This window comes from Lysobacter sp. Soil_N_51 (assembly GCF_057655755.1).
Window position 1 is genome coordinate 306,482 of the sequence record NZ_JBDGLR010000005.1, and the last position, 115,343, is coordinate 421,824.

The following is a 115,343-nucleotide window of genomic DNA, read 5'->3' on the forward strand; positions in this document are numbered from 1 at the left end:
AATAGTCGAATTGGCGCGGTCGCGGCTTACGCCGCTCCTACACGAAGCCGAAGCGCGACCCAGCGCAGACCGCCCGTGGCCCCTGTAGGAGCGGCGCAAGCCGCGACCCGGCCAATCGGCAGCCGATGCACCTCGTTCAAGCGCGGCACCACCCGTCGTCCGCTCTGCGGGCAGAGTTCGCAATAGTCGAATTGGCGCGGTCGCAGGTCGCGCCGCTCCTGCAGGGGATTCGGGGCGCAGCGCAGGAGGCTTGGAGTAGACGCGGGCTCAGTCGCCCAGCGTCTTCACGAATTTCAGCGACCCGTCCGAATAGCCGCAGCGCCGGTAGAACTCGTGCGCGTCCAGGCGGCTGACGTTGCTGGTGACCTCGATCCGGCTGACCCCGTCGCGGCGCGCGCGGCGCTCGACTTCGCGCAGCAGCTGCCGGCCAATGCCCTGGCGGTGACACGACGGCGCGACCACCAGCGCGGTGATCCGGGTCAGGTCGGTGCCGTGGGTCAGCGAATAGCGGGTGTGACTGGCGATCAGCCCGCAGGCGTGGCCGTCGATTTCGGCCAGCAGCAGGTAATGCCGCGGGTCGTCCTGCAGGGTGATGATCCGCTCGAAGGCTTCGTCGCGGGTGCAGGGATAGCCGAGGTGGCCGAGCAGGCCGGCCACGTCGTTGGCGTCGCCCAACTCCGCCAGCCGCACCGAGGGTGCGGTCTGGACGGACGGGGCGATGCGTCCCATCGGGGCTTAGCGGGTCCCGTAGAGGACGACGGTCTTGCCGCGGGCGTGCAGCTTGCCGTCGGCCTGGAGCTTCTTGAGCACGCGACCGGCCATTTCACGCGAGCAACCGACCAGGCGCGAAAGCTCCTGGCGCGACACCCGCAGCTGAGTGCCCTGCGGATGGCTCATGGCCTCGGGTTCCTTGGCCAGGTCGTGCAGGGCGCGCACGATGCGGTCGGTCACGTCGAGGAAGGCCAGGCGGCCGGCCTTGCGGCTGGTGTCGAGCAGGCGCCGGGAAATCTGCGCGTCGATCGCATACAGCAGCTTGGGCGCATCCAGCGACAGCCGGGTCAGCAGCAGGTCGTACAGGCGTTCATGGCCGATTTCGGCCAGCTCGCAAGTAGCGCGGGTGCGCAGGATGACTTCGCGGTGGTCGCTTTCGATGAACAGGCCGAGTTCGCCTACGAACTCGCCGGGGCCGAAATAGCCCAGGACCAGTTCGCGACCGTCTTCTTCTTCGGTAATGATGCTTACCGAGCCGGAGACGACATAATAGAGCGTGCTGGCCGGGTCGCCGGGGCGGAACACGTCCGTGCGGGACGGGTAACGACGACGGTGGCAATGGGCCAGGAAGCGTTCGATCGTTGCGCCATCCGGCAGCAACGGGCTGTTGGTTCGGCGCAGAGCAGTCAAGGGAGCTACCGGGTTGGCGGACATTGGGATTCGGCTTTGGCAGTCGACCGAGCTTAGGGCGATACGGCCTGTGGAAGCAAATCCTGACGTTGAAACTCGGACTTCGATACAGAGCGATGATGGAAGTTCAGCGACGGTCACGCTTTTGTCACCAACGAAGCCCAAAAACACCATGCGTTTCCCCCCGGGGCTGTTTGCCTCATAATCGCGGCCCTCGCCGTCCGACTGGAATCTCCCCACAGTGGTCAAGCCGTTGCCGCGCCTGCGGTTGCAGGGTTTCAACAACCTCACCAAGGCCCTCTCGTTCAATATTTACGATGTTTGCTTCGCGGCCTCGGAAGACGAGCGCCGTCGGTATATCGAATACATCGACGAGGCTTACAACGCCGACCGCCTCACCCAGATCCTGACGGATGTGGCTGAGATCATCGGCGCGAATATCCTCAATATCGCCCGCCAGGATTACGACCCCCAGGGCGCGTCGGTGACGATCCTGATCTCGGAAGAGCCGGTGATCGACAAGAAGGCGGCCGGCAAGGACGTCATCTCCGACGCCGTCGTGGCGCACATGGACAAGTCGCACATCACCGTCCATACCTATCCGGAAACCCATCCGGACAGCGGCATCGCGACCTTCCGCGCCGATATTGACGTGGCCACCTGCGGGGTGATTTCGCCGCTGAAGGCCTTGAATTACCTGATCGAGAGCCTCGAGTCGGACATCGTGATCATGGACTACCGCGTCCGTGGCTTCACCCGCGACATCAAGGGCCGCAAGCACTACATCGATCACAAGATCAACTCGATCCAGGACTACCTGGCCAAGAACGTGAAGTCGCGCTACGAGATGCTCGACGTCAACGTCTACCAGGAAAATATCTTCCACACGAAGATGCACCTGAAGGAGTTCGACCTCGACACCTACCTGTTCGAGGAGAAGGCCAAGAACCTTTCGTTCAAGGAGCGCATGAAGATCGAAGCGCGCCTGCGGCGGGAGATCGAGGAGTTGTATCACGGGCGCAACCTGGCGGATTGAGGCCGGGATTGGGGATTCGGGATTGGCTGAAGCAGTAGCCGGTTCCGCTCACGGTCCGCCGAGTGGTTCAGGGAAAGGCCGGCGCAAGCCGGCCTTTCTCGTTGTGGTTGGCGCGCAGGTCTGGAATCGGACGCTGCAGTGCAGCAGGAAGTTCGGCGCTGGCTGACTGATTCATCCAGTTGCGGCGCGGTGCAGGTCATCCGCCATCGCGCCGATCGTCTTCCTCTCCCGCTTGCGGGAGAGGGTCGGGGTGAGGGCGCCGCGAGCGTGGTTCGCTTCGATGTCTCGTCGCTCTACCGCAGACCCTCACCCCAGCCCTCTCCCGCAAGCGGGAGAGGGAGCCGATCGCCGCAGGCGTCGCCAAAAAGCAAAGGCCCGCCAATGGCGGGCCTTTGTGCTCATGCTGTTGCCGATTCCCGATTCCCGATTCCCGATTCCCGATTCCCAGCCCTCAAACCCGATAAGCCACCGTCTTCATCAACTTCGACGCCGCCGCCATGATCGTCGGCACCGGCATCGGCAGCAGGCGCGCGCCGGCCGCTTCGGCGTTCTGGGCGTGGCGGGCCTCGTCGGCCTTCATCGTGCGCAGGATCGCGCGGCTGCGCTGGTCGCCTTCGGGCAGCGATTCCAGGTGTTCGTCGATATGCGCTTCGACTTGGCGCTCGGTTTCGACCACGAAGCCCAGATTCCAGCCGTCGCCGCGCAGGCCGGCCAGCACACCGATGGTGAAGCTGCCCGCGTACCACAGCGGGTTGAGCAGGCTCGGGCGGCTGTCGAGTTCGCGCAGGCGGTCGGCGCACCAGGCCAGATGGTCGGTCTCTTCCTGCGCGGCTTCGAGCAGGTGCTCGCGGGTGGACTCGTCGCGGGCGACCGCGGCCTGGCCGCAGTACAGCGCCTGGGCGCAGACCTCGCCGACGTGGTTGATCCGCATCAGCCCGGCCGAATGGCGTTTCTCGGCCGGTTCCAGCACCAGTTCGGCGGTGCTGCCGGCCGGGTTCGGGCGCTCGGCGCCGGGCGCGCCGAAGACCGTGTCGAGGGCGCGCTGGGCTTCGCTGAGCACGCGGTCCAGGGGATTGAGGGTGCGAGCGTTCATGCCGCCGATTCTACGGCGCGGGCGGTGTAGAAGTCGGTTAAGCGGGGTGGACAAATCGTCCGGGGAGCTTCGTTCGAGGTCGCGCCGCGATCTGCGTGGCGATTGTCTGGCCGCCAGGGACTTAAGGCGCTTCGCCCCGCCCGTCGTCGAGCAACGTGGCCAGAAACTCCAGCGGATGCTGGACCGGCAGATCCGTGCCGTTGCCCAGGTGCAGCCGGCAGCCGATATTCGCGCTGAGCAGGTACGTCGCGCCGCTGCGTTCGAACTGCTCGATCAGCGGCGCCCGGTATTCGGCCGCGCGCTGAGGGTCGGCGAACATCTGCGTGCCCGACGCGCCGCAACAGCCATGCCCGGCATCGAGTTCGATCACCTGCAACCCCGGCACCGCGGCCAGCAGGCGGCGCAGCGCCGGCACCGACTTGACCACGTTGCGCTGGGTGCAGGGCAGGTGCACGGCGACGCGCTGGGTGCTCGGACGAAACCGCAGCCGTTCGGCGCGATCGGCGATGTAGACGATCGCGTCGACCGCGCGGCTTCCTTCAGCCAGGGCACGATCGAGCGTGTCGTGGCAACCGCTGGCCAGGGTCAGCACCGTGGCGTGGCCGGCGAAGGCGTCGCGGTTGGCTGCGGCCAGCGTCTGCGCATGGGCGGCATCGCCGGAATGCGCGTGCAGGGCGCCGCAGCAGTTCTGCCGCGCCGCCGGGTCGAGGACGACGTCCAGCGCGCCGCACAGCCGCGCCAGGGCCGCGCGCAGCGGGCTTTCGTAGCGATCGGCGACGCAGCCCACGAACAGGCCGACCCGGTCCGAAGCGGGGCCGGTCGATCCGGGCGATAACGGCCTGGGCGACAGCGACAACGGCATCGTCACCGACCGCGGTGGGCGCGGCAGAGGCCGCCACGCCGCCGGCAGCAACGGGTAGGCCAGGCGAAACAGCCCCAGCCCCGCGCCCAGCCAGCGCGGCCGCGCCGCCAGCGCTTCGATCAGGCGCTGGCGCCAGGCCGCCGGGCGGCGTTCGCGCTGGCGCCGCCGCGCCAGGGTCAGCAAGGCCCCATACTCCACGCCCGCCGGGCACACCGCTTCGCAGCTGCGGCAGCCCAGGCAATGGTCGAGGTGGGTGTCGGCGATCGCGCTCGGGGCGATGGTGTCCAGCGCCCAGGCCCGGGTCAGCGCGATCCGGCCGCGCGGCGATTCGGCCTCGAGCCGCTCGCGCCCGTAGGTCGGGCAGGCCGGCAGGCACAGCCCGCACTGGACGCAGCGGTCGGCCAGCGCCACCAGCGGATCGGCGGAAAACGGCGGAGCGACGGGCATGTTCAGAATGCTAGCATGGGGGTCGGGTCGACTTGCGGCGGCTGAATAAGCCCGCTATCATCTCGCCTCTTCACGTTCCACATTTACAACGCGCGGCGAAGTTCCCGGGCCGAATACCTCCTCGCGAGGGTCCGATCCAGCGGAATCAGCCCGACCATCTGCACCCACTAAAAGAGTTTTCATGAAGACTTTCACCGCCAAGAACGAGACCGTCCAGCGCGACTGGTACATCGTCGACGCGTCGGGCAAAACGCTCGGCCGCCTGTGCTCCGAACTCGCGCGCCGTCTGCGCGGCAAGCACAAGCCCGTCTACACCCCTCACGTCGATACCGGCGATTACCTGGTGGTAATCAACGCCGAAAAGATCGTGGTCACCGGCAACAAGCTGCAGGACAAGATGTACTACCGGTTCACCGGTTACGTCGGCAACCTGAAGAGCGAGACGCTGGGCCAGGCGCTTGATCGCCACCCCGAGCGCGTCATCGAAATCGGCGTCAAGGGCATGCTGCCGAAGAATCCCCTCGGTCGCGCCATGTACCGCAAGCTCAAGGTCTACAAGGGCTCCGAGCACCCGCACGCCGCGCAGCAGCCGCAGCCCCTGGACTTCTAAGGTACGAACATGGCTATCCAACAGAATTACGGCACCGGTCGCCGCAAGTCCTCCACCGCTCGCGTGTTCCTGCGCAAGGGCGAGGGCAAGATCACCATCAACCAGCGCACGATCGAAGAGTTCTTCGGCCGTGAGACGGCGCGCATGATCGTGCGCCAGCCGCTCGAGCTGACCCAGTCGACCGACAAGTTCGACGTCAACGTCACCGTCGCCGGCGGCGGCATCACCGGCCAGGCCGGCGCGATCCGCCTGGGCATCGCCCGCGCGCTGGTCGAGTACGACGAATCCTTGAAGAGCGAGCTGCGCAAGGCCGGTTTCATGACCCGCGACGCCCGTGAAGTCGAGCGTAAGAAGGTCGGTCTGCACAAAGCCCGTCGCGCCACCCAGTTCTCCAAGCGCTAATCGTTCGACGGCTGCATCGGTTTTTGCTTTTGCAGCCGCGAATTTTTGCGTTAGACTGTGTTTTATAGCCCCGTCGCCAAGCGGTAAGGCACCTGACTCTGACTCAGGCATTCGGTGGTTCGAATCCATCCGGGGCTGCCAAACAAGATCGCCATCGCCGCAAGGCGGATGGCTTCACGAAAAACCCGCCAATCGGCGGGTTTTTTGTTGTCTGCGAGAAAATCTCTCGCCGCCAGGCGGGTTTTTTGTTGCTCGCAAGAACAGCTTCCGCCATCAGGCAGATCTTTGTTGTTCCAGGAAAGCTCCTGCCATCAGGCGCAGTCTGTTGTTCGCAAGAAAAGCCCAGCTGTCAGGCCGGTTTTCTATTTCCGCGAGTAAGCATTCGTAGCGCAACGATCGCCGCGACGGCTGATCGCTCACCCCAACTCGCGCAACAGGCTGATCTCGTCGCGCAGCGGAATGCCGTGATGGCCGAGCAGGGGAATCTCCGGATCGGCCTCGCGCTCGCGGTCGATCGCGCCCGGCGTCAGCCGCCACAGACGGAAATCGCGGCGCTGATAAAAACGCAGCGCGTCGAGGTTGTCGTTGGTGGTGCGCGCAAGCAGCCGGGTCAAGCCCAGCGAGCGCGCGCGGATCGCGGCGAGTTCGAGCAGGCGCGTGCCGGTGCCGATGCCCGAGGCCAGCACGTCCAGGACCACGACCTCCGAATGCCCGGCCTCGTCGAGCAGCACGATCAGGCCGGCGAGGCTGCCGTCGTCGTTGTCGGCGACGAAGCCCGGCAGCGCCGCGGCGTCGATTGCGCGGCCGTCGAGTTGGACGATCGGCGTGCCCCAGCGTTGCTCCAGCCACGCGCGCAACGCGGCGCGATCGTCGTCGCGAATGGGGCGCAGGGGCAGCGGTAACGGCAGCATCGCGTCGGGCCTGATGGAGTGCGGCCAAGGTATCAGCCTTCGCCGCCGGCGCGGGTGCCGCGGTTTGCCGGCTCGCCTCGGCCGGTGCCGGCTTGAAGGCCGGGCGATGCATTCGGGTTCACTCGTGGTGGCTGGCAGCGAATCCGGCGTCATCCGCGCCGAATGCCGGGTGCGCGCGTTGTCATGTGGCGAACGCCAAGCGCAGCGGGCAAACCCGCAAACCGTGTCGGCGGTCGCGGCCGCGATGTTCACCGGCTCGCATCCTGTGCCATGCCGATGAGGCTCGGATACCATCCGCGCGCAGGGGGATCGATGCGATACGACGGCGTCGGGGGACGCGCATGGGCGAGGAACTGACTCGATTGCTGCAGGACTGGCGTGGCGGCGATGTCGCCGCGCGCGATCGTCTGTTCGCGCAGGTTTACGAAACCCTGCGCGCGATGGCCGCCGCGCGGCTCGGCGCGCGTTCGTCCAATCGCACCTTGCAGGCGACCTCGTTGGTGCACGAGGCGTTGATCCGGCTGATCGGCAGCGAGGTCGACTGGCAGGATCGCGCGCATTTCTACGCGCTGGCCTCGTTGAAGATGCGCTCGGTGCTGGTCGACGAGGCGCGCGCGCAGGCCGCGTCCAAGCGCGGCGCCAACCCGGTGCTGCTGACCTTGTCGCATGCGGATCTGCAGGGCGGGCAGACGGTCGGTTTCGACGTGCTGGCGCTGCACGACGCGCTCGACCGCCTGGCCGCGCGCGATCCGCGTTCGGCGCGCGCGGTCGAGATGGCCTACTTCGGTGGCATGGAACAACGCGAGATCGCCTGCGTGCTCGAGGTGTCGATCCCGACCGTCGAACGCGATCTGCGTTTCGCCCGCGCCTGGTTGAGTCAGCAACTGAGTTGATCCGACGCAATGCCCGCAACGCCGCCGCACCACCGCTCCGGAGTGCCCATGCAAACGCAACGCTGGCAGCAACTGCGCGCCTTGTTCGATGCGGTCTGCGACCTGCCGGCCGAGCGTTGGCGCGATGAATTGCAACGGCTCAGCGACGATCCGGAGTTGATCGACGAAGCCCTGAATCTGCTGCGCGCGCAGACCGCGAGTTTCGATCAGGCGCTCAAGCCGCTGGGCGAGTTGATGGCGAACCGGCCCGACAGCGAGCTGCGCGCGGGCGAACGATTGGGCGCGTGGATGCTGGTCGAGCGTCTGGCCAGCGGCGGCATGGGCACGGTATTCATCGCCGAACGCGCCGACGGACTGTTCCGCCAGCAGGTCGCGATCAAGCTGCTGCGCGGCAGCGGGGTCAATCAGGCCGAATTCGCCCAGCGTCTGGCGGCCGAACGGCAGCTGTTGGCCGAATTGCAGCATCCCAACATCGCGCGTCTTTACGACGGCGGCACCACGCCGAACGGCGAGCCCTATCTGGTGATGGAGTACGTGCCCGGCCGCGCGCTCGATGACTACTGCGAGCAACGACAGCCCGGATTGCGCGAACGGCTGCGGTTGTTCCAGCGCATCTGCGGCGCGGTGCAGAGCGCGCATCAGCGCTTGATCGTGCATTGCGATCTCAAGCCCGGTAACGTGCTGGTGCTCGACGACGGCGAGCCGGTGTTGCTGGATTTCGGCATCGCCCAAGTGCTGGACCGGCAGCACGGCGACGGCGAACGCGGCAACGATTTCTGCACCCCGGCTTATGCCAGTCCCGAATTGCTCGGAGGCGCGCGGGTCAGCGTGGTCAGCGATGTATTCGCGCTGGGCGTGTTGTTGACCGAGTTGCTGTCGTGTCGGGCGATCGGCCGCGGCATCGGCGAGCGCGACACGCCAGTGCCTTTGCCGAGCGCCTGGGCCGGCGTCGACTGCGCCTGGCGCGGCGCGTTGCGCGGCGACCTCGACGCGATCGCCGCACGCGCCTGCGCGCTGGACCCGCGCAAACGCTATTCCTCGGTCGAGGCGTTGTCGCTGGACATCGACCGGCATCTGGCCTGGCGTCCGGTCACGGCGCGCGCGCCGAGCTGGCGTTACCGGTTTGGGCGCTATCTGCGCCGGCATTGGCGCGAGAGCGCGGCCAGCGCGATCGTGTTGCTGCTCGCCGGCGGTTTCGTCTGGCGGGTCACCGCCGAACGCGCGAACGCGCAGCGCGAAGCGGCGGTGGCCGAACAGGTCAGCGAGTTTCTGGTGTCGGCCTTCGACGCCGCCGACCCGCGCATGCGCGGCGCGCGTCCGGATCAGGAAGTCAGTGCGCGTCAGGTGCTTGATACCTCGGCCGAACGGATCGAGCGCGGGCTCGACGAAACCCCGGCGATCCGCGCGCGCCTGCGCGCGGTGCTCGGCCGCGCGTATCGCAACCTCGGTCAGCCGCAACGCGCCGAGGCCTTGCTCGAACAAGCGGCCAAGGAGTTTCTCGACCCCGCCGTGGCGCGCCCCGACCGGGCCGCGCAGGCCTTGGCGGAACTGTCGCGTTCGATGAGCGCGCGTCAGTACGGCAGCCAGGCGGTCGCGATCGCGCGACGCGCGCTGGCGTTGCGCGAACGCGACGGCGAACCGCGTGCGTTGGCCGATGCGTACGACACGCTCGGTCTGGCGCAGGTCGCCAACAGTCAGTATCCGGAAGCCGAGCGCTCGTTCGCGCAATCGCAGGAACTGCGGCGCAGGCACGCCATGCGCCAGTCGCCTGAGGAGCGCGCGAGCATGCTCGGCCATCTGGCCGAGTTGTACCTGCGCCGCGGCGAACTCAAGCGCGCCGAACAGACCTTCCGCGATGCGCTCGCGATCACCCGCGCGAGCGGGCCGAACACCGTCGCCACCCAGCTCAATCAGTTCGGACTGGCGCGCTCGCTGTTCGGCCAGGGGCGGGTCGACGACAGCCGGCGCGAACTGCTCGACAATCTGATTCTCGCCCGCGAGCTGTACGGCGAGCAGAGCGACATGGTCGCCAATATTCATTCCGATCTGGCCAATACCTCGCAGGATATCGGCGATTTTCGCCAGGCCGACGAGCACTACCGCGCCGCGCTGGCGATCATGGCGACCGTCGCCGGCGAGCGCAGCCTGGACTACGCTCGCGTGCTCAACAATTGGGCGGTGCTCGCCGACGAGCGTGGCGACGTGGCCGAGGCCGAGCGGCGCTGGACCTTGGCGCTGTCGATCCGGCGTCGGCATCTGGAGCCGGAGGAGCGGCGGGTGCTGCGCATCGAAAGCGCGCTCGGCCGCTTGCTGGCGCGGGCCGGCCACGGCGAGCGGGCGCAGCCGCTGATCGAGCATTCGACCCGGATCTGGAACGCGCGTTATGGCGAGGATTATCCGGGGCGGTTGATGGTGGCGTTGAGCCGGATCGAATGGCTGCTCAGCGCCGATCGGCTTGATGAGGCGGCTGCCGGGTTGAATGGGTTGGAGCTGGATCGCGGCGAGTACAACGCCTTGATGCTTGCGCGCATTCCCGGTCTGCGCGCTGAGCTGGCGCAGCGACGCGGCGATTGGGTCGCAGCTGAGCGGGCCTGGGCTGCGATTGTTGCCGATAGCGCGCAGCAGTTGGGCGCTGGGCAGGTGAGGACGGCCAAGGCGCGGGTTCCGTATGCCGAGGTGTTGCGTGCGCGAGGGGATACGAAGGGGGCGGCGGAGCAGGTGCGGCTGGCTGAGCCTTCGTTGCGGCGGGAGTTGTATGCGGAATCGGATTTGCTGCGGCGGTTGGATGCGCTTAAGCGGGGGACGCCGGGGGTGCGGGTGGTGTCGCGTTAGCTTTATCGCTTTTTTGCTATGGAGTTTTGTAGCTTTGAGCGAGATCAAAAGCTTCCGCCGCTGAAGCGGCGGGTTACTTTCTTTTGTCTAAAGCAACAAAAGTCCGCCTGGATTCCCTTCGGTCAAAAGGTAACCAAAGAAAAATGCTTTTCTTTGAATCAAGTGCCCGCAAGTGCGTGGCTTACGCGGGCATGCGCCACACGAGACATCCTGTCTCGGTGGCGCACGGCGCACATCCATGTAAGCCGCCCTTCGGGTGTCCTGTTCGTCTCGCGAGTTACACGCCTCGCAGCGCTGGGAGTGAAACCTGACTTCTAACGAATGCCAGGTGGCCCCCTGTAGGAGCGGCGTAAGCCGCGACCGCGCCACTCAAACGACGACGCAATCCTCAACCGATAACGACAACCCGCACCCGACGAACCTGTCGCATTGTCGACCGCAACAAACAAGAACGCCGCCCTTGCAGGCGGCGTTCCCGTTATCGTCGGCCTTGTCGATCAACGACGTTCAAACCGCGTCGCTAACCTCGCCCTCATTCGATCGCCTGCACATCGACCAGACGCAAGCCCTTGGTCGCGTACTTCTCGGCCGACTGATACAGACCCTGCCAGCCCTTGACCGCTTCCAGCGCCTTGCCGCCGCTGCCGGCGCGGAACACGCCGACGTAGTTGCGCACGCCGGCATCGACGTAGGTGTCGACATCGATCAGGCGGTAGCCGTTGTCGGACAGCTCGGCCCACTTCGCGGTGAAGCCGCCCCACGAGGTCGAACGCCACAACGCGGTGCTGTCGCTGCCGGCGCGGTACACGCCGATGAACTGGCGTTGGCCGTTGCCGATGTCGAAGCTCTCCATGTCGATCAGGCGCAGGCCCTGGGCCTTGGCGGTCTCGCGCTGGGCGGCGAAGGCCGAGAAACCGGTGTGGCTCCACAGGCCGGCGTTACCGGTGCCCGGACGGAACACGCCGACGTAGTGACGGGTGCTGCCGCTCAGGTAGGTGGTCATGTCGACCAGACGCTGACCGTCCTCGCTGAGCTGCTGCCACACCGCGGTGAAATCGGCCCAGCTGCTGGCGTTGTACAGCGCGCCGGCGCCGGTGCCGCGCTTGTACACGCCGACGAAGTGGCGGTCGCCGTTCTCGACGTAGGTGTCGATCTGTTCCAGACGGAAATCGTCGGCGACCAGTTCGGCGCGCTTTTGGGTGAAGGCGGTCCAATTGGGCTTGTTGACCCGGATCTCGATCTCGTTGCTTGCGCGCCACACGCCGAGGAAGGTCTTGTTGTCGGTTTCGGCCGCGTCGAACGCATACGGCGTGCTGGCCGGATACAGCAGGCTGAAGGTATGCGGCGCGGAATGGTTGCTCAGCGCGGTCCAGTCGGTCGGATCCATGTTGTTCGCGCTGGCCATCGCGGTGGCTTCGCCGCGGGTCAGGCTCTGCAACTGGGCGAAGGTCATCGGACGCGGGCGAATGGCGTTGCCTTCGCACGAGCCCGGCGAGGTTTCCTGGCTGACGTGCACATGCACGTGCGGGCCGCTGGACTGGCCGGTGTAGCCGACCTTGCCCAGGTACTGGCCTTGCTTGACCACCGCGCCGGGCACCAGCAGTTCGGCCGGGATCGAGCCGGGCTGCATGTGCGCGTACAACGCGACTTCGTTGCCGGCCTGGATCTTGAGGAAGTTGCCGCCGGCCGAGTACTGGCCGGTGCTCGGCGCGATCGGTTCGGGTTCGATTTCCTTCGACACGCGCGGATAGTTCTTCCACTCCGGGAGGTCGTTGAGGCCTTCGCAGACGATGCCGTCGGCCATCGCGTACAGCGGCAGGCCGTAGGCGCGGCGGCCCTCGGGCTTGGTCGGATCGGCGCCGGGACGCTTGTCGTCCCACGAGTCGCCGTCCCAGCCGGTCACGCTGTTGTCGAGGCCGAAGGCCTGGCTGCCGCCGACGTGGTTGCTCGAGGTCTGCCAGGCTTCGTTGAAGCGCAGGTCGCTGGCCTTGCCCGGAAAACGCAGCGGGCCGTTGTCGTTGGTCGCGGCGGCGAACGGCAGGTTCTTGATCACCGGATTGGCGAAGCCCTGCACGTACACCGCGACCTTGACCGTGGTCGGGTAAGGCGCGCTGATGATGATCGGGTACGAGGCCGGCACGTCCGGCGCGTTCGGATCGGGATTGGAGTAGTCGCAATTGCAGTTCTGGAACGCGTACTGAGTGCCCGGCGCGATTTCGACCGGCGCGAGGAAATTGGAGGCGAGCTGGTTGAGGATCTCGACCTTGGTGATCTTCAACGGCGTGGCGCCGTCGTTGCGGATTCCCATTCGCAGCGAGACGCGGCCTTGTTTGGCGCCGCCGACCTGGGACGGGCCGATCGCTTCGAACACGACCTTGCCGTCCTTGATCGGATTGACCACGTCGATGGTGAGGGCCTGGGCGTTGACGCCGGCGCTGACGCACAGGGCGAGCGCGGCCGGCAGGGCGCGCAGGAGCAGACGGGACGATTGCGATTTGAGATGCGATTTCATGATGAAACTCCATAGGCATGATTGAGAAATCACGCGGTCGCAGAGGGACTCGCCCTCAACCCGTAGAGGCGGGATTTGAGATTGGGGATTCGGGATTGGGAAAGCGGCCGCGTCGCCTTGGCTGGCTAATCCCTAATCTCGAATCCCTAATCCCGGCTCCACACGGCTGGGTCTGTCCCGGCGAACCCGGGCGTGACCACGCCGCGCTTAATTCAACAAACCGGGGAAGGGCGGCCGGACCCATCAAGAAATCTCAAATTATTTTTCGACCCGGCCCGGAAGGCGGCAAAATGGCGGTCGGAGCGAGCGGCGACGGGGTTCGGTATTGGGCGCAAACGCAGCCCTGGCGGGCCTCGGCGCTGGATGCGGCCAGTTTTTGAACCGGCCGATGCCTGTAAGCGGCATCCCGAGCCCGCGGCTGCCAATGGCGCCGCGAGTGGTTACAATTGAAACCATTGCGCCGCGGCGCCCTGAATCTACATCGAGGTCTGGATGAAGCTTGGATCCCTGAAGGAAGGCGGCCGCGACGGCACGCTGATCGTCGTCTCGCGCGACCTGACCCGCGCCGTGCGCGCGACCGGCATCGCCGATACCCTGCAGCGCGCGCTGGAGGACTGGTCGAACACCGCGCCGCGGCTCAACGCGCTGTCGGAGGATCTCAACGCCGGCACCGCCGCCGACGCCTTCGAGGTCGATTTCGCCGCGCTCGCCGCGCCGTTGCCGCGCGCCTACGAATTCGTCGACGGCAGCGCGTATCTGCCGCACGTCGAGCGCGTGCGCCGCGCGCGCGGCGCCGAGGTGCCGGAAAGCTTCTACAGCGATCCGCTGATGTACCAGGCGGTCAGCGCCGGCTTCTACGGCCCGCGCGATCCGGTCCGCGTGGTCAGCGAGGACTACGGCATCGATCTGGAAGCCGAAGTGGTGATCGTCACCGACGACGTGCCGATGGCGGTCAGCGCCGAAGACGCGGCCGGCCACATCCAACTGATCGGCCTGGTCAACGACGTCTCGCTGCGCAATCTGATTCCGAACGAACTGGCCAAGGGTTTCGGCTTCCTGCAGTCCAAGCCGCGTTCGGCGCTGAGCCCGGTGTTCGTCACCCCCGACGAACTCGGCCCGGCCTGGATCGACAGCAAGGTCCACCGCCCGCTGCTGACCCACATCAACGGCGAATGGTTCGGCGCGCCGGAAGCGGGCATCGACATGCAATTCAACTTCGCCCAACTGGTCGCGCACGCGGCCAAGACCCGGCCGCTGTCGGCCGGCACCATCGTAGGCTCGGGCACGGTCGCCAACGAAGACACCTCACTGGGCGCTTCGTGCTTCGCCGAGAAGCGCACGGTCGAGACGCTGGAACACGGCAAGCCGTCGACGCCGTTCATGAAGTTCGGCGACACCGTGCGCATCGAAATGCTCGACGCCGACGGCAGCAGCCTGTTCGGCGCGATCGAACAGCGCATGGAACGCCCTTCCGCCTGACGGCGTCGGGCGCGGGACGAGAGGTCGACTCCGGCGCGGCGCAACCGGTAAGGTTCGCCGTGCAGGGGTGCAGCGACAATCAGGTGGAGCCCGGGTGAGCGAGCAGTTGCGGTTGTATTCGTATTGGCGCTCCAGCGCCTCGTATCGCGTGCGTATCGGTTTGAACCTCAAGGGGCTCGAGTACGAGATCGTGCCGGTGCATCTGGTTCGCGGCGGCGGCGAGCAACACCTGCCGGCGTACCGCGAACTCAATCCGCAGGGCCTGGTGCCGGTGCTGCAGCACGGCGCGCGCACCCTGAGCCAGTCGATCGCGATCCTGGAGTACCTCGACGAAACCTGGCCGCGGCCGAACCTGCTGCCGGTCACCGCGCGCGATCGCCATCGAGTGCGCGCGATCGCCCAGACCATCGCCTGCGAAATCCATCCGCTCAACAACCTGCGCGTGCTGCAGTACCTGGACGGCACCTGGAACGTTCCGCAGCCCGAGCGCGACGGCTGGATCGCGCACTGGATCCACGAAGGCTTCACCGCGGTCGAGGCGATGCTCGCCGACCACCCGGCCACCGGCACCTATTGCGAAGGCGACAGCCCCGGCCTGGCCGACTGCTGCCTGATCCCGCAGATCTACAACGCGCGCCGCTTCGGCGTGCCGCTGGACCCGTTCCCGACCTTGCTGCGGATCGAGCAGGCGTGTCTGGAGCTGCCGGAGTTCGAGCGGGCGCGGCCGGAGAATCAGCCGGACCGACCGCCGGGTTGAAGCGAGGAACGAGTTCAGAGGAGTGAGGAGTGAGTAAAAGCCGGCGCCGCGATGTGTCCGCTCTTACTCACTCCTCACTCCTCTGAACTCACTCCTGCCCCGCCGCAAAACGCAAAACGGGCCCCGAAAGACCCGTTCGCCGAGGAGCGCTTCCACTCACTCCTCACTCCTCTGAACTCACTGCTCGCTCAACGCTCGCTCAATGCGCAGCAGTAGCGTCATACATATCCGCATACGGATCGTGCTCGCCGGTACCGCCCTCGGACAGGCGGAACTTCAGCGCCAGGCCGTCGCGCGAGTCGGCCGCCTTGAGCGCCTCCTCCATCTCGATCCGGCCTTCCTTGTACAAACGGAACAGGCACTGGTCGAACGACTCCATGCCGTCTTCCAGCGATTCTTCCATCGCCTGCTTGATCTCGTGCACCTGGCCGCGACGCATCAGGTCGCGCACGTGCGGGGTGTTGATCAGGATTTCCGCCGCCGGCAGGCGGCGTCCGTCGACACCGACCACCAGACGCTGCGACACCACCGCCTTGAGGTTCAAGGCCAGGTTCATCAGCACGTTCTTGTGCGCCGACTCGTTGAAGAAGTTGAGGATGCGTTCCAGGGTCTGGTCGGCGTTGTTGGAGTGCAGCGTCGCCAGGCACAGGTGACCGGTTTCGGCGAACGCGATCGCCGCTTCCATGGTCGTCGCATCCAGGATTTCGCCGATCAGGATCACGTCGGGCGCTTCGCGCATCGCGTTCTTGAGCGCGTTGTGGAAGGCGTGGGTGTCCAGGCCGACCTCGCGCTGGTTGACGATCGACTTCTTGTGCTTGTGCAAGTACTCGATCGGATCTTCGATGGTGAGGATGTGGCCGGCGGTGTTGGTGTTGCGGTGGTCGATCATCGACGCCAGCGTGGTCGACTTGCCCGAACCGGTCGAACCGACGATCAGGACCAGCCCGCGCGGCGCCATGATGATGTCCTTGAGCACCTGCGGCAGCTGCAGTTCCTCGATGCTCGGGATGATGCTGCGGATGGCGCGGATCACCATGCCGACTTCGCCGCGCTGCTTGAACACGTTGATGCGGAAGCGCCCGGCGTCGGGCAGGGCGAGGGCCATGTTCAGTTCGAGATCACGCTCGAACAGCGGGACCTGGCCTTCGTCCATCAAGGAATAGGCGATTTTCTTGACCATGCCGGGCGGCAGGCCGGTGTTGCCGAGCGGGTAAAGACGGCCTTCGACCTTGATGTACACAGGCGCGCCAGTCGTCAGGAACATGTCCGACGCGTTCTTTTCCGTCATCAGCTTCAGGAAATAGCCGATGTCCATGCATTCATACCCCTTGTTGACGGCGCGCGCCGTTGCAAGCACGCTGCCGGCCTGACGACAATGTCCGTGCGTCATCCCTTCCGCACAGCGCTCCCCTAATGACCGCAAGCTTCGCACAATTTCGTTTGCCGCTGCTGGCCGCAGTTCTCGCTTCCGCCCTGGCCGGCTGCGCGTCCACGCCTCCGCCCACCGGCGAGCTGTCCACCGCGCAGCAGGCGGTGATGCGCGCCGACGATGCCGACGCCGACCAGTACGCGCCGCAGGACCTCAACGCCGCGCGCAGCGCGCTGAGCGCCGCCCAGGGCGCGTTGTCGCAGGGCAAGGACGAAGACGCCCGGCGTCTGGCCCTGACCGCGACGTCCGAAGCCGACCTGGCCCTGGCCCGCAGCCGCGAGGCCAAGACCAACGCCGAACTCAACCAGCGCCGCGCCGAGATCGCCGAATTGCGCCGCCGCCTGCAGAACGGAGCCGGCCAATGAGTGTTTTCGCCGACCTGAGCCGCGGCCTGATCCTGCGCACGCTCGCCGCCACCGCGCTGTCGCTGGCCTGCGCCGCGGCCTTCGCCGCGCCGCCCGACGATCCCGACATCGCCCGCCTGAATCAGCGGGTGATCGTGATCGAATCCAATCCCGACGCCGCCCAATACGGCGCCTTCGAGCGCCTGCGCGCGCGCCAGGCCATCGACGCGGTGCGCGCCGCGCGCAGCCGCGATCGCGCCTGGGCGCTGCGGATCGCCGATCGCCGGGTCGAAACCGCCGAAATCGTGACCCGCACCCAGCTGGCCCAGCGCGAGGTCGATCGCCTCGACCGCGAGCGCAGCGAACTGCTGGTCGAAGCCAGCCGTCGCGACGCCGACCGCGCCCGCGCCGAGACCGAGCGTCTGCGCGTGCAGGCCCAGATCCAGGCCGAAGAGGCCGAGCGCCTGCGTCTGGCCGCCGATCAGGAGGCCCAGGCCCGCGCCGAGGCCGAGGGTCTGCTCGACAACGTCGCCGGCCAGCAAGCCGCCAAGCTGCGCGCCGCGCGTGAGCGCGACGCCGAACTGGCGCGCAAGGAGGCCGAGCTGATGGGCGAAGCTCCGCCCAAGCCGGCGCCCAAGCCCAAGCCGAAGAAGAAGTAAGTCGGCGGCAGGCCGGCGGTCCGTTCCGAGGCTCGCTTCAAGCCGCCTCACGGGGCGGCTTGCTGCCCATCGATCCGGCCTCGAGGGCGGCCGGCGCACGCGGCCGGTCGGGCGCCGCAGCGCCAACCGGCACCGGGCGCATCCCGCCCGCCCGGTCTTCCTCTCAACCCGTCAATCGGCGCCTGCCATCGGACCACCTTGCCGTAGCGGGCGACTCGCTCCCGACGAACGGCCTTGGCGATCAAAGCCACATTCCAGCTGCGATTCGCAGCCTGCTTCACGCACCGAATGTGTGGCCGTTATTTCTTTGTAATCAAATGGTTAAACGCCGGTTGCGGCCCTGGCCGGCGAGTCTGGCCGTAGCCTGAAACCGTTTGCAGCCCACCCTTGCCGGATCCGGATCGCAGGAGTAGGGTCGATTATCCGAGCGGTTCTACCGCCGCTTGGCGAAGAGTCAGGCCGATGAGCGATACGCCCTTTCCGCAGGATCCCGCCGCCGCACATCCGCGCGCGGCCGGCCTGTGCGAAGCCGGCGCCGCGCCGAGCCCGACGCACCTTACGGTCCCCCGCAACGCCCTGGTCTCGCGGCCGGGGCGTTTGCATTCGTGCTGAAGGAGGCTTTCATGTTCGAAGAACAACCGCAGCCTGAAATCGACGCGCTGATCAAGAGCAACCCGGAATTCAAACAGCTCTACCAGCGTCACAAGGATCTGGACAAGAAGGTCATGGACGCCGAACTCGGCGTGCTGCCGATCGACGACACCACCTTGGGTCAGATGAAACGCGAGAAGTTGGCTGCGAAGGATCGGCTGATCCAACTCTACGATCAGCAACATTGAAGCCCATCGCATGCGTGCGGCCCACCCGCGGGTGAGGCGGCCACGCATGCAGCGCAGCCGGCGCGATGCCGGTTGCGCACCGGCCGGGCGCGACAGTCCCGGCTCAGTGCAAACGGACCCGACCCGCCCGAGGTCGCGGCTCCAGGCTTAGCGCGGGCGGCGGCGGTCATCCTCGTCGATCGCCGCCGCCCGCGGCTACCACTGATCTATGAAGTCACCGAAAGCAGGCGGGCCCGATGCGATCCCGGCCCGCACCGGCAACCGCCGCGCGTATTCGCGCCATGCAGGTCATATCCAAGCGTTCGCGGCTGCGCGAGGAGGCGCGCACCACGGCGCGGCGGCTAGAATGGTCCGATTCGCCGCACGGTAGCGGCTGGCAGGAGCCGCATGGCCATTCACTCCTCGGTACTCGAACTCATTGGCAACACTCCGATCGTCAAGGCTCAGCGCCTGGACACCGGCGTGTGCGAGCTGTATCTCAAGCTCGAATCGCAGAACCCGGGCGGTTCGATCAAGGACCGCATCGGCCTGTCGATGATCGATGCGGCCGAGAAAGCGGGCCGGATCAAGCCCGGCGACACCCTGGTCGAAGGCACCGCCGGCAATACCGGCATCGGCCTGGCCCTGGTCGCGCAGCAGAAGGGCTACAAGCTGCTGCTGGTCGTGCCCGACAAGATGAGCCGCGAGAAGATCTTCAACCTCAAGGCGATGGGCGCGCAGGTCGTGCTGACCCGTTCGGACGTGGCCAAAGGCCATCCGGATTACTACCAGGACCTCGCCGAGCGCATCGCCGGCGAAACCCCGGGCGCCTACTTCATCAATCAGTTCGGCAACCCCGACAACCCGGCCGCGCACGAGTTCGGCACCGGCCCGGAAATTCTCGAGCAGATGGGCGGCGAGCTCGACGCCATCGTGTTCGGCTGCGGCAGCTCCGGCACCATGACCGGCCTGTCGCGCGCGTTCGCGAAGCTGTCGCCGCATACCGAGTTGATCCTGGCCGACCCGGTCGGCTCGATCCTCGAGGAATACATCAACCGCGGCACCTTGTCGGACAAGTCGGCGAGCTGGATGGTCGAGGGCATCGGCGAGGATTTCCTGCCGCCGATCTCCGATTTCACCCGGGTCAAGAAGGCCTACGCGATCAACGACAAGGAAAGCTTCCTGACCGCGCGCGAGCTGCTGGAAAAGGAAGGCATCCTCGGCGGCTCCTCGACCGGCACCTTGCTGGCCGCGGCGCTGAAATACTGCCGCGAGCAGACCACGCCGAAGAAAGTGCTGGTGTTCGTCTGCGACACCGGCAACAAATACCTGTCTAAGATGTACAACGACTACTGGATGCTCGACAACGGCTTCATCCAGCGCGAACAGCACGGCGACCTGCGTGATCTGATCCTGCGTCCGTATTCGCAGCGCGATACCGTCGTGGTGGCGCCGACCGATGCGTTGGTGACCGCCTACCAGCGCATGAAGCTGTACGACGTGTCGCAGCTGCCGGTGATGGATGGCGAACACATCGTCGGCATCGTCGATGAAAGCGATGTCCTGCTGCACGTGTACGGCGATGAATCGCGCTTCCGCGATCCGGTCTCGACCGCCATGGTCAGCAAACTCGACAAGATCCCGGTCGCCGACCCGATCGAATCGCTGCTGCCGGTGTTCGACCGCGGCCATGTCGCCATCGTCATGGACGGCGATAAGTTCCTGGGCCTTATCACCCGCATCGATTTGTTGAATTTCCTGAGGCGGCGCGTGCAGTAAGCCCGGGCCCCGGGCGCTGCGGCGCCCTGACCCGAATTCCGGGAAGCCACGAGAAGAGTCCTTCTCCCGCTCGCGGGAGAAGGTGCCCGAAGGGCGGATGAGGACAGCAGGCGCGCCCTCACCCCTCTCCCGCAAGCGGGAGAGGGGCTTGAAGCCCGGGGGCGGATGCCGTCTCGCTCAAGGGCTGCCCATGCAGGCCCCAGTCCCATCGGCCACAGGCGTCCGTCGCCGCGCGAGCAGCAGCAGAAATTCGCCAAAACGACAGCCAAACCGCCGCTTTAGCCCAATCCACCCCGCCTAGACTGCGCATTCAGCCGCGTCTGGCGCCGCTCACCGTGGCCGCCGTCGCAAACCCCGCCACCCGCACACCCCGCCTGCACGCTGCCTGAAGTCCGGGCCCGGGCGGGCAGGCGCTCACGGCCGCAATGTTAAACTTCGCGGTTGCGCCAACCGGCGGAATGCCGCCCATGGGAAGTCTTCGATGAGCCAACAACCGCCACAAGGCGATGCCCGCAAGTACGGCATGGGCACACTCGCTATTCACGCCGGCCAGTCGCCCGACCCCAGCACCGGGGCGGTGATGCCGCCGATCTACGCCACCTCCACCTACGCCCAGAGCAGCCCCGGCCAGCATCAGGGCTTCGAGTACTCGCGCAGCCACAACCCGACCCGCTTCGCCTACGAGCGCTGCATCGCCGGCCTGGAAGGCGGCACCCAGGGCTATGCCTTCGCCTCCGGCCTGGCCGCGACCTCGACCATCCTGGAGATGTTCGACGCCGGCAGCCACGTGATCGCGATGGACGACGTCTACGGCGGCACCTACCGCCTGTTCGAGCGCGTGCGCCGCCGCAGCGCCGGCCTGGACTTCAGCTGGGTCGACCTGAGCGACACCGCCGCGTTCGAAGCCGCGATCCGGCCCGAGACCAAGCTGGTCTGGATCGAAACCCCGACCAACCCGCTGCTCAAGCTGGTCGACATCGCCGCGATCGCCGCGATCGCGCGCAAGCGCGGCCTGGTCGTGGTGGTCGACAACACCTTCTCCTCGCCGATCCTGCAGCGTCCGCTCGAACTGGGCGCGCACATCGTCATGCACTCGGCGACCAAGTACCTCAACGGCCACTCCGACATCGTCGGCGGCATCGCCGTGGTCGGCGACGACGCGGACCTCGCCGAACGCATGACCTTCCTGCAGAACGCGGTCGGCGGAATCCAGGGCCCGTTCGACAGCTTCCTCGCCCTGCGTGGCCTGAAGACCCTGCACCTGCGCATGAAGGCACACTGCGAAAACGCGCAGGCGCTGGCCGAGTGGCTGCAGACCCACCCGTCGGTCGAAAAGGTCATCTACCCCGGCCTGAAGTCGCATCCGCAGCACGAACTGGCCAAGCGCCAGATGCACGGCTTCGGCGGCATGGTCAGCATCTACGTCAAGGGCGGCATGGACGGCGCGCGCCGGATGATGGAGCGCTGCGAACTGTTCACCATCGCCGAATCGCTCGGCGGCGTGGAGAGCCTGGTCAACCATCCGGCGGTGATGACGCACGCGTCGATTCCGCCGGATCGTCGCGCGGCCCTGGGCATCACCGACAACCTGGTGCGGTTGAGCGTGGGCGTGGAGGATGTGGCGGATTTGCGGGCCGAGCTTGAACGTGCGTTGGGTGCTTGAGTTCATGATCTCGGTACGGTCCACGCGTCGACTCAAGCGTTCGTGCCGATGACGAGCGCGCGCGCCATGGGTTTCAATTTCGCCAACAGTCTGCTGGCCTTGTCCGCCTGGATTCGCAATCAGTCGTGGCTGCAGCGGATCTATCGCCGGCTGCCTCAGCGTGTTCGCAACCGGGTGTTGTTCACGCTGGCGCACCGGGCGAGCGTACGCGCCCGATTCCCGCGCACCGTGGCCTGGTCGCGTCCGCTGCCGGCAACGGCGGCGCAAACGACCGCGGTCGCGCCCGTGGCAGGCAGCGGCGTAAATATCTTCGGCTACATGCGCGGCCAGTTCGGATTGGCCGAAAGCGTGCGCCTGTATGCGCGCGCTTTGATCGGCGCGGGCTATCCGGTGGCGCTGTTCGACGTGGCCATCGACTTGCCGCACGGTTTCGACGATCACAGCCTGGACGCGTATATCAGCGAACAGACGCCGCACGCCGTCAGCATCCTTTTCGTCAATCCCGACTACCTGAAACCGGCGCTGGAGCATATCGGCCAGGCGCGCCTGCGCGGTCAGCGGCTGATCGCCTGCTGGTTCTGGGAGCTTCAGGACATCCCCGCCGACTGGTTGCCGGCGATCGAGTTGATCGACGAGATCATGGTGGCGTCGGATTTCGTCAAGGACGCGTTCGAACGGGTCACCGACAAACCGGTGTTTCGTGTTCCGTTGCCGCTCAGCCCGATCCCCGACAGCGGCTTGCAGCGCGGCGATTTCGGCTTGCCCGAGGACACGTTCGTCTTCCTGTGCACCTTCGATTTCAACTCGTGGGTGCACCGCAAGAATCCGTTCGCGGCCATCGAAGCGTTCCGCCGGGCTTTTCCCGAGGGTCGCGGCGATGTGCAACTGCTGGTCAAATCGAGCAACGGCCATCGCCATCCGGACAAGTTCCTAGAACTGCTCAAGGTCAGCGCGCAGGACCCTCGCATCGTGGTGCGCGATGAAGTCATCGATCGCGCGCACGTGCATGCGTTGCAGCGTTGCGCCGATGTCTATGTCTCCCTGCACCGCGCCGAAGGCTTCGGCCTGGGCTTGGCAGAATGCATGGCGATGGGCAAGGCGGTGATCGCGACCAATTGGTCGGGCAATGTCGATTTCATGAACGAAGACAACAGCTGCCTGGTCGACTATTCGCTGGTGCCGGTAGGCGAGGGCGAGTATCCGCATCCGCCTGGGGCGATGTGGGCCGATGCGGATGTCGATCATGCCGCGCGGCAAATGCGGCGGCTGGCGGACGATCGTGATCTGGCGAAGCAACTGGGTCGCCGCGCGGCTGGCGATATCGCCCAATGCCTGTCTCCGCGCGCCGCGGCGGACGCTTTGATCGCTCATTTCGAGTCACGGAGCGGGCGAGTGATTTCGGTCGCGGAGACTCAGTAAATGCCGTTCGGAATCACGACCGGTCGATTCGATTCGATCCGCAATATGCGTCTCGCCTTACGCGCTGATCCGGCACGCGTTAGTCGCTGGCGCAGCGAAATCTCAAGGTGTGTCCATGCGTGAACTATTTATCGCGATCTGGCGTTACCGCTATTTCATCGCCTCTTCGATTCGAAACGAACTGCATTCCCGGTTCGTGCGCAGCAAGCTGGGCGGTCTATGGATGATCATCCATCCGCTGGCGCAGGTATTGATCTTCGCGCTGATCTTGTCCGAGGTGCTGGCGGCGAAGCTGCCGGGCATAGACAACAAGTTCGCCTATGCGCTCTATCTGATGGGTGGGATGTTGGGCTGGAGCCTGTTCCTGGAAACCATCATGCGCTGCGTCAATCTGTTCGTGGACAGCGGCAACTTGATGAAGAAGGTCGCATTCCCGCGAATCTGCCTGCCACTGGTCGCCGCCGGGACGATGCTGGTCAACAACCTGTTGCTGTTGATCGCCATCTTCGCCGTATTCGCCGCGTTGGGCCACTATCCCGGCGGCGAAGTCGTGTGGTTGCCGGTTTTGATTCTGCTCAATCTCCTGTTGGCGATGGCCGTGGGCATGGTGTTGGGTGTGCTTAACGTATTCATGCGCGACATCAGTCAGCTGGTGCCGGTAGTGACGCAGGCGTTGTTCTGGCTCACTCCGATCGTGTACAGCGTCAGCGTGTTGCCCCAGAAGTATCAGGGCTGGTTCAAGCTCAATCCTTTGTACCCGTTGATCACCAGTTATCAGAATGTGCTGGTGTTCAATAAACCGCCGTTGTGGACGGATCTGGGCTGGCTGCTGCTCGCCGCCTTGGCGTTGTCGGTATGCGCGCTCGCATTGTTTCGCCGCGCCAGTCCCGAAATGGTGGACGTGCTATGAGCGGCGAATTGCAGGTGCATGGCCTGGGCAAGGCATATCGTGTCTGGGGAAGCGAATGGTTGCGGATGGCCTCGTTGTTCGGGCTTCCGACGCGTCCACGCGATGAGCATTGGGTCTTGAGGAACGTGTTCTTCTCGATTTCCGCCGGCGAGAGTGTCGGCATCATCGGCCAGAACGGAGCGGGCAAGAGCACATTGCTGAAGATGATTACCGGTACGACCCAGCCTAGTGAGGGCTCGGTCCGTCGCTCCGGACGCATCGCTGCGATTCTCGAACTGGGGATGGGCTTCAATCCGGATCTGACGGGGCGCGAAAACGCTTATCACGCGGCGGGCCTGATGGGGTATTCGCAGGCTGAGATCGAGAAGATGATGCCGCATATCGAAAGTTTCGCCGAAATCGGCGAATACTTCGATCAGCCGATCCGTACCTATTCCAGCGGCATGCAGATGCGCGTGGCCTTCAGTGTGGCGACGGCCGAGCGGCCCGACATGCTCATTGTCGACGAAGCACTGTCGGTGGGCGACGCGTACTTCGTGCATAAGAGTTTTCAGCGCATCCGCGATTATCGTGAATCGGGCACCACCTTGTTGATCGTTTCGCATGATGCCGCGGCGATTCAGTCGATGTGCGATCGCGCTATTCTGCTCGACAATGGCGGAGTGGTTCTCGATGGCGAGCCGCAGCAAGTGCTGGATTACTACAATGCGCTGATCGCCGAGCGCGAGAACAAGACGCTGCGTACCGAGCGCCGCGACGATAAAATCGCGACCGAGTCGGGGACCGGCGAAGCCCAGTTCGAGTCCTTGCAGATGCTCGACGACCAAGGGCGTCCGGCGGAGTATCTGTTGGTCGGTCAAAAGGCCGCGCTTCGCGCGCGCGTGCGGATCGACGACGAAGTGCCGCGCCTGGTGTTCGGCTATATGCTGCGCGACCGGCTTGGGCAGGCGATTTACGGGACCAATACCCACTACACCGACCAGCCCATCGCCGCGCTCAAACGCGGCGACCGTGTCGAATTCGATGTGGGGTTCGAGGTCAATCTCGGTCCCGGGACCTACTCGGTTTCGGTCGCGCTATCCAGCTCCGAGAGTCATTTGGTCAAGAACTATCAATGGAAAGACCTGGCGTTGGTCTTTACCGTCGCCAATGCCGATAAGGCGAATTTCATCGGCACGGCTTACATACCTTCGGTCATTCGTATCAATCGTATCGAAAGCGGCGCGGCGCTTGATGTCTAGCGGGAATTGGAAACAAGCGATCAGCGCGATTTGCGGCGTACTCCGCGTCGCGCGATCGGGAATCGCGCCAGTGAATCGACCAAATCGGCGGCATCGAGCGAAATTCAAAGGGGTTGTCGAATGAAAAAACGCAACAGCATCATTGATGTGGATGCGTTGATATCGCAGTTGAGGTTGGAGCTCGATGGCGTGGAGTCCGCGTCATCGCCCCCGCGTGCTGGCAGTGCGTTGATGCGGCGAGTGCGCGAGGAGGTGGCGCGCCGTCGCGCGGCGCAGGAAGCGGAGGCTATTGCCCAAGTTGAGTCTTCCGAGCCCGCGATCGCGCTGCCGCGCTGGTCGGGCGCCGCCGGCGCCGTCTCGCTGAAGCGCGAGTACGTCATCGGCGAGCTGCTGGCGCTGGACGATCGCGAATTTATCGAGGTGGCGTACAAGGTTTTGTTGCGCCGCGAGGGTGATCCCGCCGGGGTGGACCATGCGTTGAACTCGCTACGTTCGGGCGTCAGCAAGGTCGAGATTTTGCACTCGATCCGCTTTTCGCCGGAAGGTTTGGCGCGCGGCGTGCATGTCGATGGATTGCTGGCTCCATACTTGTTGCAGAAGTGGCGCAGAATCCCGGTGGTCGGTGCATTGATCGGCTGGGCTCACGCGTTCGTTCGTTTGCCGTGGATGCTTCGCAATCTCGGTCAGATGGATGCAATGCGCGCCCGCGAGATTCAAGGATTGGGCGCGCACGTCAATGCGCTCAGTCGCGACGTCGAAGGGCAACTGACGCCGATCGCCGGGATGGGCGATCAGGTCGTTCGCGTGCAGTCCAACATCGATTCGCTCAGCGAAGTGGTGCAGGACCGGTATGTCAGCGAAGGCGAGTTGCGCGAGAACGTGGCTCTATTGGAGTTCGATGTACGCGAACTCACCGAGGAACTGGATCGAACGAATCGTCGCTTGCAGGAGCTGGAAAGCCGTTTCAATGCGCGTGAAGCGTATGAGCATCCACTGCCTGCGAACGCGCTGGACGAGATGTACGTGCAGTTCGAGGAAACTTTCCGTGGTTCCCCGGAACTGATTCGTGAACGCGCAAGCCACTACTTGGATCTGATTCGCTCGGTGGGAGCAGGCAGCGAGGATGCGCCGGTCATCGATCTGGGCTGCGGCCGCGGCGATTGGCTCGATATGTTGCGCGAGAACGGCTTGCGCGCTCGAGGCATCGATACTAATCAGGCCTTCCTCAGGCTCAATCGCGAGCGCGGCCACGATGTGATAGAGGCCGATGCCATGGAAGGTTTACGCGCGATGCAGACCGGTTCGGCTGGAGCTATCACCGGGATGCACATCGCCGAGCACCTCCCCTTCGAGGTATTGGTCGCCATGGTCGATGAATGTCGGCGAGTGCTGCGCCCCGGCGGACTGCTGGCGCTGGAGACGCCAAACCCGGAAAACCTGGCGGTGGCTTCACATTATTTCTATCTCGATCCCACTCATCGCAATCCCCTGCCGCCCGAGGCGCTGCGGTGGATCGTGGCGGCGCGGCAATTCACCGATGTGCGGATTGAGCGTTTGATAGAGTCGCGAGACCTGCAGGCGCCCGCGCTTCTGGCTGAGGATCAGCCGGGCGCCGAATCGATAAACGCGGTGCTGCAGTTGTTCCATAACGCCCCGGACTACGCCGTCGTGGGGATCGCGCCATGAGCGCCGCTCTCGCGCGTCGTCTTTTGGTTACCGGGGCCGGCGGATTCGTGGGCGGGCACGTCGAGGCCGCGTGTGGCAATGGCGGGAAACTAGCGGATTGGACGTTTTGTGGCGTGCCGTCCGGTCTGGATATCCGCAACGCGCAGGCCGTGGCCGAGGTCGTGGCTCAGGTGCGTCCCGATGCCGTACTGCATCTGGCCGCGCAGAGTTTCGTGCCGCGCTCCTTCGAGCAGCCTCAGGAAACGTTCGACATCAATCTCGGCGGCACTCTGAATTTGCTGCTCGCGCTGCGGGATTCGAGCTTTGCCGGCCGACTGGTCTACGTGAGCAGCGGCGATGTCTACGGCAAGGTGCCCGAAATCGAATTGCCGGTGAACGAGCAACGCCGGCCCGAGCCGCGCAGCCCCTACGCCGTTAGCAAGATCGCCGCTGAACAGCTCTGCATGCAGTGGGTTCGGACCGAAGGTCTCGATGCCGTGATCGCTCGGCCTTTCAATCATATCGGTCCCGGTCAGGACGCCCGTTTCGTGCTGCCCGCGCTGGCCCGCCAGATCGTCGAGGTCGAACGTGGCGAACGCGACACGATCGAAGTCGGCGATATCGACACCACCCGCGACTTTACCGATGTGCGGGATATCGTCGCCGCCTATGCGGCAATGCTGAGCGATGGACAAACCGGCGCGACTTACTGCGTGGCCAGCGGCCGGGAGCGCCGGATTCGCGACCTGCTGGGAGTAATGGCGGGACTGGCCGGTGTGAATCCGGACCTTCACCAGGACCCAAGTAGACTCCGGCCCGCCGAGCAGCGCCGTATGGTCGGCGATTCCGCATTACTGAGCGCGCATACCGGATGGACGCCGAGCATCACGCTCGAAACGACGCTGCACGACATTTTGAACGACGCAAGGAATCATTCATGAGCAACAACAAGAGCGCACTTATCACGGGCGTAACCGGGCAGGACGGCGCGTATCTTTCTCAGCTGCTGCTCGGAAAAGGCTACGAAGTCTACGGCCTGCTCGCGCGACGCAGCACCGATACCCTCTGGCGCCTGCGTGAATTGGGTATCGACAAGGATGTGCGCTTTATTGACGGCGATTTATGCGACCTATCGTCGTTGATTCGCGCGATGGAGACTTCGAAGGCCGGCGAGGTTTACAACCTGGGCGCGCAGAGTTTCGTTGGCAGCTCATGGCAGCAGCCGATCCTGACCGCTCAGGTGGATGGTGTCGGCGCGCTGAACGTGCTCGAGGCGGTACGCATCGTCAATTCGTCCGCTCATTTTTATCAGGCTTCGACCAGCGAAATGTTCGGGCTGATTCAGGCTGAAAAGCAAGACGAAACTACGCCGTTCTATCCGCGCAGTCCGTATGGCGTGGCCAAGTTGATGGCGCATTGGGCGACCGTGAATTATCGGGAGAGCTTCAAGATGCACGCTTCCAGCGGCATTTTGTTCAACCATGAGTCGCCGTTGCGGGGAATCGAGTTCGTCACGCGCAAGGTCACCGACGCGGTCGCGGCGATCAAGCTGGGGCAGCAAAAAGAGCTGCGTCTCGGCAACATCGATTCCAAGCGCGATTGGGGATTCGCCGGCGACTACGTCGAAGCCATGTGGCTGATGACGCAGCAGGCCGAGGGCGACGATTATGTCGTGGCGACCGGCATCACCACGACCGTGCGCGACATGTGCGAAATCGCATTCAAGCACGTGGGCCTGAATTATCGCGATCATCTGGTCATCGATGAGCGATTCTTCCGCCCCGCTGAAGTCGACGTGCTGTTGGGTAATCCGGCCAAGGCGCAAGCCAAGCTCGGCTGGTCGCCGAAAACCTCGGTGGAGCAGTTGATCACAATGATGGTGGACGCGGACCTGCGTCGTCGTAAAGGCTGAAAGCAATGCGGATTGGAGTAGTGACGATGCGCCACGCGAGTGGCGAGGCTGGCGGCGCGGAGCGTTTCTACGACGCTCTGGTGGGTTCGTTTCGCCAACTGGGCCATCATGCCGACGAGATCGCGGTGGACGGCGATGAGTCGAGCATGGAGCGGATCAAGCGCAATTATCTGAACTGCTACGACCTGGATCTGTCGTCTTACGACATGGTTGTTTCGACCAAGGCGCCAAGTTGGCTGGTGAGGCATCCCCGTCATGTCTGCTATCTGGTTCACACCATAAGAGTGTTCTACGACATGTTCGAGGAGACCTTTCCCCGTCCGGGAAAGGCGCTCATCGCTGACCGGGACTTGATACATCAGCTCGATAGCGGCGCCCTGGCGCCGCCGCGATGCCGCGCGCTGTTTTCGATCGGCAACGAAGTGTCGATGCGTTTGCGTAAATACAACGGACTCGACGCCGAGGTCTTGCATCCGCCGCTGTGGAGCAACGATTTCCGCGTTGGCGAGTCCGGGGACTATTTCCTGCTACCTGGGCGTTTGCATCCATGGAAGCGCGTGGATCTGGTCGTGGAAGCGATGCGCCAGGTCAAAAGCGACGTCAAGCTGAAGATCGTGGGCGTCGGCGAGGCCGAGGAATCGCTGCGCGCGCTTGCCGCCGGCGACTCCCGGATCGAATTCCTGGGGCGTGTCGACGACGCGCAATTGCGCGATCTTTACGCCAACGCGCTTGCCGTTCCTTTCACGCCGAAAAGAGAAGACTACGGCTATATCACCCTGGAAGCGTTCGCGAGCGGGAAACCGGTGGTCACCTGTACCGATTCGGGCGAGGCGTCGGTTCTCGTCCGCGACGGTGTCAACGGTTTCGTCTGCGATCCGCGGCCTGCGGCATTGGCCCAGGCGATGGACAGGCTGGCCGGCGACCGGGATCTCGCGGTGCGGCTCGGTCGTTCGGGCCGCGAGTGGGTGGAAGGGCTGTCATGGGACAAGATCGCCGCGCGTCTTATCGACGCGGCATTCGAGCAAGCGGAAGAGCGGCGATGAGAAAGTTGAAGGTAACGATCGTCGATATGCAGCCCATTACGCCGGCCATCGGCGGTGGGCGCCAACGGCTGCTCGGGCTATACCACGCGCTCGGAGAGCATGTCCAAGCGACCTATGTGGGCAGTTATGACTGGCCTGGCGAATCGTTTCGCGATCAGCAGCTCACTCCGGGCTTGCGCGAGATATGCGTGCCGTTGAGCAAGGCGCATCACGCCGCCGTTCGCGACAGCGCACAACGCATGGACGGCCGCACGATGATCGACCTGGAGTTCAGCGAGCAGGCATCGCTGTCTCCGGAATATCTGAGTGCCGCTCGCGAACACATCGCTGGCGCGGATGTGGTGGTGTTCTCTCATCCGTGGGCGTTCCCCCCGTTGCGGCAGGATCTGCGTCCGGAACAACTGATCGTGTACGACTCGCAGAACGTCGAGTCGGTTTTGCGCACATCCTTGCACGATGAGCTGCCGCAGGCCGATCCGATCCTTACGCGGGTGGCGCAAACCGAGTACGACCTGTGCCATGCCGCCGATCTGGTCCTTGCATGTTCTCATGATGATCGCGACACGTTTCATCGTCTTTACGATGTCGCATGGGAAAAACTGCGAGTCGTTCCCAACGGCATCGCCGTGTTCGCGCAGGCCGTGCCAACCGCGCAAGAGCGCAAGCAAGATCGCGAGCAATTAGGGCTGTCGATGACGCGGCCCTTGGCGGTCTTCCTCGGGTCGAACTACGGTCCGAACAACGAGGCCGCGAATTTCGTGGCGACTGAGTTGGCGCCCGCGCTGCCGAACGTCGACTTCGCGATCATGGGCAGTTGCTGCCAGGCGCTGGCGTTGAACTGCTTGCCGAAAAACGTGCGCGAGCTGGGCACGGTTTCGGAAGAGGAAAAACGCCAGTGGATGCGAGCGGCCGATATCGCGGTCAATCCGCTGACTCGCGGTTCGGGCACCAGCATTAAAATGTTCGATTTCATGGCAGCCGGCCTGGTTACGGTAACGACCGAGATCGGTTGCCGCGGCATAGTGCATACAGGCGAGATGCCGTTCGAGGTCGCGCGGATTTCCGGTTTCGTGGACGCGGTCCGGCGACTGGTCGGTGATGCCGAGCGTCGCGGCGAAATCGCCTTGCGCGCGCGCAAGGTCGTGGAGAATTTCTACGCGTGGGAGCGTATCTCACCGTCGCTAGGGCGTCTTGTGCGGAAACGATGGGAAGAAAAGCAGGGCGCGGCCGCGTATTTCACCGTCGTGATTCCCAGTTACGAACGCCCGGCGTTGCTGGATCGGCTGATGGATCGCCTGCGTGCGCAGGTGGAGCGGGACTTCGAGGTGGTGATCATCGATCAGTCCGCCGAGCGCTGGCCGGCGGCTGAGCACGACCATGGTTTTCCGCTGACTTACGTCCATTCGCCGATCAAGGGCGCGGTCAAGGCACGTAACTTTGGCGGCTATCTGGCCTCGGGAAAAGTCATCGCCTTCACCGACGACGATTGCGAACCGAAACCGACCTGGCTTTCGAACGCGCGCGATCGTCTGCGCGACCCTTCAATTGTCGGCTTGGAGGGGCTGGTCAGCTCGGATCACCTCGGCGATCCGGACTGGCGTCCAGTCAGCAACAAGGGCTTCGAAGGGATCGGTTTCATGACCGCCAACCTGCTGGTACGCAACGAGGTGTTCCAGCGCCTGGACGGCTTCGATCTGTCGTTCGATGAGCCGCATTTCAGGGAAGATTCCGACTTTGGCTGGCGCATGCAGGAGCTGGGCGCGGTGCCGTACTGCGAGGATGTTGAGGTCTATCATCCCGCGCACAAGCGCGACGTGGCGCGCGAGTCGTCAGCCGAGCGTACCCGCTTCTTCGAAAAAGACGCGCTCTTGTTAAAGAAGCACCCCGAGCGCTACAAAACGCTGTTCTTCGCCGAAGAGCACTATGTGCATACCAAGGGTTACTGGGAGCACCTGGAGCGGGGAGCGTCCAAGTATCAGGTCAAACTGCCGAACTGGATCAAGGACCTGCGCGAGCAATGACGCTGCCCGCGCGGATCCCAGCCGAGAGGTCTGGTATCTATTCGCGCTTGGAGCGGTCGAAGGTCTTGTCGCAGTGCCAGGCGACAAGTTCCTGTACCAGACACAGGCGGTAATCGACTCTCTCCGCCGAGGCCGTCGGCGGTGGTTCTATCTCGATCTGCATGCTTTCGCCGGGACCGAGGTCCCGGCCGAGATCGATTCGCCCGATGTCGCTGGTGCCGGCGGCACCGGGCTCCCCGATCCTCATCCCCAGTCGCAGCGGCACGGCGCCGTTAGCAGTGAGCGGATAGCGCCCGATATTGGTCAGGCGCACCATTACCGAGCAATTGGCTTTGGATGCCGGACACGATGCTATCGTGCTTTGCGACAATTCGATCCCCAGGCTCGCCGCATCGACAGGCGAATCAATCGCCGGCGGTTGCGTATGCGTCGCGGTGGTGCGATCGCACAGCCATGCCACGTTTTCTTGAACAAGGCAAGCGTGCAGCGATACGACCTCGGGCGGTAATTTGCCCAGGGTCGTCTGCACCGAGATTGCTTTCCCGGGAGCGAGCGGGGTCGGGAATTCGATACGCCCGATATCGGCGGACACCAATTCACCTTTGGCGTTCATGCCTTGAATGCCGATACGCATTGGCGATTGGCCGTTCGACGCCAGGGTCGTCTTGCCGGTGTTGACGACACGCAGTTGCATGAAGCATTTGTCGCGTGCTTCGCATGCGGGCACCAAGCCCGCGCCGGTGTCGATGGCAACCGTCGCCTTATTCACCGGTTCGTCGAAGCGTGCGCCGACCCCGTATACCGCATCCGAGACAGGCGACTCGTAAATCGATACGACAAAAGGGCCCGAGTCGATACGCTCGCTTGGTTTGCCCAATTGACGCTCCAGCGCCAGCCCACTGTCGGAGGCGAACTCCGCCTTGCTCAGGACGACGGCGTGGCGTTGGCCTGCCCCGCCATGAGTCGGCTCGAACGGTACGTGATGAACGAACGGCGCCATGCGTCCGCTGTAAGTAACCGGATAGACCCTGACCCTGCCTTCGGACAACACCGAGAGTACGTGCGAGTTCCAGTACGTGCCCAGAGCCGTACCGACATGCTCGGATTCGAGCAGTTTAATCAGTCGTTCCCGGTCGCGCAGGCTGACGCCATGCGCATCTGCGTTCTCCGGCTTGTATAGAGAGGGCCACATCGCCGCGGTGGTCACCGCTATCACGGACATCGCCATCAACATGTAGCGAGGTCGGATTTTCGCTCGCGGACCCAACTCGGCTATGGCGCCCGTCAAGACGATAAAGCCGACGAGCACGCCGAGTGTCGAATAGCGTAGCTCCAGCGCGCTCCAGTAAATGCCCTGGGTCACGATCAGGGGCAGTATGCCCGCGGCCAGCAAGGCGTAACACAGCCATGCGAAATATTTCAGGCGCGGGTTCTCGCTGCCTTTGAGGATGATCCAGCCCGGGGCGATGAAGATCAGTGTGACGATGAGCCAGACCCCGAGCTGCAGGATCTTGGTCGGTCCCGACAGCTCGGCCCAGGGACGATTGATCAGGAAGTAACGATACCAATCGACGGGGATCTGCGACATCGATTGCGCGATCGCGCGGGGTGAAGCGAGTTTGATATTGGCCGCGGCATCGTAGTTGGCGATGTTGGGAATGATGGCGAGGTAGTAAATCGCGGCTCCCGCGACGGCACCGGCCACCATGGACACGACGGTGACTTCGCGGAAACTGGACAGCAAATTCTGCATGCGCCCGCGACGGCTATGCAGCGCGGCCGCGGCCAGCGCCATCAGGCAGGGCGCAAACGCCATTACCAAGGCGCGCTTGGGATTGGTCGAGGCGAGCAGGAAGGCGAGAACGAACATGGCCATCGCGACAAAACGGCCACGCGAACGACTCGCGATCAAGGCGAACATTCCCAACGCCACGGCGGAGTAAATAGAGTACGCGCCTTGACTTGCGATGAACTCGAGGCTCGCCGCGCTCAACATGGAAGCGATCAAGGCCACCGCCGCGGTGCGCGCCTGCCGCTGCGGACCCAGTATCTGCCGCGCGCAGAACCACGCCGCGCCGACCAGGGACAAGTAGCCGGCAACGACGCCCAGCATGTTGCTCGTGTATGAAATCCCGGTCATTCCCGCGAACGGGAGGATGAACAGGTAAGGCGTCATGGTCAGGGTATCGCCGTTCGCGAATACCCATTGAGTCGGGATCAAATGGCCCTGGCGCGAAGCCAAGTCGGCCAGGATGGATTTGATCGCCGCGTCGCTGTGAAAGACGCTCTTGTAGTCCAGCGCGATGAAGATGCAGACGTAGGCGATCGTCGCCCACACGAGCAGGGCCGAGACGAGCTTCCAGGCACGTGCTCCATTGGGCTCGCCAGCCATGCCAGGCTGCATCGGTTGCGTCATTTCAAAGCTTCTCCAGCGCGTCGCCAGCGACGGAAAACACGCGATCAAGGTGATCGTCCAGGCCAACCCAAAGCGGCATGCGCACCAGCGTGTCAGATACCCGGTCGGTCACGTTCAGGTCGCCATGCGCGCGTCCGGTCTTGAGTCCGTGCGGAGCCGAGTGAAGCGGGATGTAGTGGAACACCGCCTGGACGTCGTGCTCGCGCAGCTGCTGGATGAATCGCGTGCGCTTCTCGAGGTCGGGCAGCAACATATAGAACATATGCGCGTTATGTCTGCAGTCGGAAGGCACGACAGGCCGGCGGATGAGTCCGCGGGATTCGTATTCCTGCGCCCACTCGTAGTAGCGCTGCCATAGCGCCAGGCGTCGTTCGGTGATCGCTTCGGCCTGATCCAACTGAGCGGACAGAAACGCCGCGGTGATTTCTCCGGGCAGGAACGACGATCCTTGGTCGACCCAGGTGTACTTGTCGACTTGTCCGCGGAAGAAGCGGCTGCGGTTGGTGCCTTTTTCGCGAATGATTTCGGCGCGTTCGCCAAACTCCGCGTCGCGCACGAGCAAGGCGCCGCCTTCGCCCGAGATGATGTTCTTTGTTTCGTGGAAGCTCAGCGCGCCCAGGTCGCCGATGGTGCCCAGCGGCCGGTCCTTGTAGGTCGAGCAGATGCCTTGCGCCGCATCTTCGATGACGTAGAGACCGTGTTTCCTGGCGATGTCGCCGATCGCGTCCATGTCGCAGGAAACGCCCGCGTAATGCACGACGCAGACGGCCTTGGTGCGGGGGGTGATCGCGGCTTCGATCAGACGCTCGTCCAGATTAAGCGTGTCGGCGCGGATATCCACGAATACCGGCACCGCTCCGCGTAACACGAAGGCATTGGCCGTCGAGACGAAGGTGAACGACGGCATGATGACTTCGTCGCCGGGTTTCAGATCGGTCAGCAGCGCGGCCATTTCCAGCGCCGCGGTGCACGAGTGCGTCAACAAGGCGCGGTTCGCGTGGGTATTGGCTTCCAGCCACGCATGGCATTTCTTGGTGAAAGCGCCGTCGCCGGATAGATGGCCGTTGGCATGCGCTTCGGCGATATTGGAAAGTTCATTGCCCGTCATGTAGGGGCGGTTGAACGGTACCTTCACTTGGTGCACTCCAGAACGGCGTGTGAGTAGGGGATGTGGAGCAAGTCGTCGCGGCGGTGCAGTTGCGTATTCGAGTAAATATCGGGGACGAGCGCCCTGTAGGCTGCCCCGTCGCGCACGTTCTGGCCGCGGTCGCGGGAAATCAGGAAACGCGCGGCCGTTGATTGCGGTTCCCAATACGCCGGGTCCACGGTTATGAGTCGGCCACCAGGCGCCAAGCGCTTGTACAGATGCGCTATCAGCGCGGAGGCGTCCGCGTCGTCGAGATGGTGCAACAAGCCAATGGCCAAGGCCGTATCACACTGCGGCAGTTCATCCTCGCTGAGTTGCGTGATGTCGCGGCACATGAAAGTGCCGCGCGTTCCGTAGCGCGCTTTGGCGGCGTCGATGTACGCCGGAGAAAGATCGAAGCCGAAGTAGCGCACGTCCTTGGGCAAATGCTGAAGGATCATCGCCGTGCCGCAACCTACGTCGACGATCATGCCGCCGTCGCCAGGGCGGACGTAATCCGAACAGATAAGCCGACGATGCCGCTCGGCGCCCAGCAGATTCTGGAATGAATCGTAGACGAAGGGGTTCGACAGAATGCTACGTATGCCGCTAGTAACCTGCGCCATGTTGAATCTCGCTTGATCAGCCTTTTAGGGAAAGCACGGCAATGCCGCCCACGATTAAAGCGGTTCCCAGAATCTTGCCCACAGTCACCGGCTCGCTGAAAAATGTCGCGCCGAACAGCAGAATAAGCAGAAAACTCGTCGCAGTGTAGGGATAGGCGGTGCTGAGCGGCAACTTGCTCAGCGCCAGCATCCAGAACAAAGAAGCGATGAAGGCCGAGCCCAGCCCGCTGATGACCCAGGGATTGGTAAGCGTGTTCAGCAGGAACGTGATCTTGCCGCTGACGGTGTCCGGCACCGTTCCAGCCAGGCCGACCTGCCATTTGAGAACCAGTTGGCCGTAGACAGTGAACAGCACCGTCAGGGCGATGAATAAATAGCCCACGTCAGACGGACTCCTTTGAGGTGGTATTTGCGTAGCAAAGCAGCTTCAGATCACCGGCCGCATCGTGCATTGTCGCGACTAACATCGGCCTGCCAGTCGCATCGGTCAGCGAGCGGATGCGGGCGAGATAGGGTGCGCCAGCCTGTAGCGGCGACAGCACCGTCACGGATAGTCCGGTGGCCGACGCTAGCGGTTCGTCGAAAGCCTGCATGGCGTCTGAGATCGCAACCACTTCGCCTGCATTATTGCCTCGGGTGAGTACGAACTCGCGTTTGACCAGCGTTTCGCCAGCGTGAAGCAGTGCATTGACGTGATAAGTGTCATAGGCGCGGTGCAAGGCAAAACCCTCTCGCGCCCAGACTTTTTGCACGGCATGGTTCCAGATCTGGGTGGATATTTCGATTATTTTTATGCCGCTATTGCTGCATTGCGTCATCGCATGCCTGACCAAGTCGGTGTAAACGCCGCCGCCGGCGTGATCGGGATGGACCGCGTTGAGGACAATCTCGCAGCTACCCGCATCGCGGTCGACCATGCAGCATACGAATCCGACTACCTGTTGGCCGCGACGCGCTACCCAAGTGATTTTTCCAGGTTCGGGGTGGGTGAGGTAGCCGCTCGCCCACTCGATGTAACCCGCGCTGGATTTGGCCGCGTCCAGCAGGGGATTGGCGCTGTAGTGGCTGATGTAGCCGGCGAAAGCCAGCGCCGCGACCTGCTGAAGCCCTTCAAGGTCGGCTCCAGTCGCCTCGGAGATAGTCAGGTCGTGATTACGCGCGGTGCGTGCGCGATGGTCGCTCAGCGCGGCCCGGTAATAGACCAGCGTATCGGCATGGATGGGCGACAAGCCGAGCGCGGCGAGGGGTTGCATGGCGGAAGCCTGCCCGACCGGACTGCGCACAATCGCGATGTCCACTTGCTGCGCTACGATCTCGCGCAGCAGGCGATGCGGATCCGGCGATGCGGTGGCGCCGCGGAATATTCGGTAGGCGAAGCGTCGAGAGTCCGGCTCGGAGAACTTCAGCACTTCGCTGGACTCGAGAGTCAGGCGGTTGTTGCTCAAGCGCGCTGCTCCGAGGAGGTTACTTCTTCGCTGACGATGTAATAAGGCCGGCGCTTGGCGTCGTTGAACAAGCGGCCGATATACAGCCCTGTAATGCCGGTGCAGAAGATGGTGACGCTGCCGATGAGCCATATCGAAGCGACGATGCTGGTGAAGCCGGCAACCGCCACGTCGCCCAACAAGTATCGATAGACGCTGAATGCTACGAAAGCGATCGAGACCAGCGAGAACATCAGGCCGAGTTTCACCACCAGCCGCAGCGGCTTGTCGGAATAAGACAGCACCACATTCAATGCCAATCGAATGAGCTTGCGCAGGCTATAGCTGCTCGTTCCGTGCTGACGCATCGCATGTTCGACGGGCACGGTGGCGGTTCGGAATCCGGTCCATTTGATCATCAGGGGGAAGAATCGGTCCGATTCGGGCATCCGATTGACGGTGTCGATCACCTTGCGACTGAAAATGCCGAAGTTGGCGATGCTGTGATCGTATTTGACTTCGGTCAGGTAGCTGAGCAGGCGGTAAAACGTATAGGAAGTCAGACGCTTGAATGCGGTGTCCTGACGATCGATACGCTGCGCGAATACGATTTCATTGCCGGCGAGTGCGGCATCGAGCAACTTGGGCAGTTCTTCAGGCAAATCTTGCAGGTCGCAATCGAGCACGGCGACCCACTCGCCGCGCGCATGCTCGATACCCGCAGCGATGGCGTAATGCTGTCCGAAATTCCGCGACAGCCTCAGACCGCGTACGTTAGGCAGATGCTCGGCCAGTTCCACGATTCTCTGCCACGAGCCATCCGGGCTGCCGTCGTTGACCAATAGAATTTCCAGCGCCATGCCGGTCGGTAGCACCGCCGCCGTGATGCGATGCACCAGTTCTTCCAGGCAGCCTTCGCACCCGTACACGGGTGAAACCACGGATAGCAGTCCCTTGATAGGCTCGGCGCGCTGGGCAATGGGATTGGCTGCGATCATGAGGTTTGCTTCTTAATAGAATGAATGGCCGGGTAAAACGCGGACGTCGCCCCGGCTTTCAGGCGGATCCGGCCAATGTCGTATCGGGGCGACCAATATCCAGCAATTCTAACGGAGACCGTCATGAGGGAGGACGGGGCGGCGATTCCGCCCCGGCTGGACGCTCTGGAGCCTTTGCTGGGCGATCTGCGGTTGGTCGACTGAATCACGGCCGTCATCCTGCGTCCGACCGGATTCGAGGTATTGCGAAGTTGAGATTCCAGGTGCACTCGCCGGCCCACACCAAGCCGGCTTAATCTCACGCGGCAGTCCGGACATCGCGCAGCCCGGCGCGGGTGGGATGACGGTATTCGTCGGCACGCAGGTTGGCGACGGGTGTGGCGCCGCGAGCAGATGCCCTCGCTAGATGAAAGCCATGCCGTCGAGCCGCGGCATCAATGTAAGCGTCCAGCGCCGCCGCATAGAACCGGATCGCCAATCGCCAGCCAGAAGGCCAAGGGACGCGTGTCACCGTTTCCAGGCAGGGCGGCTGCCGGGGTGGTCTTGAGGCGTACCGCCGCCCCTTGCTTGGGAACCGGCAGTGCGACGTGCGCGGGCGCATCAGGTCGGACTTCGGTTTGCGCCGCCAAATCGCCATCCACCCATAGCTCGATGTGGCGCGGAACGACGGTGCCCAGTTCCAGGTTCAATGAGCAGCCGGAAAGGCCGCCGGCCACCGCAGCGACATGGACGGAGGCGTCGCCCGATGACCATATCAGCGCTCTGCCGCCGCCCTGGTCCTCTCGTACATACCAGCCTTGTCCCAGTGCCATCAACAATGCCGGCGCGGCGGTTTTTGGATTTTTCAAGGCATAACCGGTCTGGGTCCCATCGCTCGACACCACCGTGGTCAGCGGATGGGTTGCGGCGAGCTGACGCAGAAATCCGTCGATCCAGGGGGTGCGATCGCGCTCATCCACGACCACGCCGGTGTAGCCCGCGGAGTCGAACAAGCGCACGGCTTCGCCCGGCGGCTGCGCGACCAGCAGGGATAGCCAGTCCGACGCGGCGCGTCCCTTCATCGCGCCGTAGGTCCAGTGCAGGTCCAGCCCGTGCAACTGGTTGCGAAACTGGGTGTAGTGACCGATCGGGGTGACGGTCTCCGGATATTCGAGGAACGGCAATTGCAGGACGTCGGCGCCGGGTGGAAGTTGTTTGCGCAGGTCGGCCACGAATTTCCGATCGCTGTCGAAGCGAGCGATGGCCGTGGCATTGCGTTCCTTGAGCATCCTGCGCCGGTCGGGCATTTGATCTGGGATCGCGATCAGCACGATCAATACCGCGGCTAGCGGCGCCAGCCAGCGCCGGTTATAAATCGTTGCCGCCAATTGCACGGCACAGGCCAATACGATCAGGGAGGCGTAGCCGATCAGCGGCGAAACGCGGTTGACCGCGCGTATCTCCGGCGAAACGATCAGCGAGAACAGCGTGGCGAAACCACCGATGGTCGCGAACACCGTCATGATCGCGACGGTCATCGCGGCGAACTGCGCCTGCTGCGACAATCGGCGGCGGAATGCGGGAACCAGCAACACCAGCAGCGCCAAACAGAAGCCGGCCGTGCCGATCAGGCCGAGGCCGGCGGTCGCATTCTCCGTGTTGAGCGGCGCCACCGCATCGTAGCGTTCCCTGAGTTTGGCGAACGGCTCGAAGCGATGGCCTTGCACGGGGAGCAGCATCTGGGAGATTTTCAGACCGAACAGCTCGGTTTCCGCGACCGTTCGCACCGCGACTCGGTCGTTGCGGCCGTTCTCCATGCGATACAGCGTCGTGGGCAATAGCTGCACCGTCACGCACAAGACGATGGCCGCGATCGACACCAGCATCCGTCGCAGACTGGAAGCGGCACGAAACTGCAGGTAGCCGAGAATGCCGGCGGCGCCGATCAGCACGCAGGCGAAAAAGCCGAAGTAGATGCCGGTGGTGCCGATCCAGATCAGAATCGCGGTACGCGCCGCGACAGAGGTCCATCGCCACGCCCGGGACCGTTGCGGCGCGTTTGTCGCCGCGGGTAGATACGTCCAGGTCGCTATCAGCAGGGTCAGCGCGAAAGCGGAATAGTTGTTGTAGTACAGATGCTGCTCGCGCAGGAAATGAAACGGCAGCACCGAGAACGCGATGGATACGGCGACCGATAGGGCCACGCCGATGCCGAGCCGCCTGGCTACGGCGAACCCGGCCAATGCGGTCAACGCCACGCCCAACAGGTACATGCGGTTGTAGCGACGGCCGAAGTCGCCAGGCGCCGCGATCGCGTTCGCCATCGCATGATTGGCGTAGTCGGCATTCGGAAAGTCGAGATGATCGGTGCCGATGGGCGCGCCGGCCAAGTCGATGCGCGATACGCTGCCCGCCTTCTGCGCTTCGAGTACGTAGGAATATTGCAGCGAGTCGCCTTCGTACATGAACGGTACGTCCGCGCGGCCGTAGCTCATGCCCACGCCATACCAGCACACGATCATCGCGACCAGAATGGATGTCAGGCAGGCGACGACGTTGGTCGTCGCGATTCGGCCGGGCAGCGGCAAACGGGAAGCGAGGCGATTCATGGATGCAGGTCAGGTGCTCGTTCCGGGGCACCTCCGACGACGGTGGCGGACGACTTGCGTTCGTCGATCACGTACAAGGGCTTGTCCTTGATCTCGTCAAGAATGCGCCAGAGGTATTCGCCGATGATGCCCAGCATGAACATCAGGATGCCGCCGATGACCAGCAACGCCACCATGATGGGCGCCCAGCCGGTGAAAGGCGTGGCGTGCATGCTCCAGGCCACGACGATGACCGCTGCATAGGCGACGCCAAGTAACGCGAAAACCACGCCGCACATCGACATGATGCGGATGGGCAGATAGGAACCGTCGAGCAGGAAGTCGTAGAACAGCTTCATCTTCTTGCTGAAGTTGTACTGCGACTTGCCGACTTCTCGCTTACGCCGCACGTAGGGCAGGTAGGTCGTGGTCAAGCCGGCCCAGATCACGTCGCCCTGGTAAAAACGGTTGCGTCCGCGGTAGCTGAGAAACAAGTCAAGCGCGCGACGGCTCATCAGCACGAAGTCGAAGCCTCCGGCCGGGATGTCCGGGTTGGATGCCCTCAGCGCACCGTAGGCCAGGCGGGAAAAGAACTTGGCGCCGAAGGAATCTTCGCGATCCTCGCGAAACGCCACCACGACTTCCGAACCGGCCAGCCATTTGTCGACCATGTCGACGGTCAGCTCCGCCGGATCCTGCAGGTCGGCCGACATGTTGATGATCGCGTCGCCGCTGGCGTGCCGATAGCCCGCCACGATCGCCGCCAGCTGGCCGAAATTTCGGCTGAAGCGGATGCTGCGGACGTTCTGGTCCAGTCGCGTCACTTCGTCGATCTCGGTCTGCGAGCCGTCCTTGGAGCCGTCGTTGACGAAGATGATTTCGTACTGGTGCGCGGCCAGCGGCCCGCCCTGGTAAAGCGCAACGATCGTCTCCCAGGTGCGCTTGATCGATCCTTCGTTGTGGTAGACGGGAATGACGTAGGTCACCTTGTTCACAACGGGTCTCCCTGCTGGTACGTATCCCTCAACGCCGCGCAGACCCGGGCGATTTGCTCGTCGCTCATGCCGATAAAAAAAGGCAGGCCGAGGATGCGCTCGCCGATGTCGACCGCGACATCCAGTGGGCCGGATACTTCGATATCGCGCAATGCCGGATGAGTGTGCAGAGACGGCGAGTACCAGCGGCGACTCTGGATGCCTTGTTTGGCCAGATGCTCGCTCCAGCGGGCGGCCGACGCTTCGGCCGGCAGCAACACGGGCAGTAGCGGATAGATGCCGTCGACGGGCTTGGTCTGATAGTCGAGGAAGGGGCAGACTCGAGCCAGTGCGCGCGCATAGCGGGCGCTCAAATCGCGGCGGGCGCGCTTGGTTTCGTCCCATTGATCGAACGAGGCCAGGCCGATGGCGCAGTGATATTCGCTCATCTTGCCGTTGGTGCCGATGGAGTCGAGCATGCCGATCGAGGTGTCGATTCCGAAATTCGAAAGCTTGCGGACGCGCTTGATTCGTTCGATCGAGCGCGACAGCACCGCTCCGCCCTCGGCTGTGCCGAAGGATTTGGTGGCATGGAAGCTGTACACGACATCGGTCAGCTCGCCCGGTCGCTGGTTGCCGAAAGCGCCGGCTGCGTCAATCACCACCGGTATCGAGGTGTCGCGAACGAAGGCGTCCCATTCGTCGGTGCGATGCGGGCAAGCGAAGGTCGACACCGGAATGACGGCGTCGACAGGGCCGCGGGCGACGACAGCTCGGGCCAGAGCCGGAGTCAGAAGCCAGCTATGGGCATCCACATCGGAAAGCACGGGCTTCATTCCCACCCGGATCACCGAGGTCACGGTGGCCGCGAAGGTGATCGCGGGAATCAGCACGCGCGCTCCGGGCGGCAGTTCCAGCGCCTGCAACGCGAGCTCCAGGCCAACCGTGCAATTGGAAACGGTAGTGACCTGTTCGGGCAGCCACTGCGGACCCACGTCGGCGGCGATGCGACGTTCGAACTCGGCGTTGATCGGACCGAAATTGGTGTAGTGCCGGTTTTCGTCGATTTGTCGTAAGTACGGCAGCAGGCTGTCCGCTCGCGGCATATCGGGCACAAGCAAAGGAATGATATTCATCGAGTCAACCGGCGAACGAGTAATGCTTGTGGACGAGATAGCTTGCCACCGTCGAGCCCAGGATAAACAACGCCTGGCCGAACAACGGGCTGGTATCGGTTACCGAGGTGAACGCAGGCAGCAAGATGAGGTTTGCCGCGAATATCGCGCTGTTGCTGCCCAGGAACCGCAGGAACTGCGCGCGCCAATCGTCGGCGGTGCGCCGGAACACCAACAGGCGTTGGGCGAGGAACGATTGAGGCAGGGCGATACAGTAGGCGACCAGCAAGGTTGCGGTCGGATGCCATGTCTGCCCGAACAGCAGATGCACGGCCACGAAGACCAGATAGCCGAACAGGGTGTTCCAGGCTCCGACGATCAGGAACCGTTGCTTTTCGGATCGCCAGGTGTGGCGAAGCCACTTCATCGGCGCGCGGTCAACGAGCGGGCTTGAGGCGGGCGGGGCTGCCGACGTAGACGCCGCCTGCTTCCGGCAGATCGCCCACGACCACCGCGCCCATGCCGACGATCGCATCGGCGGCGACGCGGACCTTCTCGCGCAGACAGCTGTTGGTGCCGAAATACGAGCCGGCGCCGAGCAGGCAGTTGCCGCTGATGTTTACTCCAGGCGCGGTGGTCACGAAGTCTTCCAGGTGGCAGTCGTGTCCCACGGTAGTCGACAGGTTCAAGTTGACCTGGCGACCGATGATGACATCGCAGGTGACGATGCTGCCCGCGCAGATGATGCTGCCTTCGCCGACGCTGCTGCTGCGATGGACGCGCGCGTCGGGATGAACCAATGTCGGGTAACGGGTCTGAATCGGCAGCGACGCCTGCATCTTGCGCCTTGCCTGCGGGCTGCCGACCGCGATCACCAAGTCGGTGGCAGATGGATCGAAGCGGCTGATGGGCTGCGTGGCGATGCCCGCGACGACGCGCTCGTTCCAGATATCGTCGCTTTCGTACAGCGCGGTCACGCGATCGCCCAGGCCCATGTCTTCCAGCAGCATCAGGATTTCGCGCGCAAAACCACCACTGCCATAAAGCGCTAGTTTTCTCATGCTGGGGTCTTATGTGCTTGTGCGGCGATGGACGATGTAGGATCGGCTGATGCCATATGACGCCAAGTTGCATTCATAAGCGCGCGCCTGGTGGGCCATCGCGAGCCCACGACCACGCGGAGGCTCGACAGTAATCCGCCGCATTTGTTCATAAGCCGAACTCTAAACAGTCCCCGCCAGCGGGTTCTGGCTGGCGGGGAGTTCGGATCGCGGACGATGGAGATCGTGCAGGCGGATCACCCCAACGCGGTTTCCAGCTCCGGCAACAACTTGAACAAATCCCCCACCAAACCGATATCCGCGATCTCGAAGATCGGCGCTTCGCCGTCCTTGTTGATCGCGACGATGGTGCCGGCGTCCTTGATGCCGGTCAGGTGCTGGATCGCGCCGCTGATGCCGACGGCGACGTACAGCTCCGGGGCGATGATCTTGCCGGTCTGGCCGACCTGCAGTTCGTTCGGGACGTAGCCGGCGTCGACCGCGGCGCGCGAGGCGCCCACGGCGGCGCCGAGCTTGTCTGCGAAGTCGTAGATGATCTTGAAGTTCTCGGCCGAACCCACGCCGCGGCCGCCGGAGACCACGCGCTTGGCGCTCTGCAGGTCGGGACGGTCGGACTTGCCGGCGGCCAAACTTACGAAACGGGTGTGGGTCGGAAGCGTGGCTTCGACCGAAGCCGCTTCGACCGTCGCGCTGCCACCCTTGGCCGCTTCCGGCCACGACGCCGCGCGCACGGTGGCGACGACGGTGTGGTCGCTCGGTGCTTCGACGGTGACGATGGCGTTGCCGGCGTAGATCGGACGCTTGAAGGTGTGGCTGCCTTCGACCGCCATCACGTCGGAGACCTGGGCCACGCCGAGCAGGGCCGCGACGCAGGGCATCAGGTCCTTGCCGAAGGTGGTCGAGGGGCCGAACACGTGGCTGTAGCCCTTGGCCAGCGCGGCGATCTGCGGCGCGAGCACCTGCGCGATCGGCTGGGCGTTGGCGGCATTGGCCACGGTCAGCACCTTGGCGACGCCGGCGATCTGCGCGGCCTGCGCGGCGACGGCGGCCGGGTCGGCGGCCAGCACCACGATGTCGATCGATTCGGGCTTGAGCGCCTGCGCGGCCGACACGCACTTGGCGGTGGCGGCGTTGAGCTTGCCCTCGAGATGTTCGGCGACGATCAAAACCTTGCTCATCACAGCAACCCCTTCTGCTTCAGTGCGGCGACCAGTTCGGCCGCGTCCTTGACCATCACGCCCTTGCTGCGCTTCGGCGGCGGTGCGTAGTGGGTGGTCTTGAGCGTGTCGCCGGTGTCCACGCCGAGGTCGGCGAACTGGATCGTCTCCAGCGGCTTGCTCTTGGCCTTCATGATGTCGGGCAGCTTGATGAAGCGCGGCTCGTTGAGGCGCAGGTCGGTGGTGACCACCGCCGGCAGATCGACTTCGAGCGTTTCCAGGCCGGCGTCGACTTCACGGGTGACCGTGGCCTTGCCGTCAGCGACTTCGAGCTTGGAGGCGAAGGTCGCCTGCGGGCGGCCCCACAAGGTCGCGAGCATCTGGCCGGTCTGGCTGGCGTCGTCGTCGATCGCCTGCTTGCCCAGGATCACGATGTCGGGCTGTTCCTTTTCGATCAGCTTGAGCAGCGCGCGCGCGGCGGTCAGCGACTGGATCGGCTGGTCGCAGACGATGTGCACGGCGCGGTTGGCGCCCATCGCCAGGCCGTTGCGCAGGTGCGGCTGGGCGTCGACGGGGGCGATCGTGGCGACCACGACCTCGGTGGCGATGCCCTTGTCGCGCAGGCGCAGGGCCTCTTCCAGGGCGATTTCGTCGAACGGATTGGCCGACAGCTTGACGCCGTCGGTGACCACGCCGGAGCCATCCGGCTTGACCTGAATGCGGACGTTGTAGTCCACCACGCGCTTGTAGCCGACGAGGATCTTCATCGTGCGGGGATTCCTTGTGGGGGTGTCCGGCCGGGAGCGGCCAAGAACCGCCAATTCTAACGGAGACGGCCGGCGGGCGCAGGTTGCCGGGTCGGCTGGCTGGGGAAGGCGGGATGTGGCGCCGGGCCGGGCGACGGTTGGCCGCAATGGCCCGCTCAGCGCGTGTTGTGGGCGGGAGGGCCGTGGCTGGAATGCCGTGTGACCGCGCGGGGCCAGCGCAAACCGCGACCGCGTTCACGGCTGCGGCGGGGTCTTGCGTCGGGGGCGCGGTCGCCCGCGTCGCGGGCGCGGTATGGTGTCGCCGGCGTGGAGCCTGAGTGCCGCGTCGCGCCAAGGCAGGTGGGGTTGTTCAACCGATTCAAGCCAGGAAAGCTAATGAAGAGGCTGCGCTCGTGAAATATCTCAAGGCATTGTTGGCCACGTTCGCGTTCGTGATCGTGCTGCTCGGGGTGTACGCCCTGCATGTGCGCTACGGCAAGGTCAACGTCGTGCTGTACAGCGCGATCCTGGACGCCGGCATCGCCGCGGCCGTGGTCGGCATCGGCGTGTTCGCGTTAAAGGCGTTCAGCGACTTCAACCGCTTCGAGAAGGTGCAGCTGATCTGTATGTGGATGCTGGGCGGCTACGCCTTCGCGATCTCGGTGCCGACGGTGATCGACCGATCGCTGTCGTTCTACATCCTGGAAAAGATCCAGCAACGCGGCGGCGGCATCCATGCCGATCATCTGCACGATGTGCTGGCCAAGGAGTACATGATCGAACATCGCCTGGTCGACGTGCGCCTGACCGAGCAGTTGCAGTCGGGCACGATCGTGATCGACGAACGCTGCGTGCGCCTGACCGGGCGCGGCCACAATCTGGCCCGTTTCAGCCGGTTTTTCCGCGGCAATCTGCTGCCCAAGCAGCGGCTGCTGATGGGCGAATACTCCGACGATCTGACCGATCCGTTCCGCAACAGCGTCAGCGAAGTGAATTACCGCTGCGGTTGAGCCGGGCGCGCGCGAAGCGCATGGCGCGGCCGGTCAGCGCAGCGTCTCTTCGACGATCACGTGTTGCGCGCCGGTCCAGTCGGCGCCCGGTTCCAGGCGGATCGGTTCGAGAATCCGCGCGGCTTCCACGCAGATGAAATGGCGGTGTTCGCCCGCGCCCAGGTCGGCCAGGCCGGCGGCCAGTTCGGCGCCGGGATTCCACACCACGGTGTCGGCGAACCCCTCGCTTTCCACCCGCAGCATCTGCTCCCCGTCGGTTACCCGCAGCACCCGGCGCGTGCCGGGGTAAATGCGATCGACCTCGCCCTCGAAGCGCAGCGGCGCGTCGGTCGGCTCCACCCGCTCGCCTCCGCGCGCGCTATCGAAGTACGGACGATCCTCCAATCCGTGGACCAGGGTGCCGGCGATATCGGCGACCCGCACGTAGGTGTGCAGGGCGGCGCTGAATTCGAACGGGGCCTCGTCGAGATTGCGCACGCTCAGGGCGATGCGCAGGCGGTTTTCGCCCGGTTCCAGGGCCAGCTCGGTCTCGAACCGGTGCGGCCAGTGGCGGCGCGTGTGCTCGTCGTCGCGAAGGCGGAAGGCCAGGCGCGGCGCGCCCGCGCTGTCCAGCGGCTCCCAGACGGTGGTGCGGGCGAAGCCGTGGCGCGGGCCGTCGCCGCGCTCGCCGAACTGCGGAAAAATCACCGGGACGCCGCCGCGGATCGCCTTGCCTTCGCCGAAGCTGGCGCACGGGCTCAGGTACAGGCGCTCGCGGCCCTGGCAGCGCCAGGACAGGGCGTGGGCGCCGAATGGGCTGGCTTCGATCCGGCCGTCGTCGCCGAGGTTCAGTTGCAGCGGTGGGGCGAGGGTCATGGCTTCCGTCCTTGGAGCGCGTGTGGCGCCGGGTATCGTATTTTAGGGCTGCTGGCGGATACCGCCGGTTAAGTGCCGTGAAGCCGGTTACAAGGGCCTTCGGCTATCCTTGCGTCCCTTTTCCGTTCCGATATCGGGAGCCAGGATGCTTCATCCCGTCGTTCTCAGTGGCGGCAGTGGTTCACGCTTGTGGCCGCTCTCGCGTCAGAATCAGCCCAAGCAGTTCCTTTCGCTGATCGGCGACCACTCGCTGTTCCAGGAAACCATTCTGCGCGCCAGCGCGCTACCCGATACCGGGGCCCCGGTCACGGTCTGCGCCGACGACCACCGTTTCATGGTCGGCGAGCAATTGCAGGCCATCGGCGTGGCCAACGGCGCGATCCTGCTCGAACCGGTCGCCCGCAACACCGCGCCGGCGATCGCGCTGGCGGCGCTGCACCTGGTCGCCAGCGAACCCGACGCGACCATGCTGGTATTGCCGGCCGACCATCTGATCGAAGACGTCGAGGCCTTCCGCGACGCGGTCGCGCGCGCGGCGGTGCTGGCCGATCAGGACTGGCTGGTGACCTTCGGCATCCATCCGGATTATCCGGAGACCGGTTACGGCTACATCGACCGCGGCGACGCCCTGGGCGAGGGCGGCTACAAGGTCGGCCGCTTCGTCGAGAAGCCCGATCTGGCCACCGCCGAGAGCTACCTCGCCGCCGGCACCTATGCCTGGAATTCGGGCATGTTCCTGTTCAAGGCCCAGCGCTACCTCGACGAACTGGCGAGACTGGCGCCGAAGATCCTCGAAGCCGCGCGCGCCGCGTATGCGCAGGCCAGCACCGACCTGGATTTCATCCGCCTGGGCAAGGAGGCGTTCGCCGCCAGCCCGAACGATTCGATCGACTATGCGGTGATGGAGAAAACCGATCGCGCCGCGGTGGTGCCGGTCAGCTGCGGCTGGAGCGATATCGGCTCGTGGTCGTCGCTGTGGGCGGTGGCCGAGCGCGACGACGACGACAACCGTTACGAAGGCGACGTGATCTCGGTCGATACCCGCGGCAGCCTGGTGCGCGCGTCCGACCGGCGCATGATCGCGACGATCGGCGTGGAGGATCTGGTCATCATCGACACGCCCGACGCGACCCTGGTCGCGCGTAAGGATCGGGTGCAGGACGTCAAGATGATCGTCGACAAGCTCAAGCAGGCCGGTCGTCAGGAGCATCTGTTCCACCGCAAGGTCTACCGGCCGTGGGGTAACTACGATTCGATCGACATGGGCGACCGGTTCCAGGTCAAGCGCATCGTGGTCAAGCCCGGCGGCGTGCTGAGCCTGCAAAAGCACCACAAGCGCGCCGAGCACTGGATCGTGGTGTCCGGCGTGGCCGAGGTGACCTGCGACGACAAGGTGTTCGATCTGCACGAAAACCAGAGCACCTATATTCCGCTGGGCAGCGTGCATCGGCTGCGCAACAACGGCAGCGAACCGGTCGAGTTGATCGAGGTGCAGTCGGGCGCTTACTTGGGCGAGGACGATATCGTTCGTCTGGAAGACGTTTACGGGCGTTCGTAAGTCGTTCGTGTCGTGAAGCGCGCGGCAATCGAAAAGACCGGCCAATGGCCGGTCTTTTTTGTGCTGTCGTGGTCGCTGAGCTGTTGCTCGTCATCCCCGCGAAGGCGGGGATCCAGAGGCTTCAGCGGCACCCTTCAATACCGTCATTCCCGCGAACGCGGGAATCCAGTGACTTCAAGCGTTCTCGCACGAAAGGCCCTGGATGTTCGGCTTCGCCGAAGTAAAGCGGACCCCGCCTTCGCGGAAATGACGATAGGAGAGTTGCGACAGGCTTTGGTGGCTGCGCTGACAGGTCGCGGCAGCTTCGTCTGTTTTGTGGAAGGGGCTTCAGCCCCCGACGCCATCCGATCCGAAATTCGCGCGGCCACCGACGCGCGCGACTCAATCCGAAGCGTCGACCGCCAGCAGCTCCGCCAACACCTGCGCGAACCGATCCGCGCTGCCCGGCGCGTGAGCGAAGAACAGCGAAGGCTCGCACAGCTCCAGTTCCAGCAATTGCGGCAGGCCGTCGGCGTCGCGGATCAAGTCTACCCGCGCATACGGCAGCGGTTCCTCCAGATCCAGTCGCGCGGTCATCGCGGTCAGCGCATGCAGCGCGACGGTGCGCTCGTCGTCGCCGGCTTCGCGCGGGTTGATGCGTTCGATCGCGCGCAGGTTCAACGCGTCCTCGCGTTGCAGCATCGCGCCCTTGCGGATGGCATGGCTGAACACGCCGTTGAAATGGATCAGCGCGGTTTCGCCGTCGCGATCGACCGAGGCCAGGTACGGCTGCAACATCGCGCTGCGGCCTTCATCGAGCAGCCGCGCGATGTGGTTGGCGGCGGCGAATTCCTGCACTCGCGCGTACCGCAGCGTATCGCGCGAGCCCGCGCTCACCGCCGGCTTGACCACGAATTCCTCGGCCTGCGGATACGCGAGCAGGAACTCCTGCAACGCCGGCATCGCGTCCATGTCCGGTTCGACGAAGGCGGTCGGCACCACCGGCACGCCGCGTGCGGCCAGGTCGGCCAGGTAATGCTTGTCGGTATTCCAGCGCAGCACCGGCCAGGGGTTGAGCAGACGGCTGACCGCATCGACGCGTTCGCACCAGGCCAGGAATTCATCGAGCCGCTCGCTGTAGTCCCAGGGCGAGCGCAGCAATACGGCGTCGTATCGCGCCCAGGCCACGCTGGGATCGTCCCAGGCGCGGACCTGCGCGCGCAGGCCGTGCGCGGTGCAGGCGGCGAGCAGCGGCGACAGGTCGTCGTCCTGTCCGGCGGCGGCGATGGCGGTGACCAGGACGATGGAAGGCGGGGCGATTGAACTCATGGCGGCAGTCTAACGTCGGCACACAATCAAGGCATTGTCGCGGTATTGCCCGAAAGTCCGCTACGTCCCGGGCCGGCCGCAGGCTAAACTGCGCGCATCCCGAAAAGGAGTTGTCCCATGGCCCAGGCCATCGCCGCGACGCCCACCGGCGCCGCGAAGAGCAAGCTGTACCCCAGTGCGAAAGAAGCGTTGCAAGGCGTGGTGGCGGACGGGCAGACCCTGGCCGTCGGCGGTTTCGGCCTGTGCGGCATTCCCGAGGCCCTGATCGGCGCGCTGCGCGACAGCGGTGTCAAGGGCCTGACCGCGATCTCCAACAACGCAGGCGTCGACGGTTTCGGCCTGGGCCTGCTGCTGGAAACGCGCCAGATCAAGAAAATGATTTCGTCCTACGTGGGCGAGAACAAGGAATTCGAGCGCCAGTTCCTGTCGGGCGAGCTCGAACTTGAGTTCAACCCGCAGGGCACCCTGGCCGAGCGCCTGCGTGCCGGCGGCGCAGGCATCCCGGCGTTCTTCACCCGCACCGGCTACGGCACGGTCGTGGCCGACGGCAAGGAGACGCGCGAGTTCGACGGCCATCATTACGTGATGGAGACCGCGCTCAAGGCCGACGTGTCGCTGGTCAAGGCGTGGAAGGCCGACACCGCCGGCAACCTGGTGTTCCGCAAGACCGCGCGCAATTTCAATCCGGCCTGCGCGATGGCCGGCAAGACCTGCGTGGTCGAGGTGGAGGAACTGGTCGAGGTCGGCGCGATCGATCCCGATCACGTGCATCTGCCGGGCATCTATGTCGATCGCATCGTGGTCAATGCCACGCCGGAGAAGCGCATCGAGCAGCGGACGGTGCGGGCGGGTTGAGTGGGGGTGAAGGTGGGCTGAGCGTTTGCGTTTCGTGGGTGTGGTGTTGATCGCCGCGCTGAAGTCGAAACATTCGTTGCGGCTCTCCCTGTTGCCTCGCTGAAGTCAGCGCCATCGTTGTTGCCGACTCTCTTTCTCGTGGTTGTTTTGGCAGCCACTTTCGAATCAAAGGAACCGCTACTCATGTCTTGGACCCGCGACGAAATGGCGCAACGCGCCGCGCAGGAACTCACCGACGGCGCCTATGTGAACCTCGGCATCGGCTTGCCGACCCTGGTCGCCAATTTCATTCCCGACGGCATCGACGTCTGGCTGCAGTCCGAAAACGGCCTGCTCGGCATCGGTCCGTTCCCGACCGAGGACGAAGTCGACGCCGACCTGATCAACGCCGGCAAGCAGACCGTGACCGCGCGTTCGGGCGCCAGCTATTTCGGCAGCCACGACAGCTTCGCGATGATCCGCGGCGGCCATATCGACCTGGCGATCCTTGGCGCGATGCAGGTCACCGACAAGGGCGATCTGGCCAACTGGATGGTGCCCGGCAAGATGGTCAAGGGCATGGGCGGCGCGATGGATCTGGTCGCCGGGGTCAAGCGCGTGGTCGTGCTGATGGAGCACAGCGCCAAGAACGGCGAACACAAGATCCTGCCCGAATGCACCTTGCCGCTGACCGGCCTGGGCGTGGTCAATCGCATCATCACCGAACTGGCGGTGATGGACGTGACCGAGCACGGCCTGGTGCTGATCGAAACCGCGCCCGGCGTGAGCGACGAGGAACTGCGGGAAAAGACCGGCGTGCCGTTCAAGCGCAACTGAGCGAGCGTTCGCCGAGTGCCGAAAAGCCGCCAAAAGGCGGCTTTTCGTTTTTACCCACGATCGTGCCGGGCGGCCGCGAGCCGGGATGCATTCCTGAGGGCCGTTGCAAGCGCGACGCAGCAAAAAGGCCGCCTTTCGGGGCGGCCTTTTCGCATGTTCGCGGAGATGCGATTACAGATTCTGGTAATTCGGTCCCGCGCCGCCTTCCGGTGTTACCCAGTTGATGATCTCGTACGGGTCCTTGATGTCGCAGGTCTTGCAGTGGACGCAGTTCGCCGAGTTGATCTGCAGGCGCTTGGCGCTGCTTCCATCGGCGCCGGCTTCCTCGACGATCTCGTACACGCCGGCCGGGCAGAAGCGGGTGCAGGGGTTGCCGTATTCCTCGGCGCACTGGGTGATGCAGATGTTGGTGTCGGCGACTTTCAGATGAACCGGCTGGTCTTCGTCGTGCTCGGTCGCGGCGAAGTACACCGAGGCCAGGCGGTCGCGCGGCGCCAGCGTGCGGTCGAGGTAATCGCGCTTGGGCTTTTCGGCCTCGCCGAGTTTCTGCAGCGACGACCAGTCCGGCTTGTTCTTCAAGGTCCACGGCGACAGCCCGCCGGTGACGGTTTCCCAGGCGGCGTTGAGCATGCCGAACCACAGGCCCTTCTTGAACGCGGGCTTGATGTTGCGGACCTTCTTGAGTTCGGCCATCGCCTCGGACGCGCGCAGCTTGGCGTCGAAGCCTTCCGCCGCGAGTCCGGCCGCGACCAGATGCTCGGCGGCGAGCATGCCGCTGCGGATCGCCTGATGGGTGCCCTTGACCTTGGGCACGTTGAGCAGGCCGGCGGTGTCGCCGATCAGCAACGCGCCGGGCATCTCGACCTTGGGCAGCGACTGATAGCCGCCAGTGACGATCGCGCGCGCGCCGGCCGAGACCAGGTTGCCGCCTTCCAGCAGCGGCTTGACCATCGGGTGATTCTTCCATTGCTGGAAGGCTTCCCACGGCTTGTAGTCCGGATCGCGGTAATCCAGGCCGCTGACGTAGCCCAGGGCGATGCGGCCCTTGTCGAGGTGATACAGGAAACTGCCGCCGTAGGTGTGGCTGTCGGCCGGCCAGCCGAAGCTGTGCACGATCTTGCCGGGGCTGACCCGGTCCTCGGGCACCTGCCACAACTCTTTGATGCCGATCGAATAGCCCTGCGGGTCGCTGTCGGCGTCGAGCTTGAAGCGTTTGATCAGCCGCTTGGTCAGATGCCCGCGCGCGCCTTCGGCGAACACGGTGACCTTGGCGCGGATGTCGATGCCGGCGGTGAAGCCGTCCTTCGGGGTGCCGTCCTTGGAGATGCCCATGTCGCCGATGCGCACGCCGGCGACGCGGCCGTCGGGGTCGTGCAGGGTCTCGGCCGCGGCGAAGCCCGGATAGATCTCCACGCCCAGCGCTTCGGCCTGCGGCGCCAGCCACGCGCACATCGCGCCGAGGCTGACGATCACGTTGCCGTGGTTGTTCATGCCCGGCGGCACCGGCAGCTTGCGCCCGCCGGTCTTGGTCAGCAGCCAGAACTCGTCGTCGGTGGCCGGCACGCAGATCGGCGGCGGGTTGTCGCGCCAGTTCGGCAGCAGCGCGTCGAGCGGGCCGGTCTCGATCACCGCGCCGGACAGGATGTGGGCGCCGATGGTGCTGGACTTCTCGATCACGCAGACCGAGATCTCCGGATTGAGCTGTTTGAGCCGAATCGCGAACGACAGGCCGGCCGGACCGGCGCCGACGGTGACGACGTCGTATTCCATGACGTCGCGTTCGATCTCGATGGCTGGCGTGTCGGACGGCTGGACCGTATCGATCGGCTGTTCGCTCATGCTGGCGGTACTCGTGCGTGCAATCCCGGCATTGTCGCGGGTTTGCGCGGGCGGCGCCATTTCAAACGCCGGCACGGTGAACGATTGAGCTGTTTTAAACGGAACGCGGCCGGTGTTTTGGGCCGTGCGCGGGCCGTTTGCGGCGGGATTTCGGCCCGATCCGTTGCCGCTTCAGGCCCGCGACCGGCGCAGGAATCGGATCGCGACGCGCGCCGGACGCGTGCTAGCGTCCGCCCATGGCCTGCACCCGACTGCCGCTGGAAGACGCCGAACTGGCCTACGACCCGCATTGGCTGGACCGCGAGGCCGCCGACGCGCTGTATGCGGCCTTGTTGCAGCAGGTGCCGTGGGAGGTGCATCGCATCCGCCTGTTCGGGCGCGAACACGATTCGCCGCGGCTCAGCAGTTGGATCGGCGACGCCGACGCGCATTACCGCTATTCCGGCGCCGACTTCCAGCCGCATCCCTGGCCGCCTGCGCTGCATGCGGTGCGGCAGCGGCTGGTCGAGGAGCTAGGAGCGCCGTTCAACAGCGTGTTGGCCAATCGCTACCGCGACGGCCGCGACGCGATGGGCTGGCACAGCGACGATGAGCCCGAGCTCGGCCGCGCGCCGTTGATCGCGTCGTTGAGCCTGGGCGCGACCCGGCGCTTCACTTTCAAGCACCGTCGCCGCGAGGGCCTCAAGGGCGAACTGGCGCTCGGCCACGGCAGCCTGCTGCTGATGTCGGGGCCGACCCAGGCCAATTACCGGCATGCCCTGCCGCGCACGGCCAGGCCGGTGGGGGAGCGGATCAATCTGACGTTTCGGATGATCGGGAGGCGGTGAAGGGCGCAGTCCACGAGGTGATTTCGAAGATGCCCGTGTCGCGCGTCGCCTGATACGAAGCGTGCGAAACGCTGCCTCGAATCTGCCGCCACGCTGTCGTCTCATCCTTATCGCAGGCCACTGGAAGGTTCGGCGACGAGGCGGTTGTGGACGCGATCACCGCGCAAATCCACGTCTGAAAGCTGCCGGTACGCTCACTGCCACACGACGGCGTACACGAATATCGGCAGCGCCATGAGACATGCCGTCAGCGCGCAGCGATTGAACCAGTCGCGCCGACGCGGCCACGCAGCGCCGGCGATGCGGCAGCGCGGCCCGTCCGGTTTCGTACGGGTTGTTGATGGCGCCGGACGAGCGCGGCTCAATGCCGCGCGGCGACTCAGCGCTTATGCGTCTTCTCGTGCACGTCGCCCGAGGTCAGCGTCCATCCCGCGATCTCGCCGGTGACCGTTTCCAGCGCGCGCCCGAATGCGTTGACCACGTCCGGCACCGCAGTGGTCGCGGACGGTTGCGCCTGCAGGAAGGTGCGCGAAGCGACGACCTTCTGGTCCGAGCTGTGGATCAGCTTGGCGTTGATCTCGATCGTCGCCGACGGCAGCGCCGCGTCCTGGCCGTAATCGGATTCGAACCGGCGCAGGTCGAGCACGAGCTTGTAGTCCGCGCCGATGCCGCTGCCCTGGCGCGCGACCGCGGCGATCTTGCCGGAATCCTCGAGCGTGCGCAGCAGTGAGTCCTCGATCATGCTACTCGGCAGCTTGGCCCAGGCCGCGCCCTTGTACACCTGGATCTCGTTGCCGCTCGGACGCACCGCGATGCGCAGGCTGTCGATCATGCGCGCGGCGTTGGGCGCGCTCAGCGACAACTGCCAGTTCGCGCTCGGCCAGCTCGGATCGCCCGGCACGCGCGGATCGGGCGCGTACTGCACGGTCGGCGTCTTGGGTTTTTCGCCGAGGATCGATGAGCAGCCGCTCAACGCGAGCGCGGCCAGCAAGGCGGCGGACAGCCAACCGAAGCGACGCACGCGAGCGGAATTCCGAGAAGCGAAACCGCCGCGCGCCGAACCGGCGCAATCCAAATTCTGGTTCATATCCGTCATGCCGATAACCACGCCGTAGTTCTCGCCGCGAGCGGCGCCCACCGATAAGTCGATAACCCGCTTCATTTCGGCTCGAACTCCTTGGTCGCATCGCGTCCCAGCAGATACCGGGTCGGGTTGTTGTCCAGGCGATCGCTGATCCGGCGCAGATCGCGTACCAGCGAACGCAGTTCGCTCAGGGTCGGGCCGAGCTGAGCCAAACCGTCGTTGGCGAAGCTGCCGATCGCGGCGCGGTTGTCGTTGAGGATGCCGTTGGCGCCGGTGGCGGCCGAGTCGAGCTTGGTCAGGGTGCTGTCGAGCTTGTTGATGATGCCCGGCAGCTTGCCGGCGAGTTCGCGGTCGACCGTCTCCACCGCCTTGTTGGTGGTGGCCAGGGTCTGGCTGAGCTGTTCGCTGGATTTCTTCGCGTTGGCGATCAGTTCGCGCAGGTCGCCGCGCTGGTCGGCGATCGAACTGGTCAGCGATTCGATATTGGCCAGGGTGTTGGACACGTGCTTGACGTTGTCGTCGCTGAGCACCTGATCCAGGCGCGCGACCAGGCGGTTGGCGGTGTCGGCGATGTTCTGCAGCGCCGAGGCCTCGGTCTGGATGATCGGGATGTCGCTGCTGCGCTCGGCGTCGGCCAGGCTCGGGCTGTTGGGACTGCCGCCGGTGAGCTGGATGATCGGGCTGCCGGTGATGCCGGTCATCGACAGCTTGGCGCGGGTGTCGGTCTTGATCGGCGCATCGGCCTGCAGGCGCAGCTTGGCGATCACCCGGCGCGGATCGTCCGGCGCCAGGCTCAGCTGCTGCACGGTGCCGACCGAGATGCCGTTGTACTGCACGGTGCTGCCTTCCGACAGGCCGGTGACCGGCTCGTTGAAGATCACCGCGTATTCGCGCCAGCTCTTCTCCGAGGAGTACTTGGCCGCCCACAGCGCGAACAGCAGCAGGAACAGCGTCACGATGATCGTGAACGCACCGATGAGGACGTAATTGGCCTTGGTTTCCATCAGGCACCTTCGAGCGCTAAAGCGGCAGCCGGCATCATGCCAGCATGGGGTAGGTAAACGCGGTGAAATGAATCAGGTTGAGGCCGAAGTGGGCGAGCACCGCGCCGAGCAGGCCGCCCTTGCGGTAGGCCCAGCCGTAGACCACCCCGGCCAGCGTCGCCACAAGCGCGAAGCGCCAGCCGCCGCCGAGGTGGACCAGCCCAAAGGCCATCGCCGACACGCCGGTCGCGCACCACGCGCCGCGTCGCAGCGATTGCCAGCGCCGCTGCAGAGCCTCCTGCAGATAGCCGCGGAACATCGCCTCTTCGGTCAGCGCCACCAGCAGCAGATTGTTGAGTGCCCACAGCGCGCCGAACGCCGGCCATTTCGGTGCCCAGGCGACCGCGTTCATCGCCAGCGCCAAGCCCAGGCACAGCACCGCGGCGAGCAGCGCGCCGATCAGGCCGGCGGCCAGCGAGGCCGCGACCGGCTGCGTGTTCTCGCCCTTGCTCTCGCCAGTACCCTCGCCAGTGTCCCCGCCAAAGCGGCGCAGCAGCGGCCAGCACAGCAGCAGCCAGAACCCGGCCAGCGGCTTGTCGAAATTCAGGTACAGCGACATCGGCACCGCGTCGGGCGTCAGCCGCAGGTCGCTGATGAGTTGCGGGTTGTGGAAGCCGGGCATCAGATGCAGCCCGAGCGCGAACGCGACCAGCACGAACAAGACGTGGCCGGCGACGCGCGCGCCCTTGGCCCGCGCCGGCAACACCAGCCACGCGGCCAGGCCGAGCAGGGCGAACGACAGCAGCGCCAGCGGATCGAATACGCCGCGGATCAGCCCCGCGACGGCGACCACGCCGAGCAGCACGTACACCGCCGAGCGCGCCTTCGGCCACCACAACAGTGCCGCGGCCACGCACAGCACCGCCCAGATCGACACGCTCCACAGCGTATCGGGATGGGCGAGCACGGCGTTCATCGCGCCGGCGCATCCGGCGTCCGCCGACCGGCGTCGTCGACGTTCTTGTCGCGCGCGACCTGCGCGGCGCGCGCGCGCGGGCCGTGGAAGTATTCCTGCACCCACGGGTGATCGATTTTCTCGACCTCCTCGATCGGCGCGCAGGCGATCACCTTCTTGTCGGCGAGCACCGCGATGCGATCGCAGATCGCGTACAGCGTGTCCAGGTCATGGGTGATCAGGAACACGGTCAGGCCGAGCGCCTGCTGCAGGGTGCGGATCAAGCGGTCGAACGCGGCCGCGCCGATCGGGTCGAGGCCGGCGGTGGGTTCGTCGAGGAACAGCAGCGGCGGGTCCAGCGCCAGCGCGCGCGCCAAGCCGGCGCGCTTGCGCATGCCGCCGGACAACTGCGACGGCAGCTTGTTGATCGCATCGGCCGGCAGGCCCGACAGCTTGACCTTGAGCAACGCCAGTTCGTAGCGCAGCGAATCGGGCAGGTCGCCGTGGTACTCCTTGAGCGGCACCTGCACGTTCTCGCCGACGGTCAGCGAGGAGAACAAGGCGCCGTCCTGGAACAGCACGCCGGTGTTGCGTTCGATCTGGCGGCGCATGCGCGGGTCGGGATTGCGCGCGTCGATGCCGAGCACTTCGATCTCGCCGGCGTTGGGCTTACGCAGGCCCAGGATCGACCGCATCATCACCGACTTGCCGGTGCCCGAGCCGCCGACCACGCCGATGATCTCGCCGCGCTTCACGTCCAGGTCGAGGCCGTCGTGAACGACTTGGTCGCCGAATTGGTTGACCAGGCCGCGGATGCGGATGATGAGGTCGTCGTCGGCTTTGCCGTCGACGACGGGATTCGGGATTTGGGATTCGGGATTCGTCACAGCAAGGCTCCCGCGAGGCGTGCAAATGCGCCGGCCTCTCGCTTTTCAGCGAATCCCGAATCCCGAATCCCGAATCCCGGCTTCACCAGCCCATCTCCATGAACCAGATGGCAAAGAACGCATCCAGCACGATCACCAGCGAGATCGACTGGACCACGCTGGAGGTGGTGCGCTCGCCGACCGACTGCGCGGTGCCCTTGACCTGCAGGCCTTCCAGGCAGCCGATCAGGCTGATCAGCAGGGCGAAGATCGGCGCCTTCGACATGCCGACCAGGAAGTGGCGCAACTGCATGGTCTCGTGCATGCGCGCGAGATATTGCTGCGGCGGGATGTCCAGGCCGTAGGCACCGACGGTCAGGCCGCCGAGCAGGCCGGCGATCATCGCCACGAACGTCAGCAGCGGCAGCATCACCAGCAGCGCCAGCACGCGCGGGATCACCAGCAGATCGATCGGGTCCATGCCCAGGGTGCGGATCGCATCGACCTCCTCGCGGCTGACCATCGCGCCGATCTGCGCGGTGAACGCGCTGGCGGTGCGGCCGGCGAGCACGATCGCGGTCAGCAGCACGCCGAATTCGCGCAGGAAGGCGATGCTGACCAGTTCGACCACGAAGATGGTCGCGCCGAAATCCTTGAGGATGGTCGAGCCCAGGAACGCCACCACCGCGCCGACCAGGTAGCACAGCAGCGCGATCAGCGGCACCGCGTCGAGGCCGACCTGTTCCATGTGATGCACGGTCGCGGTCGGGCGGAAGCGACCCGGGCTCTTGAACAGCCGCAGCATCTTGACCAGGGTTTCGCCGAAGAAGGCGACCAGGGCCAGCACTTCCTTCCAGTTGTCGGTGACCGCGTAGCCCAGGCGCGCGAGCGCGGCCTCGAAGCCGTACTCGCGCTTCTTCTTGGGCCGTTCGTCGGCCACGTCCTCGATCGCGCTGACCAGCGCGCGATGGCTTTCGTGGAAATTGAACGCGGCGTCGAAATCGAGATCGTGGCGGCGCGCATAGCGCATCAGCTGCAACACGCCGACCGAATCGAGCCGCTCGACCCCGCTCGCGTCGATTTCGGCGGTGCCCTCGGGCGCCTGCTTGAGCGCCTCGCCGATGGCGACCGCATGTTCGAGGGTCCAGCATCCGGAAAGGCGTAGCCGCGAAGGCCTGGAGCCGTCGGCGGTGAGTTCCGGTGGGTGCGCGGTCGATAGGGTCATAGGGCCTCGGCGGGAGGATACAGGCTAGGGATGACGAGGTGAGGGCTGCGTGGGGGGAGCCGGGAATCGGGAATGGGGAATCGGGAATCGGTTAAGCAGGCAACCGACATGGCGAGGCTTGCCGATTCCCCATTCCCGATTCCCGATTCCCGGCAACTCAAACGCGTGCCATGCTTTCCGACTATGTCGACCCCGCATCCGCTCAGTGCCGCCAGCTACGCCGCCCGCATCGCGTTCGTGGTCGAGTTGGCCGAGCGTCTGCACAGCTACGGCACCACCGCGCAGCGGCTGGAGGGCGCGGTGAGTTCGGTGGCGCAGAAACTGCGCCTGGAGTGCGAGCCGTGGTCGAACCCGACCGGCCTGATCCTCACCTTCAGCGATCCCAACCGGCCGCTCGGCGACAGCGACACCACCCGGGTGATCCGGCTGCCGCCCGGCGAGAACGACCTGTACCGTCTCAGCGAAACCGACCGCATCGCCGAGGAGGTGATGGCCGGGCGGCTCGATCTGGCCGCCGGCCACGCCGCGCTGGAAACCCTCGACCGCCCGCGCAGCCTGCGCTGGCGCTCGATGCAGGTGATCGCCTACGGCCTGGCCGCGGGCGCGGTCGCCAGCCTGCTGCGGCTGCCGTGGCTGGACATCGGCGTGGCCTCCATCAACGGTTTGATGATCGGCCTGCTGGTCGACATCTCTGGCCGCCGGCCGCGGCTGCGCGAGGCGCTGGAAGCGATCGCCGGCATGTTCGCCGCGCTGACCGTGTTGCTGGTCGCCAATTTCATCGCCCCGCTGAACCAGAACACGGTGATCATCGCCTCGCTGATCGTGCTGCTGCCCGGATTGGCGCTGACCAATGCGGTCAACGAACTGACCAGCCAGCATCTGGTCTCGGGCACGGCGCGTTTCGCCGGCGCGGTGACCACGGTGGTGAAACTGGCGGTCGGCACGGTGATCGGGCTGTACCTGGCCGATCTGGTCGGGCTGGAGCCGGTGGTGCGCGCGTCGCGTCCGCAGGCGCCGTGGGTCGAATGGGGCGGGCTGGCGGTGGCGTCGTACGCCTTCGCGGTGCTGTTCCGCGCCCACCGCGGCGATTACCTCAAGGTCATGGCCGCGGCCGCCGGCGGTTATCTGATTTCGCGTTTCGTCGGCCTGGCCTGGGGCAGTCCGGCGGGAATCTTCCTCGCCGCCCTGGTCATGACCGCGCTCGGCAACGCCTACGCGCGCTGGGGCAACCGGCCCGGGGCGATCATCCGCGTGCCCGGGATCATTCTGCTGGTGCCCGGCAGCGTCAGCCTGCGCGGGCTGCTGACGATGATTCAGCAGCAGGACGTCAACGTCGGCCAGGACGCGGTGCTGGCGGTGCTCAATATCCTGCTCGCGCTGATCGCGGGGCTGATATTCGGGAATTTGTTGTTGCCGGCTCGGCGGAATTTGTGAGGACGGCCGGGATTGGGGATTTGGGATTGGGGATTGGCAAGAGCGAGAGCGGTCGTGGCCAAGGCACTGCCTATGACTTGGCTTTTTGCGGATCCCCAATCCCCAATCCCGAATCTCGAATCTCGGCTCCAAGCCTTTGACTTGGCTTTTGCGAATCCCTAATCCCGAATCCCCAATCCCGGCTCCAATGAAAACGCCGGCTTAAGGCCGGCGGTTTCGGTGATTTTGGGTTTTAGTCCCGTTACTTGATCAGGAAATCTTCCAGCTTCTTGCCTTGCGCGGTGTACGCGGCCAGCCAGCGCGGCTGCTTGCCGCGGCCGGTCCAGGTTTCGCCGGTGTTGGCCGGGTTCTGGTATTTCGGCGCGACCTTGCCCAGCGGCTTGCGCGCCTTGCGCGCGGCCGGAGCGGCGGCCTTGGTGGCCTTGCTCGCCTTCGGGCCGCGGGTCGCCGGAGCGGCGTTGCCGAACAGCTCTTCCAGGGTGTAACCCTCGGTCTTGAGCAGGGTGCTGATTTTCTTGCGCACGGCCGCGATGGGTTTGCGCTTGTTCAAGGTGGTCTTGCGCTTCTTGGCCTGGCTGATCAGGGATTCGAGTTCTTTCGCGGACAACGTGGAGAGATCGATCGACATGTAGCCTCCGGGGAGTATGGTCGGAAATGACGGCCAGTCCCTGGCGCGCGGCAGCATAGTAAGGGCAGGGAAGTCTGCCGTAAATGCGCGGGAAGATATACACGAATATCGCCCGCTGAAGCCAGTGGCGCGCGCGCGGGAATTTGTGGCCGCGTAAACGGTTTAAAAAAACGCGCGCAAGCCGGGCCGGCCGTGCCCGTCGCCGAGGCTTGCGCGGCCTGGGTTTGCGTCGATTGCGCGGGCTTGGCGGGCGCGGTCCGGACTCGCCGATCGAACTCGCCGGATTACCGGCGCCGTTTGAAACGGCTTGTGGAAACGACCTGTCGAACGGGTTATCGAAAGCGTGTTATCGAGCGCCGCAGCGGAGATATCGGGCCGATATACCGGGGTTTTTCGAGCTAGGCACGAAACCTGCTTGGGGCGGTGCGAAACCGGGACCGTCGCGATTACCCCGCCGTGACGGGCGGGGTAATCGGATCGTATCGTCGCGGCGTTCGCCGGCGGCGTCGAAACCGCCGCCGGCTTATTGTGACAGGCCGCCGATCCGGGCCAGGACCGCGGCGCGGTCGAGATTCTCCGCTTCGCTGGCGCGGCGGTGGCGGTATTCGAAACTGCCCGCGGCCAGGCCGCGTTCGGACACCACCACGCGGTGCGGCACGCCGATCAGTTCGATGTCGGCGAACATCGCGCCCGGGCGCAGGCCGCGGTCGTCGAGCGCAGCGTCGACGCCGGCCTTGACCAGGTCCTGATACAGCGCCAGCGCGGCCTCGGCCACGGCCGGGTCGTTCTTCGGGTTGATCACGCACACCACCGCCTGCCACGGCGCCATCGCCTCGGGCCAGGCGATGCCGGCGTCGTCGTGGTTCTGCTCGATCGCCGCGGCGACGATGCGCGACACGCCGATGCCGTAGCAGCCCATCGCCGGGGTGGTGGCCTTGCCGGTGTCGTCGAGCACGGTCAGCTTCATCGCCTCGGCGTATTTGCGGCCGAGCTGGAACACGTGGCCGACTTCGATGCCGCGGGCGATGCCCAGGCGGCCCTGGCCGTCGGGCGAGGGATCGCCGGCGACCGCGTTGCGGATGTCGGCGACCTCGTTGGGTTCGGCCAGATCGCGGCCCCAGTTGACCCCGGCGAGGTGGTAGCCGTTCTCGTTGGCGCCGACCACGAAGTCGGCCATCGCCGCGACGCTGCGGTCGGCGATCACGCGGACGTTCTTAAGCGGCTTGACCGGACCCAGGAAACCCGGCTGCGCGCCGAGGTGTTCGACGATCTCCGCCTCGGTGGCGAGGCGATACTCGGCCAGGCCGGCGAGCTTGGACAGCTTGATCTCGTTGATCGCGTGGTCGCCGCGGACCAGGGCCAGCGCGAACTGCGGCTTGCCGTCGGTGTCGCTGCCGACGATCGCGATCGACTTAACCGTGCGGGTCAGCGCGATGCCCATCAACGCGGCGACGTCCTCGCAGGTCTTCTGGGTCGGCGTGTCGACCTTGCGCAGCTCTTCGCCCGCGGCCGCGCGCGGGCCCGGCGACACCGCTTCGGCCAACTCGACGTTGGCGGCGTAATCCGAGCCGTCGGAGAACGCGATCGCGTCCTCGCCCGAATCGGCGAGCACATGGAACTCGTGCGAGGCGCTGCCGCCGATCGCGCCGGTGTCGGCGAACACGGCGCGGAACTTCAATCCCAGACGGGTGAAGATGCGGCCGTAAGTGTCGTACATGTTTTGGTATTCGCGGCCGAGATCCGCGTCGGTGACGTGGAACGAGTAGGCGTCCTTCATCAGGAACTCGCGTGCGCGCATCACCCCGAAGCGCGGGCGGATTTCGTCGCGGAACTTGGTCTGGATCTGATAGAAATTGACCGGCAGCTGCTTGTAGCTGGCCAGTTCGTTGCGGGCGAAGTCGGTGATGACTTCCTCGTGGGTCGGGCCGAAGCAGTACCACGCTTCCTTGCGATCCTTGATCTTGAGCAACTGGCCGCCGAATTTTTCCCAGCGACCGGTTTCCTCCCACAGCTCCTTGGGTTGCACCGCCGGCATCAGCACCTCGATCGCGCCCGCGGCGTTCATCTCCTCGCGCACCGCGCGCTCGACCTTGCGCAGCACGCGCAGGCCCAGCGGCGACCAGGTGTACAGGCCGGCGGCGAGCTTGCGGATCATGCCGGCCTTGAGCATCAGCTTGTGGCTGATGATTTCGGCTTCGGCGGGGGTTTCCTTGCTGGTGTGGAGATGAAAGTGCGACAGGCGCATCGGCAGGGGTTCGCGGATGGGGAAAGCGAACAGTTTGCCAGTTGGGGCCGGGATTCGGGATTTGGGATTCGGGATTGGCGGGTTTTCGCCGTGGCGGACAGGGCGCGCGCAAACGAAAAACGCCGGATCGCCCGTGAGGGCGACCCGGCGTCAGATCATCGAGTCGGATCGGTCGCGAGCAAAACCCGCCGTGACCAATCCCGAATCCCTAATCCCGAATCCCGGCCTCTCAGCTCTCCGCCTGCTTCTGCGGCGTAGCCCGCGGCGACGGCGAGGAGCTGGCCGCGGGCGTGGCGCCGGGCGTGGCCGGGGCCGCGGCGGTGCAATTGACCCGGATCTGGGCCTTGGCCAGTTCGACCTGGGCGGCGCGCTGCTGCGCGTCGAGCACGCCGTCGGCCTTGCCGTCGCCGTTGCTGTCCATGCCGACCGCGGCCGCGCTCTCCAGCTGCTTGAGATTGGCGCGCGCGCCGGTGCATTGCGCGTTCTCGCTCGGCGCGGCGGTCGTGGCGGTCTGCGCCGGGGTGCCGGTGCGGTTCTGGATCACCCGGTTCTTGACCCCGGCCTGACCCTGTTCGGGCGGCGGCGAGTCGGAGTAGTGGGTGACGCCCTTGGCGTCCTTCCACTGGTACAGCTCGGTGGCGGCGGCCGGCGCGACGGCCAGCAGCACCAGCAGAGCGGTCGGGACGGCGCGCAGGCCCAGCGCCGACAAGGCGCGGCGGGCGGAATAACGGGAGGTGCAGGACATGACGAGGCTCCGGAACGGGGCTGGCGGAACGAGCGGAAACTACGTTACAGCGGGGGATGCGAGATTGCAGCATCCTGCTCGGGCGCAGGCAAGCGCTACACTTCCCAGTTATGGAACCTCAACCCACGCCCCGCCCGCGCGGACGCGGCATCTATTTGCTGCCTAATTTGTTCACCACCGGCGGCCTGTTCGCCGGTTTCTACGCGATCATCGCCGCCACCCAGGGCCGTTTCGACGAGGCCTGCATGGCGATCTTCATCGCCGCGATCCTCGACGGCGTCGACGGCCGGGTCGCCCGGCTGACCAACACCCAGAGCGAGTTCGGGGTTCAGTACGACTCGCTGGCTGACCTGATCAGCTTCGGCCTGGCGCCGGCCATGGTCATGTACCACTGGGCGCTGATCTCGACCAAGCTCGACGGGGTGATCCCCGGCAAGATCGGCTGGGTCGGCGCGTTCCTGTACGCCGCCTGCGCCGCGCTGCGCCTGGCGCGCTTCAATTCCCAGGTCGGCCAGGTCGACAAGCGCTGGTTCATCGGCCTGGCCAGCCCGGCCGCGGCCGGACTGGTCGCCAGTTTCGTGTGGACCTGCCACAGCTTCGACCTGGACGGCGAGCGCTTGCGCTACGCCGCGCTGGCGCTGACCGTGATCGCCGGGCTGCTGATGGTGAGCCGGCTGCGCTATGTCAGCTTCAAGGGCAGCGGCCCGCGCAACGACCGGGTGCCGTTCCTGGCGGTGCTGGTGGTGGTGGTGGTGGTGGTCGCGATCGCGATCGATCCGCCGCGCGTGTTGCTGGCGATCTTCGCGCCGTACGCCTTGTCCGGCCCGGTCCAGGCGCTGTGGCGCCGCATGCGTCGCACGCCGCAGGAGCCGCCGCCGCCCAGTCCCACCGGTGCGCCATGAGCGGGCTGTGGAGCGCGCAGCAGCGCGAATGGCTGCAGGCGATGGGGCATACGGTGATGAGCCTGGCCGGCAGCGAGCCGCCGGCCGAGGCGCCGACTGCGAATGCCGCGTCCGCCGATTCGGCCCGCGGCGCCGAGCCGGACGCGCGTGCATCGCAGCCGGCGCGCGCGCGCGCGGGGTCCGAATCCGTCGCGCCCGAACGTCGCGCACCCGAACGTGCCGCGGCCCACTCCGGCCAAACCGCGCCGCGCGCCGCGAACGCTGGCGACGACACGCCGGCCTTGTTGCGCAACCTGCTGCGCGCCGCGCGCCGCGCACAAGGCGATGCGCAGGTGCTGGCGCTGTTCGATCCGTCCTTGCGCGGCAACGCCGCGGCCAAGCGCGCGCTGTGGCCGCAGTTGCGCAAGCTGCGACGCACCGGTAACCACGGATGAGCGCGCAGGCGTCGGAGTTCGATCCCGCCGCCGCGCCCCGCGCGTTGCGGCCGATGCGCGAGGACGACCTCGAACTCGTCCACGCCATCGAGATTCGCGCCTACGAATTCCCCTGGACCCCGGGCATCTTCCGCGACTGCCTGCGCGCCGATTACCCGGCCTGGGTGTTGACCGAAAACGAGCGCATCGTCGGCTACTTCCTGATGAGCCTGGCCGCCGGCGAAGCGCACGTGCTCAACGTCTGCGTCGCGCCCGAAGCGCACGGCCACGGCTTCGGCCGCAAGCTGCTGCGCGCGCTGCTGCACGTCGCCCGCGGCCGCGGCGCCGAGCGCGTATTCCTGGAAGTGCGGCCGTCCAATCCCGGCGCGATCGCGCTGTACCACAGCGAAGGCTTCAACGAGATCGGCCGTCGCCCGCGCTACTACCCGGCGCGCGGCGGACGCGAAGACGCTTTGGTGATGGCGATCGAACTATTGCCGAGTGAGTAAGCGGGTTTGATCGGCGCTCGAACGTGCGCGCGGTCATGCTTCGATCCGCGCGATCAATGCTGACGACGCGTGAACGGTGACCGGGTTCGCGCAATGACGCGTACCGAATAGCCGACGGCTATCGCTGCCATCCAAACAAACGATTTTCCCCGATCGCATGCCTGTAGGACGCTGCCGCGCAGTCCCCACAGAGCCATGCCCATGCCTCATCGCAGTTTGATCGCGGCCTTCGTTTCCGCGCAGTTGCTTCTCTCCGGCGCCGCCTTCGCCCAGGCCGCGCCGCCCCTGACGCGCGACAACGGCGCGGTGGTCGGCGACAACCAGAACTCGCAGACCGCCGGCGCCGACGGCCCGGTGCTGCTGCAGGACGTGCATCTGATCCAGAAGCTGCAACGCTTCGATCGCGAACGCATCCCCGAACGCGTGGTGCATGCGCGCGGCACCGGCGCGCACGGCAGCTTCACCGTCACCGGCGACATCTCGCAATACACCCGCGCGAAAGTGTTCCAGCCCGGCGCCACCACGCCGGTGTTCGTGCGCTTCTCCACCGTGATCCACGGCAATCACTCGCCGGAAACCCTGCGCGATCCGCGCGGTTTCGCCACCAAGTTCTACACCAGCGAAGGCAACTGGGATCTGGTCGGCAACAACCTGCCGGTGTTCTTCATCCGCGACGCGATCAAGTTCCCGGACATGGTGCATTCGCTCAAGCCCAGCCCCGACACCAATGTGCAGGACCCGGCGCGGGTGTTCGATTTCTTCTCGCACGTGCCCGAAGCCACGCAGATGCTGACCCGGGTGTATTCCGATTACGGCACCCCGCGCAGCTATCGCGAGATGGACGGCAACGGCGTGCACGCCTACAAGCTGGTCGACGACAAGGGCGGCTACGTCTACGTCAAATTCCACTGGGACAGCCGCCAGGGCGAGCACAATCTGTCCGGCGCGCAGATCGCCTCGGTGCAGGGGCGCGATTTCAATCATCTGTCCAATGACCTGATGCAGGCGATCGAGCGCGGCGACTATCCCAAGTGGGACCTGTACGTGCAGATCCTCAAGCCCGATCAGCTCGATCAATTCGCGTTCAATCCGCTCGATGCGACCAAGATCTGGACCGGCGTGCCCGAGGTCAAGGTCGGCACCATGACCCTGGACCGCAACCCGGCCAACATCTTCCAGGAAACCGAGCAGGCCGCGTTCGCGCCGGCCAATCTGGTGCCGGGCATCGAACCGTCCGAGGATCGGTTGCTGCAGGGCCGCATGTTCTCCTACGCCGATACCCAGTTGTATCGCGTCGGCACCAACGTCAATCAGTTGCCGATCAACGCGCCGAAGGTCGCGGTCAACAGCAACAACCAGGACGGCGAACACAACAGCGGCGCGCGCACCGGCAAGGTCAACTACGAACCCTCGCGCATCCAGCCCAAGCCGCAGTCCGATGCCGGGCGTTACAGCGCTTTGCCGCTAAGCGGCGCGACCCAGCAGGCGCGCATCGCCAAGACCTTGAACTTCCGCCAGGCCGGCGAGTTCTACCGCTCGCTGTCGGCCGACGAACGCAAGAGCCTGATCGCGAATCTGGCCGGCGACCTGGGCCAGGTGCGCGACGAGACCACGATGTACACGATGCTGTCGTACTTCCATAAGGCGGACGCCGACTACGGCACGCGTCTGGCGCAGGCGCTCAAGCGCGATGCGGGCAAGGTGAAGACCTTGTCGGATGCGTTGAGCGACTGATCGTTCGCGACATTCCGGAGCGATTAATCGGGTCGCCGCGCGCGTCCCGATTCATCGCTTCGGGTGGACATCAAGATTGCGCGCGTTGCTTACGCGCTTACATCACTTCCGCAACGCCGCATCCTTCGCGATGCGGCGCATCGAACCGGCGCGGCCGCGATGGCTGAGCGCCTGGAGACTTTCATGAATTCCATGTTGTTGAAACTCCCAGCGGGCGCGCTGCTTGCGTTTGCGATCGTCGCGGTGCCCGCGTTCGCGCACGGTCCTGCGGGGCCGACTCAAGCGGCGGCGGCTGGCGCGCACGCGAGCCCGCATGCCGCGACGCAACCCGATCACGGCCATGCCGCGTCCACGGCTCATGCCACGCCCGCGATTGATTCGTCCCCGCTCGCGAGCAAGGACCTGAGTCCTTACCTGTTCGACGCCGCCCGCGCCGGCGATGTCGAGGTGCTCAAGTCGCTGCTGGCGCGCGGCGTGCAGGTCGATGCGCGCGACGAACGTGGTTCGACCGCGTTGATCCTCGCCGCGTACTACGGCAAGGCCGATGCGGTGCGCACCTTGCTGGACGCCGGCGCCTCGCCGAACCTGGGCGACAGCGCGCGCGGCAACACCGCGCTGATGGGCGCGTTGTTCAAGGGCGAGATCGAAAGCGCCCGGCGCTTGCTCGCCGACCCGCGCACCGACGTAAACGCGCGCAACGCCGCCGGCCAGACCGCGCCGATGTTCGCGGCCTTGTTCGGCCGCGCCGATCTGGTCGAAGCCTTGGCCGCGCGTCAGGCCGATTTCGCCCTTACCGATGCCAGCGGCGCCACCGCCGAAGCGCTGGCGCGCACGCAGGGCAATGCGGTATTGGCGGATCGGTTGGCCGCGTTGAGTCGGAAGCGGGAGGGCTGAGAATCCCGGAATCGGGAATCGGGAATCGGGAATCGGGAATCGGGAATCGGGAATCGGGTCCCCGCGCCGGATGCCGTCGCGCCCGTCAAGCCGAATAGAGTTCGGCCGGAAGGCCGTTGAACTCCGGTCCGGCCATCGACGCGCCTTCGAGCGAGTCGACCTGATCGAGCGCTTGGCTGACCGCATTGACGATCGACGCGCGCGTGGCGATGGCGCGGAAACGATCACGCGGTCCGTTGTGATACATGCGTGTCGCCGTGACCGCGGCCAAAGCGAACAAAGGCTCGCGTTCGCACGGAATCGAACGCCATTCGCCGTCGGCGGTTCGCGCGGAAAAGGTCTGCGGCAGTTCCATGCCGGCGCAGTTCGGGATATGCGCGACCAGCACCAGGCCGAAGGCCTCGGGAATCACGTCGACCAGCCGGCGCGCGGTCAGCGGATGCCCGGCCAACGCGAGCATGTCGTCTTCGATCGCGCTGTCCGTGCGTTCGCCCTGGCCGAAAACCTCGATGGCCGACGCGACCAGGTCGGGCGTCAGCGCCAGCGGCGGCAGCGGGCCGTCATCGCGCCCGTTACCGCCACGGCCCTTGAACCAACCCAGCAGGCGTCGCGGCACGCGCCGCTCAGCCCAGCTTCGCGCGCTGCGCGGTCAGCCCTTCAAGCTGCACGTTCCAGTCGACCAGACGCTTGCGCTCCTGTTCGACCACCGCCGCCGGTGCGTTCTGCACGAAGGTCTCGCTCGACAGCTTGCCGCGGCTCTTGCCGATTTCGCCGTCGATGCGCTTGATTTCCTTGTCCAGGCGCACGCGCTCGGCATCGAGCTTGTCGGCCGGCAGCGGCACCAGCAGGGTCAGCTCGCCGACCACCGCGGGCGCGGCCGGCGGCGTCGGCGCGCCGTCGTCGACGAACTCGATGCGATCGATCTTGTTGAGGAACTTGAGCTGCGAGGCGAAACGCTCGGCGCGCACGCGATCGGACGCATCGCCGTTGACCAGCAACAAGCTCACGAAGTCCGACGGCTTGACGTTCAATTCGCTGCGCACCTTGCGCAACGCCGACACCATCGCCTTGAGCCATTCGATGTCGCTTTCGGCCTGGGCATGGTCGCCGTCGAATTCGGACGCCTGCGGATACGGACGCAGCATCACCGTGGTTTCGCTGATGCCGAGCTTCGGCGCGACCTGCTGCCACAGTTCCTCGGTCACGAACGGGATCAGCGGATGCAGCAGCGACAACAGGCGTTCGAGCACGTACAGCAGGGTGTGGCGGGTGCTGTTCGCGGCAGTGGCGTCCTCGCCCTGCAGCGCCGGCTTGGACAGTTCGACGAACCAGTCGCAGAACGCGTTCCAGGCGAATTCGTACAGCGACTGCGCGAGCAGGTCGAAGCGATACGCGGCGAAATGGGTCTCGGCCTCGGCCGAGGTCTTGGCCAATTGCGCCAGGATCCAACGCTCGGCGTCGGTCTTCGGCTGCGGCGCGCCGCTGAAGCTCGCGCCTTCGGTGTTCATCAACACGAAGCGCGTGGCATTCCACAGCTTGTTGCAGAAATTCTTGTAGCCCTCGGCGCGGCTCAGGTCGAACTTGATGTCGCGGCCATGCGTCGCCAGCGCGGCGATGGTGAAGCGCAGCGCATCGGCGCCGAACGCGGGAATGCCGCCGGGGAATTCCTTGCGCGTGGCTTTCTCGATCTTCTCGGCGTGCTTGGGATTCATCAGGCCGGTGGTGCGCTTGTCGACCAAATCTTCCAGGGTGATGCCGTCGACCAGATCGATCGGGTCGAGCACGTTGCCCTTGGACTTGGACATCTTCTGGCCGAACTGATCGCGCACCAGGCCGGTGATGTACACGTCCTTGAACGGAATCTGCCCGGTGAAGTGGTCGGTCAGCATGATCATGCGGGCGACCCAGAAGAAGATGATGTCGAAACCGGTGACCAGCACCGACGACGGCACGAAGCGCTCGAACCCGCGCGCGCCCATCGTCGCCTCGTCCGGCCAGCCCATCGTGCTGAACGGCCACAGGCCCGAGGAGAACCAGGTCTCCAGCACATCGTGGTCCTGCTGCAATGCGACGTCCGCGCCGATCCCACCGCGCGCGCGCGCATCGGCTTCGTCGCGACCGACGTAGATCTTGCCGTCGGCGTCGTACCACGCCGGAATGCGATGGCCCCACCACAGCTGGCGGCTGATGCACCAATCCTGGATGTTTTCCATCCAGTGACGGTAGGTGTTGATCCAGTTCGGCGGGACGAAACGGATATCGCCCTTCTCCACCAGATCGAGACCGCGCTTGGCCAGGCCGTCCATCTGCACGAACCACTGGTCGGTCAGATACGGCTCGATCACCTGATTGGTGCGGTCGCCGCGCGGCACCTGCAGCTTGTGCGGCTTGGTTTCGATCAGGATGCCTTCGGCTTCCAGATCGGCGAGCACGACCTTGCGCGCTTCGTAGCGATCCAGGCCGACGTACTTCGCCGGCGCGTTGTCGTTGACCGCCGCGTCGGGGGTGAAGATGTTGATCATCGGCAGGCCGTGGCGCTGGCCGACCGCGTAATCGTTGAAGTCGTGCGCGGGCGTGACCTTGACCACGCCGGTGCCGAATTCGCGATCGACATAGCTGTCGGCGATGATCGGAATCTCCCGCGCGCTCAGCGGCAGGGTCACGGTCTTGCCGATCAGGTGCTGATAGCGCTCATCGTCCGGATGGACCATGACCGCGGTATCGCCGAGCATGGTTTCCGGGCGCGTGGTCGCGACCACCAGGGTGGCGCTGCCGTCGCTGAGCGGGTAGGCGATCGACCACAGGAAGCCGTCTTCTTCTTCGTTGATCACTTCCAGATCGGAGATCGCGGTCTTCAGCACCGGGTCCCAGTTGACCAGGCGCTGGCCGCGGTAGATCAAGCCTTGCTCGTGCATGCGCACGAAGGCTTCGATCACCGCGTTCGATGCGATCGGGTCCATGGTGAACACCGAGCGCGACCAGTCGCCGGAGGTGCCCAGGCGGCGCATCTGCCGTTCGATGGTGTCGCCGGATTTGCCCTTCCACTCCCACACTTTCTCGATGAAGCCGTCGCGGCCCAGACCGTCGCGGGTCAGGCCCTCGGCGCCGAGATTGCGCGCCACCACCATCTCGGTGGCGATGCCGGCATGGTCGGTGCCCATCTGCCACAGCGTGTCGTAGCCGCGCATACGGTGGTAGCGGATCAACGCATCCTGCAAGGTGTGCTGGAACGCGTGGCCCATGTGCAGGGTGCCGGTCACGTTCGGCGGTGGCAACAGGATGGAATAGGGCTCGCCCTCGCCGCGCGGCTTGAATACGCCGCTGCTTTCCCACTGTTCGTACAGGCGGGTTTCGAACTGTTTGGGGTCGTAGCTGGGGGCGAGGGACATTTGAGAGCCGGGATTCGAGATTGGGGATTCGGGATTAGGTAAATCAAGAGCAGGGCCGGGTGGTTTTTCGAATCTCGAATCCCCAATCCCGAATCTCCGCTGCTCACATATCGTGCTTATTCAAAGCCAGCCCACGCGCCTGGTACTGCTTCCAGCGCTCGCGCAGCGGGCCGCGCGCGGAGTCGTCGGCGGGGACCACTTCGAGCACGCGCTCGAAGCCGTCGGCGACCGCGGCGTCGCGCAGGTTGATGACCAGCGCGCGCAACGCGGCCTGCGAGTCGGGCGCGGCGATCAGCACGTCGGCTTCGTCCTCGTCCTCGTCCATGCCGGCGATCTGGTGCGGGATGTAGGCGTCCTCGCCCATGTCCCACAGCATGTCGTCGAGCTGTTCGGCTTGCTCGGCGCTGCGCGCCAGGATCAGCGTGGACAGCCCGGCGTCGTGCGCCTTGCGCGTCAGCTCGCAGACCAACCGAAGCGGTTCTTGTTTGAAGCGCGGCGATTGGATCAGGTAGAAGTCAGCGCGGGGCATAGGGGCCGGGAATCGGGAATGGGGAGTGGGGAATCGGTTGAAGCGAGAAGCCAAAGCGAGAAGCGAGAAGTGAGGAGTGAGAAACGCAGAGCGAGAATCGGTCGCGACGCAAGCGCTCTACCGATTCCCGATTCCCCATTCTCGATTCCCGATCCTCAATTCCCGTTTCGTTCCAGCAGCCACTGGCTCAGCAAACCCACCGGCCGGCCCGTCGCCAGGCCGCGCTTGCCTTCTTCGTTGGATACGCCGGCGATGTCCAGATGCGCCCAGCGCTGGCCTTCGGTGAAGCGCGCGAGGAAGCAGCCGGCGGTGATCGCGCCGGCCCAGCGGCCGCCGATGTTGTAGACGTCGGCGAAGGCCGATTCGAGCTGGGTCTGGTATTCGTCCCACAGCGGCAGGCGCCAGGCGCGGTCGAACACTTCCTCGCCGGCGCTGAGCAGTTCGGCCGACAGATCGTCGTGCTTGCTCATCAGGCCGGTGGCGAACTTGCCCAGCGCGACCACGCAGGCGCCGGTCAGGGTGGCCACGTCGAGCAGCGCCTGCGGTTCGAAGCGCTGCGCGTAGGTCAGCGCGTCGCACAGGATCAGGCGGCCTTCGGCGTCGGTGTTGCCGACTTCGATGGTCTTGCCGGACATGCTGGTGAGCACGTCGGACGGGCGGTAGGCGTCGGCGTCGGGCATGTTCTCGACCGCCGGCACGATCACCACCAGGTTGATCGGCAACTGCATGCCGACCGCCGACACGAACGCGCCCATCACGCTGGCGGCGCCGCACATGTCGAACTTCATTTCCTCGATTCCGCCCTGGACCTTCAGGTTGATGCCGCCGGTGTCGAAGGTGATGCCCTTGCCGACCATCACATAAGGTTTCGCGTCGCCGCCGTTGTTGTACTTGAGCACGATCAGCTTGGGCGGGTTGGCCGAGCCGCGCGCGACCGCGAGCAGCGAGCCCATGCCGAGTTCCTGCATCTGCTCGCGATCGAGCACTTCGCAGTCGGTGCTGTCGAAGCGGGCGGCGAATTCGGTCGCCTGCTGGGCCAGATAGGCCGGGTTGCAGACGTTCGGCGGCAGGTTGCCCAGTTCGCGCGCGAACTGCACGCCGGCGGCGATCGCCTGGCCCTGGGCCAGCGCGGTCGCGTCCGAGCCGCTGATCGACAGCGTGCGCAGGCCGGGTTCGTCCCGGCTCTTGCCGAGCGCGGCCTTGCCGAGGGTCGCGGTGTAGCGGTAGCAGGCGTGATCGGCGGCGATCGCGGCCTGACGGATCGCCCAGGCGGCGTCGCGGCCGGCGACCGGCTCTTCGCTGATGGTGAAGATCGCGTGCGCGACCGGGCCGGCCTTGAGCGCGCGCGCCGCGTCGCCGACCGCCTTGAGGTACTGGGCGACGCCGAACTTGCCGGCCTCGCCGAGACCGACCACCAGCACGCGCGGCGAGGCCACGCCGGGCAGGTCGTGCAGCAGCGAGGTCTTGCCGGTCTTGCCGCTGATGTCGCCGCGCTCCAGCAGCGCGGTCAGGCGTCCGCCGCTGGCTTCATCCAGCGTTCGCGCGGTAGCCGTCAGGGTCTTGTCGGCAAAGGCGCCTACCACGATGCAATCGGTTTGAGCGGCCGCGGACGCGTCGCGGTTCAGGTCGAATTCGAGGGTCATCCAACAGATTCCCGAGCAGATAAGAGGTTGTGTACGTACAATCGATCGGCTTTGCGCGATGCGGAGAACCGGGGCGGAAGCCGCGGAACCCGCATTGCCCATATCGCACCGGTGATCGCGTCGGAGGTGACTCCGGCGCCAGCGATGCACCACCAGTGGTGACGCTGGCACCAGCGGTAAATCTGGGGCCTGTGCCGCGCAACCCCAACCCGGGGCGATCGCGGTCCGGCCGGCCGTCGAACGAACTCCCGAGTTTAAAGCAAGCCCGCCCGATGCCGAAGCCCAACCCGAAGCGCGCCTTCCTACCCGATGCTCAAGCTTGACCGATACCTCTCCGGCGAATTCGCCCAGGCGATCTTCGCCACCCTGGTGGTGCTGCTGATCGTAAGCGTCGGCGGCGCCTTCACCGATGTGCTCGAAGACATCGCCAAGGGCAAGGTCCCGGCCGGGATGATGCTGATCCAGCTGGGCCTGGTGCTGATCAAGTGGCTGCCGCTGATCCTGCCGCTGGCGCTGATGCTGGGGCTGATGCTCGGTATCGGCCGGCTCTATCGCGATTCGGAAATGCCGGTGATCTCCTCGATCGGCGTGGGCCCGCGCCGGCTGCTCAAGCCGCTGCTGCTGGTCGCCGGGCCGATCATCCTGCTGGTCGGGGCCTGCTCGCTGTGGCTGGGGCCGTGGGCCGACCGGGCCTCGCGGCAGATGATCAACGAGGCCAATCGCAGCCTGGTCGTGGCCGGCCTGGAGCCGGGCGCCTTCACCGGCCTGCCCGGCGACAACGGCGTGATCTATGTGGGCGCGATGTCCGACGATGGCACCCGGTTCGAACGCATCTTCATTTACCGCCACAAGCCCGGCCGCCAGGACGTGACCACGTCCAAGAGCGGCCGCCTGACCGTGGACGCCAACGGCGACCGCTATCTGACCCTCGACGACGGTTTCGAGGTCGAAGGCCCGGTCGACGGCAGCCTGAATTTCCGCCTGATGCGGTATGTCAGCAACGACGTGCTGCTGCCGGCCAGCGAGAACCGCTACGACCCCAAGTCGCCGGAAATGCTCAACACCCTGCAGCTGATCGGCGATCCACGCCGCGAGGCCGCGGCCCAGCTGCATTACCGGATCGCGCCGCCCTTGCTGGCGCTGGCGTTCGCCCTGCTGGCGGTGCCGCTGGCGCGCAGCACGCCGCGCCAGGCCCGCTACGGGACCATGCTGATCGGTTTTCTGACGTTCCTGATCGGCAACAACTTCATGATGATGGGCACCGGCTGGATCGAGGACGGCAAGACCCCGGCCGCGCTGGGGCTGTGGTGGCTGACCTTGCCGATGCTGGCGGTGACGTCCTGGATGTATTTCCGTGACGGCCGGGTCGGCCGGCGCAGGGCGATCGTATGAAGCCGTTTCCGAAGATCCACGACGTCTATGTCGCCAAGGTCGTGCTCAGCACGGTGCTGCTGACCTGGGCGGTGCTGCTGGGCCTAGACTTCATGCTCAGCTTCGTCAATGAGTTCGGCGACGTCGGCAAGGGCCGCTACGGCGTGGTCCAGGCCCTGGCCTACATGCTGCTGACCGTGCCGCGCCGCGCCTACGCGCTGTTTCCGTACGCCTCAGTGGTCGGCTCGCTGATGGCGCTGGGGCAACTGGCGTCGACCTCCGAGCTGACCGTGCTGCGCGCGATCGGCCTGTCGCGGCGGCGCCTGAGCATCGCGGTGGCCGGCTCGCTGGCGATCCTGACCGTGCTGATGGTGATCAACGGCGAGACCGTCGCGCCCGAGGCGCAGCGTCGCGCCGAATCGCTCAAGGCCGCGGCCAAGTCGAATAACCAGGTCGTGGCCGAGTACTCCGGGCTGTGGGCGCGCGAGGGCGATGTGATCCTCAGCGCGAGCCAGGGCCAGGAGCGCAGCGCCGGCAACGACCGCTGGCTGGAACTGCGCGACGTCAGCCTGTACCAGTTCGGCGCCGACGGGCGTCTGGTTTCGATCGCGGTCGCCGGCATCGCCGAGCACCGTCCGGGCGGCTGGTTGCTGCGCAACGTCACCCGCACCACCTTCCACGCCAAGTCGGCCGAGAAGACCCAGGTTCCCGAGGAGCGCTGGGAGTCCAAGCTCGACAGCTCGGCCTTGATGAGCGGCACCAATCGCCCTCGTTATCTGACCGCCAAGGCGCTGCACAAGGCGATCGAGGACCGTCAGCGCAATCAGCTCGATGCCGGCGAATTCGAAGCTCACTACTGGGGCCGCTGGTTCTATCCGCTGAATGTGCTGGCGCTGTGTCTGGCGGCGGTGCCGTTCGCCTTCGGCAGCCTGCGCAGCGGCGGCATGGGCAAGCGCTTGTTCATCGGCATCGTGTTCGCGCTGGTGTTCTGGCTGCTGCAGACCCAGTTCGTCGAACTGGCCAAGGTGTTCCGCTTCGACTTCCGTCTGGCCTATCTGGCGCCGACGGTGGTGATGCTGGCGGTGTCGGCGCTGTTGTTCAGACGACGGTCGGGTTAGCGCCTGCGGCTTGATCGGGTCGTCAGCGTGTTGCCCTGAGGCGTGTGTGGCGTTCGGCTGCGACGACCATAGCGACGCAACCACACGATCACGTTCGGCGATCGCAACCAATCGGGGCTCAAGCCCCACCCGCGCAGACCTCGTGGTCTGCGACGTGGCTAGCGGCGCGATGCGACGCGCTTACTTGGTGCGCTTGGGCAACCGGATCGTGCGGGTCCCGCTCGCGCGGTCGTGCCAGGTCAGGCGATCGCGGTCGAACCAAGCCCACCAGAGGCCCAATCCCGCCGCGGCCAGCGACACTGTGCCGACGGCGTAACGCAGCCACAGCGCTTTCCAGCCGGGGGCTTGATCGCCCGGGCCGGTCACCTGCAGCCGCCACGGCCGCATGCCCAGAGTCTGGCCGCCGCGGCGCCAGCTCACCGTCGTATAGGCGCCGGCTAGCAGCCAGCACACGGTCCACTGCACGGACCACCACAGCGTGTAGGGGCGGATGTTTTCGTGGGTGTCGTGCCCGGCCAAGGTGAACGCGAGCACGAACGCGGCGCCGGCCAGCATCCACAAGGCCAGCACTGGCCAGAAGTCGTAGAACATCGAAAGCAGGCGCCAGCCGATCAGGGCGGCGGGGCGGACGGATGCGGTGTCGGCGGTGGCGGTCGGGTCGGGCGAAGTCATCGCATCAGAATAAGCGAGGTCGGGTCGGGAGCCACCCGCGCAGGCTTGCGGGGTGGGCATTGCACTCGCCGCCGCAGCGCGCCTGCCGCTGCCGTCTTTGCCATTCCGCGGCCGCCGGCCGATCATGCCGACATGAGTTCCACCACCCCCGCCGAACGCCGCGTCCAGGCCATGTCGCTGCCGCCGCTGGACGACGCCGACGCCATCGCCATCACCGCGTTCCTCGACACCCTCTGGGCCGAGAACGGACTCGCGCGGCAGACCCTGGACAGCTACCGCCGCGACCTGGAGGGCCTGGCGCGCTGGCGCGACGGCGCCGGCCTGGCCGATGCCGACCGCACGGCGCTGTACGACTATCTGGCCTGGCGCGCCCGCGAAGGCTATTCGCCGCGCAGCAACGCCCGTCTGCTGTCTGCCTTGCGCGCGTTCTATGCGTTCCGGGTGCGGCGCGGCCAGCGTCATGACGACCCCACCGCATTGCTGGCGCCGCCGAAACTGCCGCGCTCGCTGCCCAAGGCGCTGGCCGAAAGCCAGATCGACGCGCTGTTGAACACGCCCGACCTGGACACTCCGCTGGGCCTGCGCGACCGCGCCATGCTCGAGCTGATGTACGCCGCCGGCTTGCGCGTGAGCGAGTTGGTCAACCTGCCCGCGACCGCGCTCAACCTGCGCCAGGGCGTGTTGCGGGTGATGGGCAAGGGCAGCAAGGAGCGGCTGGTGCCGCTGGGCGAGGAGGCCCAGCACTGGCTGGAGCGCTACCTCGCCCAATCGCGGCCGCGACTGGCCGGCAAGCGCGCGCTGGCGCCGTTGTTCCTCGAGGCCAGCGGCGAAGCCCCGAGCCGGCAAGCGTTCTGGCATCTGGTCAAGCGCTACGCGGTGCTGGCCGGGATCGACCCGGCCAAGATCAGCCCGCACGGCCTGCGCCACAGCTTCGCCACCCACCTGCTCAACCACGGCGCCGACCTGCGCGCGCTGCAGATGCTGCTGGGGCACAGCTCGCTGTCGACCACCCAGATCTACACTTTGGTGGCGCGCGAACATCTGAAAAAGCTGCACGCGCGGCACCACCCGAGGGGGTGAAAGCAGGCGCTCACGCGGCACTGCCGCGTGCCTGCTTGAACGCCCGGCGCACTGCGCCGGGCCGGGAGCGCAACTCCCAGCTCAAGCGTTCCGCAACGAAGCAGCGAACCTGCCGCATGCCTGCTTGAACGCCCGGCGCACTGCGCCGGGCCGGGGCGCGACGTCCGAGTTCACGCGCCGCACAGCCGCGGCCGCGACATCATGGTTGCGTCGTGGTCCGCGTGTCGCGGTCGCAGCTCGCGCAGCTCCTGCAGGGGGAATCCGAGCTTCGTCGCGGCTTATGGGCGCAACCGTGCTCGGCTCGGAGGGCCGGAGTGCTTCGACGAACACCCGAGTCAGCGCCGAATCCCCTGTAGGAGCGGCGTGAGCCGCGACCGCGCCAATCCACCGACGTCGCCAGTCCGGTCTCGCGAAAGCGGTTCGCGCGGTTCCTGCATGCAGGCATCCGGTACCCGGCTCATTCCGCCGCATGGGTTGCCGCGGTCACGACCGTGAGTGGCAGCAGCGCGCCTATGCGCACGCTTCCCACGCCCCGCATGAGCCAAACCGCGACCCCCATCGCCCCTTGTCCACGTGATACCCATCGCGGAACCACGATCCCACCCCCACCCATGCCACAATCGGCCGAACCTATTCCCCGTCGGGGGGTCCAAGCCCCGACCCCAGAACGCCAAGGAATCGATTGATGAAGCGCATCCTATTTGCCCTGATCGGCGCGATCAGCCTGTCCGCCTGCGCGCAGGCGCCGCAGGGTGCCGCGGCCGCCAAGACCGATCCGGCCAAGCCCGCCGCGCAAGCGTCGAAGGGCGCCGCGCCGAAGGTCGAGGCCGGCAGCGCCGACGCGCGCGCGGTCGACGCCATCCGCACCCTCAACCCCAACGTCACCATCGACAAGGTCGGCCCGGCGCCGATGCCGGGCTTCCGCGAAGCGCTGGCCCAGGGCCAGGTCGTGTACGTCAGCGACGACGGCCGTTACCTGTTCCTGCCCGGTTCCGGCGGCGCGCTGTTCGACACCCAGGTCAAGAAGAACCTCAGCGAAGACAGCTTGGCGGGAATGCGCAAGGACCTGGTCAAGACCATCCCGGCGAGCGAGCGCATCGTGTTCGCGCCGGCCAATCCCAAGCACACCGTCACCGTGTTCACCGACGTGGAATGCGGCTACTGCCGCAAGCTGCATAGCGAAATCGCCGAATACAACCGTCAGGGCATTGCGATCGAATACCTGGCGTTCCCGCGCATGGGCATCGGCAGCGACGACTACAAGAAGATGGTCTCGGTGTGGTGCGCTCCGGACCGCCGCAAGGCGATGACCGAGGCCAAGAGCGATCAGGGCACGATCGCCAGCAAGGACTGCAAGAACAGCGTCACTCAGCAGTACAACGTCGGCCAGCGCGCCGGCCTGACCGGCACCCCGATGATCCTGACCGCCGACGGCGTGCAGCTCGGTGGCTACGTCCCGCCGGCGCAGCTGCGCGAGGCGCTGGACAAGCTGGCGGCCGAGTCGAACAAGCCGGCCGGCGCGGCCAAGCCGACCGCGGCGGTGGCCGCTCCGGTGGGCGGGCTGTAAGCCGGAGCGATCCGGCCAGTACCGCGAAAAGGCCGCGCATTGCGCGGCCTTTTCGTTTCTGGCCTGCTCGCGTGAGGATCGGCGCGCGACGCCCGGCGCAAGTCCCGGATGCACACCGACGACACGACGCGGTCGGACTCGGGCATTGAGGCCCGGCGGCGGCCGGCGCCGGGCAGGGCGCCCGACGGGTCGACCCGTCCAGCGGTCCGCGATCTCATCGTCGTGTCGGCCGGGCTCGTGGCCCGAAGCCCGGCCCCGGTTTTGGTTACAATACCGGGCCCTGCGTTGCACGGTTCCCCGGACATGATCGTCCTCGAGGGCCCCTCGGCCCTGTCTTCGTTCCGCCGCGAGCGTCTCCAAGCTCGCCTGTCCGCCCTTAATTCCAGCGTCCGCCTGTTAGACGCCTGGCCCGTGTACTGGGTCGAACCCGAAGCCGGCGCCTCGCCCGACGACGCGACCCTGCGCCGCATCCTGCAGGCCGAGGCCAGCGAAGCGGCGCGCGAAAGCGACGCCGTTTCGCGCTACGTCACCCCGCGCCTGGGCACGCTCTCGCCCTGGGCCAGCAAGGCCACCGAGCTGCTGCGCGGCGCCGGCCAGCCGGTCAAGCGGGTCGAACGCGGCACCCGCTACGACCTGAGCGGCTGGCCGAGCGACGCCGCCACCCAGGGCGCGCTGGCCAAGGTCCTGCACGACCCGATGACCCAGTCGCTGCTCGACACCAGCGACGACGCGGCGGCGCTGTTCTCGGTGCCGGCGCGCGGCGAACTCGAACGCATCGCCCTGGACGACCTGGAATCGGCGAATTCGCGCCTGGGCCTGGCCCTGGCCGACGACGAAATCGGCTACCTGCGCGAACGCTACACCGCGCTGGGGCGGATGCCGTCCGACGTCGAACTGATGATGTTCGCGCAGGCCAATTCCGAGCATTGCCGGCACAAGATCTTCAATGCCTCGTGGACGCTCGACGGTCGCGAACAGCAGTACTCGCTGTTCAAGATGATCAAGCACACCCACGCGCAGACCCCGGAAAACACCTTGTCGGCGTACAGCGACAACGCCGCGGTGGTCGAAGGTTATCCGGCGCGGCGGTTCCGGCCGCAGCCGGGCAGCCATGCCTACACGGCCGAGGCGCAGATCCCGTCGGCGTTCTGCATCAAGGTCGAAACCCATAACCACCCGACCGCGATCGCGCCGTTCCCCGGCGCCAGCACCGGCAACGGCGGCGAAATCCGCGACGAAGGCGCGACCGGACGCGGCGGACGGCCCAAGGCCGGTCTGTGCGGTTTCAGCGTCTCGCACTTGCGCATTCCGACCCTGCCGCAGCCATGGGAAAGCGAACGTTCGCTCAACCCGCGCATGGCGCCGGCCCTGGAAATCATGCTCGACGGCCCGATCGGCGCGGCCGCGTTCAACAACGAATTCGGCCGGCCGAACCTGGTCGGTTATTTCCGCAGCTTCGAATTGTCCGAAGGCGAAACCGCCAACGGCACGCTGACCCGCGCCTACGACAAGCCGATCATGCTCGCCGGCGGCCTGGGCGCGATCGATCGCGTGCAGGTGGCCAAGCTGGGCCTGAAGCCCGGCCACGCGGTGATCGTGCTCGGCGGCCCGGCGATGCTGATCGGCCTGGGCGGCGGCGCGGCCAGCTCGGTCGCCTCCGGCGACAGCGCCGAGGACCTGGATTTCGCCAGCGTGCAGCGCGACAACCCGGAAATGGAACGCCGCTGCCAGGAAGTGATCGACCGCTGCGTCGCGCTCGGCGAAAACAATCCGATCGACAGCGCTCACGATGTCGGTGCCGGCGGTCTGTCCAACGCGATTCCCGAACTGCTGCACGACTCCGGCCTCGGCGGCGTGATCGATCTGGCGAAAGTGCCCAGCGACGATCCCTCCTTGTCGCCGATGCAGCTGTGGTGCAACGAATCGCAGGAACGCTACGTGCTGGGCCTGCCGGCCGATCGCGTGGCCGATTTCGCCGCGATCTGCGAGCGCGAGCGTTGCCCGTTCGCGGTGGTCGGGTATGCGACCGCGGAAGAGCGTCTTGTTGTCGGTTACGGCGCGACGGTGGAGTCGGTGTATGGCGATGGCGAATCCCGAATCTCCAATCCCGAATCCCCGCTTCATCCCATCGATTTCCCCATGGACGTCCTGTTCGGCAAGCCGCCGAAGATGCACCGCGACACCCGCCATCCCGCGTCCGCGCCGTGGCCGGCGCTGGACTGGGACGGGCTCGATCTGCGCGAAGCCGGCCTGCGCGTGCTCGCGCATCCGACCGTCGCGGCGAAGAACTTCCTCATCACCATCGGAGACCGCACCGTCGGCGGCCTGGTCGCGCGCGATCAGATGATCGGCCCGTGGCAGCTGCCGATTGCCGATTGCGCGATCACCTTGAGCGACTTCGACGGCTTCGTCGGCGAAGCGATGGCGGTCGGCGAACGCACCCCGCTGGCGCTGCTCGACGCGGCCGCCGCGGCGCGCATGGCGGTCGGCGAAGCGATCACCAACCTGTGCGCCGCGCCGGTCGAATCGCTCAACCGGATCAAGCTGTCGGCCAACTGGATGGCGGCGGCTTCGCATCCGGGCGAAGACGCGTTGCTGTTCGACGCGGTCAAGGCGGTCGGCCTGGAACTGTGTCCGGAACTCGAGTTGAGCATTCCGGTCGGCAAGGATTCGTTGTCGATGCAGGCGCAGTGGGCTGGGAATCGGGAATCGGGAATCGGGAATGGGGAAGGCGGATCGTCGCCGGTCTCGCACAAATCCGTATCGCCGGTTTCGCTGATCGTCAGCGCGTTCGCGCCGGTGGTCGACGTGCGTCAGCAGCTCACCCCGCTGTTGTCGCGCGAAGGCGACACCGAGCTGTGGCTGATCGGCCTGGGCGCCGGCAAGCAGCGCTTGGGCGGATCGGTGCTGGCGCAGGTGCATCCGCAGGCCGTCGGCAAGCATGCGGCGGACGGCGGTCTGCCGGCATTCGCCGGTCAGCACGTCGACGGCGCGCGGCATGAAAGCGGCGTCCCCGATCTCGACAGCCCGCAGCGTCTGCGCGATTTCTTCGAACTCATCCGCGATGCGCGCGAAGCCGGCCTGCTGCTGGCCTATCACGACCGCAGCGACGGCGGCGCGTTCGCGACCCTGGCGGAAATGGCGTTCTGCTCGCGCCTGGGCCTGGACATCAGCCTCGACGGTTGGGGCGAAGACCCGTTCCGCACCTTGTTCAACGAAGAACTCGGCGCGATCGTGCAGATCCACAACGACGACCGCGCCGAATTCGCCGACCTGATCGCGCGTCATGGCTTGATCGATTGCGCGCAGCGCATCGCCAAGCCGACCACGGCGCCGTCGATCCGGATCAAGGACGACGGCAAGGTGCTGATGGAATGGCGCTGGGACGAATTGTTCGACGCGTGGTGGTCGACCAGCCATGCCTTGCAGAAGCTGCGCGACAACCCCGACTGCGCCGACGAGGAGCGCGCGATCGCGCGCGATTTCGCCGCGCCGGGTCTGAAGCCGAAGTTGAACTTCGACCCGAACGAAGACATCGCCGCGCCCTTTATCAATACGGGCGCGCGGCCGAAGGTCGCGATCCTGCGCGAGCAGGGCGTCAACGGCCAGATCGAAATGGCCGCCGCGTTCGACCGCGCCGGCTTCGAAGCCTTCGACGTGCACATGAGCGACCTGATCAACGGCCGCTTCGCGCTGGGGGACTTCAAGGGCTTCGCCGCGTGTGGCGGCTTCAGCTACGGCGACGTGCTCGGTGCCGGCCGCGGTTGGGCCACCAGCATTCTCGAGCGCAGCGCGTTGCGCGATGCCTTTGCCGCGTTCTTCGCGCGCGAAGACAGCTTCTCGCTGGGCGTGTGCAACGGTTGCCAGATGCTCGCCCAGCTCAAGCCGATCGTGCCGGGCGCCGAGCATTGGCCGGTGTTCCTGCGCAATCGCAGCGAGCAATTCGAAGCGCGCCTGGGCTTGCTGGAAGTGGTCGAATCGCCATCGCTGTTCCTGCGCGGCATGGCCGGCTCGCGCATTCCGGTCGCGGTCGCCCACGGCGAAGGCCGCGCCAGCTTCGCCAACAACCTCGATCGCAGCGCCGCCGACATCGCGCTGCGCTACATCGACGGCGAAGGCCGCGTCGCCGACCGTTACCCGCTCAACCCGAACGGTTCACCCGACGGCATCGCCGGCCTGACCAGCCGCGACGGCCGCGCGACCTTGTTGATGCCGCATCCCGAACGCACCCTGCGCAGCGCCAATTTCAGCTGGTCGCCGAAGGACTGGGCCGGCGATTCGCCGTGGCTGCGCATGTTCCGCAATGCGCGGGTGTGGGTGGGTTGATCCGCTCGCGGGATCGGACGGACTGAATCATCGCGCCCTTTGGGGCGTGATCAGTCGGTCGCGCGAGTGGTCGCGCGAGCGTCGGCCGCCGGTCGACGCAGGAATTGAGAACAGGCGGATACATACTATGGCCGCCTTTCCGATATGGACTTCGTCGATGAAACGTTTCAACTGCATCTGCTTGGTGGTACTGGCGCTGCTGATGCCCCTGCAGGCCCTGGCGGCAAACCAGTGGTCGAAGGAGGCCGAAGTCGTCTCGGGCGGCCAGGTGGTCGCCGATGAGGACGCGAGCAACGCCCAGGCGGTGACCCGGACCGATGCGGGCATCTATACCTGGTGGACGCTCAATGCTACGGAACTGAGTCACGGGCGTTACGCGATTTATGTGCGTGCTCGCTCGCTGGACGGTCAAGCGCGCTCGTTCTCCGAGAGCGTCAAGATCGATGGGCAGTTGATCGACACGTTATCGGCGACCGTCGACCATCGCGCCTATCGCTGGTACCGATTGGGTTTCTTCGATTTCGCCAGTGGCCAGACGTTGTTGTTGGCGGATTGGTCGAGCCCGTCCCTGCAAGTGGACAAACTCATCATCGAGCCGATCGTGTCCGCCGCCGGCGCCGAGCTCGCGGGCGGAGACCTGATCGCCGATGCCGGCGCCAGCACCGGGCAGGCGATCGTCAGGCAGACGGCCGGGCCGTACACCTGGTATATGCATTCGATTTCTCCGCCGCACGGCTATTACTCGGTGTATGTGCGGTTGCGGGCGTTGGGCGCGGCGACCACGTTCACCCAGCACGTCGTGGTCAACGGCAAAACGGTTGCGGTGAAGGCGACCGAGATCAGCGGTTCGAATTACCGCTGGGTACGCGCCGCGGACTTCGAATACACCGGCTCGAATCTGCGGCTGTCGGACTATTCCTCGCCGGGGCTGGCGGTGGATCGGGTGGCCCTGATCCAGTCCAAGCCGAAGGACGAGACCCTGAGTCTGTATCACCTGTGGTACGGCAATGCGCATCTGGCCGGCATCCGCACCCAGCAGGCCGAAGCGGTGGCTGGCGGCACGGTGTTCGACGATGAACTCGCCGACGATGCGCGCGCGGTATCGCGCGACTCGGTCGGCATCTATACCTGGTGGGTGCCGGCCTCTTCGGAAGTGGTCGCCGGTCAGCGCTATACCGTCGAGGTGCGCGCGCGTTCGCTCGACGGCGCGGCGCACAGTTTCGGCATGATCGTCAAATCCGGCGACACGGTGCTCAGCAACAAGTCCACCGCGGTCGCGGGCTCGGCCTACAAGTGGTATTCGTCGACGGATTCCTTCGTCGCCGACGGCGGCCCGATGACGCTGAGCGACTGGTCGGACCCGGGTCTGGCGATCGATTCGATCCGCCTGGTACGTACCAGCGTGGATACCCAGAGCGACGGTTACCGGCGCATCGGCTTTTTCGCCCAAGGCAATCCTTCCGCGCCGGGCATCAGCGAGACGGCCGGGCGCGTGTCGATCGTGCCGGTGAATGCGCAGACGACCTATGCGTATTTCCGCGACCGGGTCAGCACCGATCCCGCGCGTCTGAAGCTCATGGCCGGCACCTCGACGGATGGCGGGCTGAACTTCGAAGTGCGCACCCAGCCCGCGATCGACAGCACGGTGGCGTTCAATGTCCCCGGTTATGGCTTGATCGATCAGGCTTACGATCCATCGGTGGTCCGCACCGGCAACGGCTATCAGATGGTGTTCGAGGGATTCGGCCCGCAGACGCGCGTGTCGTCGTTCCTGGCCGACTCGGCCGACGGACTCAGCGGCTGGACCGTGCGCGGACCGGTGGTCAAATCCGATCACGCCGAAGGCAGCGCCAGCACCCCGACCTTGATTCCGCACGCCGATACCGGTGAATTGCATCTGCAATGGGTCAACGTGCATGAGTTCTCGGAGCTGACCAGCCGGCATCAGGCGTCGTTGAGTCATCTCAAGTCCTGGAATCCCGGCGCGATCTGGCCGCAGCCGGCAGCGGTGTTCACCGACACCGACTATGGCCGTTTGCCGCAGAGCGCCGCCGGATCGTGGGACGAGAAGAACTTCGGCGCCGGCAGCGTGCTGTCCGAGGACGGCGTCTATTACCTGGCTCACGAAGGCGCCAATCACTTCGGATGCGGCGGCGACTGGGCGCTCGGCTTGGCCCGCAATCAAGAAGCGACGCTCACCGATCCCTCGGCCTGGGGAAAATCCGCGCTCAGCCCTTGGATGAAGGCGTACAACACCGGCAGTTGCTGGATTTCCTATCCTTATCTGAGCAAGCTCAACGGCCGTTATTACGTGTACTACCAGCACCCTGAAATCGAATGGGTGCCGGAGCGTCAGACCAACGATATCTATCGTCGGCGGATCGTGATCGGGGCCGAATAAGGCCTCGCATCGCCAATGTCTTGGGTTCATGTGAACGGGCGTCCGCGAGGGCGCCCGTTTGCATATGAACGACCGCGACGTTCCGGCTTGGCGATCGCGGCGGGCGCATTCGTCGTCGTGCGAGGAAATGTGATGACTCTTGCAGTCCTTCGTCGGTCCAGACCGGAATCCGATCTTGCCAGACGCCCCGCGCGCAAAACCGTTGAAGTTTCGGCGCGCCGGTCGCTCGGCGGGGAACCGAGTCCATCCGCCGAGGTCTGGTAGAGACCCCGAATGAAACTGCTAAAGTCCGGGGTTCACGCGCAGGAGGATGACGTGAACGCAGTACCTCAGGTTTCCGGCGACACATCCAGCGACTCCAGCACCGCGACCGGCCCGGCGCCGGGCACGGCGGGTTCTTTTGATTCCGGCCAGGCCGCCGTGGACGCACGCATCGTCGACGCGCTGGTGGCCAAGGGCCGCCTCAAGGAACCCGATCTGTCGCGCGCGCGGCGGTTGCAGGAGGAAACCGGCGGCAGCCTGCTGGCCTTGCTGGCGCGACTGGGTCTGGTGTCCGAGCGCGATCATGCCGAGACCGTCGCGGCCGCGCTGGACCTGCCGCTGGTCAGCATCAAGGACGCGCCCGAACTGCCGCCCGAGGGCGTGGCGCTGACCCTCAAGTTCATGAAGCAGTTCGCGATCTGCCCGGTCGGCGAAGGCGAAAGCCACGTCGAGGTGCTGATGGCCGATCCCCAGGACGCCTATCAGGTCGACGCGCTGCGTCTGGCCACCCAGCGCGAGGTGCGCCCGTTCGTGGCGCTGCGCTCGGAGATCGGCGACCTGATCGAGCGCTGGCACGGCCAGGGCCGCAGCGCGATGGGCGCGATCGTGGAAACCGCCGAGGGCGAGGGCGCGGGCGATCTCGACGATGTCGAGCATCTGCGCGATCTGGCGTCCGAAGCGCCGGTGATCCGGCTGGTGAATCTGGTGATCCAGCGCGCGGTCGAACTGCGCGCCTCGGACATCCACATCGAACCGTTCGAAAACCGCTTGAAAGTGCGCTACCGCATCGACGGCGTGTTGACCGAGGGCGAAAGCCCGCCGGCTAACCTCACCGCCGCAGTGATCAGCCGCATCAAGATCATGGCCAAGCTCAACATCGCCGAGCGCCGCCTGCCGCAGGACGGCCGGATCATGCTGCGCGTGCAGGGCAAGGAACTCGACCTGCGCGTGAGCACGGTGCCGACCGCGCACGGCGAATCGGTGGTGATGCGTCTACTCGATCGCGAAACGGTGGTGTTCGACTTCTACAAGCTCGGCTTCACCGACGAATTCCTGCCGCAGTTCCAGAAGGTGCTCGACCAGCCGCACGGCATCATGCTCGTCACCGGCCCGACCGGCTCGGGCAAGACCACCACGCTGTACACCGCGCTGAGCAAGCTCAACACCAGCGACGTCAAGATCATCACGGTCGAGGACCCGGTCGAATACCAGATCGAGGGCATCAACCAGATCCAGGCCAAGCCGCAGATCGGCCTGGACTTCTCGCATGCCCTGCGCTCGATCGTGCGTCAGGACCCGGACATCATCATGATTGGCGAAATGCGCGATCTGGAAACGTGCAAGATCGCGATCCAGTCGGCGCTGACCGGTCACCTGGTGCTCAGCACCCTGCACACCAACAACGCCGCCGGCGGCATCACCCGCTTGCTCGACATGGGCGTGGAGGACTATCTGCTGACCTCGACCATCAACGGCATCCTTGCCCAGCGCCTGGTCCGCAAGCTCGAACCGACCCACGCCGAGCGCTACCCGGCGTCGCCGGAGGAAATCGAGAAGTTCAACCTGCGCCGCTACCAGCCGCAGGGCGAGATCTGCCTGTACCGGCCCAAGCCGTCGGCGCTGGCGCCGAGCGGTTACCACGGCCGCACCACGATCATGGAATTCCTGGTCATGAACGACGACCTGCGCCGCGCGGTGATGCGTCACGCCGGCATGGGCGAGATCGAACAGATCGCGCGCGAGAGCGCCGGCATGCGCACCATGTACGAGGACGGCATCATCAAGGCGATGGCCGGCCAGACCACGATCGAGGAAGTGCTGCGGGTGACTGAGGATGCTTGAAGCCTCGGTTCAAGTGCTTTATCGAACGGCGAAGCTTTCCGGGCGCGCTGAAGCAGACGGTCGAAAGCCTAGGCTTTCGCTTCACCCGGTTGCTGCAGCCAGCCTGATGCCCGATGAAAACTTGCGAGCCCGACTCTGACCGCATGCGGCTTTCGCACTGCAAAACGCTGGGCGTCGTTTTCTCTCGTGTCGCGAGAGATGCGATCACGATCGGCTAATATTTGCAGTCTTTATTTATGCCGTGAGTGCGGCAAGGTTCGAGGTTTACTCTATGGGTATTGAAATCCATCGGTTTTCGGTACGTTCGCGCGGCGTCGGCTCTGTGGGTCTGCGGGTTTTAGCGGTCGCGATCGCATGCGCCATACAGGTTCCGGCCTGGGCCGCCTGCAGCAATAATTCGCCGGTCAGCGGCGAAACGGTGAACTGCGATTCGACCGCTCCTAATCCACAAACCACCGGGATAGTCGGCGGAGCTGGGGTCGATTCGGTGGTCGTGAACATTCAGGCCGGCTCGGAGATCAGTGTGATTCCCGATGCAAGGGAACTGGGTATCACTGCGACCGGTAACGCCTGGCGTGTCAACAATAGCGGAAGCATCGTCAATAACAGCCTCAGTTCGCCTGGCGCGATTCGCCTCCTCGGCGCCGACGCCAGAGTGGACAACATCGGTTCCATCAGGAGCCGATCGACCGCCATCGAACTGGGTGCGCGCGCCGAGCTCATCAATTCTGGCGCCGTTTACGGCGAAGGCACCGCGATCGAGCTGGGTGATGACAGTCGCGTCGTAAACCGTGGTGACATCCGAGCGGCTCGCTTCGCAGGGATTTCGTTTCAAAACGCCGGACAGCTGATCAATGAGGCCGGTGCGACCATTACGTCCGACCGAGCTACCGCGGTACATGGCTCAAATGGATTGCAAATCGACAACCGCGGAACCATCGTGGGCGAAACCGCCGTGGGGACCGACGGCGGCGATTCCAGAATCACGAATTATGCCGGTGGTCTTATTGAGTCCAGGGTGTCCGATCGCTATGCGATCGGGTTGGGCGGCGGAAACGACACCATCGTCAACAACGGCACGATCAAGGCACCGAATGCGATTTCGTTCGGCGCAGGCGACGACAGCCTGACCATGACGGGCGGATCGGTGCTGGAGGGACGCGTCGACGGCGGCGAGGGTAATGATCGCGTGCGTCTGGAAGGCGGCAACAGCCTCGCATTGGCCTCTTTCCACGATTTCGAAACCATCCAGGCCGTCGCCGATTCGCGTTGGACCCTGTCCGGCGCCGTGCAGTCAGCCACATCGCCGTTGAGCTTCGACATCGGCGAGCGCGCGCAGCTCGACTTGGCCGGCGTGGTCGGCGCGACCGCTCTGACCAAGGTCGGCGCTGGCGTTCTGCGTATTTCCGGCGATAGCGCCGCCAATGCCGGGGCCGTTTCGGTCAATGCCGGAACCCTGGTCGTGGATGGCGCCTTGGGCGGCGATGTGCGCGTGGCTTCGGGTGCCGCGCTGTCCGGGGTGGGCCGCGTGGGTAGCCTCGCTAATGCGGGCACGCTGGCGCCGGGCAATAGTCTGGGAACCCTGAGCATCACGGGCGACTACCTGCATCAGGCCAGCGGCATCTTGCAGGTCGATGTCGACGCCGCCGGCGCTTCCGATCTGTTGCGGGTTGGCGGTAAGGCCACCTTGCAAGGCGGCCGGGTCGATGTGCTCAAGGCGCCCGGCCAGTACGCGGGCGGCACGCGCTATATCCTGGTCGACGCCGCGGGCGGTGTCAGCGGCCAGTTCGCTCAGCTCACGCAGAATTTGCCGTTCCTGGATCTGTTGCTGTCCTACGACGCGCAACACGTCTATCTGGACGTTGCACGCAATCGCACCCGTTACGTGGATGTTTGCTCGGACTTCAATCAGTGTCAGTCCGCGGCCCTGGTCGATGCGATCAGCGTGCGCCAACAGTTGGGTTCCGATACTGAAACCGTACTCGACGAATTGAGCACGCTGGACGTCGGCGGAGCGCGCTCGGCCTTGTTGAGTCTGAGCGGGAACATCCATGCGAGTTTCGCCAACGTGTTGCTGGACAACGCCGCGGAACGCACGCAAACACTGTCCAGACGGCTGTTGGAGCGGCGCGGCAGCGAAAACGAGCGCCATCGCGGCGGAGCCGGTTGGGTGCAGGTTTTTGGTGGTTCCGGGCAACTGGATTCCGACGGTGCCGTGCATGGTGCCGATTACAAGTCGCGCAGTATCGCGATTGGCATGGACACCTGGTTGAATGAGCATTGGCTGTTGGGTGCCAGCGTGCATGCGGACAATCTGGATGCCGATTTCGCGCGGGGCGAGCATGGCGAGGCCGATACGCTGGGGCTGTCGTTGTACGGCGGCTACTCCGGCGCGCGCTTTTATGTCGATGGGTCGTTGAGTTATTCGCAATTGGACAATGAGTTGGCTCGCTCGATACGGGTTGGTTCGATCCAGCGGCGGGCCGGTTCTGAGTACGACGGCGAGAGCTACGGCGCTTCGCTGGAAGCCGGTATCAATGTCGAGATCGGCGCCTCTTTGTTGCAACCGCTGCTGAGCGTCGAAGTCGATCGCATCAAGCAAGACGCATTCCGCGAAACCGGCGCCGCCGATCTGGATCTGCTGGGCAAGAGCCTGGAAGCCGAGCGCACCACCGCCGGACTGGGCGCCCGCTGGTCGTATCGTTACGAAGGCGACAGCTGGCGCTTGGAGCCCGCGGTTCAGGCGCGCTGGCTGTCGAGCTCTTCGGATCGCCATGCCGAGTTGGATGCGGCGCTGGTTGGGGCGCCGGAGCTGAGTTTCCGAAGCCGGGGCCTGGCTGTACCGGCCGACCGCTCCGCGCTCGGCCTTGGCCTCAGGGCCCGCCGTGGGCAGAATCTGGAACTTCAATTTGCTTATGAGTTCCAACACGGGGACCGCTTCAAATCCCAGAATGGCAGTGTGGGGCTGCGCTGGGCGTGGTAATGGTTAACTCCTTGCGTTTCACGTGAGTCCGGCATGCCCCTTTTCCACTACAAAGCCCTGAACGCGCGCGGCGAAATGCTGGACGGCCAGATGGAGGCCGCCAGCAACGTCGAGGTCGTGCAGCGGCTGCAGGAACAGGGGCATTTGCCGGTCGAGGCCAAGCTCGCCTCCGAGGCCGGAGCCTCGTCGTCGTGGAAGGGGCTGTTCAAGCCCAAGGCCTTCACCGGCGCGCGGCTGGTGCAGTTCACCCAGCAGTTGTCGACCCTGCTCGGCGCGGGTCAGCCGCTGGATCGCGCGCTGACCATCCTGCTCGATCTGCCCGAGGACGAGGCGGCCAAGAGCACGGTCGCCGACATCCGCGACGCGGTGCGCGGCGGCACTTCGTTGTCGGTGGCGCTCGAACGGCAGCACGGCACCTTCTCGCGCCTGTACATCAACATGGTCCGGGCCGGCGAGGCCGGCGGCAATCTGCACGAAACCCTGTCCCGGCTCGACGATTATCTCGAGCGCAGCCGGGTCATGCAGGGCCGGGTCATCAATGCGCTGATCTATCCGGCGATCCTGCTGTGCATGGTCGGCGCCAGCCTGATGTTCCTGCTCGGCTACGTGGTCCCGCAGTTCGGCCAGATGTACGAAAGCCTCGACGCCGAGCTGCCGATGTTCACCCAGGTGATCCTGTGGCTGGGCCTGTTCGTGCGCAATTGGTGGATCGTGCTGATCGCGGTGCCGGCGCTGGCGGTGCTGTGGTTCGACCGCAAGCGTCGCGATCCGGCGTTCCGCGAGGCGCTCGACGGCTGGCTGCTCAAGCGCAAGTTCGTCGGCGCGCTGATCGGCAAGATCGAGACCGCGCGCCTGACCCGCACCCTGGGCACCCTGGTGCGCAACGGCGTGCCGCTGATGACCGCGATCGGCATCGGCCGCAACGTGCTCAACAACCGGGTGCTGGCCGCCGACGTCGACGCCGCCGCCGAAGAGGTCAAGAACGGCGTATCGCTGTCGACCGCCTTGTCCAAGGGCAAGCGGTTCCCGCGATTGGCGCTGCAGATGATCCAGGTCGGCGAGGAATCCGGCGCGCTCGACGCGATGCTGATGAAGACCGCCGAGACCTTCGAACAGGACACCGGCATGGCCCTGGACCGCATGCTCGCGGCGCTGGTGCCGATCGTGACCGTGGTGCTGGCCGGCATCGTCGGCACGGTGGTGATGGCGGTGCTGCTGCCGCTGTACGACCTTACGAACTCGATCGGTTGAGCATGCGCGCGCCGACCTCGCCCTCATTGCCGATTACCGTGTTGTGTCACGCTTCTCCGCCTGTTCATGTGCCGGCGTTGAACGCAGGCTGTACCGGCGCGAACACGCGCGCTTGGCCGGTGAACTTTGCAAATCGTCGCGGAACACAATTCCTGAGCAAGGCTCAACCCCGTCCGCGTCCGCGAGACGTTACCAGTCCAGCATTAGCCTAAATCCCCTCCTAACGGATGACCGACATGCGCAAATCCCGTTCGAACAGCCGCCGCCTCACCCGTTCCCCGTCTCCGGCCGGCCAGCGCGGCATGAGCCTGATCGAGATCATCATCGTGATCGTGCTGATCGGCGCGGTGCTCGCCTTCGTCGGCAACCGCGTGCTCGGCGGCAAGGACCGCGGCGACTACAACCTCGCCAAGGGCCAGGTGCAGACCCTGGCCGGCAAGATCGATTCGTTCCAGATGGACACCGGCCGCCTGCCGTCCTCGCTCGAGGAACTGGTCAAGGCCCCGGCCGACGCCAACGGCTGGCTGGGTCCGTACGCGAAGGACGCCGAGCTCAAGGACCCGTGGGGCCATCCGATCGAATACCGCGCGCCGGGCGAAAGCGGCCCCTACGACCTGGTGAGCTACGGCAAGGACGGCAAGGCCGGCGGCACCAGCGTCGACGGCGACATCAAGAACAACTGAGTAATCAGCGACCGCGCATCCAATGAGCATCCGCCCGCGGCACAGTCCCTCCGCCCGAGGAGGGCGAGGGGACCCGGCCGCGGCGCGCAGCGCACGCGCGGATTCGCGCGCGCGCATGCGGTTGCCGGCGCGCGCGGGCCGTCGCCAACGCGGCATGTCGCTGCTGGAAATGCTGCTGGTGATTGCCCTCATCGCCGGCATCGGCGTGTTGACCGTCGGCATGATGAACGGCGGCATGGCCGGCATGCAGTTGCGTTCGGCGTCCAAGGAAATCGCTTCGCAACTGCGCTACACGCGCAGCCAGGCGATCGCGACCGGACGTTCGCAGAAGTTCACCATCGATCCCACCGCTCATACCTGGACCGCGCCGAACGGGCGCAGCGGCGATATTCCCAAGACCCTCGGAATCGTCTTCACCGGCGCGCGTGAAATCCAGCCGCGCCGCGGCGAGGGCGCGATCATGTTCTTCGCCGACGGCGCGTCCACCGGTGGCCGGGTCAAGCTCAGCGCCAAGCAGGCGGCGTGGAATGTCGACGTGGCCTGGCTGACCGGCGAAGTCAAACTCAAGCGCGGCGAGGCGCCGCGATGAACGCGCTGCGTTCGTCGTCGTTTGCGCGCACGCGCGTTTCGCATCGCGCATCGTCGTTGCGTCAGCGCGGCTACACCTTGCTCGAAGTGATCGTCGCGTTCGCCTTGCTGGCGATGGCGTTGACCTTGTTGCTGGGCACCTTGTCGGGCGCGGCCAAGCAGGTGCGCTGGTCCAGCGATGCCGGCCGCGCCGCGTTGTACGCGCAGTCGCTGATGGATCAGGTCGGGGTCGGGCAACCGCTCAAGCCGGGCCAGCGCAGCGGCGATTTCGAAAACGGCCGTTACCGCTGGACGCTCGGCGTCGCCCAATGGCGCGACCCGTTGCCGGCCTCGTCGCAACTCATCGATCCCAACGCGCCGCGCTTGTTCGAAGTGCAGCTCGCGGTGGAGTGGGGCGACGGCGGCGCCGGCCGGCGTCTGTTCCTGCGCTCGTTGCGCAGCAGCGCGGCGTCGAACGAGGTGTCGCTGTGAGGCGCGCGCGCGCCGACGGGTTCGCGCTCGCACGACTGCGTTCGCGTCCAGCGACGCATGCGCGCGGCTTCACCCTGATCGAAGTGTTGCTGGCGATGGTGTTGCTGGTCGCCGGCCTGACCCTGGCCTTCGCGACCTTGTCGGCGGCGACCAAGACCGCCACCCGCGGCGAAGTGCTGGCCCAGCGCAGCGAACGCGAACGCGCGGTCGAAGGCTTCCTGCGCAAGCGCATCGCCGCGACCCGGCCGATTCCGTTCGCGTTCGATCAAAGCACCGCGGTGCCGCAGCGTTTCACCGGCGAACCCGACCGCCTGCGTTTCGTCGCCGACCTGCCCGATTACCTCGGCCAGGGCGGCCCGTATCTGCACGATTTCGCCATCGAAAACGACGGCGACCAGACCCGCATGGTGCTGTCGCTGTCGATGGTGCTGGCCGGCGAGACGATCAAGGAAGCGCGCGAACGTCCGCCGGAGTTGCTGGTCGACGGCTTGAAGTCGGCGCGTTTTCGTTATCGCGCGATCGATCCGCAGCGCGGCCAACTGGGCGAATGGCAGGAACGTTGGCAAACGCCGGATCAACTGCCGTTGTTCGTCGAAGTCACCCTTACCGATCGCGATGGCCGCGATTGGCCGCCGCTGATCGTATCGCTGCCGCTGGCCACCGCCTCGGCCGGCGGTTTCGTGCCTGAGCTGTGATGCGTCCGCGCGCTGTCGTCGCAGCCTCTTTCGCGGCCCCCCGCAACGCGCGCGGCGCGGCGCTGCTGCTCGTGATGTGGATGATCGCGCTGCTGACCGCGCTGATCGGCGCGTTCGCGCTGAGCGCGCGCACCGAGAACCTGCAGGGCCGGGTGATGGTGCGCGGCCTGGTCGCGCAGAACGCCTCGCGCGCCGGGCTGGAGTACGCGATGACCCGGGTGGCGATGACCGACCAGAAACTGCAGTGGCAACCCGACGGACGCCCGCATCGCTGGACCTATGGCGATGCCAAGCTGGAGATCACCATCGTCGACGAGAACGGCAAGGTCGATCTCAACCAGGCCGACGCGGCGCTGTTGACCGCGTTGATCCAGGGCACCGGCAAGCTCGAGCAATCCGAGGCGGCGCGACTGGCCGCGGCGATCATCGACTGGCGCGATGCCGATACCCTGACCCAGCCGGCCGGTGGCGCGGAAGATGCCGACTATGCGTCGGCGGGACGACCTTATGGGGCCAAGGATGCCGAATTCGAAAGCGTGGCCGAACTGGAGCAGGTGCTGGGCTTCACTCCGGCGCTGTATGCCAGGATCGAGCCACACGTCACGGTTTACAGCGGACGTACCCGGCCCGAACCTGCGTTCGCCTCGGTCGAAGTGCTCAATGCTATGGGGATGAATGGCGCCCAGCTTGTCGAGCAGCGGCGCAGAACGCAGCCCGGATCACAATTGCCGGGTGCGGGGGGCGGTGGCGAACTCGCCGGCCTCGTCGGCGAACGCAGCGGAACCTATAGTATCGACAGCCGTGCACGGCTGGCGGATGGCCGCGAATCGGTGTTGCGGGTGGTCGTGCGAGCGGGGGGGAGTCCCTTACCGGGAATGACCTATACGCCGCTGCGTTGGGAGGAGGGAGCTTCATCACGATGAACTCGCAAGTTGCCGAAAGCCGGTTGGGCGCCAACCGGTTGAGAAGTCTTAGCGCGCGGCTTGCACCGGGAGCGGGCGGCTTTTTCTCGTGGTGGGGACGTACCCTCGCCTCGTGGTTGCCGCTGCGCGCGCGTCAGGCGCTGGGCGTGGATCGCGGTCGCCTGCTGCTGCAGGTCGACGGCGACAGCGTGCACCTGCGCCTGCAGCAGGGCAGCGAAGTGCGCGATCTGGCGGTGCTGCCGAGCCTGGCCGATCTGAATGCGCCGGCCGAAGCCAACACCGGCACGGTCGTGGCCGATCCGCTCGCGCCGTTGTTGCCGCCCCGCATCGGCGATCTGCCGCGCTGGCTGCTGTTGCCGCCCGCCACCAGTCTGCGCCGGCGGTTGACCTTGCCGGCGGCCGCGGCCGATCGGCTGCGCGACGTGGTGGGTTTCGAAATCGACCGCCAGACCCCGTTCACCGCCGACGCGGTCGCCTACGACGCGCGCGTGCTCGCGCGCCGCGACGGCGACGGCCAGCTCGACGCCGAACTGGTCGCGGTGCCGCGTCAGGCGCTCGACCCGCAACTGGCCAAGATCGGCCCGCTGGCCTCGACCCTGTCGGGCATCGAAGTGGCCGGCGCCGACGGCGTGCCGCTCGGGGTCAACCTGTTGCCGCCGTCGCAGCGCCGCACCCGCAGCGACCCGTTCCGTTACTGGAATCTGGCCCTGGCCGCGGTCGCGCTGTTCGCGCTGGCCGCGGCGATGTGGCAGGTGCTGGAAAACCGCCGCGCGGCGATCGACGATCTGCAGCAGACCATCGCCAAGAACGCCGCTTCCGCGCGCCAGGCCTCGACCCAGCGCCAGCAACTGGTGGACCTGATCGAGGGCCAGGCCTTCCTCGACCGCACCCGCGCCGCGCGCCCGAGCACCGTGGAAATCATCGACGAACTCAGCCGGCGCATGCCCGACACCACGTACCTGGAAAAACTCGCGATCGAAGACGAAAGCCTGTTGATGATCGGCCTGAGCCGCGAGGCGTCCTCGCTGATCGGCAAGTTGCAGGGCACCAAGCTGTGGCGCTCGCCGGCCTTGACCGGCGCGGTCCAGCCGGATCCGGCGACCAATCGCGACCGCTTCACCCTGACCGCCGAGATCGGACCGCCGAAACCGCAGACCCCGGAGGCCGCGCGTGGCCCCTAAGTCGAGCGTGGCCGCCGCCTCGGGCATGAACCGTCTGCGCGCATTGACCGCCGATCGCGACCGCTGGCTGGCTCTGGGCCTGCTGCTCGGCGCGCTCGCCATCGCCTATGCGGTGCTGATCCACCCGTGGTGGACGGTGCCGATGATGGAAGCCGGCGATTCGCTGGAAAGCCTGCGCGAACGCGAACTGCGCCAGCGCATGGAGCTCAAGCAGGCGCCGCAGATCAAGCAACGCCTGGAACTGGTGCGCAAGCAGCAGGAAACCCGCCCGGGCTTCCTGCCCGAGGCGACCGCCGAGCTGGCCACCGCCGGCCTGGTCCAGCGTCTGGAAACCGTGGTGTTGCAGGCCAGCCCCGGCAATCGCAGCTGTGGCATCGTCAACCGTTCGCCGCTGGCCGAACCGCGCCGCGACCGCTACGCGCGCGTGGTCGTGCAGGTGCGCCTGCGCTGCGGCGCGCCGGAAACCGCGGCGGTGCTGCATTCGCTGGAAAGCGGCTCGCCGCGGCTGTTCGTCGGCAATCTCAATCTGCTGTCGACGCGCGGCTATTTCGTACCCGGCACCGCCGGCCCGGCCAACGACGGCGGCCTGGACGTGAGTTTCGATCTGTACGGCTACCTGCGTCCGACCCCGGCGCCCGCGCCGGCCGCCGCGGCGCCCGCGAGCGCTGGCGCTGGCTCAGATGCAGACGCGAGTGACGCCGACCGTCCCGAACCCGCCGCCGGAGCCACCGATGCGCCTTGACGACGCCAGCCCGCGCACCTGGTTGCTGGCCACCGCGGCCGGCTGGGCCTTGCTGACCTGGGTGCTGGCCCTGGCCGGGATGGGTCGCCACGTCGATCCGCTGGCCGAGGACCCGACCCTGGTCAAAGCGCTGCCGCAGGTGCAGAAGAGTCCGCCCGACACGCTCGGCCCGCTCAGCCAATACGGCGAGATCGCCTCGCGCCCGTTGTTCGTCGACGACCGCCGGCCCAAGCCGTTCTTCATGCAGGGCAAGGGCGAGGGCGAGAATCAGGCGGCCACGTTCGACTACCTGCTGACCAGCGTGCTGATCACCCCGCAGCTGTCGATGGCGTTCCTGCAGCCGGCTGACGGCAGCGAGTCGGTGCGGGTCAAGCTCGGCGAAGTGCCCGAATCGCACCCGGCCTGGCGCCTGACCTCGCTGGAGCCGCGCCGGGCGGTGTTCGAAGGCCCCGAAGGCCGGCGCGAACTCGACCTGCGCATCTTCAACGGCCAGGGCGGGCAGCCGCCTACCGCGGTCGCTTCGCCGCCGCCGGGCAGCCCGGGCGCGCAGCCGATCGGACGCACCGTGCCGCCGGCCGGGCCGATCGCGCCGCCGCAACCCAATCGCTCGCCGCAGGTGTCGCAGACCCCGCCACCGCCACCGCCGTCGCAACCCTCACCGTCACCGAGCGCAGCACCCACTGACAGCACTACCTCCGCGCCGCTCACCGAGCAGGCGCAGATGGAAGCCATCCGCAAGCGGATCGAGGCGCGACGCGCGCAACTGCGGCAGCAGCAAGCCGCTCAACCCCCGGCCAACACGCCGTAGAGTGAACGCATGAAGCTACGTTCTCAGCAATACGCCACCCATGCCCTGGTCGCGGCGATCATCGCCACGCAGTTGGCCTCGTGCTCCAGCGTGATGTCGCCGCGCGTGAAGCGCGAAGGCGACCCCGCCGCGCTCAAGGGCCCGCAGACCGAGCAGGCCGGCGCGCGTCTGACCCACAACGGCGTCGAGCAGGAGCCGCTGGACAACAAGGACGACGAGGAGGGCCCCAAGGCGCAGATCCGTCGCGGCACCGGCCAGACCATCAACCGCGGCGCCGCCTCGCGGCCGCCGCCGGGCTTGCCGGCGACCACCGGCACGGCCAGCTTCAACTTCGAGGGCGAGTCGGTGCACGCGGTGGTCAAGGCCATCCTCGGCGACATGCTCGGCCAGAACTACGTGATCGCGCCGGGCGTGCAGGGCACCGTCACCTTGGCCACGCCGAAGGAAGTCAGTTCGGCCGAAGCGCTGAACCTGCTGGAGATGGTGCTGAGCTGGAACAACGCCCGCCTGGTCTACACCGGCGGCCGCTACAACGTCGTGCCGGCCGATCAGGCGCTGGCCGGCAACGTCGCCCCGAGCACCAATTCGGCCGCGTCCGCGCGCGGCTTCGAAGTGCGCACGGTGCCGCTGAGGTTCATCTCGGCCACCGAGATGGAAAAGATCCTCAAGCCGTACGCGCGTCCTAACGCGATCGTCAACGTCGACAACTCGCGCAACATCATCACCGTCGGCGGCACCCGCGCCGAGCTCGAGAACTACCTGCGCACGGTCGAGGTGTTCGACGTCGACTGGCTGTCGGGCATGTCGGTCGGCGTGTTCCCGCTGCAATCGGGCAAGGCGACCAAGGTCGTGGCCGACCTGGAAAAAGTGTTCGGCGAGCAGAGCAAGTCGCCGGTCTCGGGCATGTTCCGCTTCATGCCGCTGGAAGGCGCCAACGCGGTGATGGTGATCACCCCGCAGGCCGATTACCTCGACGACATCAAGGACTGGCTCGACCGAATCGACAGCGCCGGCGACAACGTCCAGCTGTATACGATGGAACTCAAGTACATCAAGGCTAAGGACCTCGCCGACCGGTTGTCGGAAGTGTTCGGCGGACGCGGCGGCAGTGGCAGCTCCGGCGGCGAAGGCGCGCCGTCGCTGATGCCGGGGCTGGAATCGACCGAACTGCGCGACAACGGCAGCGGCACGTCCAGCGCCGACATCGGCAAGAGCAGCGACGGCGGCTCGGATTCCAGCAGCGGCGGTGGCGGCCTCGGCGGCGGCGCGTCGCTGGGCACGCGGCAATCGGGCAACGGCGCGGTCACCCTGGAGGTCGACGGCAGCAAGGTCGGCGTGGCCGCGGTCGAGGAAACCAATTCGATCCTGGTGCGCGGCAATCCGCAGTCCTGGCGTTCGATCCGCAACGTGATCGAAAAGCTCGACGTGATGCCGATGCAGGTGCACATCGAAGCGCAGGTCGCCGAAATCGAGCTCAACAGCGGCCTGGAATACGGCGTGCAGTGGTTCCTCGAGCGCGCGACCATCGACAACGGCTTCGGCGACCTCAACCGCGCCACCAACCCGCTGGTGCCGCCGAAGTGGAGCACCATCGCCGGCAGCATCGGAGGCAAGAGCGGCGATGGCCTGGCCTGGTCCTTGATCAAGAACAACGCCGCGGCGGTGCTGTCGGCCTTGGACAAGGTCACCGACGTGCACATCCTGCAGACCCCGTCGGTGTTCGTGCGCAACAACGCCGAGGCCACGCTCAATGTCGGCGCGCGCATTCCGATCGAATCGGTCTCGGTCAACACCGGCACCGGCAACAACAACACCTACAGCCAGGTGCAGTACCTCGACACCGGCGTGATCCTCAAGGTGCGTCCGCGCGTCAGCCGCGACGGCATGGTGTTCCTGGACATCGTGCAGGAAGTCAGCTCGGTCGGCGCGCCGCTCAATTCGGGCAGCACCAACGTCACCATCAACACCAAGAAGCTCAAGACCGAAGCGGCGGTGCAGAGCGGCGAAACCGTGCTGCTGGCCGGCCTGATCGCCGACCAGACCGATCGCGGCTCCAGCGGCCTGCCGGGGCTGAGCCGCATTCCGGTGCTGGGCGGCTTGTTCGGCAAGCAGAACTCCAAGACCTCGCGCCGCGAAACCATCATCCTGTTGACCCCGACGCTGGTGCGTAATCCGCAGGAATCGCGCGACCTGACCGACGAGTACAGCCGTCGTTTCCGGGCGATGGAGCCGCTCAATCCCAAGAAGAAGTAAGCGCCCGGCGTGGATGCGTCCACGCCGGCGGCGGATCGAACGGGGCCGGCATCGCCGGCCCCGTTTGCGTTTGGGGTCCGGGTAAACCTCCACGCGTCCTGCCTTCGCCTTCGCCATTTGAAAGGGGGCGGGGGACTCGTCATGCCCGCCGCGCGAACGCATCCCGACACCGCCATCACCCGCACCCGGCCTCGATCGCGCACACTATGCGCGTCCCTTACGAACGCGCAGATGCCCGAACGTCAGCACCCGCCCGCGCTCCATCCCGCCGCGCCGCCCGCGCGTGGTCCGGCCGCAGTCGCGCCGCCCAACGCCCGCGTCATGCACGCGCGAGCGCCATGAGCGACCTGCCGATCGTGGTGGTGCCGGTCGGCGTCGACGACGACGCCCTCGACGCCTGCCTGGCCGCGCTGGAACTGTGCACCCCGCCGGGTACCCGCGTGTGGCTGGCCGACGATGCCCAATCCGGGCCGCGCGGCTACGCCATCATCGAACGCTGGCTGCAGCGCACCGCGCTCAAGGCCGATTACAGCCGCCGCCAGCGCAGCATCGGCGAGGTCGCGCACCTGGACGAAATCCTGATCGCCTGCGGCGAGGCCGACGTGGCCGTGCTCGCGGCCGATGCGGTGCCCGCGCCGGGCTGGCTGTCGCGCCTGAGCGCGAGCCTGGCGGTCGACCGCGCGATCGCCTCGGCCACGCCCTGGTGCAATGCCGGCGAAGCCGCCGCGTGGCCGCGCATCGGCGAGATCGCGCCCTTGCCCGATGCCGGCGACGCCGAACGGCTGGCCCGCGCGCTGGCGCAGATGCCGGCCGCGCATCCGGAGTTGCCCGCGGCGATCGGCCACGCGGTGCTGCTGCGCGGCAGCGCGCGCCGCCGCGCCGGCGGCCTGGACGCGGCCAGTTACGGCTCGTGGTACGCCGCGCTGACCGACCTGTCGCTGCGCCTGTCCGGCCTGGGCTGGCGCAATGTGCTGTGCGATACCGCTTACGTCGCCCGCCTGAGCGAAGGCCGCCCGAGCGACGGCGACATGGACGTGCTGGCCTCGCGCTGGCCCGACTGGCATGCACGGCTGGCCAATTTCCTGATGCACGATCCCCTGCGCGAATTGCGCCAACACCTCGCCGAACGCCTCGAACGCGTCGGCCCACCGGAACCGCAACGTGACCTCTTCCTCTGATCCGCGCCCGTTGCCGGGCCGCGCGGAATTCCAGGCGATCGTGGTCAGCTACCGCAGCGCCGCGACCATCGACGAATGCCTGAGCCGACTGCGCGAATGCGCCGGCGTCGCCGCGATCCGCGTCGTCGACAACCAGTCCGACGACGGCACCCTGGAGATCGTGCAACGCCACGCCTCGCTCGACCCGCGCCTGCGCTTCGTCGCCAATCCCGACAACCCCGGGTTTTCGGTCGGCTGCAACCAGGGCGTGGCCGAGCTGGACCCGGCGCGCGACGACGACTGGCTGGTGTTCGTCAATCCCGATTGCATGGTCGAACCCGACACCTTCGCGCGGCTGCACGCGCTGGCCGCGCCGCTCGGCGATGCGCTGCTCAGCGCCGACCTGGTCAACGAGCACGACGAACGCGATGCCGCCGTGCGCCGGCGCGATCCGGACTTCGGCGCGATGCTGGCCGGCCTGCTGCGCCCGTGGGCGGCGCCGAAAATGGCGGTGGCGCCGGACGACAGCCAGGAACTGCAATCGGTGCAAGCGACCTCCGGCGCGTTGATGCTGATGCCGAGGCGTTTGTTCGCGCGCATCGGCGGGTTCGACGAGGGCTATCGCCTGCACGCCGAAGACCTCGACCTGTGCCGGCGCGTGCGTGAGAGCGGCGCCACCGTCGCGGTCGCCAACCACGTGCGGGTGATGCACGTGCGCGGCGTGTCCAGCCGCTCGCGGCCGTTCTTCGTCGAATGGAACAAGCACCGCGGCCTGTGGCGCTACTTCAGCAAGTTCGAAGCCCCGCGCCGCGGCGCGCTGGTGCGCGCGGGCGTGTTCGCGGCGATCTGGTTGCGGTTTCCGATCGCGGCATTGCGCGCGGCGTTTCGTTGAGAGCGAGCGGCACCGCGCCGCCGATTGGCCGCATCGCGCCGATCCCGAACCGCATGTCGCCGACGCCGCTCAATGAGCCCCTCTCCCGCGGCGCGGGAGAGGGGTTGGGGTGAGGGTGTGAGGGCGAGGAATGCAGCATCCACCTCGCAGACTTCGCCGCATGCCCTCATCCGCCCTTCGGGCACCTTCTCCCGCTTGGCGGGAGAAGGGAGCGCGGGTCGTCCTGCCGCGTTCCTTACAGCTCCATCAAATCCCGCCCGATCACCAGCTCGCCCTTGAAATACGGCGCCACCGCCTCGCGCCAGACCGCATCGGTCAGCGACGCATCGCCGCCGGGCACGAAGTGGTTCAGCACCAATGTCTTGACTCCGGCCTGGGTGGCCAAGCGTCCGACCTGCTCGGTGGTGGTGTGGCTGTCGAGCAGATGCTGGCGCAGCCGCGCGGCCTGCGCTTCGCTGGCGATCAACCGCTCCAGCGCTGGCAGGTACATCACTTCGTGCACCAGCACGTCGGCGCCGCGCGCCAGTTCGATCAAGGCCGCGCTGGGCCGGGTGTCGCCGGAAAACACGATCGAGCGATCCGGGCAGTCGAAGCGGTAGGCGAACGCCGGCGTCATCGGCGGATGTTCGACCAGCGCCGCGGTCACCTTGACCCGATCGTCCTGCATCACCACGCCGCCGCGGCGAAGCTCGTGCGGGCGGATCAGCGGCGCCAGCGGCGGCCGGCCTTCGTCGGCGATGCGGGTGCGGACGTCGGTGTCGTTGAGCTGCAGGAAACGCCGGGTCATGCGCTTGAGCGGCGGCGGCCCCCAGGCGTCGACCGGGTGGCGCAGATCGGCGGCCCAGGCCAGCCACAGCAGGTTGCCGTAGTCGGCGTTGTGATCGGAATGATGGTGGGTGATGAACACGTCGCGGATCGCGCCGAGCGACAGCCCGGCCAATGCCATCTGCCGGGCCACGCCATTGCCGCAATCGATCACGTAGACCGCGTCGCCGACCACCACCGCGTTCGCCGGCGCCGCGCGCAACGCCTTCGGGGTCGGCCCGCCGGCGGTGCCGAGCAGGATCAGGCGCGAGCGTGCGGCCGGCGCGTTCGCGGCGGTGCTCGCGGTGGCGCCCGCGGGCAGGGCGCGGGTGCCGAGCGCGGCGCCGGCGGCGAGGGCGGCGGCGAGCAAACGCCGGCGTGTGCGATCTGTGCGTGGGTCCATGAGCGCAGACTAGCCGCTCACCAGGAATGTGACGATTGTGAGTACGACCGCCGAGGGGGCGGGTCGTATAGTCGGCCGACCAACGACCACAGGGAGCCGGTCATGTCCATCTTCAGCAAGTTGTTCGGCGGCAAGCGCGACCACGACGGGCCCGCGCACCCGATGGACCTGCACAGCTTCGCCGACCGCTACGCGGCGGCGTTGCGCGCCGCCTGGCCGGACGCGCAACTGAGCATCGCCCACGGCGCGCTGGTGTCGGATGCGCGCATCGACTGGTCGCTGCCGGACGGCTTCAAGGCCACCCATTTCCTCGGCAACAGCTATCAACGCTATCTCGACGCGCCCGAATCACTGGAGACGGTATTCGCCGACCAGATCGCTTCGGCGCGCGACGTGCAGCGCGGCCTGGACCGGCCCGCGGCGCTGGACGTGGCGACGATCCTGCCGGTGCTCAAGACCCGCGGCTGGCACGAGATCGCCTTGCAGCAGGCGCGTTCGACCGGCGCCGGCAACCGCATCCCCTTCATCGTCGAGCCGCTGGCCGGCGATCTGGTTCTGACCTATGTCGAGGACACCCCCGATTCGATGAGTTTCCTGTCGCCGGCCGACGCCGAACGAGGCGGTCTCGACGGCGAGGCCTTGCGCGCCCAGGCCTTGAGCAACTTGAGCCGGTTTCTGCCGGAGTTGAAGGTGCAAGGCGCTGACGGCCGCTTCGTGGCGCGGCTGGACCGCAACTACGATGCGAGCATGGTGTTGTTGTTCGAGCACTGGAGCGAACGCATCCAGGTGCAGGGCGATCCGGTGTTCGCGATCGCCGCGCGCGACGAGGTGATGGTCTGCGGCAGCGAGGATCAGCGCAGCGTGGATTCGCTCAAGGACATCGCCGCGCAGATCGCGCAGTCCTCGGCCTACAACCTGTCGGATGCGTTGTTCGTGCATCGCGACGGCGAGCTGCGGGTGTTCGCCGACTGAGGGACGCGAGTGCGATCCGCGCATCGGCGGCGCGATCAGTCGGTTTATTGATCGGCCGCGGCGACCAGCGAAGCGGCGATCGCATCGAGCTCATCGTGCGAAAACGCGGCGACGGCCTGCAGCTGCGCGCCACAGGCCAGGTCGTATGTCAGGTTGAAGCGGCGGCCCTGATAGCGGCACGCGAACACTTCGGCCTCCGGCATCATGCCGCGATGGATCAGTTCGATGCGGCCCAGGTCGTACAGGCGTTGCACCGCCGATTCGACCTGCGCCAGCGACAACCCACCGAGTCCGGCCTGCATGCGCGACCGTCAGCGGTAACGGTTGATCTGATCGCGCAGCGATTTCGCCGCGCTCGCCGCGGCTTGCGCGTAATCGTCGCCGCTGGACGCGTACAAAATCGCGCGCGAGCTGCTGACCATCAGGCCGGTGCCGTCGGCGGCCTTGGCGTTGCTCACCACCGCTTCGACATCGCCGCCCTGCGCGCCGACACCGGGCACCAGGAACGGCACGTCGCCGACGATCGCGCGCACTTCGCGCAACTGCGCCGGCCAGGTCGCGCCGACCACCAGCGAACAATTGCCGTGGCCGTTCCACTCGCGCGCGACTTTCTCGGCGACGTGCTGGTACAGCGGACGCCCGTCGACCAGCAGGTCCTGCAGATCGCCGGCGCCGGGATTGGAGGTGCGGCACAGCACCACCACGCCGCGGTCGGCGCGATCGAGGAAGGGCTGCACCGAATCGCGGCCGAGGTAGGGATTGGCGGTGACCGCATCGGCCGCGTAGCGATCGAAGGCTTCGCTGGCGTAATGCTGGGCGGTGCTGCCGATGTCGCCGCGCTTGCTGTCGAGGATCACCGGAATGCCGGGATGATTCGCATGGATGTAGGCGATCAGGCGCGCCAGCGCGTCCTCGGCGCCCAGCGCGGCGAAGTGGGCGATCTGCGGCTTGAACGCGCAGGCGTATTGCGCGGTGGCGTCGACGATGTCGCGATTGAACGCGAACACCGCATCGGCATCGGCGGCGAAACGCGCCGGGAATTTGGCCGGCTCGGGATCCAGGCCGACGCAGACCAGGGTGCCGGCCTGTTGCCAACGGTCGCGCAGTGTCTGCATGAAGGTCATGAGGATGGATCCTGGGTTCGGGAATCGGGAATCGGGAATCGGGAATCGGGAGTCGGAGGAATCGGAGTTGGAGTTGGAGTTCGAAGTCCCGGCTTTTGCTTCTACCGATTCCCGATTCCCCATTCCCGATTCCCGCCCCAATCAAGTAACGACGATAGGCTCCCCCGACGTCACCACCACCGTGTGCTCGAACTGAGCCGCGAAGCCGCGCCGGCAGCGCATCGCCCAACCGTCGTCGCCTTCGTCGGTGTGGGTGCAGTGGGTCGCCAGGAACGGTTCGATCGTGATCACCATGCCCTCGTGCAGGCGGCGGGTGTCGCGCGGGTCGTAGTAGCCGGGGATGTTGCCCGGGGCTTCGTGCAGGGCGCGGCCGACGCCGTGACTGCCGAGGTTGCGGATCACCCGCAGGCCGCGTCGCGCCGCCACCGTTTCGACGGTGCGGCCGATGCTGTTGAGCAGGTTGCCGGCGCGCAGTTGCGCGATCGCGCTGTCGCGCGCTTCCAAGGTGGCGTCGAGCAGTTTCTGCTGGGCCGCGCTGGCGGTGCCGACCACGAAGCTGCCGCCGGTGTCGGCGAAGTAACCGTCGAGTTCGGCCGAGACGTCGATGTTCACCAGATCGCCGTCGCGCAACACGCTGGCGTCGGGGATGCCGTGGGCGGCGACCGAGTTGATGCTGATGCAGGTCGCGCCGGGGAAGTCGTAGGTCAGCTGCGGCGCCGAGCGCGCGCCGGCCTCGCGCAGCATCGTCGCGCCGATCGCGTCGAGATCGCGCGAGACCGCGCCGGCGACGGCGGCGTCGCGCATCGTGTTGAGGATCGTCGACACCAGCGAGCCGGCGCGGCGCAGTCCCTCGAGTTCGAAGGCGTGCAGTACGGTCATGGGGTCATCCTCGGGTTCGGCTCGGGTGTGCGTGCATGATCGCGCAATGCGCGTGGTCGGGGCGTGCGGACGCTCTCACGTCAGGCTGCGGATCAGCAGCGCCAGCGCCACGCTGGTCACGGTGGTGACCGCGGCGATGATCGCGCTGTCCTTGAAGCTGGTGTGCAGCGCCAGCATGAATGCGGCGATGAACGAGCCCAGCAGGATCGCCAGGATCACGATCGTGCCGGCGCCCTGGAACTCGGTGATGCCGGTGGACGCGCCGAAACTGAGCAGGCCGACGATCACCAGCACCGGCGCGATCGCCGCGTAGATCACCGCCCAGGCGGCTTCGCCGTAGCTCACCGCGCAACCGACCAGCTTGTCGGCGCTGACCCGCACGGTCACGGTGGTGACGGCGAACCAGACGCCGAGTTTCATCGCCGCTTCCGGCGCGAACGCCAGCAGCGCGATGAAGGCGAGGATCGGCAGAAGGATCGGCATGACGGGTACGACTCAAACGAGATTGCGAATACAGCGGTTGCGGTCGGCGCCGCGCGCGAGCGTCGCGACGCCGGGTCCGCGCAACGAATCGGGCCGCGTCGATCGACGCGGCCCGAAGGGTCTTACTTGAGCGCCTTGAAACGCAGGCGGTGCGGACGCGCGCCTTCTTCGCCGAGGCGACGCTTCTTGTCGTCCTCGTACTCGCGGTAGTTGCCCTGGAAGAACTCGACGTGCGAGTCGCCTTCGAACGCGAGGATGTGGGTGGCGATGCGGTCGAGGAACCAGCGGTCATGCGAGATGACCACCGCGCAGCCTGGGAACTCGAGCAGCGCGTCTTCGAGCGCGCGCAGGGTTTCCACGTCGAGGTCGTTGGACGGTTCGTCGAGCAGCAGCACGTTGCCGCCCTGCAGCAGGGTCTTGGCCAGATGCAGACGGCCGCGTTCACCACCCGACAGCGTGCCGACCATCTTCTGCTGGTCCTGGCCCTTGAAGTTGAAGCGGCCAAGGTAGGCGCGCGACTGAATTTCCACGCCGTTGATGTTGAGGATGTCGGCGCCGCCGGAGATTTCCTGGAACACGTTGTGGTTGCCGTCGAGCTTGTCGCGGCTCTGGTCCACATAAGCGATCTTGGTGCTCGGGCCCTTGACGATCTCGCCCTTGTCCGGGGTTTCCTGGCCGGTGACCATCTTGAACAGCGTGGATTTACCCGCGCCGTTCGGCCCGATGATGCCGACGATCGCGCCGGCCGGGATGATGAAGCTCAGGTCGTCGATCAGCAGGCGATCGCCGAACGACTTGGACACGTTCTTGAACTCGATCACCGAGTTGCCCAGGCGCTCGCCCGGCGGGATGAAGATCTCGTTGGTCTCGTTACGGCGCTGGTATTCGACCGAGTTGAGCTCTTCGAAGCGCGCCATGCGGGCCTTGCCCTTGGTGCGGCCGCCCTTGGCGTTGCTGCGCACCCACTCCAGTTCCTTGGCCAGCGCCTTCTGGCGGGCCTTTTCGCCGGACTCTTCCTGCTTGAGGCGCTCGGACTTCTGTTCCAGCCACGCGGTGTAGTTGCCCTTCCACGGAATGCCCTTGCCGCGGTCGAGTTCGAGAATCCACTCGGCGGCGTTTTCGAGGAAGTAGCGATCATGGGTGACGGCCACCACGGTGCCGGTGTAGCGGGTCAGGAACTGTTCCAGCCATTCGACCGATTCGGCGTCGAGGTGGTTGGTCGGTTCGTCGAGCAGCAGCATGTCGGGCTTCTGCAGCAGCAGCTGGCACAGCGCGACGCGGCGCTTCTCGCCGCCCGACAGCTTGCCGATGATCGCGTCCCACGGCGGCAGGCGCAGCGCGTCGGCGGCGACTTCCAGTTGATGTTCCAGGGTGTGTGCGTCGCCGGAGGCGAGGATCGCTTCCAGGCGCTGCTGTTCGGCGGCGAGCTTGTCGAAGTCGGCGCCTTCCTCGGCGTAGGCGTCGTAGATCTTGTCGAGCGCGGCCTGCGCGCTGAGCACGTCGCCGACGCCGACCTCGACCGCTTCGCGCACGGTGTGTTCGGGATTGAGCTGCGGTTCCTGCGCGAGATAGCCGACCTTGATGCCGGTGGCCGGGCGCGCTTCGCCGGTGAAGTCCTGGTCGACGCCGGCCATGATCTTGAGCACGGTCGACTTGCCGGCGCCGTTCAGGCCGAGCAGGCCGATCTTGGCGCCCGGGAAGAACGACAGCGAGATGTCCTTGATGATCTGACGCTTCGGCGGCACGGTCTTGCTGACGCCGTTCATGGTGTAGATGTATTGCATGCGAACTCCGAAGCAGGGGCGTGCCGAGCCGGGCCGGGTAGGGCCGGAGGGGGCGGACGGGAAACGGGGATTATCCCGCAGGCGCTGGCTGGGTTCCAGCGCGGGGGATGGGTGGGTCATACAGATTGTGGCGGAGGGGCGCGGATTCAAATGGCCGGTAGAGACTTCAGCGTGATCTCTCCAGGCCGTCATTCCCGCGAAGGCGGGGATCCAGAGCCTTCAGCATCATCTCTCCAGGTCGTCATTCCCGCGAACGCGGGAATCCAGTGACTTCAAGCGTTCTCGCACGAAAGGCCCTGGATTCCCGCCTTCGCGGGAATGACGGTAGGCAAGAGCGGTTAGTCCTGGGAGAGGCCTCGCTTCGGGTGGCTTGCGAAAACAGCAGTCACAGCGAGCTACGCTCTTCCCGAATCCCGAATCCCGAATCCCGAATCCCGAATCCCGAATCCCGAATCCCAGCCCTCAAACCCAAACAATAAACGCCACCACCGCCACCACCGCCGCGTACTTGAAGAAGTAGTACGTCCCCTTGCTGCGCTCCTTCAGCCCCTTGGCCTTCAAGCGCAGGCTGTAGAAGTACTTGAACGCCTTGTTGATCCCGCCGGTCTTGTCGCCCTCGTTGTTCGGCGAGGCGCCGGCCGCGATCAGGCGCTTGGCGATGAAACGGTTCAGGCCACGCGCCCAGCCCCAGCGCATCGGCCGCTCGATGTCGCAGAACAGGATGATGCGGTTCTGCTCGGAGCCGTTCTGGGCCCAGTGGATATAGGTCTCGTCGAACATGGTCCATTCGCCGTCGCGCCAGCTGTAGCGCTGGCCGTCGACGTCGATGAAGCAGGCGTCGTCGTTGGGCGTGTCCAGGCCCAGGTGCAGGCGCAGCGAGCCGGCGTAGGGGTCGCGGTGCGGGCGCAGTTCGCCGCCGGGCGGCAGTTCGGTGAACATCGCCGCCTTGACGCTGGGCACTTCGCGCAACAGCTGGGTGGTGACCGGGCACAGCTCGGCGGCCGAGGGATGGGCGTCGTCGTACCACTTCAGGTAGAAGCGCTTCCAGCCGCGGCGGAAGAACGAATTGAAGCCGACATCGTTATAGCCCTCGGCGGCCTTGATCTGCTGCAGCTCGCGCAGGTGCAGGGCCTCGGCGCGGATCTCGCGCCAGCGCGCGCGCAGCGGCTCGAGTTCGGGGAAATATTGGTCCGGGCTCAGGTACGGGCTGGTCGGTACCCGCGAGCAGGCGTACATCAGCACGTTGATCGGCGCCATGAAGGTCGAATGGTCGAGCAACTGGCGGCCCAACCGGTGGCGTACCCGGCCGCGGTAATGGACGTAGACCGCGCTGGCGAGGAACAGGAAGACGAAGACCCATTTCATGGTCGCAATATCCGGAACTGAAGCTGTCATAGTCGGGGCCGCCGTGAGCCTGGCGGCCGGACCGGCCGGTGGGGGGCGGGCCCTGAGGGTTGAGCGACGGTCATTGTCCGCCGGGTCGGGCGCCGGTGGCAGCCCTGCCTTGGCGGTTGGCCGCCATACGCCCCTAGGCTAACATTTCAAGTCTTGCGTCAAGCCACCCCCGCATTAACGGGGCGCGGCGGCCGCTTCTCGCCACCGCCCGGCCTGTCCCCGAGGTTCCTCCCCCCTGTCCGCTCCTTCTCCGAGGCTCCGCGAATGTTCCCCAGCCACACCCGTATTGCCGGATTCGATGACGAACTCGCCCAGGCCATCGCCGCCGAGGCCCGCCGGCAGGAAGACCATGTCGAACTGATCGCCTCGGAAAACTACGCCAGCCCGCGCGTGCTCGAAGCCCAGGGCAGCGTGCTGACCAACAAGTACGCCGAAGGCTATCCGGGCAAGCGCTATTACGGCGGCTGCGAATTCGTCGACATCGCCGAGCAACTGGCGATCGACCGGATCAAGGAGTTGTTCGGCGCCGACTACGGCAACGTGCAGCCGCATTCGGGCTCGCAGGCCAACCAGGCGGTGTATTTCGCCCTGCTCAACCCGGGCGACACCATTCTCGGCATGAGCCTGGCCCACGGCGGCCACCTCACCCACGGCGCCAAGGTCAACGCCAGCGGCAAGCTGTTCAACGCGGTGCAGTACGGCGTCAACGAGCAGGGCCTGATCGATTACGACGAAGTCGAGCGCCTGGCCCTGGAGCACAAGCCGAAGATGGTCGTGGCCGGTTTCAGCGCCTACTCGCAGGTGGTCGACTGGGCGCGCTTCCGCGCCATCGCCGACAAGGTCGGCGCGTATCTGTTCGTCGACATGGCCCATGTCGCCGGCCTGATCGCCGCCGGCGTGTACCCGAGCCCGGTGCCGCACGCGCACGTGGTCACCTCGACCACCCACAAGACCCTGCGCGGCCCGCGCGGCGGCATCATCGTCGCCAAGCGCTGGGAAGGCGCGGTCGATGCCGGCGCCGGTGCGGTCGATTTCGACGAGATGCAGAAGAAGCTGCAGAGCATCGTGTTCCCGGGCATCCAGGGCGGCCCGCTGATGCACGTGATCGCGGCCAAGGCGGTCGCGTTCAAGGAAGCGCTGGAGCCGGAGTTCAAGGACTACCAGGCCCAGGTCGTCAAGAACGCCCAGGCCATGGCCAAGACCATCATCGCGCGCGGCTACAAGATCGTCTCCGGCGGCACCGAAAACCACCTGATGCTGGTCGACATGATCGGCAAGGGCATCACCGGCAAGGACGCGGAAGCCGCGCTCGGCCGCGCCCACATCACCGTCAACAAGAACGCGGTCCCCAACGATCCGCAGAAGCCGTTCGTGACCTCGGGCCTGCGCATCGGCACCCCGGCCGTCACCACCCGCGGCTACAAGGAACCCGACTGCGTGGCCCTGGCCGAGTGGATCTGCGACGTTCTCGATAACCCGAAGGACGAGAACGTCATCGCCGGCGTGCGCGAGAATGTGACCAAGCAGTGCGCGCAATTCCCGGTTTACGGCTGAGAGCGAGGAGTGAGCGTGAGGAGTGAGGAACGAGCAACAGCAACCGTGCCGTGGCTTGTTCTTGTTGCTGGTTCGGAGGACAGTGGCCGCGTTACCGGCCTGTCCACTCAATTCTCACTCCTCTCGACTCACTCCTAGCCAATGCACTGTCCTTTCTGCCAGCACGTGGACACCCGGGTCATCGATTCGCGCGTGTCCGACGACGGCGCGACCATTCGCCGCCGCCGCGTCTGCGAGGCTTGTGGGGAGCGTTTCAGCACGATCGAGACGATCGAACTCAAGCTGCCGGTGATCATCAAGGGCGACGGCCGCCGCGAGGCCTTCGACGCGCGCAAGCTGCGCGGCGGTTTCGACCGCGCGCTGCAAAAGCGCCCGGTCTCGGAGGAACAGATCGAATCGGCGGTGCGCGCGGTCGTGCACCAACTGCGCATGACCGCCGAGCGCGAACTGGCCTCGCGCCGGGTCGGCGAATTCGTCATGGCCGAACTGCGCAAGCTCGACCACGTCGGCTACGTGCGCTTCGCCTCGGTGTACCGCTCGTTCGAGGACGTGGCCGATTTCCGCGAGGAGCTCGACCGGCTGGAACGCGATATCCCCGGCGACGGCCAGCTGACCTTGCTCGGCGACGACGAGCCGCGGCCGGACAAGAAGAAGCGCTGAGTTGCGGCGGCGCACGTTCCCACTGGTGTCCGAACACCCGGGGCCGAGCTATCGGATATGGGTTGGCCTGGACGATATGGATGAATTCGTCGCGCAGTTCCGCCGACACGCACCGCAGGCGCACTACGAACCGACGCAAAACCAGGGGCGATGGTTATGACCTACACGAAGACCGATCACGTTCATATGGCCCACGCCCTGCGCCTGGCCGAGAAGGGCGCGTACACGACCAAGCCCAATCCGTTGGTGGGCTGTGTGATCGCGCACGGCGAAGAAATCGTCGGCGAAGGTTGGCATGAACGCGCCGGCGAGCCGCACGCGGAAGTGCATGCGCTGCGCGGGGCCGGCGAACGCGCGCGCGGCGCGACCGCGTACGTGACCCTGGAGCCGTGCGCGCATACCGGCCGCACCGGGCCGTGCAGCGAG

At 65.9% G+C, this 115,343-nt stretch carries 98 protein-coding genes and 1 tRNA gene (1 of these 99 cut by a window edge); 56 read left to right on the forward strand and 43 right to left on the reverse strand.

Features of this window, described 5'->3' with window-relative positions:
* Positions 1-267 precede the first annotated feature (267 nt).
* Positions 268-729, reverse strand: a complete 462-nt coding sequence (locus AC3A4T_RS11080; RefSeq protein ID WP_046657873.1) for a global regulator CLP-associated N-acetyltransferase — start codon at positions 727-729, stop codon at positions 268-270.
* A 6-nt stretch (positions 730-735) separates the two neighbouring features.
* Positions 736-1,425, reverse strand: a complete 690-nt coding sequence (gene crp, locus AC3A4T_RS11085; RefSeq protein WP_487675442.1) for a cAMP-activated global transcriptional regulator CRP — start codon at positions 1,423-1,425, stop codon at positions 736-738.
* A 217-nt stretch (positions 1,426-1,642) separates the two neighbouring features.
* Here crp and speD point away from each other — a divergent pair, with 217 nt between their 5' ends.
* Positions 1,643-2,437, forward strand: a complete 795-nt coding sequence (gene speD, locus AC3A4T_RS11090; RefSeq protein WP_036104904.1) for an adenosylmethionine decarboxylase — start codon at positions 1,643-1,645, stop codon at positions 2,435-2,437.
* 451 nt (positions 2,438-2,888) lie between these two features.
* On the opposite strand, the gene coq7 is transcribed toward speD, so the two are convergent.
* Together coq7 and AC3A4T_RS11100 are read right to left on the reverse strand one after the other, a co-directional pair.
* Positions 2,889-3,530: a 2-polyprenyl-3-methyl-6-methoxy-1,4-benzoquinone monooxygenase gene (gene coq7, locus AC3A4T_RS11095; protein ID WP_487675443.1), complete on the reverse strand. Its 642-nt coding sequence runs from the start codon at positions 3,528-3,530 to the stop codon at positions 2,889-2,891.
* Between the two features lie 121 nt (positions 3,531-3,651).
* Positions 3,652-4,839: a (Fe-S)-binding protein gene (locus AC3A4T_RS11100; RefSeq protein WP_487675444.1), complete on the reverse strand. Its 1,188-nt coding sequence runs from the start codon at positions 4,837-4,839 to the stop codon at positions 3,652-3,654.
* 181 nt (positions 4,840-5,020) lie between these two features.
* Between AC3A4T_RS11100 and rplM the strand changes: the two genes are divergently transcribed.
* The 3 genes from rplM (at position 5,021) to AC3A4T_RS11115 (ending at position 5,992) form a co-directional block, all read left to right on the forward strand.
* On the forward strand, positions 5,021-5,449 hold the full coding sequence (gene rplM, locus AC3A4T_RS11105; RefSeq protein ID WP_036104898.1) for a 50S ribosomal protein L13: 429 nt from the start codon (positions 5,021-5,023) through the stop codon (positions 5,447-5,449).
* A gap of 9 nt (positions 5,450-5,458) precedes the next feature.
* A complete protein-coding gene (rpsI, locus tag AC3A4T_RS11110; protein WP_036104896.1) occupies positions 5,459-5,851 on the forward strand; it encodes a 30S ribosomal protein S9 in 393 nt (130 codons plus the stop codon).
* Positions 5,852-5,917: 66 nt separating this feature from the next.
* Positions 5,918-5,992, forward strand: a tRNA-Gln gene (locus AC3A4T_RS11115).
* Positions 5,993-6,267: 275 nt separating this feature from the next.
* Here the strand turns inward: AC3A4T_RS11115 and AC3A4T_RS11120 are convergent.
* Positions 6,268-6,762 carry a GNAT family N-acetyltransferase gene (locus AC3A4T_RS11120; RefSeq protein ID WP_487675445.1) on the reverse strand — a complete coding sequence of 165 codons (495 nt, stop codon included), beginning with the start codon at positions 6,760-6,762 and terminating at the stop codon, positions 6,268-6,270.
* A gap of 341 nt (positions 6,763-7,103) precedes the next feature.
* Between AC3A4T_RS11120 and AC3A4T_RS11125 the strand changes: the two genes are divergently transcribed.
* Positions 7,104-7,655, forward strand: coding sequence for an ECF-type sigma factor (locus tag AC3A4T_RS11125; RefSeq protein ID WP_056106003.1), 552 nt, complete (start codon positions 7,104-7,106; stop codon positions 7,653-7,655).
* A 48-nt stretch (positions 7,656-7,703) separates the two neighbouring features.
* Positions 7,704-10,487, forward strand: coding sequence for a protein kinase domain-containing protein (locus AC3A4T_RS11130; RefSeq protein WP_487675446.1), 2,784 nt, complete (start codon positions 7,704-7,706; stop codon positions 10,485-10,487).
* A 532-nt stretch (positions 10,488-11,019) separates the two neighbouring features.
* Here AC3A4T_RS11130 and AC3A4T_RS11135 read toward each other — a convergent pair.
* Positions 11,020-12,999: a peptidoglycan DD-metalloendopeptidase family protein gene (locus AC3A4T_RS11135; protein WP_487675447.1), complete on the reverse strand. Its 1,980-nt coding sequence runs from the start codon at positions 12,997-12,999 to the stop codon at positions 11,020-11,022.
* A gap of 492 nt (positions 13,000-13,491) precedes the next feature.
* On the opposite strand from AC3A4T_RS11135, the gene AC3A4T_RS11140 reads away from it, so the two are divergent.
* Entirely contained in the window at positions 13,492-14,478 is a 987-nt protein-coding gene (locus AC3A4T_RS11140; RefSeq protein WP_487675448.1) for a fumarylacetoacetate hydrolase family protein, read from the forward strand.
* 94 nt (positions 14,479-14,572) lie between these two features.
* Complete coding sequence (maiA, locus tag AC3A4T_RS11145; protein ID WP_487675449.1) at positions 14,573-15,235, forward strand: maleylacetoacetate isomerase; 663 nt, start codon at positions 14,573-14,575, stop codon at positions 15,233-15,235.
* 199 nt (positions 15,236-15,434) lie between these two features.
* Here maiA and AC3A4T_RS11150 read toward each other — a convergent pair whose 3' ends face one another.
* Positions 15,435-16,550, reverse strand: a complete 1,116-nt coding sequence (locus AC3A4T_RS11150; RefSeq protein WP_036104874.1) for a PilT/PilU family type 4a pilus ATPase — start codon at positions 16,548-16,550, stop codon at positions 15,435-15,437.
* A 98-nt stretch (positions 16,551-16,648) separates the two neighbouring features.
* On the opposite strand from AC3A4T_RS11150, the gene AC3A4T_RS11155 reads away from it, so the two are divergent.
* The 13 genes from AC3A4T_RS11155 (at position 16,649) to AC3A4T_RS11215 (ending at position 32,138) form a co-directional block, all read left to right on the forward strand.
* Complete coding sequence (locus AC3A4T_RS11155; protein ID WP_487675450.1) at positions 16,649-17,029, forward strand: DUF4398 domain-containing protein; 381 nt, start codon at positions 16,649-16,651, stop codon at positions 17,027-17,029.
* Positions 17,026-17,667, forward strand: coding sequence for a hypothetical protein (locus tag AC3A4T_RS11160; RefSeq protein ID WP_487675451.1), 642 nt, complete (start codon positions 17,026-17,028; stop codon positions 17,665-17,667). Before AC3A4T_RS11155 ends, AC3A4T_RS11160 begins: the two co-directional genes overlap by 4 nt.
* Positions 17,668-18,290: 623 nt before the next feature.
* Positions 18,291-18,506 (forward strand): HP1242/YdcH family protein, encoded by a 216-nt coding sequence (locus AC3A4T_RS11165; RefSeq protein WP_031371506.1) that lies wholly within the window; start codon positions 18,291-18,293, stop codon positions 18,504-18,506.
* 387 nt (positions 18,507-18,893) lie between these two features.
* Positions 18,894-20,264, forward strand: a complete 1,371-nt coding sequence (locus AC3A4T_RS11170) for a pyridoxal-phosphate dependent enzyme (RefSeq protein ID WP_487675452.1) — start codon at positions 18,894-18,896, stop codon at positions 20,262-20,264.
* 481 nt (positions 20,265-20,745) lie between these two features.
* Positions 20,746-21,927: a cystathionine gamma-synthase gene (locus AC3A4T_RS11175; RefSeq protein WP_487675453.1), complete on the forward strand. Its 1,182-nt coding sequence runs from the start codon at positions 20,746-20,748 to the stop codon at positions 21,925-21,927.
* A gap of 66 nt (positions 21,928-21,993) precedes the next feature.
* On the forward strand, positions 21,994-23,346 hold the full coding sequence (locus AC3A4T_RS11180; RefSeq protein ID WP_487675454.1) for a glycosyltransferase family 4 protein: 1,353 nt from the start codon (positions 21,994-21,996) through the stop codon (positions 23,344-23,346).
* Between the two features lie 115 nt (positions 23,347-23,461).
* Positions 23,462-24,256, forward strand: a complete 795-nt coding sequence (locus tag AC3A4T_RS11185; protein ID WP_487675597.1) for an ABC transporter permease — start codon at positions 23,462-23,464, stop codon at positions 24,254-24,256.
* Entirely contained in the window at positions 24,253-25,497 is a 1,245-nt protein-coding gene (locus AC3A4T_RS11190) for an ABC transporter ATP-binding protein (protein WP_056105985.1), read from the forward strand. Before AC3A4T_RS11185 ends, AC3A4T_RS11190 begins: the two co-directional genes overlap by 4 nt.
* A gap of 120 nt (positions 25,498-25,617) precedes the next feature.
* Entirely contained in the window at positions 25,618-27,183 is a 1,566-nt protein-coding gene (locus AC3A4T_RS11195; protein ID WP_487675455.1) for a methyltransferase domain-containing protein, read from the forward strand.
* Entirely contained in the window at positions 27,180-28,103 is a 924-nt protein-coding gene (locus AC3A4T_RS11200; RefSeq protein WP_487675456.1) for a GDP-mannose 4,6-dehydratase, read from the forward strand. Before AC3A4T_RS11195 ends, AC3A4T_RS11200 begins: the two co-directional genes overlap by 4 nt.
* Positions 28,100-29,074 (forward strand): GDP-mannose 4,6-dehydratase, encoded by a 975-nt coding sequence (locus tag AC3A4T_RS11205; protein ID WP_487675457.1) that lies wholly within the window; start codon positions 28,100-28,102, stop codon positions 29,072-29,074. The genes AC3A4T_RS11200 and AC3A4T_RS11205 overlap by 4 nt, the downstream gene beginning before the upstream one ends.
* A 26-nt stretch (positions 29,075-29,100) precedes the next feature.
* Positions 29,101-30,117 carry a glycosyltransferase family 4 protein gene (locus tag AC3A4T_RS11210; RefSeq protein WP_487675458.1) on the forward strand — a complete coding sequence of 339 codons (1,017 nt, stop codon included), beginning with the start codon at positions 29,101-29,103 and terminating at the stop codon, positions 30,115-30,117.
* Complete coding sequence (locus tag AC3A4T_RS11215) at positions 30,114-32,138, forward strand: glycosyltransferase (protein WP_487675459.1); 2,025 nt, start codon at positions 30,114-30,116, stop codon at positions 32,136-32,138. The genes AC3A4T_RS11210 and AC3A4T_RS11215 overlap by 4 nt, the downstream gene beginning before the upstream one ends.
* A gap of 37 nt (positions 32,139-32,175) precedes the next feature.
* Here AC3A4T_RS11215 and AC3A4T_RS11220 read toward each other — a convergent pair whose 3' ends face one another.
* The 13 genes from AC3A4T_RS11220 to AC3A4T_RS11280 form a co-directional block, all read right to left on the reverse strand.
* The gene (locus AC3A4T_RS11220) at positions 32,176-34,554 is read right to left on the reverse strand and encodes a hypothetical protein (protein WP_487675460.1); all 2,379 of its coding nucleotides are present in this window, start codon (positions 34,552-34,554) and stop codon (positions 32,176-32,178) included.
* Between the two features lies 1 nt (position 34,555).
* Positions 34,556-35,689: a dTDP-4-amino-4,6-dideoxygalactose transaminase gene (gene rffA, locus AC3A4T_RS11225; RefSeq protein WP_487675461.1), complete on the reverse strand. Its 1,134-nt coding sequence runs from the start codon at positions 35,687-35,689 to the stop codon at positions 34,556-34,558.
* The gene (locus AC3A4T_RS11230; RefSeq protein WP_487675462.1) at positions 35,686-36,306 is read right to left on the reverse strand and encodes a class I SAM-dependent methyltransferase; all 621 of its coding nucleotides are present in this window, start codon (positions 36,304-36,306) and stop codon (positions 35,686-35,688) included. The genes rffA and AC3A4T_RS11230 overlap by 4 nt, the downstream gene beginning before the upstream one ends.
* A gap of 16 nt (positions 36,307-36,322) precedes the next feature.
* On the reverse strand, positions 36,323-36,688 hold the full coding sequence (locus tag AC3A4T_RS11235; RefSeq protein ID WP_036104818.1) for a DMT family transporter: 366 nt from the start codon (positions 36,686-36,688) through the stop codon (positions 36,323-36,325).
* A gap of 1 nt (position 36,689) precedes the next feature.
* Positions 36,690-37,751, reverse strand: a complete 1,062-nt coding sequence (locus AC3A4T_RS11240) for a GNAT family N-acetyltransferase (protein WP_487675463.1) — start codon at positions 37,749-37,751, stop codon at positions 36,690-36,692.
* Positions 37,748-38,728 (reverse strand): glycosyltransferase family 2 protein, encoded by a 981-nt coding sequence (locus tag AC3A4T_RS11245; RefSeq protein ID WP_487675464.1) that lies wholly within the window; start codon positions 38,726-38,728, stop codon positions 37,748-37,750. The genes AC3A4T_RS11240 and AC3A4T_RS11245 overlap by 4 nt, the downstream gene beginning before the upstream one ends.
* A gap of 434 nt (positions 38,729-39,162) precedes the next feature.
* Positions 39,163-41,316: a hypothetical protein gene (locus tag AC3A4T_RS11250; RefSeq protein WP_487675465.1), complete on the reverse strand. Its 2,154-nt coding sequence runs from the start codon at positions 41,314-41,316 to the stop codon at positions 39,163-39,165.
* On the reverse strand, positions 41,313-42,290 hold the full coding sequence (locus AC3A4T_RS11255; RefSeq protein WP_487675466.1) for a glycosyltransferase family 2 protein: 978 nt from the start codon (positions 42,288-42,290) through the stop codon (positions 41,313-41,315). The genes AC3A4T_RS11250 and AC3A4T_RS11255 overlap by 4 nt, the downstream gene beginning before the upstream one ends.
* The gene (locus AC3A4T_RS11260) at positions 42,287-43,405 is read right to left on the reverse strand and encodes a DegT/DnrJ/EryC1/StrS family aminotransferase (RefSeq protein ID WP_487675467.1); all 1,119 of its coding nucleotides are present in this window, start codon (positions 43,403-43,405) and stop codon (positions 42,287-42,289) included. The genes AC3A4T_RS11255 and AC3A4T_RS11260 overlap by 4 nt, the downstream gene beginning before the upstream one ends.
* 4 nt (positions 43,406-43,409) lie before the next feature.
* Positions 43,410-43,811, reverse strand: a complete 402-nt coding sequence (locus AC3A4T_RS11265; RefSeq protein WP_056105953.1) for a GtrA family protein — start codon at positions 43,809-43,811, stop codon at positions 43,410-43,412.
* 10 nt (positions 43,812-43,821) lie between these two features.
* Complete coding sequence (locus tag AC3A4T_RS11270) at positions 43,822-44,445, reverse strand: acetyltransferase (RefSeq protein WP_487675468.1); 624 nt, start codon at positions 44,443-44,445, stop codon at positions 43,822-43,824.
* A gap of 236 nt (positions 44,446-44,681) precedes the next feature.
* A complete protein-coding gene (locus AC3A4T_RS11275) occupies positions 44,682-45,623 on the reverse strand; it encodes an electron transfer flavoprotein subunit alpha/FixB family protein (RefSeq protein WP_487675469.1) in 942 nt (313 codons plus the stop codon).
* The gene (locus AC3A4T_RS11280; protein ID WP_487675470.1) at positions 45,623-46,369 is read right to left on the reverse strand and encodes an electron transfer flavoprotein subunit beta/FixA family protein; all 747 of its coding nucleotides are present in this window, start codon (positions 46,367-46,369) and stop codon (positions 45,623-45,625) included. The genes AC3A4T_RS11275 and AC3A4T_RS11280 overlap by 1 nt, the downstream gene beginning before the upstream one ends.
* Before the next feature lie 392 nt (positions 46,370-46,761).
* Between AC3A4T_RS11280 and AC3A4T_RS11285 the strand changes: the two genes are divergently transcribed.
* Complete coding sequence (locus tag AC3A4T_RS11285) at positions 46,762-47,358, forward strand: hypothetical protein (protein WP_487675471.1); 597 nt, start codon at positions 46,762-46,764, stop codon at positions 47,356-47,358.
* Positions 47,359-47,391: 33 nt separating this feature from the next.
* Here the strand turns inward: AC3A4T_RS11285 and AC3A4T_RS11290 are convergent, their stop codons facing one another.
* Positions 47,392-48,213, reverse strand: coding sequence for a D-hexose-6-phosphate mutarotase (locus AC3A4T_RS11290; protein WP_487675472.1), 822 nt, complete (start codon positions 48,211-48,213; stop codon positions 47,392-47,394).
* Positions 48,214-48,358: 145 nt separating this feature from the next.
* On the opposite strand from AC3A4T_RS11290, the gene AC3A4T_RS11295 reads away from it, so the two are divergent.
* The gene (locus AC3A4T_RS11295) at positions 48,359-49,771 is read left to right on the forward strand and encodes a mannose-1-phosphate guanylyltransferase/mannose-6-phosphate isomerase (RefSeq protein ID WP_487675473.1); all 1,413 of its coding nucleotides are present in this window, start codon (positions 48,359-48,361) and stop codon (positions 49,769-49,771) included.
* A gap of 381 nt (positions 49,772-50,152) precedes the next feature.
* On the opposite strand, the gene AC3A4T_RS11300 is transcribed toward AC3A4T_RS11295, so the two are convergent.
* Complete coding sequence (locus AC3A4T_RS11300; RefSeq protein WP_487675474.1) at positions 50,153-51,079, reverse strand: ATP-grasp domain-containing protein; 927 nt, start codon at positions 51,077-51,079, stop codon at positions 50,153-50,155.
* Between the two features lie 117 nt (positions 51,080-51,196).
* On the opposite strand from AC3A4T_RS11300, the gene AC3A4T_RS11305 reads away from it, so the two are divergent.
* Both AC3A4T_RS11305 and AC3A4T_RS11310 read left to right on the forward strand, forming a co-directional pair.
* On the forward strand, positions 51,197-51,934 hold the full coding sequence (locus AC3A4T_RS11305; protein WP_046657848.1) for a CoA transferase subunit A: 738 nt from the start codon (positions 51,197-51,199) through the stop codon (positions 51,932-51,934).
* A gap of 183 nt (positions 51,935-52,117) precedes the next feature.
* Entirely contained in the window at positions 52,118-52,750 is a 633-nt protein-coding gene (locus AC3A4T_RS11310; protein ID WP_487675475.1) for a CoA transferase subunit B, read from the forward strand.
* Positions 52,751-52,921: 171 nt separating this feature from the next.
* Here the strand turns inward: AC3A4T_RS11310 and AC3A4T_RS11315 are convergent, their stop codons facing one another.
* On the reverse strand, positions 52,922-54,589 hold the full coding sequence (locus AC3A4T_RS11315) for an electron transfer flavoprotein-ubiquinone oxidoreductase (protein WP_487675476.1): 1,668 nt from the start codon (positions 54,587-54,589) through the stop codon (positions 52,922-52,924).
* Between the two features lie 236 nt (positions 54,590-54,825).
* Here AC3A4T_RS11315 and AC3A4T_RS11320 point away from each other — a divergent pair, with 236 nt between their 5' ends.
* On the forward strand, positions 54,826-55,416 hold the full coding sequence (locus AC3A4T_RS11320; protein WP_487675477.1) for an alpha-ketoglutarate-dependent dioxygenase AlkB family protein: 591 nt from the start codon (positions 54,826-54,828) through the stop codon (positions 55,414-55,416).
* 379 nt (positions 55,417-55,795) lie between these two features.
* On the opposite strand, the gene AC3A4T_RS11325 is transcribed toward AC3A4T_RS11320, so the two are convergent.
* The 5 genes from AC3A4T_RS11325 to AC3A4T_RS11345 all read right to left on the reverse strand — a co-directional run bounded on the left by AC3A4T_RS11325 (position 55,796) and on the right by AC3A4T_RS11345 (position 60,529).
* Complete coding sequence (locus AC3A4T_RS11325) at positions 55,796-56,437, reverse strand: ABC-type transport auxiliary lipoprotein family protein (protein WP_487675478.1); 642 nt, start codon at positions 56,435-56,437, stop codon at positions 55,796-55,798.
* 137 nt (positions 56,438-56,574) lie between these two features.
* Entirely contained in the window at positions 56,575-57,504 is a 930-nt protein-coding gene (locus tag AC3A4T_RS11330; RefSeq protein ID WP_487675479.1) for an MlaD family protein, read from the reverse strand.
* 34 nt (positions 57,505-57,538) lie between these two features.
* The gene (locus AC3A4T_RS11335; RefSeq protein ID WP_487675480.1) at positions 57,539-58,459 is read right to left on the reverse strand and encodes a CPBP family intramembrane glutamic endopeptidase; all 921 of its coding nucleotides are present in this window, start codon (positions 58,457-58,459) and stop codon (positions 57,539-57,541) included.
* Entirely contained in the window at positions 58,456-59,325 is an 870-nt protein-coding gene (locus AC3A4T_RS11340; protein WP_487675481.1) for an ABC transporter ATP-binding protein, read from the reverse strand. The genes AC3A4T_RS11335 and AC3A4T_RS11340 overlap by 4 nt, the downstream gene beginning before the upstream one ends.
* 82 nt (positions 59,326-59,407) lie before the next feature.
* The gene (locus tag AC3A4T_RS11345; RefSeq protein ID WP_487675482.1) at positions 59,408-60,529 is read right to left on the reverse strand and encodes an MlaE family lipid ABC transporter permease subunit; all 1,122 of its coding nucleotides are present in this window, start codon (positions 60,527-60,529) and stop codon (positions 59,408-59,410) included.
* 183 nt (positions 60,530-60,712) lie between these two features.
* On the opposite strand from AC3A4T_RS11345, the gene AC3A4T_RS11350 reads away from it, so the two are divergent.
* Positions 60,713-61,963, forward strand: a complete 1,251-nt coding sequence (locus AC3A4T_RS11350; protein WP_487675483.1) for a threonine/serine exporter family protein — start codon at positions 60,713-60,715, stop codon at positions 61,961-61,963.
* A gap of 241 nt (positions 61,964-62,204) precedes the next feature.
* Here the strand turns inward: AC3A4T_RS11350 and AC3A4T_RS11355 are convergent, their stop codons facing one another.
* The 3 genes from AC3A4T_RS11355 to AC3A4T_RS11365 form a co-directional block, all read right to left on the reverse strand.
* Positions 62,205-62,591 (reverse strand): H-NS histone family protein, encoded by a 387-nt coding sequence (locus tag AC3A4T_RS11355; RefSeq protein WP_487675484.1) that lies wholly within the window; start codon positions 62,589-62,591, stop codon positions 62,205-62,207.
* 523 nt (positions 62,592-63,114) lie between these two features.
* Positions 63,115-64,836: a proline--tRNA ligase gene (locus AC3A4T_RS11360; RefSeq protein ID WP_487675485.1), complete on the reverse strand. Its 1,722-nt coding sequence runs from the start codon at positions 64,834-64,836 to the stop codon at positions 63,115-63,117.
* A gap of 229 nt (positions 64,837-65,065) precedes the next feature.
* Positions 65,066-65,581 carry a DUF4124 domain-containing protein gene (locus AC3A4T_RS11365; RefSeq protein ID WP_487675486.1) on the reverse strand — a complete coding sequence of 172 codons (516 nt, stop codon included), beginning with the start codon at positions 65,579-65,581 and terminating at the stop codon, positions 65,066-65,068.
* A 110-nt stretch (positions 65,582-65,691) separates the two neighbouring features.
* On the opposite strand from AC3A4T_RS11365, the gene pssA reads away from it, so the two are divergent.
* From pssA to AC3A4T_RS11390, 5 genes are all read left to right on the forward strand, one after another.
* A complete protein-coding gene (gene pssA / locus AC3A4T_RS11370; protein ID WP_487675487.1) occupies positions 65,692-66,483 on the forward strand; it encodes a CDP-diacylglycerol--serine O-phosphatidyltransferase in 792 nt (263 codons plus the stop codon).
* Positions 66,480-66,917 carry a hypothetical protein gene (locus AC3A4T_RS11375; protein WP_487675488.1) on the forward strand — a complete coding sequence of 146 codons (438 nt, stop codon included), beginning with the start codon at positions 66,480-66,482 and terminating at the stop codon, positions 66,915-66,917. Before pssA ends, AC3A4T_RS11375 begins: the two co-directional genes overlap by 4 nt.
* Entirely contained in the window at positions 66,914-67,405 is a 492-nt protein-coding gene (gene rimI / locus AC3A4T_RS11380; protein ID WP_056105915.1) for a ribosomal protein S18-alanine N-acetyltransferase, read from the forward strand. The genes AC3A4T_RS11375 and rimI overlap by 4 nt, the downstream gene beginning before the upstream one ends.
* A gap of 219 nt (positions 67,406-67,624) precedes the next feature.
* Positions 67,625-69,139 carry a catalase gene (locus AC3A4T_RS11385; protein WP_487675598.1) on the forward strand — a complete coding sequence of 505 codons (1,515 nt, stop codon included), beginning with the start codon at positions 67,625-67,627 and terminating at the stop codon, positions 69,137-69,139.
* Between the two features lie 183 nt (positions 69,140-69,322).
* Positions 69,323-70,033 carry an ankyrin repeat domain-containing protein gene (locus AC3A4T_RS11390; RefSeq protein WP_487675489.1) on the forward strand — a complete coding sequence of 237 codons (711 nt, stop codon included), beginning with the start codon at positions 69,323-69,325 and terminating at the stop codon, positions 70,031-70,033.
* An 85-nt stretch (positions 70,034-70,118) separates the two neighbouring features.
* Here AC3A4T_RS11390 and AC3A4T_RS11395 read toward each other — a convergent pair whose 3' ends face one another.
* The 4 genes from AC3A4T_RS11395 to AC3A4T_RS11410 all read right to left on the reverse strand — a co-directional run bounded on the left by AC3A4T_RS11395 (position 70,119) and on the right by AC3A4T_RS11410 (position 75,594).
* A complete protein-coding gene (locus AC3A4T_RS11395) occupies positions 70,119-70,649 on the reverse strand; it encodes a hypothetical protein (RefSeq protein ID WP_487675490.1) in 531 nt (176 codons plus the stop codon).
* A gap of 7 nt (positions 70,650-70,656) precedes the next feature.
* The gene (locus AC3A4T_RS11400) at positions 70,657-73,422 is read right to left on the reverse strand and encodes a valine--tRNA ligase (RefSeq protein ID WP_487675491.1); all 2,766 of its coding nucleotides are present in this window, start codon (positions 73,420-73,422) and stop codon (positions 70,657-70,659) included.
* 103 nt (positions 73,423-73,525) lie between these two features.
* A complete protein-coding gene (locus AC3A4T_RS11405) occupies positions 73,526-73,951 on the reverse strand; it encodes a DNA polymerase III subunit chi (RefSeq protein WP_056105908.1) in 426 nt (141 codons plus the stop codon).
* 155 nt (positions 73,952-74,106) lie between these two features.
* Positions 74,107-75,594 carry a leucyl aminopeptidase gene (locus tag AC3A4T_RS11410; RefSeq protein ID WP_487675492.1) on the reverse strand — a complete coding sequence of 496 codons (1,488 nt, stop codon included), beginning with the start codon at positions 75,592-75,594 and terminating at the stop codon, positions 74,107-74,109.
* 309 nt (positions 75,595-75,903) lie between these two features.
* Between AC3A4T_RS11410 and lptF the strand changes: the two genes are divergently transcribed.
* Positions 75,904-76,986, forward strand: a complete 1,083-nt coding sequence (lptF, locus tag AC3A4T_RS11415) for an LPS export ABC transporter permease LptF (protein ID WP_487675493.1) — start codon at positions 75,904-75,906, stop codon at positions 76,984-76,986.
* Positions 76,983-78,083, forward strand: coding sequence for an LPS export ABC transporter permease LptG (gene lptG / locus AC3A4T_RS11420; protein WP_487675494.1), 1,101 nt, complete (start codon positions 76,983-76,985; stop codon positions 78,081-78,083). Before lptF ends, lptG begins: the two co-directional genes overlap by 4 nt.
* A gap of 180 nt (positions 78,084-78,263) precedes the next feature.
* Here lptG and AC3A4T_RS11425 read toward each other — a convergent pair whose 3' ends face one another.
* Positions 78,264-78,755 (reverse strand): RDD family protein, encoded by a 492-nt coding sequence (locus tag AC3A4T_RS11425; protein ID WP_487675495.1) that lies wholly within the window; start codon positions 78,753-78,755, stop codon positions 78,264-78,266.
* A 132-nt stretch (positions 78,756-78,887) separates the two neighbouring features.
* On the opposite strand from AC3A4T_RS11425, the gene xerD reads away from it, so the two are divergent.
* The 18 genes from xerD (at position 78,888) to AC3A4T_RS11515 (ending at position 104,859) form a co-directional block, all read left to right on the forward strand.
* A complete protein-coding gene (xerD, locus tag AC3A4T_RS11430) occupies positions 78,888-79,835 on the forward strand; it encodes a site-specific tyrosine recombinase XerD (RefSeq protein WP_487675496.1) in 948 nt (315 codons plus the stop codon).
* A gap of 682 nt (positions 79,836-80,517) precedes the next feature.
* Positions 80,518-81,402, forward strand: coding sequence for a DsbC family protein (locus tag AC3A4T_RS11435; RefSeq protein WP_487675497.1), 885 nt, complete (start codon positions 80,518-80,520; stop codon positions 81,400-81,402).
* A 303-nt stretch (positions 81,403-81,705) separates the two neighbouring features.
* Positions 81,706-85,728 carry a phosphoribosylformylglycinamidine synthase gene (gene purL, locus AC3A4T_RS11440; protein WP_487675498.1) on the forward strand — a complete coding sequence of 1,341 codons (4,023 nt, stop codon included), beginning with the start codon at positions 81,706-81,708 and terminating at the stop codon, positions 85,726-85,728.
* A 157-nt stretch (positions 85,729-85,885) separates the two neighbouring features.
* Entirely contained in the window at positions 85,886-88,129 is a 2,244-nt protein-coding gene (locus AC3A4T_RS11445; protein WP_487675499.1) for a hypothetical protein, read from the forward strand.
* A gap of 420 nt (positions 88,130-88,549) precedes the next feature.
* Positions 88,550-90,232, forward strand: coding sequence for a type II secretion system ATPase GspE (gspE, locus tag AC3A4T_RS11450; protein WP_487675599.1), 1,683 nt, complete (start codon positions 88,550-88,552; stop codon positions 90,230-90,232).
* A 271-nt stretch (positions 90,233-90,503) separates the two neighbouring features.
* Positions 90,504-93,215 (forward strand): autotransporter outer membrane beta-barrel domain-containing protein, encoded by a 2,712-nt coding sequence (locus AC3A4T_RS11455; protein WP_487675500.1) that lies wholly within the window; start codon positions 90,504-90,506, stop codon positions 93,213-93,215.
* A gap of 33 nt (positions 93,216-93,248) precedes the next feature.
* Positions 93,249-94,466: a type II secretion system protein XpsF gene (gene xpsF, locus AC3A4T_RS11460; RefSeq protein ID WP_036104727.1), complete on the forward strand. Its 1,218-nt coding sequence runs from the start codon at positions 93,249-93,251 to the stop codon at positions 94,464-94,466.
* A 236-nt stretch (positions 94,467-94,702) separates the two neighbouring features.
* Positions 94,703-95,149, forward strand: coding sequence for a type II secretion system major pseudopilin GspG (gene gspG / locus AC3A4T_RS11465; protein WP_046659318.1), 447 nt, complete (start codon positions 94,703-94,705; stop codon positions 95,147-95,149).
* Positions 95,150-95,264: 115 nt separating this feature from the next.
* Positions 95,265-95,738, forward strand: coding sequence for a type II secretion system protein XpsH (xpsH, locus tag AC3A4T_RS11470; protein WP_487675501.1), 474 nt, complete (start codon positions 95,265-95,267; stop codon positions 95,736-95,738).
* The gene (xpsI, locus tag AC3A4T_RS11475) at positions 95,735-96,208 is read left to right on the forward strand and encodes a type II secretion system protein XpsI (protein WP_487675502.1); all 474 of its coding nucleotides are present in this window, start codon (positions 95,735-95,737) and stop codon (positions 96,206-96,208) included. Before xpsH ends, xpsI begins: the two co-directional genes overlap by 4 nt.
* Positions 96,209-96,243: 35 nt before the next feature.
* Positions 96,244-96,903: a type II secretion system protein GspJ gene (locus tag AC3A4T_RS11480; protein ID WP_487675600.1), complete on the forward strand. Its 660-nt coding sequence runs from the start codon at positions 96,244-96,246 to the stop codon at positions 96,901-96,903.
* Positions 96,903-97,826, forward strand: a complete 924-nt coding sequence (locus tag AC3A4T_RS11485) for a type II secretion system minor pseudopilin (protein ID WP_487675503.1) — start codon at positions 96,903-96,905, stop codon at positions 97,824-97,826. The genes AC3A4T_RS11480 and AC3A4T_RS11485 overlap by 1 nt, the downstream gene beginning before the upstream one ends.
* The gene (locus AC3A4T_RS11490; protein WP_487675504.1) at positions 97,823-99,007 is read left to right on the forward strand and encodes a PilN domain-containing protein; all 1,185 of its coding nucleotides are present in this window, start codon (positions 97,823-97,825) and stop codon (positions 99,005-99,007) included. Before AC3A4T_RS11485 ends, AC3A4T_RS11490 begins: the two co-directional genes overlap by 4 nt.
* A gap of 25 nt (positions 99,008-99,032) precedes the next feature.
* Entirely contained in the window at positions 99,033-99,749 is a 717-nt protein-coding gene (gspM, locus tag AC3A4T_RS11495; RefSeq protein ID WP_487675601.1) for a type II secretion system protein GspM, read from the forward strand.
* A complete protein-coding gene (locus AC3A4T_RS11500) occupies positions 99,739-100,557 on the forward strand; it encodes a type II secretion system protein XpsN (RefSeq protein WP_487675505.1) in 819 nt (272 codons plus the stop codon). The genes gspM and AC3A4T_RS11500 overlap by 11 nt, the downstream gene beginning before the upstream one ends.
* Positions 100,558-100,566: 9 nt before the next feature.
* Positions 100,567-102,810, forward strand: a complete 2,244-nt coding sequence (gspD, locus tag AC3A4T_RS11505) for a type II secretion system secretin GspD (RefSeq protein WP_487675506.1) — start codon at positions 100,567-100,569, stop codon at positions 102,808-102,810.
* A gap of 338 nt (positions 102,811-103,148) precedes the next feature.
* On the forward strand, positions 103,149-103,988 hold the full coding sequence (locus tag AC3A4T_RS11510) for a glycosyltransferase (protein ID WP_487675507.1): 840 nt from the start codon (positions 103,149-103,151) through the stop codon (positions 103,986-103,988).
* On the forward strand, positions 103,972-104,859 hold the full coding sequence (locus AC3A4T_RS11515; RefSeq protein ID WP_487675508.1) for a glycosyltransferase family 2 protein: 888 nt from the start codon (positions 103,972-103,974) through the stop codon (positions 104,857-104,859). Before AC3A4T_RS11510 ends, AC3A4T_RS11515 begins: the two co-directional genes overlap by 17 nt.
* Before the next feature lie 235 nt (positions 104,860-105,094).
* On the opposite strand, the gene AC3A4T_RS11520 is transcribed toward AC3A4T_RS11515, so the two are convergent.
* A complete protein-coding gene (locus AC3A4T_RS11520) occupies positions 105,095-106,066 on the reverse strand; it encodes an MBL fold metallo-hydrolase (RefSeq protein WP_487675509.1) in 972 nt (323 codons plus the stop codon).
* 102 nt (positions 106,067-106,168) lie between these two features.
* Between AC3A4T_RS11520 and AC3A4T_RS11525 the strand changes: the two genes are divergently transcribed.
* Positions 106,169-107,038 (forward strand): DUF1444 domain-containing protein, encoded by an 870-nt coding sequence (locus AC3A4T_RS11525; protein WP_487675510.1) that lies wholly within the window; start codon positions 106,169-106,171, stop codon positions 107,036-107,038.
* 44 nt (positions 107,039-107,082) lie between these two features.
* Here the strand turns inward: AC3A4T_RS11525 and AC3A4T_RS11530 are convergent, their stop codons facing one another.
* From AC3A4T_RS11530 to lpxO, 6 genes are all read right to left on the reverse strand, one after another.
* Positions 107,083-107,340 (reverse strand): hypothetical protein, encoded by a 258-nt coding sequence (locus AC3A4T_RS11530; RefSeq protein WP_487675511.1) that lies wholly within the window; start codon positions 107,338-107,340, stop codon positions 107,083-107,085.
* Positions 107,341-107,349: 9 nt separating this feature from the next.
* Complete coding sequence (gene pyrF, locus AC3A4T_RS11535) at positions 107,350-108,162, reverse strand: orotidine-5'-phosphate decarboxylase (protein WP_487675512.1); 813 nt, start codon at positions 108,160-108,162, stop codon at positions 107,350-107,352.
* Positions 108,163-108,303: 141 nt separating this feature from the next.
* On the reverse strand, positions 108,304-109,041 hold the full coding sequence (map, locus tag AC3A4T_RS11540; protein WP_056105867.1) for a type I methionyl aminopeptidase: 738 nt from the start codon (positions 109,039-109,041) through the stop codon (positions 108,304-108,306).
* Between the two features lie 75 nt (positions 109,042-109,116).
* The gene (locus AC3A4T_RS11545; RefSeq protein ID WP_487675513.1) at positions 109,117-109,524 is read right to left on the reverse strand and encodes a hypothetical protein; all 408 of its coding nucleotides are present in this window, start codon (positions 109,522-109,524) and stop codon (positions 109,117-109,119) included.
* A 122-nt stretch (positions 109,525-109,646) separates the two neighbouring features.
* Entirely contained in the window at positions 109,647-111,308 is a 1,662-nt protein-coding gene (gene ettA, locus AC3A4T_RS11550; protein WP_036104709.1) for an energy-dependent translational throttle protein EttA, read from the reverse strand.
* Positions 111,309-111,770: 462 nt separating this feature from the next.
* Positions 111,771-112,673 (reverse strand): lipid A hydroxylase LpxO, encoded by a 903-nt coding sequence (gene lpxO, locus AC3A4T_RS11555; RefSeq protein WP_036104706.1) that lies wholly within the window; start codon positions 112,671-112,673, stop codon positions 111,771-111,773.
* Positions 112,674-112,967: 294 nt separating this feature from the next.
* Here lpxO and glyA point away from each other — a divergent pair, with 294 nt between their 5' ends.
* The 3 genes from glyA to ribD form a co-directional block, all read left to right on the forward strand.
* On the forward strand, positions 112,968-114,257 hold the full coding sequence (glyA, locus tag AC3A4T_RS11560) for a serine hydroxymethyltransferase (RefSeq protein ID WP_487675514.1): 1,290 nt from the start codon (positions 112,968-112,970) through the stop codon (positions 114,255-114,257).
* Between the two features lie 141 nt (positions 114,258-114,398).
* Positions 114,399-114,917 (forward strand): transcriptional regulator NrdR, encoded by a 519-nt coding sequence (nrdR, locus tag AC3A4T_RS11565; protein WP_036104695.1) that lies wholly within the window; start codon positions 114,399-114,401, stop codon positions 114,915-114,917.
* A 150-nt stretch (positions 114,918-115,067) separates the two neighbouring features.
* On the forward strand, positions 115,068-115,343 hold the 5' portion of the coding sequence (gene ribD / locus AC3A4T_RS11570; RefSeq protein ID WP_487675515.1) for a bifunctional diaminohydroxyphosphoribosylaminopyrimidine deaminase/5-amino-6-(5-phosphoribosylamino)uracil reductase RibD. Its footprint extends 825 nt past the window's final position; only the first 276 of its 1,101 coding nucleotides appear in the window; the start codon lies at positions 115,068-115,070; the stop codon falls past the right edge of the window.

Coding starts and splice junctions, on each gene's coding strand:
- AC3A4T_RS11080 (WP_046657873.1), bottom strand. CDS start 729: ATGGGACGCATCGCCCCGTCCGTCCAGACCGCACCCTCGGTGCGGCTG.
- crp (WP_487675442.1), bottom strand. CDS start 1,425: ATGTCCGCCAACCCGGTAGCTCCCTTGACTGCTCTGCGCCGAACCAAC.
- coq7 (WP_487675443.1), bottom strand. CDS start 3,530: ATGAACGCTCGCACCCTCAATCCCCTGGACCGCGTGCTCAGCGAAGCC.
- AC3A4T_RS11100 (WP_487675444.1), bottom strand. CDS start 4,839: ATGCCCGTCGCTCCGCCGTTTTCCGCCGATCCGCTGGTGGCGCTGGCC.
- rplM (WP_036104898.1), top strand. CDS start 5,021: ATGAAGACTTTCACCGCCAAGAACGAGACCGTCCAGCGCGACTGGTAC.
- rpsI (WP_036104896.1), top strand. CDS start 5,459: ATGGCTATCCAACAGAATTACGGCACCGGTCGCCGCAAGTCCTCCACC.
- AC3A4T_RS11120 (WP_487675445.1), bottom strand. CDS start 6,762: ATGCTGCCGTTACCGCTGCCCCTGCGCCCCATTCGCGACGACGATCGC.
- AC3A4T_RS11125 (WP_056106003.1), top strand. CDS start 7,104: ATGGGCGAGGAACTGACTCGATTGCTGCAGGACTGGCGTGGCGGCGAT.
- AC3A4T_RS11130 (WP_487675446.1), top strand. CDS start 7,704: ATGCAAACGCAACGCTGGCAGCAACTGCGCGCCTTGTTCGATGCGGTC.
- AC3A4T_RS11135 (WP_487675447.1), bottom strand. CDS start 12,999: ATGAAATCGCATCTCAAATCGCAATCGTCCCGTCTGCTCCTGCGCGCC.
- AC3A4T_RS11140 (WP_487675448.1), top strand. CDS start 13,492: ATGAAGCTTGGATCCCTGAAGGAAGGCGGCCGCGACGGCACGCTGATC.
- AC3A4T_RS11150 (WP_036104874.1), bottom strand. CDS start 16,550: ATGGACATCGGCTATTTCCTGAAGCTGATGACGGAAAAGAACGCGTCG.
- AC3A4T_RS11155 (WP_487675450.1), top strand. CDS start 16,649: ATGACCGCAAGCTTCGCACAATTTCGTTTGCCGCTGCTGGCCGCAGTT.
- AC3A4T_RS11160 (WP_487675451.1), top strand. CDS start 17,026: ATGAGTGTTTTCGCCGACCTGAGCCGCGGCCTGATCCTGCGCACGCTC.
- AC3A4T_RS11165 (WP_031371506.1), top strand. CDS start 18,291: ATGTTCGAAGAACAACCGCAGCCTGAAATCGACGCGCTGATCAAGAGC.
- AC3A4T_RS11170 (WP_487675452.1), top strand. CDS start 18,894: ATGGCCATTCACTCCTCGGTACTCGAACTCATTGGCAACACTCCGATC.
- AC3A4T_RS11175 (WP_487675453.1), top strand. CDS start 20,746: ATGAGCCAACAACCGCCACAAGGCGATGCCCGCAAGTACGGCATGGGC.
- AC3A4T_RS11180 (WP_487675454.1), top strand. CDS start 21,994: ATGGGTTTCAATTTCGCCAACAGTCTGCTGGCCTTGTCCGCCTGGATT.
- AC3A4T_RS11185 (WP_487675597.1), top strand. CDS start 23,462: ATGCGTGAACTATTTATCGCGATCTGGCGTTACCGCTATTTCATCGCC.
- AC3A4T_RS11190 (WP_056105985.1), top strand. CDS start 24,253: ATGAGCGGCGAATTGCAGGTGCATGGCCTGGGCAAGGCATATCGTGTC.
- AC3A4T_RS11195 (WP_487675455.1), top strand. CDS start 25,618: ATGAAAAAACGCAACAGCATCATTGATGTGGATGCGTTGATATCGCAG.
- AC3A4T_RS11200 (WP_487675456.1), top strand. CDS start 27,180: ATGAGCGCCGCTCTCGCGCGTCGTCTTTTGGTTACCGGGGCCGGCGGA.
- AC3A4T_RS11205 (WP_487675457.1), top strand. CDS start 28,100: ATGAGCAACAACAAGAGCGCACTTATCACGGGCGTAACCGGGCAGGAC.
- AC3A4T_RS11210 (WP_487675458.1), top strand. CDS start 29,101: ATGCGCCACGCGAGTGGCGAGGCTGGCGGCGCGGAGCGTTTCTACGAC.
- AC3A4T_RS11215 (WP_487675459.1), top strand. CDS start 30,114: ATGAGAAAGTTGAAGGTAACGATCGTCGATATGCAGCCCATTACGCCG.
- AC3A4T_RS11220 (WP_487675460.1), bottom strand. CDS start 34,554: ATGACGCAACCGATGCAGCCTGGCATGGCTGGCGAGCCCAATGGAGCA.
- AC3A4T_RS11230 (WP_487675462.1), bottom strand. CDS start 36,306: ATGGCGCAGGTTACTAGCGGCATACGTAGCATTCTGTCGAACCCCTTC.
- AC3A4T_RS11245 (WP_487675464.1), bottom strand. CDS start 38,728: ATGATCGCAGCCAATCCCATTGCCCAGCGCGCCGAGCCTATCAAGGGA.
- AC3A4T_RS11250 (WP_487675465.1), bottom strand. CDS start 41,316: ATGAATCGCCTCGCTTCCCGTTTGCCGCTGCCCGGCCGAATCGCGACG.
- AC3A4T_RS11260 (WP_487675467.1), bottom strand. CDS start 43,405: ATGAATATCATTCCTTTGCTTGTGCCCGATATGCCGCGAGCGGACAGC.
- AC3A4T_RS11265 (WP_056105953.1), bottom strand. CDS start 43,811: ATGAAGTGGCTTCGCCACACCTGGCGATCCGAAAAGCAACGGTTCCTG.
- AC3A4T_RS11270 (WP_487675468.1), bottom strand. CDS start 44,445: ATGAGAAAACTAGCGCTTTATGGCAGTGGTGGTTTTGCGCGCGAAATC.
- AC3A4T_RS11275 (WP_487675469.1), bottom strand. CDS start 45,623: ATGAGCAAGGTTTTGATCGTCGCCGAACATCTCGAGGGCAAGCTCAAC.
- AC3A4T_RS11280 (WP_487675470.1), bottom strand. CDS start 46,369: ATGAAGATCCTCGTCGGCTACAAGCGCGTGGTGGACTACAACGTCCGC.
- AC3A4T_RS11290 (WP_487675472.1), bottom strand. CDS start 48,213: ATGACCCTCGCCCCACCGCTGCAACTGAACCTCGGCGACGACGGCCGG.
- AC3A4T_RS11295 (WP_487675473.1), top strand. CDS start 48,359: ATGCTTCATCCCGTCGTTCTCAGTGGCGGCAGTGGTTCACGCTTGTGG.
- AC3A4T_RS11300 (WP_487675474.1), bottom strand. CDS start 51,079: ATGAGTTCAATCGCCCCGCCTTCCATCGTCCTGGTCACCGCCATCGCC.
- AC3A4T_RS11305 (WP_046657848.1), top strand. CDS start 51,197: ATGGCCCAGGCCATCGCCGCGACGCCCACCGGCGCCGCGAAGAGCAAG.
- AC3A4T_RS11310 (WP_487675475.1), top strand. CDS start 52,118: ATGTCTTGGACCCGCGACGAAATGGCGCAACGCGCCGCGCAGGAACTC.
- AC3A4T_RS11315 (WP_487675476.1), bottom strand. CDS start 54,589: ATGAGCGAACAGCCGATCGATACGGTCCAGCCGTCCGACACGCCAGCC.
- AC3A4T_RS11320 (WP_487675477.1), top strand. CDS start 54,826: ATGGCCTGCACCCGACTGCCGCTGGAAGACGCCGAACTGGCCTACGAC.
- AC3A4T_RS11330 (WP_487675479.1), bottom strand. CDS start 57,504: ATGGAAACCAAGGCCAATTACGTCCTCATCGGTGCGTTCACGATCATC.
- AC3A4T_RS11335 (WP_487675480.1), bottom strand. CDS start 58,459: ATGAACGCCGTGCTCGCCCATCCCGATACGCTGTGGAGCGTGTCGATC.
- AC3A4T_RS11345 (WP_487675482.1), bottom strand. CDS start 60,529: ATGACCCTATCGACCGCGCACCCACCGGAACTCACCGCCGACGGCTCC.
- AC3A4T_RS11350 (WP_487675483.1), top strand. CDS start 60,713: ATGTCGACCCCGCATCCGCTCAGTGCCGCCAGCTACGCCGCCCGCATC.
- AC3A4T_RS11355 (WP_487675484.1), bottom strand. CDS start 62,591: ATGTCGATCGATCTCTCCACGTTGTCCGCGAAAGAACTCGAATCCCTG.
- AC3A4T_RS11360 (WP_487675485.1), bottom strand. CDS start 64,836: ATGCGCCTGTCGCACTTTCATCTCCACACCAGCAAGGAAACCCCCGCC.
- AC3A4T_RS11365 (WP_487675486.1), bottom strand. CDS start 65,581: ATGTCCTGCACCTCCCGTTATTCCGCCCGCCGCGCCTTGTCGGCGCTG.
- pssA (WP_487675487.1), top strand. CDS start 65,692: ATGGAACCTCAACCCACGCCCCGCCCGCGCGGACGCGGCATCTATTTG.
- AC3A4T_RS11375 (WP_487675488.1), top strand. CDS start 66,480: ATGAGCGGGCTGTGGAGCGCGCAGCAGCGCGAATGGCTGCAGGCGATG.
- rimI (WP_056105915.1), top strand. CDS start 66,914: ATGAGCGCGCAGGCGTCGGAGTTCGATCCCGCCGCCGCGCCCCGCGCG.
- AC3A4T_RS11390 (WP_487675489.1), top strand. CDS start 69,323: ATGAATTCCATGTTGTTGAAACTCCCAGCGGGCGCGCTGCTTGCGTTT.
- AC3A4T_RS11400 (WP_487675491.1), bottom strand. CDS start 73,422: ATGTCCCTCGCCCCCAGCTACGACCCCAAACAGTTCGAAACCCGCCTG.
- AC3A4T_RS11405 (WP_056105908.1), bottom strand. CDS start 73,951: ATGCCCCGCGCTGACTTCTACCTGATCCAATCGCCGCGCTTCAAACAA.
- AC3A4T_RS11410 (WP_487675492.1), bottom strand. CDS start 75,594: ATGACCCTCGAATTCGACCTGAACCGCGACGCGTCCGCGGCCGCTCAA.
- lptF (WP_487675493.1), top strand. CDS start 75,904: ATGCTCAAGCTTGACCGATACCTCTCCGGCGAATTCGCCCAGGCGATC.
- lptG (WP_487675494.1), top strand. CDS start 76,983: ATGAAGCCGTTTCCGAAGATCCACGACGTCTATGTCGCCAAGGTCGTG.
- AC3A4T_RS11425 (WP_487675495.1), bottom strand. CDS start 78,755: ATGACTTCGCCCGACCCGACCGCCACCGCCGACACCGCATCCGTCCGC.
- xerD (WP_487675496.1), top strand. CDS start 78,888: ATGAGTTCCACCACCCCCGCCGAACGCCGCGTCCAGGCCATGTCGCTG.
- purL (WP_487675498.1), top strand. CDS start 81,706: ATGATCGTCCTCGAGGGCCCCTCGGCCCTGTCTTCGTTCCGCCGCGAG.
- AC3A4T_RS11445 (WP_487675499.1), top strand. CDS start 85,886: ATGAAACGTTTCAACTGCATCTGCTTGGTGGTACTGGCGCTGCTGATG.
- AC3A4T_RS11455 (WP_487675500.1), top strand. CDS start 90,504: ATGGGTATTGAAATCCATCGGTTTTCGGTACGTTCGCGCGGCGTCGGC.
- xpsF (WP_036104727.1), top strand. CDS start 93,249: ATGCCCCTTTTCCACTACAAAGCCCTGAACGCGCGCGGCGAAATGCTG.
- gspG (WP_046659318.1), top strand. CDS start 94,703: ATGCGCAAATCCCGTTCGAACAGCCGCCGCCTCACCCGTTCCCCGTCT.
- xpsH (WP_487675501.1), top strand. CDS start 95,265: ATGCGGTTGCCGGCGCGCGCGGGCCGTCGCCAACGCGGCATGTCGCTG.
- xpsI (WP_487675502.1), top strand. CDS start 95,735: ATGAACGCGCTGCGTTCGTCGTCGTTTGCGCGCACGCGCGTTTCGCAT.
- AC3A4T_RS11485 (WP_487675503.1), top strand. CDS start 96,903: ATGCGTCCGCGCGCTGTCGTCGCAGCCTCTTTCGCGGCCCCCCGCAAC.
- AC3A4T_RS11490 (WP_487675504.1), top strand. CDS start 97,823: ATGAACTCGCAAGTTGCCGAAAGCCGGTTGGGCGCCAACCGGTTGAGA.
- gspM (WP_487675601.1), top strand. CDS start 99,033: ATGAACCGTCTGCGCGCATTGACCGCCGATCGCGACCGCTGGCTGGCT.
- AC3A4T_RS11500 (WP_487675505.1), top strand. CDS start 99,739: ATGCGCCTTGACGACGCCAGCCCGCGCACCTGGTTGCTGGCCACCGCG.
- gspD (WP_487675506.1), top strand. CDS start 100,567: ATGAAGCTACGTTCTCAGCAATACGCCACCCATGCCCTGGTCGCGGCG.
- AC3A4T_RS11510 (WP_487675507.1), top strand. CDS start 103,149: ATGAGCGACCTGCCGATCGTGGTGGTGCCGGTCGGCGTCGACGACGAC.
- AC3A4T_RS11520 (WP_487675509.1), bottom strand. CDS start 106,066: ATGGACCCACGCACAGATCGCACACGCCGGCGTTTGCTCGCCGCCGCC.
- AC3A4T_RS11525 (WP_487675510.1), top strand. CDS start 106,169: ATGTCCATCTTCAGCAAGTTGTTCGGCGGCAAGCGCGACCACGACGGG.
- AC3A4T_RS11530 (WP_487675511.1), bottom strand. CDS start 107,340: ATGCAGGCCGGACTCGGTGGGTTGTCGCTGGCGCAGGTCGAATCGGCG.
- pyrF (WP_487675512.1), bottom strand. CDS start 108,162: ATGACCTTCATGCAGACACTGCGCGACCGTTGGCAACAGGCCGGCACC.
- map (WP_056105867.1), bottom strand. CDS start 109,041: ATGACCGTACTGCACGCCTTCGAACTCGAGGGACTGCGCCGCGCCGGC.
- AC3A4T_RS11545 (WP_487675513.1), bottom strand. CDS start 109,524: ATGCCGATCCTTCTGCCGATCCTCGCCTTCATCGCGCTGCTGGCGTTC.
- ettA (WP_036104709.1), bottom strand. CDS start 111,308: ATGCAATACATCTACACCATGAACGGCGTCAGCAAGACCGTGCCGCCG.
- lpxO (WP_036104706.1), bottom strand. CDS start 112,673: ATGAAATGGGTCTTCGTCTTCCTGTTCCTCGCCAGCGCGGTCTACGTC.
- glyA (WP_487675514.1), top strand. CDS start 112,968: ATGTTCCCCAGCCACACCCGTATTGCCGGATTCGATGACGAACTCGCC.
- nrdR (WP_036104695.1), top strand. CDS start 114,399: ATGCACTGTCCTTTCTGCCAGCACGTGGACACCCGGGTCATCGATTCG.